This is a genomic window from Bradyrhizobium sp. I1.14.4 (assembly GCF_050435825.1).
Classification (GTDB): domain Bacteria; phylum Pseudomonadota; class Alphaproteobacteria; order Rhizobiales; family Xanthobacteraceae; genus Bradyrhizobium.
This window is the reverse complement of record NZ_JBNDLA010000004.1, coordinates 1-115343: the sequence shown is the minus strand read 5'-3', so window position 1 is coordinate 115343 and position 115343 is coordinate 1. Positions and strand designations below refer to the sequence as shown.

Sequence of the window (115343 nt, the reverse complement as noted above, 5' to 3'; positions counted from 1 at the left end):
ATCTCGGAGCCCGGCCAGTACCAGACCGGCTGGACCGTCGGCGCCGGCGCCGAATTCGCGCTGGGCGGCAATTGGACGGCGAAGCTTGAGTACGATTACATCGACCTGTCGCGCCGCACGCTCGGCCTCAACGACTTCGGCATGCCCGGCGTCAGCATCGACCCGCGGCTGCATCTTCTGAAATTCGGCCTGAACTACCAACTTGGCGACTCGCCCTGGTCGGCGACGCCGACGCGGAGCGGGCTGCCTGACTCCAGCGACTGGAGCGTGCACGGACAGACGACGCTGCTGGCGCAAGGCTATCCGTCGTTCCGTGCGCCCTATGCCGGCACCAACAGCCTTCCAGGCACGGGACAGGTGCAGCAGACCTGGACCACGACGGCGTTTCTCGGCGTCCGGCTCTGGGAAGGTGGCGAGTTCTACTTCAATCCGGAGACCGCGCAGGGCTTCGGCCTCGCCGGCACGCTCGGCCTTGCCGGCTTCTCGAACGGCGAAGCGCAAAAGGCCGGCGCGGAGTTCCCGAAAATCCGGCCGCAGCGCTACTACTTCAAGCAAACCTTCGGGTTCGGCGGCGAGCAGGAAGACGTCGCCGACGGCCCCAACCAGATCGCGGGCAAGCGCGACATCGACCGCCTCACGGTCGTTGTCGGCCGCTTTGCGGTCGGCGACTTCTTCGACGGCAATTCCTACGCCAAGGACCCGCGCGCCGACTTCATGAACTGGGCGATGTGGGCCTCCGCCGCCTACGACTTCCCGGCCGACCTGCCCGGCTATACCCGCGGCGCCGTGGTCGAGCTCAACCGCAAGGACTGGGCGGTGCGCGCCGGCGTGTTCCAGGTGCCGAACGCACCGAACACCGACGTGCTGATCTCCAACGCCAACAACGGCGGAGCGGTGGTGGAATTCGAGGGCCGCTATTCGATCTTCGATCAACCCGGCAAGCTGCGCGTCGGCGTGTTCGGCAATCGCGGCAACACCGGCAATTATCGTCAGGCACTCGCGATCGAGGACGCCAACCCGGGGCTCGACATCAACGACGTGATGGGCAGTATCCGCAAGGACCACACCAAGTACGGCTTCTACCTGAACGGCGAGCAGCAGATCGCAACCGATGTCGGCCTGTTCGGCCGCCTCAGCTGGAACGACGGCCAGAACGAAATCCTGTCGTTCGCCGATGTCGACCGCAGCGTCTCCGGCGGCGTGTCGATCAAGGGCAGCACTTGGGGCCGGGCCAACGACACGATCGGCATCGGCGGCGCGGTCAACGGGTTGTCATCAGCGCACCGCGACTACCTCGCCGCGGGCGGCCTGGGTCTTTTGATCGGCGACGGCGCGCTGAACTACAGCCCGGAGCGGATTTTCGAGACTTACTACGCCTATCAGGTAAACAAGAGCCTGACGCTGACCGCGGACTATCAGTTCATCACCAACCCCGCCTACAACGCCGACCGCGGCCCGGTGCACATCTTCTCCGGCCGCATCCACGGCGAGTTTTAGTCCGAGAAGCGTAGCCCGGATTTCGCTTCGCTCGATCCGAGCTACACGTTCCTTTGCGATGATGATTGGAATTAGCTCATCCAGCAGCGGACGATGACGGCGGACTGAGACTTCAGCCCTCTCCCCACTCAAATATATGTAGACCCCCCGGGCTTGCCGCAAGCCCGGGGTCATCCCGTAGAACGCGCGCCCAATCGAACGAACGGAAGGGAGTGCGGGATGCGTGAACATGCGGTGGTGATTGCCGGCGGAGGTCCGACCGGGTTGATGCTGGCGGCCGAATTGGCGCTGGCGGATGTCGATGTGGCGATTGTCGAGCGGCGCGCCAGCCAGGAGCTCGTCGGCTCGCGTGCGGCCGGCCTGCACATACGTACCATCGAGGTTGTCGATCAGCGCGGTATCGCCGATCGGTTCCTCTCGAGGGGACAGCGCTATCCGGTGGTGCATTTCCATTCCCACCTCGTCCCGCTTGATATCAGCGACCTCCCGACCCGACACAATTACGTACTCGGACTCTGGCAAGGCGAGATCGAACGCGTTCTCGCCGAATGGATCGGCGAGTTGGCGGTGCCGATCTATCGCGAACGCGAGGTGACCGGTTTCAGGCAAGACGACACCGGTGTCGACATCACGCTATCCGGCGGCCCGTTGCTCCGCGCAGGATATCTTGTCGGCTGCGACGGTGGACGGAGCCTGGTCCGCAGAGCGGCTGGACTCGATTTCCCCGGCTGGGACCCAACGATGAGTTGGCTGATCGCGGAAGCTCAGATCTCCGAGGAGCCGGAATGGGGCTTTCGCAACGACGCCATCGGCAGTCATGCGATCGGCAAGACGGAAGACGCAGGGTGGATGCGCGTCGTGCTGACGGAGCGTCAACTGCAAACCGCCAGCGAGCCGGCCCTGCGCGATCTGAGGGAGGCGATGATCGGGGTATACGGAACCGATTTCGGGATTCACAGCCCCCGCTGGATCTCGCGTTTCACCGACATGACCCGGCAGGCCGAGTCCTATCGCAAGCAGCGCGTGCTGCTGGCCGGCGACGCCGCACATGTGCATCCGCCCATGGGCGGACAGGGCCTCAATATCGGCGTGCAGGATGCGGTGAATCTGGGATGGAAGCTGGCCCAGGTGGTCAAACTGATATCGCCGGACGCCCTGCTCGATACCTATCACGCGGAACGTCACCCGGTCGCTGCGCGGGTGCTGCGCACCACGATGGCGCAGGTCGCGCTTCGCCGCACGGACGACCGCACGAAGGCTCTGGACGAGATCGTCTCCGAGCTGGTGCGCATGAACGAGCCGCGCAGGCGGATCGCCGGGATGATGTCCGGGCTCGACGTTCACTACGAACTCGGCGAGGGCCATCCGCTGCTCGGACGCCGCATGCCCGATCTCGATCTGGTGACGGCCGACGGCGCCGTGCGGGTCTTCACTCTGCTGCACCAAGCCCGGCCGGTGCTGCTCAATTTCGCCGAGCCGGGCAGTGTCGACATCGCGGGATGGGCGGACCGGGTCCAGCTGGTCGATGCCGAGTATGACGGCGAATGGGAGCTTCCGGCACTCGGAACCGTTTCGGCCCCTACCGCGGTGCTGGTCCGGCCCGACGGCTACGTGGCGTGGGTCGGAGATCGAACCCGGACCGGGCTCACCGAAGCGCTGGTCAGATGGTTCGGCGCCGCCTCAGGCTAAAAGAAGTCTCCGTCATGGCCGGGCCTGTCTCGGCCATCCACGTCTTCGGTTCACAGCAAGCAAAGACGTGGATGCCCGGGCCAAGCCCGGGCATGACGTGTTGCATGAGCTTGCCCGTTTCCTCTGCAACATTTTGGGCGGCGGCCTGAGCAGGCGCCCCTACCCCGCCGGCTGGAACGAGTCCGCGCGCGCCATCGCCCAGGCGTCGCGGAAGCGGCGGTCTTGGGTGCCTTCGAGCAACTCGCCGGAACGCAGCGTCGGATAGAGCTCGGCGAAGGAAGAAACCTCGGTGATCGAAGACCGCTGCGAGAAGTGGATCGGGCGCAGCTCCTTGGTGTGCTCGAGGCCGGCGGCTGCAAGCAATTCGCTCAGCGCGTGCAGGGTCGAGTGGTGGTAGTTGTGCACGCGCTCGATCTTGTCGGGCACATAGAGCGCGCGGTTGCGGATCGGGTCCTGCGAGGTGACGCCGGTCGGGCAGCGATCGGTGTGGCAGCTCAAGGACTGGATGCAGCCGAGCGCGAACATGAAGCCGCGCGCCGAATTGCACCAGTCGGCCCCGATCGCCATCGCGCGCGCCATGTCGAAGGCGGTCGCGATCTTGCCGGCGGCGCCGATCTTGATGCGGTCGCGCGCGCCGATGCCGATCAGCGCATTGTGGACGAAATTGACGCCCTCGCGCATCGGCATGCCGAGATGGTCCATGAACTCGAGCGGCGCGGCGCCGGTGCCGCCTTCATTGCCGTCGACCACGATGAAGTCGGGATAGAGCCCGCTCTCCTGCATCGCCTTGCAGATCGCCAGGAATTCCCAGGGATGGCCGATGCACATCTTGAAGCCGGCCGGCTTGCCGCCGGACAGCTTGCGCATCTGGGCAACGAATTCCATCATCTGCAGCGGCGTCGAGAACGCCTTGTGATAGGCCGGCGAGATGCAGTCCTCGCCCATCGGCACGCCCCTGATCTTGGAGATCTCCTCGGAGACCTTCGCCGCCGGCAGCACCCCGCCATGGCCGGGCTTGGCGCCCTGGCTGATCTTGAGCTCGACCATCTTGATCTGGTCGTCATTCGAGACACGCGCGAACTCGTCCGGATTGAAGGTGCCGTCGCGGTTGCGGCAGCCGAAATAGCCGGAGCCGATCTCCCAGATGATGTCGCCGCCCATCTCGCGATGATACGGGCTGACGCCGCCCTCGCCGGTGTCATGGGCGAAGCCGCCCTTCTTGGCGCCGGCATTCAGCGCCCGCACTGCGTTCGGACTCAGCGCGCCGAAGCTCATCGCCGAGATATTGAAGACCGAGGCCGAATACGGCTTGGTGCAGTCGGGGCCGCCGACGGTGATGCGGAATTTCTGGTCGGCTTTCGGTTTCGGCGCCACCGAGTGGTGCATCCACTCATAGCCCTCGCGGTAGACGTCCTCCTGGGTGCCGAACGGCCGCTTGTCGAGCACCATCTTGGCGCGCTGGTAGACCAACGCGCGGGTGTCGCGGGAGAACGGCATGCCGTCCTTCTCGCTCTCGAAGAAATATTGCCGCATCTCGGGGCGGATTTCCTCAAGCAGGAAGCGTATATGCGCCGAGATCGGATAGTTGCGCAGCACCGCGTGGTTCTTCTGCGTGAGGTCGCGGACGCCGAGCAATGTCAGCGCACCGAAGATCACCAGCGGGATCAGAACGATCTTGAAGACCTTGGGATCAAAAATTCCAACCAGCAGCAGGAGCGCGGTGACGACGGCGCAGATCGTCAGCACGATGAAACGTGGCGAGAACGGAAGCAGTATCGTGTCCATAGAATCCCTCCGGTCTGCCCGAAATACCCTGTCGGCCGCGAGCCTAGTCCAACTCGCGGAACAAGTGCACTACGGTTATACGGCCGAGCAGTCACAGATGTGACAACCGCCCGAATGGGCGGGTGCCGCTGCCGCAATCGGCCAAATTGATTTGAAATCGACTTTTGCACTGCAACGAAAGTCGGCGCAACGCTCGCCGTCGCTCCCTCGCCCCGCTCTTGCGGGGTCGAGACGAGCGGAGCTCGCTCTTAGAGGGTTGGGGTGAGGGGCATCTCTCCGCGATTGCGAGCGTCGAAAGACCTGTACCCCCTCACCCGGAACGCATCTAGCGATGCGTTTCGACCTCTCCCCGCACGCGGGGCGAGGTTAAGCAAAGCCGCGCTCTTAATGGTCGTGCGGCCGCAATTCGTGCGGGATATGACCCGGCTTGAGGCCCTCGCCGGCAAGCCACGCGTTGGTGGTGTCGAGCGCCCGTGCGATATGATCCGAGGTCCGGGAGAAATCGTAGGCGAGCCGACCAGCGGGCAGAGCGGCGGCACGACGAAATACTCGACGCCGGGGCCGATGTTCTCGAGTTCGTTGACGAGCTGCCGTGCGATCAACAGCGTCAGCGCATGCAGCGCGTTGGCGAGCGCGCCGACCGGCGGCGCCTGGTTGGCGCAGGCATGCCCGGTCGGCAGCACGATCAGGCGCTTTGCCCCATGCTTCACGGCTACGCGGACCGGCGTGTTGCTGGAGATCGCGCCGTCGGCCAGGAAATGATCGCGGTAATGCACCGGCGTGAACGCGCCGGGGATCGCGGTCGATGCGACGATCGCCTCCGCGGCCGAGCCTTCCGACAGCACCACGCTGTCGCCGCTGATGATGTCGGTGGTGACGATGTGGATCGGGATCCGTGCGTCCTCGAGATTGCGGAACGGGATGTGGTTGTCGATCAGCTTGCGGACGCCGTCATGCGGAATCAGGAAATCGCGCCGCCACAGGAAGCTCACCAGCGTCCGCCAGGTGACGGGGAATACATCCTGCCGGTTCAGACCGCGCCAGATCTCGGCGAGCCGCGCGACACCCGAGACCGTCGGGTCGCCGGCATAGAAGGCGCCGTTCAGTGCGCCGACGCTGGAGCCGACCACCATGTCGGCGACAACGCCATGCGCGGCCAGCGCTTGCAGCATGCCGACCTGGACCGCGCCAAAGCTGCCGCCGCCGGCGAACACAAAGGCGGTCTTCGGTGCATCCGGATCGGTGATGGACAAGGTGCTGCTCCCTGGGTCGCTGCGTTCGGGAAACGGCTGCGCGGCGTTGCGCGCGTTATAGCAAGAGGAGAATGGACAGCGCCACTCACACCAATGTCGTCCTGGCGAAGGCCAGGACCCATAACCACAAATGCAAAAGGCCGGAGCCCGATGGGGCCCCAGCCTTCGCAAAACAGGGAGCGGTGGTAATGGGTCCTGGCCTTCGCCAGGACGACAATCTTAACGCTCGACGGCCTCAGCGCTCGACGAACGCCTTCTCGATCACGAAGTGACCGGGGGTGTTGCCGCTGCCTTCCTTGAAGCTGCGGGTCTCGAACAGCTGCTTCAGCTCTTCCAGCATTGCCGGGCTGCCGCACATCATGATGCGGTCGGTCTCGATGTCGAGCGGGCCCTGATGCAGGTCGGTGAACAGCTGGTTGGAGCTGATCAGGTCGGTGATGCGGCCGCGGTTGCGGAACGGCTCGCGCGTCACGGTCGGATAGTACGATAGCTTCTCGGACAGCAGCGGCCCGAACAATTCGTCGTCACGCAGCTTGGCGACCAGCTCCTCACCATAGGCGAGCTCGGAGACCTGGCGGCAGCCATGCACCAGCAGGATCTGATCGTAGCGATCGTAGACCTCGGGGTCCTTGATCAGGCTGGCGAACGGCGCAAGGCCGGTGCCGGTCGACAGCAGCATCAGCCGCTTGCCGGGGATCAGATTGTCGGTGATCAGCGTACCGGTCGCCTTGCGGCCGACCAGGATGGTGTCGCCCTCGCGGATCTTCTGCAGCTTGGAGGTGAGCGGGCCGTCCTGCACCTTGATCGAGAAGAACTCGAGCTCTCCCTCGTGATTGGCGCTCGCCATCGAATAGGCGCGCAGCAGCGGCCGGCCGTCGACCTCGAGGCCGATCATGGCAAACTGACCATTCTGGAAGCGGAAACCGGAATCGCGGGTCGCCCGGAAGCTGAAAAGCGTATCGGTCCAGTGCTGAACGGAAAGAACTTTCTCTCGATAGAACGCGCTCATGGGTTTTCGTTTTCTCGACTGACCAGATTTAGAATGGTTTGATTTATAGACTGCTCGCGGCGGCGCTGAAGTGGCCGAAATCACTGAAGATCTCGCGTGTCCATTGCGCCAATGCATGAGATAGTCAAGATCAACTGGCGTGCAATTGCGATCTCAGAATGGCAGTCGTTCGATTTCGCGCAGAGGTTCAACCACGTCATCGTTAACACGTGGCGCTGCACGTAATTTACTTGCTGAGATCGGCACCGATCTGGCAATTAATTGCTACGAAAACCGTGCCGAAGGGAAAATGATCTCGTGGTCCTGATCAGCCAACGAATCTTCCTGGAAACCATCAAAAAATATTGTTTGGCGCACTCCATTGCCGTCGAGGTGCGGTCCGGCGGCTGGCTGGTCATCATGACCAAGGACGACGAGCGGCGGCTCGTGATCGGCTACGACATCGGGCTGAACAGCGCGGTCGCGCATCAGGTCGCCAACGACAAATCGGCCTGCGCAGACGTGCTGGCTTTGGCCGGCGTCCCTGCCATTCCGCACACGCTGTTTCTCGGCGCCAAGCTCAGCAAGCACATCCCGGGATCGGATTCGCCGGACGCGATGCGGCTTCTGCTCGACCAGCATCCGCGCGGACTCGTCGTCAAGCCCAATGAGGGGACCTCCGGCGAGCTCGTCTTCCGTGTCACGACGCGCGCGCAGCTGGAGACCGCGGTCGCGCGCATCCTTGCCGCGCATCCAAGCCTTGCGATCTCACCCTATGTCGAGATCAAGGACGAGGTTCGATTCATCGTGCTCGACGACAGCGCGCTGCTCGCCTACGTCAAATTGCGCCCATCGGTCGTTGGCGATGGCATCCATTCGCTGCGTGAACTCGCGCACAAGGCTGCACCTGCTGACCAGCTCAAAACCATCACCGACGACTTCTCGCCTACCGTGCTGGACGCCATTCCGCTCAAAGGTGAATTCCGCATTATCAACTGGCGGCATAATCTTGATTCCGGCGCCGAGCCGGTACTGCTCAAGCCCAAGGAAATGCCGCACTTCGGCAGCGCACTTGCGATCAAAGCCGCACAGGCGCTTCGCATCCGCTTCGCCTCGATCGATGTTGTGCAGGTCGACGGCGGCTGGCATATCCTCGAAGTCAACTCCGGGGTGAAGATGGAAGCGCTCGGCAAGCGCGCCCCCGACCTCGTCGAAATGATTTACTCCACCGCGCTCGACAAGGTGTTCGCGTAATCGGCGTACCTCGCGCTCCCCTTGGGCGCGTATTCATTCTCGCACTCCGTCATTTTGATCCATTCAGCGGCTTGCTCCTCCCGCTCAAGGGAGTACGCTGAAGCGCAATAATCGATCCGGATACAGATTATGCGCAAACTTCTTTTGAGCTTCCTCGCAGTCGCGGCGTTGGCCGCGGCCTTCAATCCACCGCCCGCCAACGCCGTGTTTTGGCGCGGGGTCACGGCCCCGACGAATATCGACATCCACGGATACCCAATCATCAAGGAGCCACCGCCGAGCACATGCCAGTTGATCCATGTGAATGGATACTGGGTGCGGCAGTGCCTGGATTTGTCGTATCGCTATTGGCGATGAGCGAAGCCGTGCTTCGTCGGGACGGTTCGGGACCGCTTCGGTTACGAAGAACCCCTCACCCGAATTGCGTCTGCAACACAATCCGACCTCTCCCGCAACGAGAGAGGCCGGAATTCGAAGCTAGTTCGCTCCGCCCGCCGAATCGTCGAGTGCCTTGAAGGCCTCTTCGAGCTGCGGTGACAGCGCGACGTTGAGCCTCTCGCCGGTCGGCAGGCGGGCGACGAACCACTTGTTGTAGAGCGGGATGATGTCGCGGTTCGAGGCGAGCTTGCGGAATGCACGCTCTACCACGTCCTTCATCTGCGGCTCGCCCTTGCGGTACATGATGCCGTAGGGATCGTAGGACAAGTAGTCGCCGGTGACGCGGAATTTGTCCTGCGACTTGTGCCGCGCGATCAGGCCGTAGAGCAGGATGTCGTCGGTCGCGAACGCATCCGCCTTGCCGTCCACCAGCATCTGGTAGGACTGCTCGTGGTCGCCAGCGGTGACGATGTGGAGGCCGAGCGACTGCCTGGCGTCGACATTGTGCATCGCCTGCTCGTTAGTGGTGCCCTTGGTCACCACCACCGTCTTGCCCTTCAGGTCGGCGACCTGGGTGACGCTAGAGGCCTTCGGCACCATCAGCTTGGTGCCGGCCACGAACATCAGCGGCGAGAATGCAACCTGCTTGCCACGCTCGGCGTTCGCCGTGGTCGATCCGCATTCGAGATCGATCTTCTTGTCGACGACCGCCGGAATGCGGTCGTCGGAGGTGACCTTGACGTAATCGACCTTGAGGTTGGCGTCGTCGACCTCGACCCCGATCTCATCGACGATCGCATCGCACAGCTCGAGGCTGTAGCCGATCGGCCGGTTGGAGTGATCAAGGAACGAGAATGGCGGCGAGCTCTCGCGATAACCGAGCCGCACGGTGTGGGTGGCCTTGATGTTGGCGAGCGTGGGGCTGAGCCCCTCGCCCGCCGGCTGTGCGGACACCGGTCCGATCAGCAGGCTTGCCGCCAGCAGACATGCTGACAGCAGCCGGCCCTCAGCCCGTATCGACCTCCAGCGGGCGCGATGCATGCATCCCTCCCGTCAATGACCGGCCATCACGGCGCCGGGCACCGCATCCTGCGGCACCGCATCGTCGGGCTCGAGCTCGTGCTCGGCCTTCAGCTCGCCCTCCCACTTCGCGACCACTGACGTCGCCAGCGAGTTGCCGATCACGTTGGTGGCGCTGCGGCCCATGTCGAGGAAGGTGTCGATGCCCATGATCATCAGCAGGCCGGCCTCGGGGATGTTGAACTGCGACAGGGTCGAGGCGATCACGACAAGCGAAGCGCGCGGCACGCCGGCCACGCCCTTCGAGGTGATCATCAACGTCGCCAGCATCGCGAACTGCGTGCCGAGCGACATCTCGATATGGTAGGTCTGCGCGATGAAGATGCTCGCGAAGGTGCAGTACATCATCGTGCCGTCGAGGTTGAAGGAGTAACCGAGCGGCAGCACGAAAGCGGAGATTCGCGAGGAGGCGCCGAACTTGTTGAGCCCCTCCAGCGTCTTCGGGTAGGCTGCCTCCGACGAGGCGGTCGAGAACGCGATCATCAGGGGCTCGCGGATCAGCCGCAGCAGATGGCTGTAACGCGGCCCGATCACGATGAACCCGACCATCACCAGGATACCCCACAGGATCAGCAGCGACAGATAGAAGCCGCCCATGAAGACGATCAGCTTCCAGAGCACGCCGAGGCCGTTCTTCGAGACCGTCGCCATGATCGCGGCCCACACCGCGATCGGCGCGAACAGCATCACGTAACCGGTGACCTTGAGCATGATGTGGGCGAGATCGTCGATCAGGCTCATGATCGGCTTGGCGCGCTCAGGCATGGCACCGAGCGCAACCGCGAAGAACACCGCGAACACCACGATCTGCAGGATCTCGTTCTGCGCCATCGCATCCGCGATCGAGGTCGGGATCAAATGGGTCAGGAATTTTTCGATCGAGAAGGCCGAGACCGGCAGACCGGTGGACTGGGCCTTGTCGGGCAGCGTGCCAGGGAAATTGGCGCCGGGCTGCAACAGGTTGACCATCACGAGGCCGAGCAGCAGCGAAACGAAGGAGGCGGAAACGAACCAGCCCATGGTCTTGGCGAAGATGCGCCCGAGCTTGGCACCGCTTCCCATATGGGCGATGCCGCCGACGAGGGTCGCAAAGACGAGTGGCGCGATGATCATCTTGATCAGGCGCAGGAACAGCATCGCGATCAGGTTGACGTCTGCTGCGATCTCGGCGCGGCTGTCAGGAAAGTAGTTGAAGACGATCGTCCCCATCGCGATGCCAAGGACCATCGCAATCAGGATGTACTGCGTAAACCTGTTCGACATTCTCTTACCCCCGTAAGTTCCCGGCGAAGGGCAAGTGTGGCAGATTTACGCACCTATGCAACACGCTTCGCGTCGAGCGGGACTTTGCCGAAATGTTCCCGTTGTGGAATGCCCGCGCGCGGACTAGCGTTCATGCAGCGCACAATCTGTGCAACGAGCTGCGCGCGCCGCAGTCAATTGCATGCGAAACGACCAACGCGAGGGGGAGACATCGCCAATGAACGACACCGTCAACCGCCAGATCCTGCTTGTTGAAAAGCCGACCGGCAAGCTCGGCCCCGAGCATTTTCGTCTGACCAACGGCATGGTCCCCGCGCCGAAGGACGGCGAGGCGCTGGTGCGGACGCGCTACATCTCGCTCGACGCCGCCAACCGCGCCTGGATGCACGGCGCCACCTACCGCGCTGCGGTGGAAGCCAACACCGTGATGGCCGGCGGCAGCATCGCCGAAGTGGTGTCGTCAAATGACCCCAGCCTGAAGCCGGGCGATATCGTGTTCGGCGACACCGGCTGGCAGGATTATGCCGCCGTGCCCGCCAAGCACCTGGCGAAGATGCCGAAGCTCGAGCCGATGACGCATCTGCTTAGCGTCTACGGCGTCGCCGGCCTGACCGCCTATTTCGGCCTGCTCCATGTCGGCAAGCCCAAGGAGGGCGAGACGGTGGTGGTGTCGGCCGCCGCCGGCTCGGTCGGCTCGATCGTCGGCCAGATCGCCAGGATCAAGGGCTGCCGCGTGGTCGGCATCGCCGGCGGCAAGGACAAGTGCCACTGGCTGACGAGCGAGCTCGGCTTCGACGCCGCGGTCGACTACAAGGACGGCGCCACCTACAAGGCGCTGCGTGCAGCGGCACCCAAGGGCATCGACGTCTATTTCGACAATGTCGGCGGCGATATCCTGGAGGCCTGCCTGGCGCAGATGAACAACCGCGGCCGCATCGCCTGCTGCGGCGCGATCTCGCAATATGACGGTGTCCCCTCCGCGCACGGCCCGCGCGGCGTACCCGGCCTGATCGTGGTGAAGCGGCTCATCATGCAGGGTTTCATCGTGATGGACTATATGAACCAGCGCGACGCCGCGCTCGCCGACCTGCAATCCTGGGTCGCCTCGGGCAAGCTCAAGGTGCAGGAGGACGTCATCGACGGCATCGAGAACACGCCGCAGGCGCTGATCGGGCTTTTGGCCGGCGAGAACCGCGGCAAGCGCATGGTGAAGGTGTAGCACAGCTCCCAGGCGCAAAATCGCGAAAACAACCCCATGCAAAGTAGCAAGCGCGCGGTTAAGGTGTAGCTGTCATCCCGTCATCCCCGCGCAAAGGCTTCGCCTTTGTCGCTGGAGGAGCGCCAACGAGTCCGCGCGAAGCGCGGCCCGATGACAGGCTCCGCGCGTCTCGAAGGATGCACGGCCACGATGTGGCGGCGCGGATAGAGTCGGGCCGTTCGCCCCTCGAGACGGCCGCTTCGCGGCCCCCCTCAGGGTGACGGCGATAAATTCATATCCACGGCACCAGACCTAATGCACCGTGCCGGGTGCCTCCGCTGCCGGCTGCGGTGCGGCGGTCTTGCCCTTCTTCGCCTTGCGCCAGTTCTCGAAGCTCTGCACCACGACGAAGAACGCCGGCACGAACAGCACGGCGAGGCAGGTCGAGGCGATCATGCCGGAGAACACGGTGATGCCGATCGACTTGCGGGCGTTGGCGCCGGCGCCGGTCGCCAGCACCAGCGGCAGCACGCCGAGGATGAAGGCAAACGACGTCATCAGGATCGGCCGGAATCGGGCGCGCGCCGCGTCGATCGCAGACTCCAGCACCGGCTTGCCGTCGCGTATGTGATGTTCGAGCGCGACCTCGACGATCAGGATCGCGTTCTTGGCCGACAGCGCGATCAACAGGATGGTTCCGATCTGGGTGTAGAGGTTGTTCTCGATATGCAGGCTCAGCAGCACCAGCGTCGGGCCGAGCAGCGACAGCGGCACGGCCAGGATCACGGAGATCGGCGCGTACCAGCTCTCATATTGCCCGGCGAGCACGAGATAGACTAGCAGCAGCGCCAGCGCGAACACGTAGTAGATCTGGCCGCCGACTTCCTTCTCTTGGTACGACATCGCCGTCCACTCGAAGCCCGAGCCTGATGGCAGCGTCTTTGCCGCGATCTCCTCCATCAGCGTCATCGACTGGCCGGACGAGTAGCCCTGCGCCGGCAGCCCGATCACGGTGGCGGACGGATAGAGGTTGTAGAGGCTGATCAGCGACGGCCCGACCGACGGCGTGATCTTGGCCACCGTGCCGAGCGGGATCATGTCGCCGTTGCTGTTGCGCACCATCATGTTTTCGATGTCGCGCTGTGTCAGGCGGTACTGTGCCTCGGCCTGGGTGTAGACCTGAAAGGTGCGGCCGAACTTGGTGAACTGGTTGACGTAGCTGGCGCCAAGATAGGACGACAGCGCCGAGAAGATCTGGTCGGTGGTCACGTGCAGGGTCTGCGTCTTGACGCGATCGACATCGACGTCGAACTGCGGCACCATCGAGCGGAACGACGACTGGACCCGCTGCAGCGCGCTCTGGGTCTGCGCATTGCCGACGATCGCCCCGGTGACCGCCTGCAGCTTGCCGTAATCGGCATTGCCGTCGCGCAGTTCGACCTGCATGGCAAAGCCGGCGGCGTTGCCGATGCCTTGTATCGGCGGCGGCGGAATCACCAGGATGCGCGCCTCCGGGATCACCGCGAGCTTGTCGTTGAGCCCATAGACCAGCGAGCGCAGGTCCTCGCCCGGCCCGCGCGCACCCCAGTCCTTCAGGATCAGGTAGGCGACGCCGGCATTGGCGAGGCTCGAGGAATTGTCGAGCGCGGAGATGCCGGCGATGCTCACCACCTGATCGACGCCGGGCGTCTTGCTGGCAATCTCGGTGACCTTGTCGAGCACGTGCTGGGTGCGGTCGAGGGCTGCGCCGTCGGGCAGCTGCACCGCCGCGAGCAAATAGCCCTGGTCCTCGATCGGGATGAAGCCGGTCGGCACCCGCGACAGGCCGTAGCCGGCGAGCCCGATGATAACGAGCGCGACGGCGACCGAGGTCTTGGCGTGCCCGGCGATGCCGCCGACCACGCGTGCATAGCCGCGCTCGAGCCGGTCATAGACCGCGTTGAAGCCGCGATAGAAGAAGTTGCGCTTTTCGGGCGGCGCCGGTGGGCGCAGCCACAGCGCGCACTGCGTCGGCTTCAGGGTCGCGGCATTGACCGCGCTGAGCAGCGCGGTCGCAGCGATCACCAGCGCGAATTGCGCATACATCCGCCCGGTCAGCCCGGGCAGGAAGGCCGCCGGCAGGAACACCGAGATCAAGACCAGCGTGATGCCGACGATCGGCGCGAACAATTCGTCCATCGCCTTGATCGCGGCGTCGTGCCCGGACATGCCGCGCTCGATATTGTGCGCCGCGCCCTCGACCACGACGATGGCATCGTCGACCACGATGCCGATCGCCAGCACGATCGCAAACAGCGTCGAGAGGTTGATGGTGAAGCCGAGTGCGGCCATGCCCGCGAACGCGCCGATGATCGTAACCGGCACCGTGGTCGCCGGCACCAGCATCGCCCGCCAGTCCTGCAGGAAGACCAGGATCACGACCAGCACCAGGAGGCCGGCCTCGATCAGCGTCTTGTAGACCTCCTCGATAGAGGCGTTGACGAATTTCGTGGTGTCGAACGGCGTGTCGTATTTGATGTCCTGCGGGAATTGCTTGGCCAGCTGCGTCATCTTCTTCTCGACGGCCTTCTCGACCTGCAGCGCGTTGGCGCCCGGCGACTGGAACACGCCGATGCCGACCGCGGGCTTCTGGTTCAGCGAGAAGATCTGGCTGTAGGTCTGCGCACCGAGCTCGACCCAGCCGACGTCGCGGACGCGGGTGACATCGCCGACATTGCCTGTCTTGACGATGATGTCCTCGAACTGGCTCTTGTCATCGAGCCGGCCGTTGACGTTCAGCGTGTACTGGAACGCCTGCCCGGCCGGCGTCGGCGGCGCGCCGACCTGGCCGGCGGTGACCTGCTGGCTCTGCTGCTGGATCGCCTGGATGACGTCCTGCGGCATCAGCCCACGCACCTGCAGCTTGTTCGGATCGAGCCAGACCCGCATCGAATACTGCCCGGCGCCGAACACCGTGACGTTGCCGACACCGGGCAACCGCGACAGCTCGTCCCTGATGTTGATGGTGGCGTAGTTCGACAGGAACAGGCTGTCATAGGTCTTGTTCGGCGAGGTCAGCGTCACGAACAGCAGGATCGAGGTCGACTTCTTCTGGACGGTGACGCCCTGGTTCTGCACCGAGGTCGGCAGCTGCGACAGCGCCGAGGAGACGCGGTTCTGCACCAGCACCTGCGCGAAGTTGAGATCGGTGCCGATCTTGAAGGTCACCGTCAGCGTATAGGTGCCGTCGGCACCGCTGTAGGACTGCATGTACAGCATGTCCTCGACGCCGTTGACCTGCTGCTCGATCGGCAGCGCCACGGTGTCGACCACCGTCTTGGCCGACGCGCCGGGATAGCGCGTCGTCACCTGCACCGTCGGCGGCACCACGTCGGGATATTGCGCGACCGCGAGATTATACAGCGCCACGCCGCCGAGCAGGATCATCAGGATCGCGATGACGTTGGAAAGGACCGGGCGCTCGATGAAGAATTTCGAGATCATGGCGCGTGCGTCCTATTTGGCCGGTGCCGGAGGCGTGTCGCCCTTCTGCATCTGCGGATCGACCTTCTGGCCGGGGATCGCGCGCAACAGTCCGGCGGTCACGACACGGTCATCCGCCTTCAGTCCGCTCTCGATGACGCGCAGCCCCCCGTCGAGCGGGCCGGTCGTCACCTTGCGCTGCTCGACCACGTTCTCGGCATTGACGACCAGCACGTAGCGGCCCGCCTGGTCGCTGCCGATCGCAACATCAGGCACCAGCAACGCATTGTCCTGCTTGTCGAAGGGAACGCGAACGCGAACGTAGAAGCCCGGCAGCAAGGTCCGGTCCGGATTTGCGAACACGCCGCGGACCGCGAGCGTGCCGGTCGACTGGTTGAGAGTCGGCGAGATGTAATCGATCTTGCCTTTGTGCGGATAACCGGTCTCGGTCTGCAGGCCGACTTCGACGGGCAACTGCCGCAGTTCGTTCACCGACATGCCGCGGCGCCGCGCCTCCTCGCGCACGCGCAGCACGTCCTGTTCGTTGACGTTGAAATTCACATAGATCGGGTCGAGCTGCACGATGGTGGCGAGTTGCGTCGGCGACGCCACGCCGACCAGCTCGCCGATCGAGACAAGATGGTTGCTGACGATGCCGTCGAACGGCGCGGCGACATTGGTGTAGCCGTAATTGACCGCGGCGATCTTGGTATTGACCCCGGCCTGCTGCAGACTGGCCTGCGCGTTGTCCCGCGTCGCGGTCGAGTTATCAAGGGTTGCCTGCGAGACTGCCTGGCGCTGCACCAGATCGACCTGGCGCTTGTAATCGGTTTCGGCCTGCTTCAGCGTCGCCTGCGCTCCGACTTCGGCCGCTTGCGCCTGCTCGAGCTTCAGCTTGTAGGTCTCCGGCTCGATCGTGAACAGGGTGGTCCCCTCCTTCACAGGCGAACCGTCCTGATAGTTGATCGACTGCAGGAAACCCTGCACGCGCGCGACCAGATCGACGGTCTTGATCGGCGCTGTGTTTCCGGTGGCGTCCAGATAGCGTGTGATGGCGCGCTGCACAGGCGGCGCAACCTCGACCTTGGGCGGCGGCGGCGCAACAAAACTGTTTTGCTCGCAGGCACTTAAACCGACAAAGGCCGTGATGACGAAAGCGGCGCGCGTCAGTTGCACAGTTCGCAGCCGCACAAAATTACTCTGACTGAAATGTGCCGATGCGCGCGCATGCCTCATTTCCGAGCCTCGATTCAAATGACTTAATTCAAAGATATCGTAGCCCGCAAAAAACAAACTGGGTTCATCCATAGCAACAATCCGCTTGCGGCGGAACTCGAAAGCGAAAATGATGCCGCTCGCCGAGGTTGTTAGAGCAAATCATTTTAGAACTCAGTTCGGTTGAGCCGGTGGTTTCCGGCGCAACGAGAGGATTTAATCAGATGATCAACGCGTTGACACGTGTAACGAAGCTCTCCGCATGGCTTGCGCTTGCCGCCCTCATGAGCACCGCACCGGCCTTGTCGCAGGCCCCGACCCAGGCGCAACGCGACGCCATAAAGTCACAATGCCGCAACGACTACGTTGCACACTGCTCGAGCATTCCGCCGGGCGGCGAAGCCTCGCTGCAATGCCTGCAGAAGAACATGGCAAGCCTCGCGCCGAGCTGTGCGAGCGCGGTGAAGGCCGTGGAAGCGCCGGCCGCCGCACCGAAGGCGGAGTCCGCGCCTGCGGCAGCCAAGACCGATACAGCCAAGACCGACGCGGCCAAGACCGAGGCAGCGCCGGCAGCGACCAAGCCCGCCGCTGAGGCTGCGGCACCGAAGGCGGCCGGAGCGCCGTCCAGTGCGCAGATCTCCGCGATCCGCAGCGCGTGCCGCTCCGATTATCCCAAGGTCTGCGCCGGCGTGCCGACCGGTGGCGCACCCGCGCTGCAGTGCCTCGAGAAGAACAAGGCAAAGCTCTCGCCGGCCTGCGAGAAGGCAGTGGCCGCCGCTGGCGGCGGTGGCGCCGTGCCGGCCGCGGGCGCTGCGCCGGCCGCGGCACCGGCGGCTGCGCCGGCCGCGATCGTGTTGCGGCCGCTGCGGCCGCGTGAAGAGCTGTTCGTGCTGCGCTCGGCCTGCGGCGCCGATGTCCGCTCGATCTGCGGCGGTGTCCAACCGGGCGGCGGGCGGATCGTGCAATGCCTGGCGACCAATGCAGGCTCATTGTCGCCGGGATGCCGGGACGTGCTGGCGCCGTTCGCGGCGCGGTAATCCTGGTGTCACGCAACTGACCGGAAAAGGCATCATCGCCTGTCTCGCCAAGGCGAGCGACAAGCTGACCCCCGCCTGCAGGAAGGTGCCGGCGAAGCAGAGAAGAAGCCGCCGCGCAGGCGGTGAGACGACAAGTGCCCGGCGGTTGCCGGGCACGGAGCCATAGCACCTTGTTGTCACCTAAAGGCCAACCAGACCTCACTCCGGGAGAGGAAATATCATGCGCTCATTTTTGCTGATCGCTGCGGCCCTGCTGTCCTTTGCCGCGACCATGACCTTTGAGTCCTCCGACGCCAACGCCGTCGTGTGCGGACGCGGCCCTTATCGTGCCGGATGCGCCGGCGCCCGCGGCGCGGTCGTCGTCCGCAAGCCCGTCGTCGCCGGCTGCCGCTGGGTGTGGGTCGGCGGGGTCAAGGTCCGCCGCTGCTACTGAGCTGGGACAGGATTATTTCGGGCTGCTACTGGCCCAACCGTGCGCATTTTCCCTCTGGCGTTCCCGCCAGAGGGCGACTAGTCTGACCCAAATTGTAAGTACACTGTCAATCTGGGAGGCAGACGTTGCGGATCGCCGTGATCGGCGGAGGGCCCGGCGGGCTCTATTTCGCCTATCTCTGGAAGAGGCGTCATCCTGACGCCGAGATCGATCTGTTCGAGCAGAACGCGGCCGGCGCCACCTGGGGCTTCGGCGTGGTGTTCTCCGAACAGGCGCTGGAGTTCCTGCGCGCCGACGACCCCGAGACGGTCGACGCCATCACCCCGAGGATGGAGAGCTGGAAGAACATCACCCTCAATCTGCGTGGCGAGAGCGTCGAGATCGACGGCGTCGGGTTCTCCTCGATCGGCCGGCTGGCGCTGCTGACGATCCTGCAAGAGCGCGTGCGCAGCACAGGCGTCACGCCGCGCTTCGACACCGTGGTGCAATCGGTCGACCAGCTCAAAGGCTACGACCTGATCGTCGCCGCCGACGGGCTGAACTCGATGGTCCGCCACGGCTTCGAGAGCGCCTTTGGCGCGTCGGTTTCGCAATCAACCAACAAGTTCGCCTGGTACGGCACCACCAAACCGTTCGCGACGCTGTCGCAGACCTTCGTGGCGACCGAGCGCGGTCGCTTCAACGCCCATCATTATCGCTATGCAAAGGACATGAGCACCTTCCTGGTCGAATGCGACGCGGCAACCTGGGCGGCCTACGGTTTCGCCGACAAGAGCATCGAGGAATCGCAGGCGATCTGCGAAGACGTATTCGCCGCGACGCTGGACGGCCACAAGCTGATCTCGAACAAATCGGTGTGGCGCAGTTTCCCGTGGATCTGGAACGAGCACTGGTCGCACGGCAACATGGTGCTGATCGGCGACGCACTGCATTCGGCGCATTTCTCGATCGGCTCGGGCACGCGGCTTGCGATCGAGGACGCGATTGCGCTGACGAAAGCACTGGAGACCGAGACCGGCATTGCCGCCGCGCTTGCCCGCTACGAGAGCGAGCGCAAGCCGATCGTGAAGAAGCTCGTCACCGCGGCGCGGACCAGCGCCGACTGGTACGAGCATTTCCGCGCGCAAATGGAGCGCGATCTGATGGATTTTGCCTACAGCTACATCACCCGCTCCGGCCGGATCGACGACGCGCGGCTGCGCGCGATGTCGCCGGCCTTCATGGCCCGTTACGAAGCCGCAAAGGGACGATCATGACTGGGATCTCCGACCTGGTTCCGCAGGACAATCCCGGTGCACGCGAGATCGGCTTTGCGATTCCGGAGTGCTACAATGCGAGCCGTATCCTGTTCGACAATCTCGGCAACGGCAATGCGGATCGACTGGCGCTGACCGGCCCGGCCGGCCCGCGGACCTATCGCGAGCTCTGCACTGAGGCCGCCCGCTGGGGCCACGCATTCCTGTCACTCGGACTGCAGCGCGGCGACCGCGTCCTGCTGTTCCTCGACGACACCCCCGCCTACCCGGCGGCGTTCTTCGGCGCGGTGCGCGCCGGCTTCGTGCCGCTGCTCATCAACACGCTGACGACGCCGGAGCTGCTGCAATTCTATCTATCCGACGCCGGCGCGCAGGTCGCCGTCGCCGATGCCGAATTCTGCGCGCGCTTCAATGCGGAAGCCTGCAAGGACACGCCGCTGCGTACGCTGATCGTGGTCAATGGCACGGCGAGCAGTCACGCAGTTGCCGAGGAACGCAACGCCGGCGAATGGCTGCAAGCGTTTCCAACCGAGCTCGACGAGGCCGGCACCCACCGCAACGAGATGGCGTTCTGGATGTATTCGTCGGGCTCCACCGGCCGCCCCAAGGGCATCGTGCATCTGCAGCACGACATGGCCTATAGCGAGCTCGCCTTCGCCCGCAACGTGCTGAAGCTCAAGCCCGGCGACATCTGCTTCTCGGTGCCGAAGATCTTCTTCGCCTACGGCTTCGGCAATTCGATCACGTTCCCGTTCTCGGTCGGCGCCGCCACGCTGCTGCTGCCGGGCCAGCCGAAGCCGGGCGCGATCTTCGCGGCGATCGGGCAATATCGGCCGACCGTGTTCTTCGGGCTGCCGACGCTCTACATCTCGCTGACCAAGGCTGAGGGCGCCGGCACTGCCGATTTCTCCTCGCTGCGGATGGCGGTCTCCGCTGCCGAGGTGCTGTCGGCCGATGTCTTCAACGGCTGGAAACAGCTCACCGGGCTCGAGATCATCGAGGGCCTCGGCTCGACCGAAGTGCTGCACGTCTATCTCAGCAACCGCGCGGAACAGAAGAAGCTCGGCGCCGCGGGCCTGCGCGTGCCCGGCTACGAGATCATGCTGCGCGACAGCGACGGCCGCGAGGTCGGCGACAACGAAGAAGGCATCCTGTGGGTGCGCGGCGATTCCGCGACCCCGCTGTACTGGAACCGGCCGGACAAGACTGCGGAGACGGTGCGCGAGGCCGGCTGGATCTACACCGGCGACCGCTTCATGCGCGACAGCGACGGCTTCCATTTCTTCCGCGGCCGCGCCGACGATCTGGTGAAAATCTCCGGCCAGTGGGTCTATCCACTCGAGGTCGAGCTCTGCCTCGCCGATCATCCCGACGTCCGCGAATGCGCCGTCTACGCCGTCGAGCTGCCGGACCGCCGCATGACCCTGCGGGCAGTGGTGGTGATGAACAGCAGCGGTTTCGACGCCAATGAGGCGACGCGGCGGCTGCAGGACTACGTCAAGACGAAGCTGCTGCCGTACAAATATCCGCGCGAGGTGAAGTTCATCGACGAGCTGCCGAAGACCGGCACGGGGAAAATAGATCGGCAGGCAGTGATGCGGATGTAGCCTTGGGATGCAGGTGGCACCACATACTCCGTGTCGTCCCTGCGAAAGCAGGGACCCATCACCACAAATGTTTGTGGTGCGAAGGCTGGGGCCCCAGCTTGCTTCAACAACGCCCATTCGTGGTTATGGGTCCCGGATCGCGCTTCGCTTGTCCGGGACGACGAGTAATTAGCTACCCAGCCCCGTCCCGCCATACAGCCACGCGATATCGTCGCACCACTCGTCCTGCGACTTCGCGCTCATGATCGCGTTGCGGATGCGGGCGTGCTCGCCTGAGGGATGATAGACGTGCTCCCCGATCGCGCGTGACATCAGCTGCACGCGCGCGGTGCGCGGAAAGCGGTGCGCGCGGTAGGTATCGAGCGCGACCGCATGATCGTCGTGACTGGCCAGCATGTGCGACAGGCAGACCGCGTCCTCCATCGCCTGGCAGGCACCTTGCGCGAAATATTGCAGCATCGGATGCGCGGCGTCGCCGAGCAGCACCACGCGGCCGTCGACCCAGCGTTCGGTGGGATCGCGGTCGCACAGCACCCACAGCTTCCAGTTGGTGCCGTGGCGGATGATGTTCTGCGCCCGCTCGTGGACGTGGGTAAAGCCCCGCATCACCTCGTCCTCGGAGACCGGCTTGCCGGCGACCGGCTCCGCCGCGTCGTTGTGATAGGTGACGACGAGGTTGAACACCTTCCAGCCCGACAGCGGGTAGTGCACGATGTGGCATTTTGGGCCGGCCCACAGCGTAGCCGCATTCCAGCGCAGATCCTCCGGCATCTGCTCGGTCGGGATCACGGAGCGATAGGTGGTGTGACCGGAGACGCGCGGCGGGCCATCGGCCGTCACCTGCTTGCGAATATTCGACCACAACCCGTCGGCGCCGATCAGGAGACGTCCGTTGATGCGCTCGCCACTGGCGAGCTTCGCGGTCACGGACGAACCATCCTGCTCGTAGCCAACAACGTCGCTGGAAACGCGCAACTCGATCAGCTCGTGCCTCTCGCAGGCGCGCAGGAACACGCCGTGCAGGTCGCCGCGATGCACGACCGCATAGGGATTGCCGAACCGGGCGCGAAAGGCGTCGCCGAGGTCGATGTGAGTGATCTCGTCGGCGGTCAGCGCATCCATCAGCCGCAGCTGGTCGATATAGACCGCCATGTTGCGCGCGGCCTCGCCGACGCCGAGATAGTCGAAGGCGTGGAACGCGTTCGGCCCAAGTTGGATGCCGGCGCCGATCTCGCCGAGCGCGGCGGCCTTCTCCAGCAGAGTGGAGCGAATGCCCTTCTGGGCGAGGCCGAGCGCCACGGCAAGGCCGCCGATGCCGCCGCCCGCGACCAGGACAGGTCCCGTCTCAGCCATCAGCCCGACCTCCCGAGATGTTCGAGCGCATCCTCGGCGCGCAGCGGCACGCGCGACGCCTCGTTGTTGAGGTCGACGAGTTGGGTCAACAGCGCCAGCAGCGTCTTGCGGTCGGCCGGCTTCAGCGGCTGCAGCATCCGCGCCTGCGCCTTGTCGACCGAGGGCATGATGTCGTTGAGCACCGCCGCGCCGGCCTTGGTGAGGTAGAGCAGCTTGACGCGCTTGTCTTCCGGCGCCGGCTTGCGCAAGACGAACTCCTTGGCCTGCAACCGCTCGATCACATTGCCGAGCGTGGAGCGGTCGAACGCGATCACCGCCGAGAGCCGGGTGGCGTCGATGCCGGGATGGGTCGAGATCGCGACCAGCGCGGCGTATTGCACCGGCGTCAGGTCGAACGCCTTGCACTCCTCGATGAACAGCGCGACCGCGATCTGCTGCATGCGCCGGAACAGATAGCCGGGCGCAGTGTAGACCGCGTCCATGGTGACGGGCGTTGGCTTGCTATTCGGCATCTTATTCGGCATCGGGCTGCCTGTCCGGGGCGGCGTCGGCGAACGCCTTGACCTGTTTTGCCGCGGCCTCTGCCTTGAGCAGGCGCGGATAGGCGGAGACATCGACGCCGAAGCGCCGGGCATTGGCGAGTTGCGGCACCAGGCAGAGATCGGCAAGGGTCGGCTGGTCGCCAAAGCAGAACGGCCCGGCCTCCGCCGCGATCAGGGTCTCGCAGGCCGACAAGCCTTCGCGATTGGCCCAGGCCGCCCACTCCGTCACCTGCGCCTCGGGCAGGCCGAGCTGACGCAGCCGCGCCAGCACTTTCAAATTCTGCACCGGGTGGGTGTCGCAGGCGATCGCCTGCGCAAACGCCCGCACCTTGGCGCGCCGCAGGGGGTCGTTCGGCAGCAGCGGCGGATCGGGATTGGTCTCGTCGAGCCATTCGATGATCGCAAGCGACTGGGTGAGGATCGCGCCCGCGTCGCTCTGCAGGGTCGGCACCAGCCCTTGCGGGTTGATCGCAAGATAGGCGGGCGCGCATTGCTCGCCCTTGCGCAAATGATGCGGCAGGTGCTCTGGCGTGAGCCCCTTCAGATTGAGGGCGATCCGGACCCGGTAGGACGCGCTGCTCCGGAAATAGCCATGCAGCTTCATCGGAACCTCCCTTGCATTTCCTCATTGGCTTGTTTGATTGACGCTAGCCATATTGTCAGTATACTGTCAATTAAATTGAACCGACAAGAATGATGGGAGGCTTGCCATGGAAGCCGTGCAGAAAACCCCCGAGCGCGAGGCGCTCTACAAGAAGATCGACGGCCAAAACCTCTCGGCGCTGTGGAACGTGATGAACGATCTGATCACGCCGGAGCCGAAGAGCGCCTGCCGCCCGCATCTGTGGAAGTTCGACCAGATCCGCGATTACATGAACGAGGCCGGCAGACTGATCACGGCCAAGGAAGCCGAGCGCCGCGTGCTGGTGCTGGAAAATCCCGGCCTGCGCGGCCAATCCAGGATCACGACGTCATTGTTCGCAGGCGTGCAGATGGTGGTGCCGGGCGACATCGCGCCCGCCCATCGCCATGCCCAGTCGGCGCTGCGCTTCGTGCTCGAGGGCAAGGGGGCCTTCACCGCGGTCGATGGCGAGCGCACTGCGATGTCGCCGGGCGATTTCGTCATCACGCCGTCGATGACCTGGCACGACCATTCCAACGAAACCAGCGAGCCGATGTTCTGGCTCGACGGGCTCGACATCCCGATGGTGCAGTTCTTCGACTGCTCGTTTGCCGAAGGCGCCAAGGAAGATCAGCAGTCGATCTCCAAGCCGGCCGGCGCCAGCTTCGCGCGTTACGGCCACAATCTGCTGCCGATCGACCAGAAACGAACGTCGAAGACCTCGCCGATCTTCAACTATCCCTACGAATACACCCGCGAGGCGCTGGAGAAGGCCAGGGTCGGCGACGAGTGGGACGCCTGCCACGGCCTCAAGCTGAAATTCTCCAATCCCGAGACCGGCGATTTTGCGATGCCGACCATCGGCACCTTCATCCAGCTGCTGCCGAAGGGCTTCAAGACCGCGCGCTATCGGTCGACCGATGCCACCGTGTTCGCCGCGATCGAGGGCAAGGGCCGCACCCGGGTCGGCGACCAGACTTTTGAGTGGGGACCGCGCGACCTGTTCGTGGTGCCGAGCTGGCACTGGGTCACCCACGAGGCCGACGCCGACTCCGTGCTGTTCTCGTTCTCCGACCGCCCGGTGCAGCAGAAGCTCGACCTGTTCCGCGAAGACAGGGGCAACGCGTAACACGCGTGGTCCCGGCGAAAGCGCCGCGGCCTCAGGAAAGGGCACGCGGCGAGACATTTATCCTGCAAGCGCCAGCGGTGGTTATGGATCCCGGCCTTCGCCGGGACGACACCGTGTGTTGCGGCCGGCAGTGCGCTTCACCGCCAGTGCAGCAGCCGCGTTTCGAGCAGGTTGATCAGCTTCCCGACCGCAAGTCCGAACAGCGACAGGATCACGACGCCGGCGAGCAGTTGATCGGTCTGCATCAGATTGCCGGCCTGCAGCACGAAGGCGCCGATGCCGTATTGCGCACCGATCATCTCGGCGCTGACGACGAGCAACAGCGCCACCGACGCAGTGATGCGGAAACCGGAAAGGATCGAGGGCAGTGCGCCGGGCCAGATCACGCGGCGGACGATGGCATGGAACGGCACGTTGAAGCTCTGCGCCATCCGGATCAGATTGCGCGGCACCGCATCGACGCCGCTATAGACCGAGATCGCGGTCGAGAAGAAGACGCCGAGTGCAATGGTCGCGATCTTCGGCTCTTCACCGATCCCGAGCCACAGGATCAGGAGCGGCAGCAGCGCGATCTTCGGAATCGGGAATAGCGCCGAGATGAAGGTGATGCCGACGCCGCGCGCCATGGTCGACAGCCCGATCGCAAAGCCTGTGATCACGCCGGCGACCGTGCCGACGATCCAGCCGGTGCCGATCCGCATGATCGACCAGGACAGATGCTGCCACAGCGCGCCCGACATCGCGAGCTTATAGATCGCAACCGCAATCGCCGACGGCGCCGGCAGGAACAGCGGATTGACCAATCCTGCGCTGCCGGCGAGCTGCCAGACCGCGATGACGAGCGCGAGCGCGATCCAGCCGGCAGAGCGGCTGCCGCCAGGAATGAAGCCAGCGCCGCGAAACGCGACCGGCCGCGGCGCCTCCGTCGATTGGTCTGGCGTCTCCAGTGGCGCGCGGTCAAGCATGCTGGACCTCGCGCTCGGCATCGATCGCCTCCTTGCGGATCAGCGACCACAGCTCGCCTTGAAGCGCGGCCAGTGGCCCGCGCGCATCGGCCGCGCCGCGCTCGGCGCGCGTCATCGGGATGGTCACGATCTCCCGGATGCGGCCGGGACGGCGCGACAGGACGACGATGCGGTCGGCAAGCCGCACTGCCTCTTCGAGGTTATGCGTGACATAGACCGCGCCCATCGCGCCGTCGGCGAGCAGGCTCACGAAATCCTCCATCAGGAGCTCGCGGGTCTGCGAATCCAGTGCCGATAGCGGCTCGTCCATCAACAGGATCGCCGGCCGAACCGCGAGCGCGCGCGCAATGCCGACGCGCTGGCGCATGCCGCCGGAAAGCTGCTTCGGATAGGCCGTGCGGAAATCCGAGAGCCCAGTGCGGCGCAGCGCGTCGTCGATCACCGCGCGGCGCTCGACGGCGCTCAGGGCCGTATGCAGCAACGGAAACGCGACATTCTCCTCGACCGTATTCCACGGCAGCAAGGCAAAGTCCTGAAATACGAAGGTCAGCGGATTGAGGCTGCCGGCCGGCGGCGCGCCGCGCAACTCGGCTGCGCCCGCAGCTGGCCGCAGCAGGCCGCCGAGGATCGACAGCAGCGTGCTCTTGCCGCAGCCGGACGGGCCGACGATCGCGACGATCTCGCCGGCGCGGACCGTGAAGGAGACATCGTCGAGCACGTCGAGTGCGCCGAAGCGATGGCTGATATGGTCCGCGATCAGATCCATCTAGAGCCTCAATATTCAACCGTCATCCCCGCGCAAAGGCTTCGCCTTTGTCGCTGGAGGAGCCGCGCAGCGGTGTCTCGAAGGATGGACGGCCCCGATGCAGCAACTCGGCCGTGCATCCTTCGAGACGCGCGCAAGTGCGCGCTCCTCAGGATGACGGGAATAAGATTGCGCGCATAGTTCGACATCAATCCGCCTTCACATAATCCTTGGCGATGATCGCGCCGGCGTCAAAACCCTTGTCGACGAAGCCCTGCTCCTGCAGCCATTTGATCTGGTTGTCGACGTTCTTCACGTCGAGCTTGCCGTCGGGATCGATATAGGCGCAGTTGCCGACCACCTGCGCGACCGGCAGGTTGGTGTATTTGGCGATGATCTCGAGCAGCGGCTTTGTGGATTCGTTGATCGGCACCACGCCGTCCTTGATCGCGCTGAGGATCACGTCGTGATATTCGCGGTCGGCACGGGTCAGCGCGGTGAGCAGCCTGGTCACCAGCGGCGCGTTGGCCAATGTCTTCGGGGAAGCGAAGATGGCGCCCAACTGCCACGGCGTCTCATCGCCGACCCAGCCGAGGAATTTCGCACCCTTGGAGTCCATCAGGGTCCGCGCGGTCGAGACCGGCAACAGTGCGGCGTCGACGGTTTCGCCCTTCAGCGCCGCGGCCGCGTTCGACAGCGACTGCAGCGGCACGACCTTCACGTCAGACAGCTTGAAGCCGTATTTGCCGGCGAGCAGTCCGAGCGAATAATGGAAGCTGGAGCCGACCTGGGTCACCGCCACGCGCTTGCCCGCGAGATCCTTCGGTGTCTTGAGGCCGGCGGCATAGGCATTGTTGCTGGCGAAATAGCCGATCAGCGGATAGCCGGCCTTCTCGCGGCTCATGCCGCCGATCACCTTCAGCGTGCCCTTGCCGGCAAGATTGTAGAGCCCTGCGGTGACGGCGGTGATGCCGAAATCGACGTCGCCCGATGCGGTCGCAACCGCGATCGGCTGCGCCGCATCGAAGAATTTGAGCTCGACATCGAGGCCGGCGTCGCGGAAATAGCCTTTGTCCTGCGCGATGAACACCGGCGCTGACGACGACAGCCGCAAGACGCCGATCTTCGCCTTCAGGACATCATCGGCCCGCACGATGCCGCCCGCGGCCCACACCAGCAGACCCGTGAGTGCGAGCCGCGCCCAACCCTTCATTCCCATCCTCCGCCTAGAGCCTTTTTCCGTTCCGATTAAATCGGAACGGGGCTCTAGATTCTTGTTCTGACGCGTTTTCTTCACGCGAACCGGTATCCACTTCGCTTGAAAACACTCTAGACTCCTTCGGGCACGGCCTGATCGCGGCCGATGAACGCGCCCTGCTCTGCGAGCCGTTGTTGCAACTTTTCGACGGAAATGTCGCGCGGAATCGTATTACCCGACAGCGCCAGCGCCGCCGCGGTTCCCGCTGCCTCGCCCATCACAAAGCAGGCACCCGAAACGCGCGCCGCCGATTGCCCTTCATGGGTCATCGAGGCGCAGCGGCCGGCGACCAGCAAATTGTCGACGCCATCAGGCACCAGCATGCGATACGGCAACTCATTATAGCCGCGGCTTTCCGGGATCGGCGGGAACTCGAAGATCACGTCGCCCGGCACGTGGGATTCCTTGGGCCACCCATTGACGCCGATCGAATCCTGGAACGACGCGCAGCCCAGCACGTCCTCGCCTGAGAGCATATAGCCGCCGATCACCCGCCGCGTCTCGCGGATGCCGAGCTGCGGCGGCAGATCGACGATGTAGGAATTTTCGAAGCCGGGCACCGTGCGCAGGAACGCAAAGGCCTCGACCGCCTGACGGCGGCCCTCGATCTCACCGCGCGTCATGTCATCGGGATCGATGCCGGAGATGGCGCCGCCGTCACGTCGCGTCACCTGGGTGAAATTCACCCGCCATTCGATCTGCGATTTCTGCGGCCGCACGATCGCGGACTTGCGCGGGAATTTGTACGTGCCGGCGGCCTCGGCTTCGGCCATCAGCGCCGGGATGGTGCGCCAGGCATCGCCGGCTCTCGCCGGATCGATGCCGTTGAGGCGGAACATCATCGAGGGATAGAGCATGCCGCCGGCATTGTCGCCGACCTCATAGGGCGCGCCGGCCCACACTGCGAGGTCGCCGTCACCGGAGCAATCGATGAAGATGCCGGCCCGCACGGCCCGCCTGCCGGCCTTGGTTTCCACCATCAGCGCGCGAATGTGTGCGCCGTCCATGACGACGCCGGCGCCGAGCGCGTGGAACAGGATGTCGACCTTGTGATGCGCCAGCAGATCGTCCGCCGCGATCTTGTATGCCGCGGTGTCGTAGGCCTGCGCAAGGATCTTGCCGAGGATCAGATGCGGCGTGTTCAACCCGCCAAGCCGGTCGATCCGCGCCAAGAGGTCGGAGGCGATGCCCTGCACCACGCGGTGCATCTCGCCGAACACATTGGCATGCAGCCCGCAGAAGTTCGTCACTCCCGCCGCGGTGCCCATGCCGCCGAGAAATCCGTAGCGTTCGATCAGCAGCGTCCGCCGTCCGGCACGTGCGGCGCCGACGGCTGCTGCGATGCCGGCCGGCCCGCCGCCGAGCACCACCACGTCGTAATCGCCATAGACCGGGACCTGCCGCGCAGGCTCTTCGATCGTGCTCGCTCGCATCATTTCCGCCCTGAACAAAGTTTGATTGGGCCAACTATGAATTGATGCGGATCGCGGTACAATCCACCAAATTATGCGATCAGCTTTCGCGAATCGAGAAAGGACCGGGAAACGCAAATGGATACGCTGGTCAACCTCGAAGCCTTCCTCGCCACCGCCGACACCGGCGGCTTCTCTGCGGCTGCGCGCAAGCTCAACGTCGCGACATCGGTCGTCGCCAAGCGCGTTACCCAGCTCGAGGAGCGGATCGGCACCGCGCTGTTCCACCGCTCGACCCGCCAGTTGCGGCTGACCGAGGCAGGGCAGCAATATGTGCATCGCGCCCGCGGCGTCGTTGCCGATGTCGGCGATCTGCTGTCGCGGATGGGAGAGAAGCAACGCGACCTCTCCGATCACCTGCGCGTCAAGGCGCCGACCTCGCTGACGGTGGCGCGGCTCGCCGATGCCTTCACGATTTTCCAGAAGCAAAACCCGAGCGTGAAGCTCGAGATCGTGATGATCGACCGCCCGGTCGATCCGGTGACCGAAGGTTTCGATATCGCGATCGGCGCGTTCCCGCATTCCTTCGGCGGTGTCGTTGACGAGCCGCTGTGCCGGCTGCCGCGCCTCATGTGCGCCTCATCAGCGTATCTGAAGAAGCACGGCACGCCGAAGCATCCGCGCGACCTGGTCGATCATCGCTGCCTCAGCTTCCTGCCGACCGGGCCGGAATGGCCGTTCGAGGGACCGCGCGGCCGCATCAATGTCCAGGTGCGCCCGATTCTCTCTTCGAACGAGGGCCGCGTGCTGACGCAAAGCGCAATCGCCGGCAACGGCATCGCGCTGCTCTCGCATTATCTGGTCGCGGACGCGCTACGCGACGGCGCGTTGCAGCCGATACTCGCGGAGTTTCCGATCCCGGAACTGTGGGTGAAGGCCGCCGTTCCCGAACGCCGCATCGACGCCGCCGCCGTGCAGGCGCTGCTGAAGACATTGAAAAAATCGCTGTCGCAGCCGCTGTGAAGCGACGGTGGCCTTGCCCCTCACAAGCGGACCTGAGACAAGGACGCGAAAGGATCATCGCTTGAAACTCTTGATGTCAGTGTCGCTTGGTCTCATCATCGTCGCTGCGCCCGCGGCGGCGATCGAGACCTGCCGCTTCATCGAGGCCAAGGCGGATCGCGAGGCCTGCTACCATCGGCAAGAGGAGGAGCTGGCGGCCCGGCGCAAGGCCGAGCCGCCGATAACGCGCTCAAACGAATCGAAGACGTTCGACCAGCTGCAACAGATGCGCCGTGACGACGAGGAGGTCTATCGCAGCATGCGTGGCATCTGCCGCGGCTGCTGAGCGAAGCGGCAGGACTTACGCCGTGCCGCTGCCCCAGCGGCCGGCGCGCTTCTCGGCAAAGGATGCGAGCCCTTCGGCCGCCTCGGCGGTCTGCCGCTTGGCCGAGTGCAGATGGACGAGGCGCTTGTAGGCCTCGTCGTCTACGGCCATGCCGCCGAACGAGCTCTCCATAGCAAGCTTCTTGGTCTCGGCCATTGCATCCGGCGCATTGCCGAGCAACTGCTCCACGACCCGGCCGCCGGCGCTCTCGAGATCGGCGAGCGGCACCACCTCATGGACGAGACCGATGCGGCGCGCATCCTCGGCGCTGAAACGTTCGCCAGTCAGCGCGTAGCGGCGCACCTGGCGGACACCGATCGCGTCGCAGAGCTGCGGGATGATGATCGCCGCAGTCAGGCCCCAGCGCACCTCGGTGATCGAGAACAGCGCGTTGTCGGCCGCGATCACGACATCGCAGGCCGAGATCACGCCGGTGCCGCCGCCGAAGCAGCCGCCCTGCACCAGCGCCACCGTCGGGACCGGCAGCGTATTGAGGCGCTGCACCGCCTCGAAGGTGGCGCGCGACGCCGCCTCGTTCTCCTCTGATGATTTCGGCCGCACGCCGTTGATCCACTTCAGGTCGGCCCCGGCCTGAAAATGCTTGCCGTTGCCGTTCAACACGACGACGCGCACCGGCTTGGTCGAGAGATCGTCGATCGCGGCCAGCACGCCCGCAATCAGCGCGCCATCATAGGCATTGTTGACCTCGGGGCGATTCAGCGTGACGGTCGCGACCCCGCGCGCATCGAGGCTCCACAGGACTGGGCTGGCCGACATGATTTCTCTCCCTCGTTCGGCATTGCTGTGGTCCGGCACTATGGCGAGAGGAGATGCCTTGATCCATCACTTTCGAGCGCGCGCGACCGCGCCACGCGCATGACGGGTTGCACGATGCCCTGTGCTTGTGGAAACTGACGCGGCACGTTGCAAGGAATTGTTCCACTGATGCGTATTTGCATTTTCGGCGCAGGCGCCGTCGGCAGCCACTTCGCGGTGCGGCTCGCACGCGCCGGCCACGATGTGTCCTGCGTGATGCGCGGGGCGCATCTCGACGCGGTCAGGACCAACGGGCTGACGCTGAAGGTCGGCGACGCCAGCCTCACTGCCAAGGTGAGGGCGTCGGCCGATCCTGCCGAGCTGGGGCCGCAGGACGTCGTCATCAGCACGCTGAAGGCCACCGGCATCGGCGCGCTCGCAACCGCACTGCCGCCGCTGCTTCAGCGCGACACCGCAATCGTGTTCGCGCAGAACGGCATTCCCTGGTGGTACGATCTCGGCCTGCCGCCGCAGCATCCCGAGATTCCCGATCTCGGCTTCCTCGATCCAGGCGGGCGCTTGCGCGGCACCATCCCGAAAGAGCGGATCATCGGCGGCGTGATCTTCTCCTCCAATGAGGTGATAGCGCCGGGCGTGGTGGCAAATCTGTCGCCGGATCGCAATCGCCTCTTGATCGGCGAATGCGACGATCACCGGAGCGCGCGCATCGCCCGGCTGCGCGCGGCGTTCAATGACGCCGCGATCGAATCGCCCGAAGTCAAGCAGATCCGCGAGACGATCTGGTCGAAGCTATTGACCAACATGTCGATGTCGGTGCTCTGCCTGTTGACCGGACTGACCGCACGCGGCGTCCGCGACGATCCTGACATGCAGGACGTGATCCCGCGCCTGCTCGACGAGGCCAATGCCGTGGCGACCCGCTATATCCCCGACGTCAAGCGCGTCACCCGCAGCGGGCCGGCGCCGGACCACAAGCCGTCGATCCTGCAGGATTACGAGCTCGGCCGCGCCATGGAGATCGATGTGCTGGTACGCGCCCCGGCCGCGTTTGCCCGCGCTGCTGATATTCCGACCCCGATGCTCGACCTGATGGCCGCGCTCGCGATCCAGAAGGCGCGTGACAAGGGGCTGTATCAGGGCTGACAATCCGGGGACGAGAACAACAAGCAGGGACATCGAACCATGCATGTAAGGGACAAGATCTGCGTCGTCACCGGCGGCGCGAGCGGAATCGGCGAAGCGGTAGCGCGGGCCTATGCGGAGGGCGGCGCGCGCGGCGTCGTGGTCGCCGACCTCAAGACCTCGCGCGACCGGCTCGCCAGCGTCGCCGGCGATATCGACGGGCTCGCGGTCACCGCCGATGTCGGGCTCGAGGAGGACATCAAGGCGCTGATCGCCGCGGCCGAGGACAAATACGGCCCGGTCGACGTGTTCTTCTCCAATGCCGGGCTGTCGCGCAAGGGACAGGAAACGGCATCCGATGCCGACTGGGACGTCAGCTGGCGCGTGCATGTGATGAGCCACGTGTTCGCGGCGCGCGCCCTTGTGCCGGGCATGCTCGCGCGCGGCTCCGGCTATCTGCTCAACACCGCGTCTGCGGCAGGGCTCTTGGCCTCGCTGAATTCGATGCCTTACGGCGTCACCAAGAATGCCGCGGTCGCGCTCGCCGAACATCTCGCCATCCAGTACGGCGATCGCGGCATCCGCGTCTCCGTGCTCTGTCCGCAATCGGTGCAGACGGGGATGACGACGCCGGGCCCGAGCGCGGCGCGTGTCGACGGCGTGCTGCAGCCGGGTGAAGTCGCACGGATGGTCATCGAGGCGATGGATGAAGAACGCTTCCTGATTCTCTCGCATCCGCAGGTGCAGGAATACTTGCAGCGCAAGGCCACCAATCGCGAGCGCTGGCTGTCCGGCATGCGCCGCCTACGCGACAGGATCTACGGTGGCGCAGCGTCAGGCTGACGGCGGCGCAAACTTCTCCAGCGGCCCGGAATAGGCCTTGGCAGCAGGTGAAGCGTAAGCGCCGCGGCGTGACGTCGTGAGCTTCAAGCCGGCGAGTGCTTCCGCCTGCTTCACCGCCGCCGCCACGCCGTCGATGACAGGCACGCCGAATTGCGCCGACAGCTCCTGTGCGAGATCCGCCATGCCGGCGCAGCCGAGTACGATGGCATCGGCACCCTTCTCCAGCGCCCGCGCGATCTCCGCTTGCAGCTTGGGCTTGGCGCCCGAGCCCGGCTTCTCGAGATCGAGCACCGCGACGTCGCAGGCGGTAACCATGGCGCGATCGGAAAAGCCATAGCGGCGGACCAGTTCCTCCAGCGGCACGATCGAGCGCGGCAGCGTGGTGACAACACCGATGCGCTTTGCGACCTGCCCGGCCGTGACCAGCGCCGCCTCGCAGATACCGACCACCGGATAGCGCGCCGCCGATCGCGCAGCGTCGAGCCCGGTGTCGTCGAAACAGGCGATGATGCCGGCATCGGCATTGGGCGTCTTCAGGAGCGCTTCGATCAGCCCGGGAACGGCGAACGCCTCGTCATAGAAGCCCTCGATAGAGGCCGGCCCCATCGACGACGTGACGGCGACGATCTCGGTGCCCGGCGACGCAACCGCCCGCGCGGCGGTCGCGATGATCGCGGTCATCGACGCGGTGGTGTTGGGATTGACGATCAATATCTTGGTCATCGGAGGAGATTAATAGCCGAATGGAGCGAAGTGCAATCCGGGACTGTGTCACAGGCGGAACGCCCTGCCGGCTACCAATGCTTCGCGACCCAGGCCGCGAAGGCATCGAGCAGCTCGGCCATCACCTCGCGGTCATTGCGGCCGGAGCGCTTGAGGACATGGAAGGAGTGATCTGCCTCCTGCACCAGATGCAACGTCGCACGGCGACCCAACCCCTTCACCACGGGCTCGAGCAAGTCGAGTTCCGCCAGCGCGTCGCGCGTGCCCTGCAGAAACAGCATCGGGACGTTGACCTCGGCGAGATGTTTGGCCCGCTCGCTCGACCGCTTGCCGGCGGGGTGGAGCGGGAAGCCGAGGAACACCAGCCCACGCACGCCGGCGAGCGGCGCTTTCGCCTGCGCCTGCGAGGTCATGCGTCCGCCGAACGATTTGCCGCCGGCGAACAGCGGCAGTTCGCTGCAATGACGCGCGGCTTCCGCCACCGCGGCACGCACCGTCGCCTGCGCGACGGTGGGCGGATCGGGCCGCTTGCTGCCCTTCTCCATGTAGGGAAACTGATAGCGCAGCGTCGCGATGCCGCGCTCCGCCAATCCTTCGCAGATCATGGCCATCGACGGATGCGTCATGCCGGCGCCGGCGCCATGGGCAAACACATAGGCCGCACGCGCCTGCGCCGGTCGGAGCAGCAGCGCGGACACCGTGCTATCGTCCGAGACGGTGATCGTGAGCGGTTGTGCAACTGACGCGTTCAAGGTGATATCTCGAAGAATTGTTGCGCCGCTATATTTAGCCGCAGGCCTTGATGCGCGCAAATGCCGCCACGCAAGTGAACTGGCTCACAGTCAATCAACATTTCCATTGGTGGACCCAGCGTCGCTACTGTAGGATGGTGCACAGCACTACACACGCTTAACGCGAACCTGTTTCGGCGATTTTTAACATCTCATCAATATGACGCGCGGATACCGCGTATCGGGGGACGGGGCATGCGTCGCAAGACGATCTTTCTCATCGGGCTGTTGATTGTCGCCGGCGTCATCTACTTCAAGGACGATATCGAAACGGTGGTGAGCGGCTTCCGCGTCAAGGCCGTCGACTACCAGCCGCCGGCAAAGACCGTATGGCTGGATCAGAGTGTCAGCGCCGAACGGCTGCGCTGGTTCTATCACGCCGACCAGGGGACCAGGACCTTCGGCATTCCCCTTGAATGGTTCATGGCGCTGGAGCAGCCGACGGTCTGGCCGCTGTTCACGGCCGCACCGCGGCTCAGCGAGACCAGTTATCTCGGCCGCTTCGGTTTTATTCGCGACACCGTGATTCCGGGCAAGCCCGATGCGCTGCCGATCGGCTTCGCGCAGGGCGCCCCGATGGCGGATGCCAAAGGCGCGCCGTGGCGCAACCCGCACAGCAAGGCCGACATGACCGGGGTCGGGCTGACCTGCGCCGCCTGCCACACCGGAAGCTTCAGCTATCGCGGCACCGAGATCGTGATCGATGGCGGACCGGCCAACACCAACCTGTTCGAATTCCAGAAGAGCGTCGGCGTCTCGCTGCTGCTGACCCGGTTCTGGCCGGGCCGCTTCTCGCGCTTTGCCGACGAGATCCTCGGCAAGGAGGGCAGCCTCGGCGAGCGCATTGCGCTGCGCGGCCAGCTCGATCTCGTGCTGAAGCAATACGCCAATATCAACGCACTGGAGACCAAGGTCGCCGCCAACAGCGTCGAGGAAGGCTATGCACGGCTCGATGCGCTCAACCGGATCGGCAACCAGGTGTTCTCGATCGATCTGAACAATCCGAACAACTACGCCTCGCATTCGGCGCCGGTGCATTTCCCGCGGATATGGAACGCGCCGTGGTTCAGCTGGGTGCAATATGACGGCTCGATCATGCAGCCGATGGTGCGCAATGCCGGCGAGGCGCTCGGCGTCAGCGCCGAGCTTAACCTGCTCGATGAATCCAAGGGCTTGTTCAAATCGAGCGCGCGGATCGACATGCTGCACGAGATGGAACGGATGATCGCCGGCGAGCCGCCGAGCGAGGACAAGGGCTTTGGCGGCCTGGCATCGCCGAAATGGCCGGAGAACATCCTGCCGCAGATCAACATGGATCTCGCGAAGAAGGGCGGCGAGCTCTACAAGACGCACTGCCAAGGCTGCCACGGCCCGGCGATCGACAGCAAGGCGCTGCCCGCGAGCGAAGCCTTTGCGCTGTTCAAGGACAAGAAGCGCTGGATCAAGAACGACGCCGGCCAGCCGCTGCTCGACGTCGAGATGATTCCGATCAGCCAAATCGGCACCGACAGCGCGCAGGCCGAAGGTCTCGCGAGCCGCACGGTCGAGACGCCGGCCAATCTAAAGATCAAGGACGGCCGTTTCGGGCCGGCGCTCGGCGACCTCGTCGAGAAGGCCGTCGACTACTGGTACGACCAGAACAAGACCCCGACCGAGGATCGCAGGCGCATCAACGGCTACCGGCCAAACGAGATCCAGGCGCCGCTCGCCTACAAGGTCCGGCCGCTCAACGGCATCTGGGCGACCCCGCCCTACCTGCACAACGGCTCGGTCCCGACCATCTACGCGCTGCTGTCGCCGGTGAAGGACCGTCCCTCGACCTTCCATCTCGGCAGCCGGGAGTATGATCCCAAGGATCTCGGCTATGTCTGGAAGGACAATATCAAGAACGCCTTCGTGCTCGACACCACCAAGCGCGGCAACAGCAATTCCGGCCACGAATTCGCGAACGAGAAGCGCGCCGGCGTGATCGGGCCGGAGCTGAAGGAAGACGAGCGCCGCGCTTTGATCGAGTTCATCAAGACGCTGTAGTCCACGACCGAGCTGCACTCCCTCTCCCGCTTGCGGGGAGGGTTGGGGTGGGGGTGTCTCCGCGGCGGCATTACCGGTGAGGAGCGAGCCCCCACATCACATCTATCGTTGTGCTGCGGCCTCCCTCGCAAGCGGAAGAGGCGAACCGAGTTCGCGGGGCGGACGCGTCGCATGTTCTACGTCCGACACAGTCGGCGAGTTATCGGTCTACCCGCTCGGATGGCCGTCTCCTCAACTCTTCGGCGCGGGCTGCCGGCGCGCCGGGCGGGTCATGGCTTCAAGCTCGAGGAGCTGGTTGAGCTCGGCCTCGGTCAGCAGCTTTTCCTCCAGCACGATGTCGGCGACCGAGCGGTTCTCCTGCAACGCGCGACGCGCCACGCGCGATGAGGCTTCGTAGCCGAGCGCCGGCGCCAACGCCGTGATCAGGCCGATCGAGCCCTGCACCAGGCTGCGGCAGCGCTCGCGGTCGGCCTCGATGCCGTCGACGCAGCGCTTGGTCAGCGTATCGACCGCCGCCGTCAGCATGCGGAGCGAGCTCAGGACGCAGTAGCCTATGGTGGGCTCGAACGCGTTGAGCTGCAGCTGGCCGCCTTCGGCGCACATCGTCACCGTGAGGTCGTGCCCGATCACCAGGAAAGCCACCTGGTTGACCACCTCGGGGATCACGGGATTGACCTTGCCGGGCATGATCGAGGAGCCGGCCTGCACCGCAGGCAGGCGGATTTCGCCGATGCCGGTGCGCGGCCCGGACGACAACAGCCGCAGGTCGTTGCAGATCTTCGACAGCTTGACCGCGACGCGCTTGAGCACGCCGGAGAACAGCACGAAGGCGCCGAGATCGGACGTCGCCTCGATCAGGTTCGAAGCGAGCACCATCGGCTGCCCGGACAGCCGTGACAATTCCTCGACCGCGAGCGCGGCATAGCGCGGGTCGGCATTGATGCCGGTGCCGATCGCGGTGGCGCCGAGATTGATCTCGCGGAACAGGCTGGAAATCTCGTTCAGCCGCGCGACATCCTCCTTTACAGTCACATGGAAGGCATCGAACTCCTGGCCGAGCGTCATCGGCACCGCATCCTGAAGCTGGGTGCGCCCCATCTTCAACACGTCGGCGAACTCCACCGCCTTGCCCTTGAAGGCGTAGGCGAGATCACCCAGCGCACGCGTCAGCGGCTGGGTGGCGAAGATCACCGCGAGCCGCAGCGCGGTCGGATAGGCGTCGTTGGTCGACTGCGCCATGTTGACGTCGTCGTTCGGATGCAGCGCGTGATAGTCGCCGGGCTTGCGGCCCATCAGCCGCAGCGCGACGTTGGCGATCACCTCGTTGGCGTTCATGTTGGTCGAGGTGCCGGCGCCGCCCTGGATCGCGTCGACGACAAAGGATTCGGCATAGACCTTGTCGGTTGCGATCAGGGTGCAGGCCGCCTCGATCGCATCCGCCTTCTCGGGCGCGAGATAGCCGAGCCGTTTGTTGGCGCGCGCGGCGGCCTGCTTGACCAGCGCCAGCGCGCGGACGAATTCCGGGAAGTGGCCGACCGGCACGCCGGTGATCGGAAAGTTCACCACCGCGCGCTTGGTGTGGATGCCCCACAGCGCGTCGGCCGGCACGTCGTCCTCGCCAAGCAGATCGTGCTCGGTGCGCGACTGCGCCTGTCCGATCGGCACGGTGCGGACGGTCGCGATCGCGAGCTCGCTCACGCCACCGCTGTCGCCGGAGGGTGGCGCGGCGCCTGCAGTGTTGGCGGTCTCAACCTTCGATTCGGCCATCGGGTCCCTCCGTTATCTGCTGCAAATCCTGTCGTCAGCGACGGCAGCCATGATGCGCCGGACATGCATCGAAAGCCAATGCCTGTCGGCAGAGTCTTGCACGCCGGCGAACCGAAAAACGCGGAAAAGCGGCGTTGGCGTGCGCCGAACCGGGAATCGAGGACGCTGCCTTATCCATCATGATAACAACAACTTATAGCTCCATATCGCGGTTCGCCCTGCAACAGGTGCGGCTGCTTTCTCCGCCCCGTCATCGCGTGCTAGATCAGCATCGAATGGCGCAAGGGCGCTGCCGACACTGAACGAACCAAGGGCCAAAGCCGTGTCCAACAACAACGAAGCGATGACCATCAAATTCCGCTGCCCGCCGGAGCTCGAGGGCAAGATTCCGCCGCCGATGCCTGCGTCATTGGGTCTTCCCGGATGGCTCAAGGCGATGCCGACGCAGGCCTTCAATGCAATGAGCAATCGCGAGGAGGATACCGTCAAGCGCTGCCCGCCATTCGTCGATGCGATGACATCGGGTTTCCTGTTGCCGCTGGTCTGCGATATCAAGGTCGAGAATGGCGCGATCACGTGGGACAACGACCTTCCGGCCGGGGGCGCGCTCGAATTCCCGCGCTCGCCGGTCGGATTCCACGACGAAAGCCAAGTAGCCGGCTCGCCACTGTTCGAGCCCGACCGCTTCGTCATCAAGTTTGTCAATCTGTGGACCATCGAGGCGCCGGCGGGCTACTCGCTGTTCTTCACGCATCCCGTCAATCGGTTCGACCTGCCGTTCACCACGCTGACCGGCCTCGTCGATTGCGATCTGTTTCACGACAGCTGGGTTCATTTCCCGGCACGCTGGCACGACACCAAGTTCAACGGCGTATTGCCCAAGGGCACGCCGGTTGCGCAATGCTTCCCGGTGAAGCGCGAAAACTGGATCGCGCAGACCGCGGCGATGACGCCGGATGAAACATCGCGCGCACAGGAACTGTCCAACAGGATGGCCCGCGAACCTGGGCTCTATCGCCGGCAGTTTCGGACGTAGACCGGGCGCAGGTGATAGAACAGACCGCCGGCCGGCTCCACCAGGGCTGGATCGCCTAGCTCAGAAATTCTGCGAACGCGCTGCGACGGAAGAAGAAGCGGCCATGCGATGACATGATCAGCGCGGCCGTCGTGCGGCCGATCATTTGCGGCCGGCCGCGCAACGCCAGACGCAAATTGGCTTCGCCGGCAGCGCGGTCGCCCATTTCCAGAAGACTGGCGGAGAAGCTCAGACGCATCAGGGGGTCGTCGGGGCGCTGCGCCACCACGTGACGGTAGAGATCCGCCGCAGCCGCGTATTCGCCATCGAGCAGCAGCACGCGCGCGAGCGCGGCCAGTACATCCGGATGTCCCGGCGCCGCAGTGCGCAGCTTCTCCAGAATCTCGCGCGCTCGGCCGCGCTCATTGCGTTGGGGCAGGAGCTGCGCGAGCAGGAGCTGAAACTCAAGGCTCCCGGGCGCGAGAACGAGCGCGCTCTCAATGACGGCAACCGCCTCGTCGATGCGGCCGGCCGAGTGCAATTGCCCTGCCAGCGCCTGAAATGCAGGCAGGTACGGTGGCCGCCGCGCGGTGGTTCGCCGCAGCAAATCGATCGCGTCGCTGCCGCGACCGGCGCCGCCGAATGCCGCGCCGAGCAGGGTCTCGAGGCCGGGATCCTCGACGCGGCGCACGGCTCGCTCGAGCGGCGCGATCGCCTCCTCGTTGCGGTTCTGGATCATCAGTGCCCGCGCCAGGATCGAGGCCGCGCCGACATCGGTCCGGTTTGCCTTCAAGACTTCCGCCGCCAGCCGCTCGGCCTCGACGACCTGTCCCATCTGCAATGCGACCACGGCGCGTTGCAGAAGCGGGGATGGGCTGGGCCCGCGATTGGCGGAAGGAGGCGGAGGTTTCGGCATGCGGCCCGTCGTGAGATGATCCTCTCAGCCGTTATCACTGCCGCCGACAGAGCTCCAGCGAAAGTCGCATCCGGGCGGCACACGCTTGCGACATTGCAGTGCTGCGCCGGCCGCAACTCCGCCGGCCATGGTCCGGAATCTCGGAATCAACCATCGATTGGCGCAAGGAAGCTCCGAACAGACAGGATGCTGATCTGCGGAGCGGGTCAGGCGAAAATGGCGATCCCGGGAAGACTCGAACTTCCGACCTACGGTTTAGGAAACCGTCGCTCTATCCGGCTGAGCTACGGGACCGCATCGCCCGCAGCGAAGACGCAGGCTTGGCCTTCCCATAGCAGAGGAGCCGGGTGATCGCCAGCCCGCGCCATGCCGGTCGCGCGCGAAGGTGCGCAAGGTTCGGCGCTTCGCGTGTTACGCCACCTGCCGGGCCGGGCTCGAGGCAGCATCGGCCGCGCTGGCCCGACGCGCCGGCAGAAACTCGATGGCCTCATCCTTCAGCGAGCCGAAGCGCAGCGTCATGATGTCGAGTGCATAGTTCTGGTAAAGGCGCCACGGCCGGCGCGAGCCCTGCTTGGGGAACCTGGCGGCGGCGCGCTGGATATAGCCTGAGGAGAAATCCACCCAGGGCAGTTCGGTGACGGTCGGATCGTTCCGCCGCGGCGTGACCTGCGCGTAGCCATTCGCCTTCATGTGATTGAGCACGCGGCAGACATATTCGCAGGTCAGGTCGCATTTCAGCGTCCAGGATGCGTTGGTGTAGCCGAAGGCGGCGGCGAGGTTCGGCACGCCCGAGTACATCAGCCCCTTGTAGTTCATGGTCTTCGACAGATCGACGCCGGCACCGTCAACATTGATCTCGAGCCCGCCGAGCACCTGCAGATCGAGGCCGGTCGCGGTCACCACGACGTCGGCGTCGAGCACATTGCCGCTCCTGAGCTTGATGCCGCCGGGCGTGAAGGTCTCGATCTGGTCGGTCACCACAGACGATCCGCCGCTGCGCAGCGATCGAAAGAGATCACCGTTCGGCACCAGGCAGAGCCGCTGGTCCCACGGATTGTAGCTCGGCGTGAAATGGGTGGCGACGTCGTAGTCGGGACCGAGTGCATGGCGCACGCCGCCGAGGATCAGCTTCTTCACGCGCTCCGGATCGCGCTTGCAGAGCCGGTAGAAATACATGCCGAACAGCACGTTCTTCCAGCGCGTGATGCCGTAGGCGAGCTTGGCGGACAGCCGCGCGCGAAGCCAGTTGGCGACCTTGTCCTCATCGGGCCGCGCCACGACATAGGTCGGCGAACGTTGCAGCATCGTGACATGGGCGGCGGTCTTGGCCATTTCCGGCACCAGCGTCACCGCGGTTGCGCCGCTGCCGATCACCACCACCTTCTTGCCGGCGTAGTCGATGTCGTCGGTCCACTTCTGCGGATGCACGACGCGGCCGGCGAAATCGGCGATGCCGGGGAAATCCGGCGTATAGCCGTGCTCATATTTGTAGTAGCCGCTGCACATGAACAGGAAGTTGCAGGTGAGACGCTCGATCGTCTTCTCCGGCCCGCGCTCGACTTCGACCGCCCATTGTGAGTCGGCCGATGACCAGTCGGCGCGCACGACGCGGTGGTTGAAGCGGATCTTCTTGTCGATGCCGTACATGCGGGCGGTCTCGCGCACATAATTCAGGATCGAGGGACCGTCGGCGATCGCCTTCGGTTCGGTCCACGGCCGGAACGAATAGCCGAGCGTGTACATGTCGGAGTCGGAGCGGATGCCGGGATAGCGGAACAGGTCCCAGGTGCCGCCGATGCAATCGCGGCCTTCGAGAATGGCGTAGCTGCGGTCCGGGCAGTTGGTCTGCAAATGGTAGCCGGCGCCGATGCCCGACAGGCCCGCGCCCACGATCAACACGTCGAAATGAGCGGACATGCCCCGATCCTCCCGTGGCAGTATTGACAATCCGTATTGTCAGATAACTTGACATCTGACAATGCCTCATGTCAATACATTTTCATGGCAAGCAGCCGGAAAGCCCGTCTCTATGGCGGTATGGACGCCGAGGAACGCCGCGCCGAGCGGCGGCTCAAGCTGATCGACGCGGCGATCGAGGTCTATGGCGAGGTCGGCTATCGCGGCGCGACCGTAAAGGCGATCTGCGAAGCGGCCGAGCTGACCGAGCGCTATTTCTACGAATCCTTTGCCAACAGCGAGGCGCTGCTGATCGCGGCCTACAACCATGTCGTCGGCCACCTGCATGAGGAGATGACGGCTGCCGCCGCAGCCGGCGGCGACGATGCCGAAGCAAGGTTGCGCGCCGCGCTGACACTGTATTTCACGCGCTTGAAGGAGCACCCGAAACCCGCGCGGGTCTTTCTGCTGGAAATCTCCGGCATCAGTCCGGCGGTCGATGCCGTCAAGCTCGACGCTCTGCGCGTCTTCAGCGACATCCTGGTGCCGCCGGCACCCGATCCGAAACGCAGCGACAAGGGCGCGACAGCCACGCTGCTTTCGATCGGCATGGTCGGCGCCGTCATCTCGATCGCGTTGCGCTGGGTGTCGAAGCACTATCCGCAACCGGTCGAGGACGTCGTCGCGATCGCCGCCAGCTTCTGCCGCGTCGCACTGATCGAGGCCGATCGCCGCCAGGATTTGCGTTCACCGTAGCGGCCGGATTGGGCGGGCCGGCCGGATCCGCCGATTTTCGATCATGTTTCGACGGGGTTTCCGGGCCCGGCCTCGGCCACGAGGTCGATTTCGCTTGCATGTCGGGCGGCCGGGGCTTCCTTATGCATGGTACCGGGCGGAAGCAGGTCGAGCCTGTTTCGTCCTGTGAAACAATCAAAATCCGGGCGGAGCTGAGCCTTTGGTCGACCTGCACAGGCTTGACGATGTGACCGCGCGCCTCGGCGACGTGGTTCTCAATCCGGCGACCTGGCCGTCCTTCATGGACGAGGTCTGCGCTGCGGTCGGCGCGACCGGGGCCGCGATGCTTCAGAGCGATATCCGGACCGAAGACATTCCGCGCACGGAATCGATCTCCGACTATTTCACCAAGACCTATTTCCCGTCCAATCTTCACCTCACCGACATCCGCGCGGCACGCGGCGTGCCGCTGATGCACGCCGGCGTCGATGTCATCACCGATGGTGATCTGTTCCAGTCCGAAGCCGAAATGTTGCGCGATCCGCTCTACGCCACGCTCGGCGAATTCGGATTGAAATGGTTCGCCGCGATCGGCTTCCACTCCGGCCCGGCATTGTGGGCATTGACTATCCAGCGCACGCCCAAGGAAGGCATGTTCGACGCCGATGAGGTCAAGGCGCTGTCAAGGGTGTCGGCGCGGCTCACCGAAGCCGCGACGCTGTCCGCCGCCGTCGGCCGCTCCGCGCTATCGGGCATCACCAGCGCGCTCGACCTGATCGAGATCGCGGCGATTGCCGTCGGCCGCTTCGGCGCCGTCATCGGCATGAACGGCCAGGCGGAAGCCTGCCTCGGCCACGACCTGACGATCCGCAACAACCGCCTCACCTTGCTCGACCGGCAGGCCAATGCCGATCTCACCAGGTTGATCGATCAGCTGGCCCACAGCTCGGACTTGCACCCACTACCGTCGTCGCCGGTCGTGGTGCGCAGGATCGACAAGCGGCCGATCGTGATCCAGATGCAACCGGTGCCCCCCGCCGCGCGCTCGCCGTTCCTGGGAGCGCGCGCGATCCTGTTGATCCGCGATCTCGAAGGCAGCGCCGCGTTCGATCAGGCACTGCTGGCGGCGACTTTCGAGCTGACGCCGGCGCAGGCGCGCCTTGCTACGCGGCTTGCGCGCGGCGATTCGGTTGAAGCCGCCGCGCAGGAGGCAGGCATTGCCCTCGCCACCGCGCGCAATCAGCTCAAGACGATCTTCCAGAAGACCGGCACGCATCGGCAGGCGGAACTCGTCGCATTGCTGCACAAGGTGAAGTGAACGATTCGAGACGAATTGTTCTGATCTTCGCTCGTCTCAGATGAGAATTCTTCAAATATTCCAATGCCGCGCGTGGTTGTGTTCCATCAGACGCAGCGGCTGGATCGCCGGTCCACAGGTCAGGGAAATCGTCGGGTTCCGGGGTGACAAGCGTCACTAAAATGGCGACAATCTGCTCACTCTGTGTCGTTCGGGTTTGATTGCAATGTCCGTGATGCCGTCACGATCATCGACGTTGGCTGTTGCCGTTTTCGTCGCGGCTTGCGGGCTCGCGCCAATGAGTGCGCATGCGCAATGGTGGCGCAGCGGGCCGAAGGACTTTGAGGATTGTGCCGACCTCGCCGAGAAGGCGAAGACCAAGGAAGACAGGACCGCACAACTCGCCGATTGCAACGCCAAGTTCGCCGGACGCCGCAAGCCCGGGGGCGGCTACACCTATTACGACTTCATGCAGGACCGCAGCTTCGACATCGCGGGTCCCAATCCGACACCGGACGAGCAGAAGAAGATCGATCAGGAATATACCGGCTACCTCGAGCAGCAGCGCCGCTCGAGCATTGTCGCAGCGTTCAATGCCAAGCAGCTCGAGCGCCAGGAAAAGCCGCAGGAACGGCCGCCGCAAATCCAGCAGGCGTCATTGCACAGTGAGCCGGTGCACGGCGAGCCGGCGAAAGTCCCCGTCCCGGTCGCACGGCCGGCCAAGCCGCGGGTTGCTGCCCTTCCTCCGAAGGTGCGGCCGCAGGGGAGCTGTGCGAAGGGCACGTTCTCCTGCGAATGGCCGCGGCTTTCCGAGGGATTGGACGGCTTGAAGAAGCTGTTCACGCCGGCCTCACCGCCGCCGACTGCGCTCGCGAAGCGCAACTAACGCAACATCAATCAGTAATCACCATCGCCCAGAACCTGCGGTACGGCGACTTCGGATTATCGACGAAGGCCACACCCACGCGCTTCGCGCCCGGCATCAACAGGTTCTCGCGATGGCCCCGCGAATTCTCCCACTGCTTCAGCATCTCGGCGAAGGCGATGAACCCTGCGCCGATATTTTCGGCCGCGCGCCGTTTCTTGAGCGGCGCGATGCGCGTGAAGAAGCTGCCGCCCGCCGAATGGCTGACCGATCCGGTCGCCGACATCGCCTGCGCCTGCTTCAGCGCCATCGCATTCAGCTTCGCGTCGAGCTTCACCGCCGGCATGCGGTTGGCGCGCCGGTAGGCACTGATCGAACCGGCATAGTCGGCGGCGCTTGCGGTCGCAATCGAGCCAAGCAGAAGGGTGAGCGCGAGAACGAGCGGCTTCATCTCAGATATTCTCTCTCATGGATCAGCGCGCGCGACCGCGCCTGTGGTGTTTGGGCGGGACAGGTTTGTGGGCAGGCGAAGCCGACCGGCTCGATGCCGCAGCGGCGGCGCGCTGCTCCTGCAAGCGCGCATCATAGCCCGGCGAGGGCACCACGGTCGGCGGGGCCGCGCGGACCGGGCCGGTGCCAAGCGCAACGAGCGTGAGCAGCATGATGCAGAATCGTTTCATGATGTCGTCTCCCGGTTGTCCGATCGATCTGGCGGACGATCATCGGCGCTCATGGCAACGCCGCACGAATCTGCTCCGGCGTCAGCCCTGGCGAGCCTTTACCGTCGGCCTCCGCCTTCCGGATCAGCGCGATGATGCGGCGCGACAGCGGAACCTCGAGGCCGCGGCGATCCCCGATCGCGGTAATCACGCCCTGCAGATAGTCGATCTCGGTACGGCGGCCGCGCTGCAGATCTTCCCACATCGAGGAGCGCGCCTCCGGATCGATCTTCATGGTGCGGCCAAGCAGCATGTCGAACAGCACATCCGGAAGCCGCAGCAAATGCGGCATCCAGCTTGAAGGAAGCGGCGTCGGCGAGACCGGTGCAATCCCCTCAGCGCGAACCGCGGCCAGGCCCTCGGCCATCTGGTCGGCGAGCAATTGTCGCCAGCCGCGCTGCGCGAGTTGCTGCCGCAGCGGAATGTTGGACAGCGCATTGAGCGCATTGTTGAGATTGACGACCAGCTTGCCCCACTGCACGCCGTCGATATTGCCGGTGCTGTTGACCGCAAGGCCCGGCACCGAGAGCCTCGCCGCGGTGTCCGCGTCATCCTGCGCAATCACGATGTCGCCCGAGGTCGAGCGATGGAAGCGGCCGTCGCCGAGCGCAACCACGTTGAACGGCACCATGCCGCCGAGCACCTTGCGGCCGGGCAGATGATCGCGCAGCAGCGGCACGTTGCCGACGCCATTCTGCAGGCTGACCACCACGGCATCGGCAGGTGCGTGGCGTGCGATCAATTCGGCCATCTCGCTGGTATCGGCGCTCTTCACCGTCACCAGCACCGTCTGAACGTCGCGCAAGGTCGACGGATCGTCGGACAGAATGAGCCGGTCCACGGATACCGTTCGCTCCGAGCTATCGAAGCCGCTGATCCGCAAACCGTGAGCGGTGATTTCCCCGATCAGCCGCGGCCGCGCCAGCAGCGCGACGTGGCGGCCGGACGCAGCCAGCATTCCGCCGACGAAGCAGCCGATGCTTCCGGCGCCCGCGATACCGATCGGCCGGCCCTCGTTCATCTGGCTAAATGTCCATTCATCAAGCCTCGATAGCAGACCTTGGGTTGCCTGCCTATTTCGACGCCCCGCAGGCCGGGTGGCCCGCCTTGTATCCGTCATGGGCCGAAGCTATGTTTCCCGCTCGGGGCACGGTTGCGGCAGGAGACGATCATGGGTTTACTCGACGTACTCAACGGCATGCAGAACGGCCCTCGCGGTCCAAGCGCGCCAAGCACACCATCCGACAGTTCGAGCAGCAGCGGAATGTCGCCGATGACGATGGCCATCCTGGCCTTGCTCGCCTGGAAGGCGGTCAAGCACTTCTCTGGCGGCCAGCCTGACGCGAGCGCCCCTGAGCCGAAGCCGGCACAGGCGCCGCCGCTCCCGGGCAACGTCACAGCGAGCCTGCCTGGCGGCGCCGGTGGTGGCGGGCTCGGCGATCTGCTCAAGGGCGGCCTTGGCGGACTTCTGGCCGGCGGCGCAGCCGGCACTGTGCTGAGCGGCGGCCTCGGCGATCTGCTCAATCAATTGCAGCAGAAGGGCCATGGCGACGCGGCCAATTCCTGGGTCAGCAATGGTCCCAACAAGCAGATCGCGCCCGGCGATCTCGCCAACGCGCTCGGCGCCGACCAGATCAACTCGCTGGCGTCGCAGAGCGGCTTGTCGCGCGACGAGCTGCTGCAGGGCTTGAGCCAGTACCTGCCCGACGCGATCAATCATCTGACGCCGGACGGACGGGTGCCGAGCGGCGACGAGCTGCGCGGCAGACTTTAGCGGCAGCGTTGATTCCATCTGAGGAGGACGACAGTCATGGGCGGCATCATCTGGGTCATCATCGTCGGCTTTGTCGCGGGGATCATCGCGCGGCTCCTTTCACCAGGGCCCAATAATCCAAGCGGCTTCATTCTGACCACCGTGCTCGGCATCGCCGGCGCGTTTCTCGCGACCTTCATCGGCCAGGCCATCGGCCACTATGGTCCTGAACAAGGTGCCGGCTTCATTACCTCCACGATCGGCGCGCTGGTGGTGTTGTTCATCTGGAATCGGCTGGTCGCGGCACGTGTGATCCCGGATCTGGGAAACAGGTAGAGGCAGCCGCGGCACTCGTTCAAAATCAAAATGCCCGGGCTCGGCCCGGGCATTTTCGTTTCTGCGATGGCCCGTACGCCGATGGCCGGATCAAGCCCGGCCATTCACCGCGAGCGTCTCACTGAATGAGATGCATGCCGGCGTCCATGCGGACGAACTCGCCCGTCATGTTGCTCGACGCCGGACCCGCCAGGAAGCATACCAGGTTGGCGATATCGTCGGCGGTCGAAGCGACCTTCAGCGGCACGCGCGCGACCACGGCATCACGCACCTGCTTGGCGCCCGCCTCGCCGCGGCCCTTGGTGAACCAGGGCGTATCGATATAGCCCGGACACACGGTGTTGACGCGGATCAACGGCGCCAGCGCGCGCGCCAGCGACTGCGTCATGGTGTTGAGCGCGCCCTTGCTCGCGGCATAGGCGACCGACGAACCGCCGCCGGAAATGCCGGCGACGGAGGAGACGTTCACCACTGCCGACGGACGGCCCGATGCCTTCGCGCCGGCTTCGAGCAGCGCGCGTGCGGCACGGACCATCTGGAACGGGCCGATGGTGTTGACGGCATAGATGCGCTGGAAGTCTTCCGCGGTCAGGCCGTCGAGATCGTGATGCGGCACGTGCTTGGTGGTGCCGGCATTGTTGACGAGCACGTCGAGGCGGCCCCAGCCCTGCGCGGCAGCCGCGATCTTCTTGCAGTCCTCATCGCGCGAGACGTCGCCCTGCACCACCAGCACCTCCGCACCCTGCTTGCGGCAGGCTTCCGCAGTCGCTTCGGCTTCCGCCTTGCTGTTGGAATAGTTGATGATGAGGCGCGCGCCCTCGGTGGCGAGGATTTGCGCGGTGGCAGCGCCGAGTCCCGATGCCGACCCCGTCACGATCGCGCACAAACCATCCCTGGACATCTGCATTTTCCTTGTTGTGAGCCAGCTGAATTCCGGCGGTGGCATACCATATCGCGCGACATCTGATCTGAAAATCTGCGAAAACCGCGTCGCGGAATTTATTCATGATTGAGTGCATGCCGCCGCCGCAAGTGGCCCTGCGGGCAACGCTTGTCACGGCTATGGCTTTTCCCCATCATTGAGCGCAAGACAACATCGCAAACACGGTCCGCCTGATGGCCGGACCCAAGCCAATCAACACGAGGAACGCTGTGGCGGACAGTGAGAACATCGTCGCCGAGACCGCGGAAAAGATTTTCGCCGATCTCGCGGATGCCCAAACCATCAATCACGACAAGCAAGGCGCATGGAAGGCGCCGCTGTGGCAGGCGCTGACCGAAGCCGGCCTGCCGCTCTCCTGGGTGCCCGATGATCTCGGCGGTTCCGGCGCTAGTCTCGCGGAGGGTTTCAGTGTTCTCAACGTCGCCGGTCGGCATGCGATCGCTGTTCCGCTGGCTGAAACAATGCTGGCCGGCTGGCTGCTGACGCAAGGCAAGATCACATCTCCGGAAGGCGAGATGACCGTGCTACCGGCAAGCCCGAAGGAGCGCGTCACGCTTAACGCCGACGGCTCTCTATCCGGCCGCGCCCGCGGTGTGCCGTTCGCGAAAGACGCCAAACATTTCGCCGTGCTGGCAAGCGGCAATGGCGGCACCTCGATCGCGCTGGTCGATGCCGCGAAGTGCCGGATCGAATCCGGCGTCGGACTTGGCGGCGATCACAACGACACCGTCACGCTCGACAAGGTGCAGCCGGTCACGACCAAGGCGGCACCCAAGGGCTTTGACCAGACCACGCTGATGCTGATGGGCGGCGTGGTGCGCAGCCTGCAGATCGCCGGCGCACTGGAATCGATGCTCGACATTTCGGTGCGCTATTCCAACGAGCGCGTCGCCTTCGAGAAGAAGATCTCCAAATTCCAGGCGGTGCAGCACAACCTCGCCCGTCTCGCCGGCGAGTCCGCCGCGGCACTGGCCGCCGCGACCTCGGCGGCCGACACCGTCGTCAGCGCCAAGTCGCTCGACAACGACGCAGTGTTCCTCGAAGCGGCATCGGCAAAGATCCGCTGCTCGGAAGCGGCGGAGAAAGGCAGCACCATCGCCCACCAGGTGCACGGCGCGATCGGCTTTACCATCGAGCACATCCTGCACCGCTATTCATTGCGTGCGCTGGCCTGGCGCGACGATTTCGGCTCGGAGAGCTACTGGGCGGTCGAGCTCGGCAAGCTGGTCGCCAATCGTGGCGCCGACGAATTGTGGCCGCTGGTGGCTTCGCGCTGAGACCGGGACAGAGACATCATGACTGCAGCCCTTCGTTTCGATCCGATCCGCCTGCCGGAAAAATGCGAACAGCTCCGCAAGGAAGTGCGCGCCTTCCTCGCCGAGGAAATCGCCGCCGGCACCTTCGATCCCCACGCGCCGGACCGCGAGGACAATGACGCGCCGGAATTCTCCCGCCGCGTCGGCGCCAAGGGCTGGCTCGGCATGACCTGGCCGAAGAAATATGGCGGCCAGGAGCGCTCGTTCCTCGAGCGTTACGTGGTGACCGAGGAGATGCGGGTGGCGAACGCACCAACCCGGCGCTTCTTCGTCGCCGACCGCCAGAGCGGACCGGTGCTTTTGAAGTATGCGCCCGAGCACATCAAGATGGATATCCTGCCGCGCATCTGCCGCGGCGAGGTCTGCTTTGCCATCGGCATGAGCGAGCCGAATTCCGGCTCCGACCTGTTCGCGGCGAAGACGCGCGCGACCAGGACCGACGGCGGCTATCTCATCAACGGCACCAAGATCTGGACCTCGTCGGCGCACATCGCCGACTACATGATCGCGATCTTCCGGACCTCGCCGCCGACCAAGGAAAACCGCCGTCACGGCCTAACCCAGTTCCTGGTCAAGATGAAGCAGCCCGGCATTCAAGTGAACCCGATCGGCCAGATCACCGGCCAGTTCGAGTTCAACGAGGTCGTGTTCACCGACTACTTCGTGCCCGACGATCATGTGCTGGGCGAGGTCGACGGCGCCTGGAAGCAGGCGACATCGGAGCTTGCCTATGAGCGGTCCGGTCCCGAGCGCTTCCTCGAAACCTATTACGTGCTCACCGAGTTGGTGCGTGCGGTCGGCAAGAACCCGGATACCCGCAGTGCCGAGGGCATCGGGCGCCTGGTGGCACAGGTCCACACCATGCGCCGCATGTCGGTGTCGGTCGCAGGCATGCTGCAGGCCGGCAAGGAGCCGGTGGTGGAGGCCTCCATCGTCAAGGATATCGGCACGGTGTGGGAGCAGCAGCTGCCGCATCGCGTCCGCGATCTCGCGGCTTTCGTCGAGGAGACCGCGACCAATCGCGAAACGCTGGAAAAGCAGCTCGATTTCGCCATCAAGACCGCGCCCAAGCTGACGATCCAGGGCGGCACCACCGAAGTGCTGCGCGGCATCATCGCCCGCGGGCTCGGTCTGCGATAGCCGCGCGGGCTCGCTAGCACAAATTCAACGAGGACAGATCATGACCAAATACACGGATATCGGCGTCGAAACCCACGGCCATGTCGGCCTGATCGAAATCCGCAAGCCGCCGCTGAATTTCTTCGACGTTGCGCTGATCAACCAGATCGCTGATGCGCTGGAGGAGTTCGACAACAACATCGAGATCCGCGCCTCGGTGCTCGCCGCCCAAGGCAAGGCGTTCTGCGCCGGTGCCAATTTCGGCGATCCCGCCCGCCAGGAGCAGGAAGAGCGCTCCAAGAGCGATCCGGCATCGAACCTGCCGATCAATCATCTCTACGTTCAGGCGGTGCGCATCTTCCGCAACAAGAAGCCGATCGTCGCGGCGATCCATGGTGCCGCGATCGGCGGCGGCCTCGGCCTTGCCGTCTCCGCCGACTTCCGCGTCGCCTGCCCCGAGGCGCGCTTCTCGGCCAACTTCACCAAGCTCGGCTTCCATCCAGGTTTCGGCCTCACCACCACGCTGCCGGAGCTGATCGGCAAGAACAATGCCGAGCTGATGTTCTACACCAGCCGCCGCGTCACCGGCGAAGAGGCCTATCGCTGGGGCCTCGCCAACGTGCTGGTGCCGCAGGACCAAGTGCGGGCCGAGGCGATGAAGCTCGCGCAGGAGATCGCCGAATGCTCGCCGCTCGGCCTGGTCTCGACCCGCGCCACCATGCGCAGCAACCTCGCCGACCGCGTGCTCGCCGCGACCAACCACGAGCTGGCCGAGCAGACCGAGCTGCGCGCGACCGAAGACTTCAAGGAAGGTGTCAAGGCGACCGCCGAACGCCGCGTGGCGAACTTCAAGGGGCGGTGAGGCGCGAGCATCGCTCTCTCCACGGGTCGTCCCGGCGAAGGCCGGGACCCATAACTACCGATGCGAGTGGCGAGACAAGCCGACTCCCCTTGTGCCCTTTCCGCGGGCCGCGGCGTATGGGTCCCGGCCTGCGCCGGGACGACGTTGGGGAGATCGGTCGCTACTTTTTCGGCACCACCAGCGCATCGACGATGGTGACGCCCTGCCCCTCCGGATGCACCAGCACCGGATTGACTTCGATCTCGGCGATCTCGCTTCGGTGCTGCGCCGCCAGCACTGAAATCTGCGAGATCAACCGCGCCAGCGCCGCGACATCCGCTTTCGGCGCGCCGCGGAAGCCGTGCAGCAGCGGCGCGGCCTTCAGCGTCTCCAGCATCGCGATCGCCTCGGCCGGGCTCACCGGCGCCGGGCGATAGACCACATCCTTGAACAGCTCGGTCGTGATGCCGCCGAGCCCAACCATCACCATCGGCCCGAAGGTCGCGTCCGACATGGTGCCGACAATGATCTCGACGCCCTTCCTGGCCATCGGCCCGACCAGCACGCCCTGGATTGCGGCGTCCGGCCGCTGCTTCTGCACCGTCTCAAGCATGTCGCGATAGGCCGTGAACGCCGCGCCCTTGGCGGCGATGTTGACGCGGACGCCGCCGACCTCGCTCTTGTGCGCGATGGCAGGTGACTGGATTTTCATGACAAGTGGAAATCCGACCCGCTCGACCGCGGCGTCGAGCCCGTCGCGATCCGTTACCAGCACCTCGTCCGGCAGTGCGATGCCGGCGGCGCGCAGCAGCATCTTGCTATCATATTCGAAGAGTAGTGCCTTCGATGAGAGATGCGCAGAAAGATCGCGCGACTGCGACGCTGATGCCACCATGTCCGGCGCGGGCCTGAAGCTGGCATGATCCGCCAGCCGCCGCATCGCGACGCCGACGTGGGTCAGCCCCGAGAGCACCACCACGCCCGACTTCGCCAGCTCCTGCCGCGCGAACGGCGACGGCAGCGTATAGGAGTAGAACACCACCGGCTTGTTCTGCTTTGAGATCACCGGCTTCAGCTCTGCCTCCTTGAGCGGCATCCGCGTCTCGCTCGACAGCGACAGCACCACCAGCGTCGCGTCGACCTCGTCGGACGCGTCGAACAGCTCAATGCTGTTCTGCAGACCACCCGAGGAGACGCCCTGCGCGGTGACGTCGACCGGATTGCCCGCCGCGCCATAGGACGGCATCCATTGCTTGATCTGGCTCTGGATCGTGGCGGAAAGCTCCGGTACGCGCAGGCCCTGCATCGAGACGGTGTCGGCGCCCCAGATGCCGGCGCCACCTGATACCGTCAGTACCGCGACGCGATCGCCCTTCGGCAACGGGTTGGTGGTCAGAACCGCGGCGATGGTCACGGCCTCGTCGAGATCGTTGGAGACGATGAAGCCGTATTTCGCGAACACCGCGTCATAGGCTGCCGACCAGCCCGCCATACTCGCGGTGTGCGAGGCCGCCGCGCGTTCACCGGCGCCGGAGCGGCCGACCTTGGTCACGATCACGGGCTTTCTGAGCTCCGCCGCGCGTTTCGCCGCCGCGAGAAACTTGTCGACGTCCCTGATCCCCTCGATGAACAGCAGGATCACGTCGGTCGAGGGATCCTGCACCATGTAGTCGAAAAACTCGCCGGCGCCGAGATCGCTCTCATTGCCGGCGCTGACGACATAGCTGAGGGCTATACCGAGCGCCTTGGCGCGATGATAGATCGCAAAGCCGATGCCACCGCTCTGCGCGACGATGCCGATCCGCCGCCTGCTCGCGACCAGATCGGGCGCATCCGGCTTGACGTCGACGGTCGGGCTGAAGGTCGCGGCGACCTTCTGCACCTGGCTGTAAAACCCTTCGGCGTTGGGGCCGGAGATCCGCATCCCGGTCCGCTTCGCCAGCGCCACGATCGCCTCCTGCATGTCAGCGCTGTCGCCGCCCTCCTCGGCAAAGCCGGACGAGATGATGACCGTGTTCCTGACGCCGACCGAGGCGCACTGCTCCAGCGCCGGCAGCACTGCACGGGCGGGAATGACGATGACGGCAAGATCGATCGGCGCGCCGATATCGGCGATCGACTTGAAGCACCTCAGTCCGTCGATCTCGTCATAGTTCGGATTGATCGGATAGAGCGCGCCGGGATAGCCGTTCTTGCGCAGCATCGCGAGCAGCCGGCCGGGAATCTTCTCGTGATCGCGCGAGGCGCCGATCAGCGCGATGCTCCTGGGAGCGAAGAAGGAATCGAGCGGATGCGGCATGGGGCGTTCCATTTGTTGTCATTATGCTCGACGATATTGGATCGTTGCCGCGAGCTCAACCATTCGCCCGGTCATTGCGAGCCACCCGGTCGGCGCGAAGCGCCGCCGGATGACAGGCTCCGCGAAGCAATCCATTTCACCGCACGGGCCCGAATGGATCGCTTCGTCGCGGAGCCTGTCATCGGGCGCGCGTTCGCGCGACCCGTTGGCTTCTCGCAATGACGGTGACTACGCCGTCAGCTTGAACGTCACGCCGCAAAGCAGGAACTCATCGCCCTTCACGGCACAGCCTCTGGCTCTTGCGGCATCCAGCACCTTGGCCTTGTTGGCGACCTTGAACGTCAAGCCGCTCATGATCTCGCTGTCGCCCCTGATGAAGCGGAAGCTGCTGTTCGGCAGCTTCACCACGGTGCCGTCGGCGGGAACGCCGATGATCCTGCCCCAATGTTCTGCCAATTCTTGCGGCTCGAGGCTCTGCATCTCGACCTCGGTCAGTGCCAAAGTCGTGTCCTTGCGGATCGACTTCTGCCAGTCCGGGCCGGCAGGTGGATACGGCCCCAGCACGTCGTCGCTGCCTTCGGTGTGGTTGAACTCGATGAAGGCGGCGCGGCAATCGCGCGGGTGCAGTTGCACGCCGTGATAGGGCGCGTGCGTGATCACGTTCGCGGTACGCACGCCGATCGCATTGGCCTTGGCGCCGCGCGCGTCGGGATCCTCGCAGCAAAAGATCGCCATGTAGCCGCCGCGGCCGCCGGTCTTCTCGATGAAGCGGCCGGCCGCGGTGCCCGATCCGGGCTCGAACGGCGCGACGACTTCGAGGAGAATCGTATCGACCGGCAGCAGCGCGTTCTCGAGCCCGTATTTGGCGACGTTACCGTCGCGGTAACAGACGTCGAGGCCCATGATCGCGGAGATGTCCGAGATCACGGGCACCAGCTGCGGCGCCACCAAGCAGATCTGCCGCAGCCGCATGTACTCGGCGATGTCATTAGCCACGGCTTACTGCCCCTGGAAAGTGGGCTTGCGCTTCTCGACGAAGGCCTTCGCCGCTTCCTTGTGGTCGGTGGTCTCGCCGGCACGCGTATGGTGGATCGCCTCGCCGTCGAAGCAGGCTTCGAGCGTCATGGTCTCGGCATTGTTGATGTTGCGCTTGATATAGCCGAGCGCCACCGACGGCCCCTGCGCCAGCGACCGCGCGAGTTCCAGCGTCTCGGCCTCGATGTCGGCATCGGGCACCACCTTGGAGACCATGCCGAGGTTGTAGGCTTCCTGCGCTGACAGCACCGGCGACATCAGATAGAGCTCGCGAGCCTTCGCGCTGCCGAGCATCTTGGTCAGGAAATAGGTGCCGCCGTAATCGCCGGAGAAGCCGACCTTGGCGAAGGCGGTCGTGATCTTGCAGGAGGCGCTGGCGACGCGAAGGTCGCAGGACAGCGCGATCGAGAGCCCGGCGCCGGCCGCCGCGCCGTCGAGCTGCGCCACTACGGGCTTCGGCATCTGGTGCAGGATGCGCGAGACCTCCATGCCGCGGCGCAGGTTCGCCATCTTGGCCTCGAACGGCAGCGGCGCACGGCCTTCCGCCATCGACTTGACGTCGCCGCCGACGCAGAACGTGCCGCCGGCGCCCTTGATCAGCACCGCGCGCACTTCGGTATTATCCTGCGCGCGCCGCGCCGCTTCGACGAGGCCGCGCGTCATATCGGGATTAAGCGCATTGCGCCGGTCGGGGCGGTTCAGCGTGATGGTGAGCAGGCCCTGGTCGAGGGATTGGAGAACCATCTGATTATCGCTCATGGCGTTTTGCCTTTCGTTGTTGTTGGTTGCCCCGTCGTTCCGGGATGGTGCGTAAGCACCAGACCCGGAACCTCGAGATCCCGGGTTCGTGCTTCGCACGCCCCGGGGATGACTGCGTGACTTCGTGACTTCGTCACTCCGTCACTTCTTCACCAGCGGGCAGCGCGAGTCGGCGAGCGGCTGGAACGCCTGGTCGCCCGGCACGGTCGCGAGCAGCTTGTAGTCATCCCAGCGGCCTTTGGATTCCGAGGGCTTCTTGACCTCGAACAAGTACATGTCGTGCACCATGCGGCCGTCCTCGCGGATCTTGCCGTTCTTGGCGAACATATCGTTGATCGGGGTTTCCTTCATCACCTTCATGACCGCGGCCGCATCGGTGGTGCCCGCGGCCTTCACCGCGTTCAGGTAATGCAGCACGGAGGAGTAGACGCCGGCCTGCGCCGAAGTCGGCACGCGCTTGACGCGCTCCATGAAGCGTTTCGAGAACGCGCGGGTGTCGTCATTGAGGTCCCAATAAAACGCTTCCGCGAGCAGAAGCCCTTGCGCCGTATCGAGCCCGACGCTGTCGATATCGGTCACGAAAGCCAAGAGCGGCGAGATCTTCTGACCGCCCTTGGTGATGCCGAACTCGGCGCCCTGCTTGATCGCGTTGATGGTGTCACCGCCGGCATTGGCAAGCCCGATCACCTTGGCCTTCGAGGCCTGCGCCTGCAGCAGGAAGGAGGAGAAGTCCGAGGTATTGATCGGATGCCGCACGTTGCCGAGCACCTTGCCGCCCGACTTCACCACGACATTGCTGGTGTCCTTTTCCAGGTCCTGGCCGAACGCATAGTCCGCGGTCAGGAAGAACCAGGTGTCGAGGCCGGATTTCACCGCGGCAAGGCCGGTCACATTGGCCTGCGCGAAGGTGTCGAACACGTAGTGCACGGTATAGGGGCCGCAGGCCTCGTTGGAGAGGCGGATCGAGCCCGGGCCGTTGAACACGATGATCTTGCCGCGTGCCTTGGCGATCTCGCCGGCGGCCAGCGCGGTCGCGGACGCCGCGACGTCAAAAATCATCTCGACGCCCTGATTGTCGATCATGTCGCGGGCGATGTTGGCGGCAAGGTCGGCCTTGTTGAGATGGTCGCCGACCACGATCTCGACCTTGCGGCCGAGCACCGTGCCGCCGAAGTCCTCGACCGCCATCTTGGCGGCGGTCTCGCTGCCCGAGCCGGTGATGTCGGCATAGAGGCTCGACATATCGAGGATGCCACCGAGCTTCAGCGGAGGCTTGTCCTGCGCCAGCGACGCATTCGCCGAGACCGCAAACACACAGGCCAACACGCCGGCCAAAACTCGTCGCATCCATAACCTCCCTTGAAGCACGGACCTCATTCCATCAGGTCCATTTCGAGGTCCGGATCATGCCGCATGCGACCTACAGCAGCAAGCCGCGGAACGACCGCCGGTTTTCCGCTCAACGGAATGGCCAAGATGTGCCAGGATCAAGTGATGCAGAACTTGTTGATGCGGATTCCGCCGGCCGCTGCTCGTATCTTGCTGCTCGCGTCCGCAACGATATTCGGCTGGGGCGAAAGTCGCGCGGCCGGATGCAATTTCGAGATTCAGGGCGAGGGTCGCGTCACCGCCGTGGTCGATGCGCGCAGTCTTCGGCTCGACGACGGCCGTGAGGTCAGACTCGCCGGCATCGAGGTGGCCGACCAAGCGAAGGCCACGCCGGCGCTGTCGGCGCTGCTGGTCGGCCGCGAGGTGACGCTGCGCGGACCGGACGACACGCCGGACCGCTATGGCCGGCAGCCGGCCTACGCATTCCTCGCTGGCAGCGAGATGTCGGTGCAAAGCGAGTTGCTGCGTCGGGGCCTCGCGCTGGTGTCGTCCGAGATCGCCGACAAGGACTGCGCAGCGGCACTGATGGCGGCGGAGGCCGAGGCGCGGGCCGCCCGATCGGGAACCTGGGCCGAGGCCACCGTCATAAAAAACGCCGAAAGTCCGGACGATATTTTGGCCGGGATCGGGCGCTTTACAGTGGTCGAGGGCCGGGTTTTATCCGTGCGTCAGGCGGGGGCGACAACCTATCTGAATTTCGGCCGAAACTGGACACGGGACTTTGCTGTGACTATTTCAAGGCGCATAGTCCCTGCGTTCGAGGCTGCCGGGCTTTCGCCCAAGTCTCTGGAAAATCGTAGGATTCGTGTGCGAGGCTGGGTGGAAGCACGACGTGGGCCACGAATCGAATTGCTCCGGGTGGGGCAGATTGAAGTGCTCGGCGGGAACTAGGGGTCCTCTGGCCACACCCCAGCCGATCGCGGGACAATTTGTGAGTTTTTGACGTGATTGAGCGCGCGGGATGGCGTGAAGATGGGACTGGCCGCCGGCTTTCGGCTGCGCTGGCGCTCGTTTGCGCGGTTCTGACGCTGTCGGCCTGCGGCAATGTCGGCCGCTTCGAGCAGGTCACCCCGACCGCGACGGCGGCCCCTGTGAAGCCGAGCCGCGTGGTGCAGCAGACGCCCAATAGCGAGCGCGAGCATGAACGCATCCTGTCGTCCTATGGCGGCGCCTATGATGATCCGAAGCTCGAGGCCCTGATCAACAAGACCGTCGAGCGGCTGGTCGCGGCGTCCGAACGGCCCGACCAGGCCTACAAGGTCACGATCCTCAATTCCGGCGCGGTCAACGCCTTCGCGCTGCCGACCGGTCAGCTCTATGTCACGCGCGGCCTGATCGCGCTCGCCAGCGACACCTCCGAGCTCTCCTCGGTGCTGAGCCACGAGATGGCGCATGTGCTGGCCAAGCATGCTGCGATGCGCGAGGACCAGGCGCGCCAGGCGGCGGTGGTTACGCGCGTCGTCACCGACATGAGCAGCGACCCCGATCTCACGGCGCTGGCGCTGGCCAAGACCAAGCTGACGATGGCGAGCTTCTCGCGGCAGCAGGAGTTCGAGGCCGACGGCATCGGTGTCGGGATTGCCGCGCGCGCGCATTTCGATCCCTATGGCGCGGCGCGCTTCCTGACCGCGATGGAGCGCAATGCCGCGCTCAAGATCGGCAAGACCGCGCTCGATCCGCGCGCGCAGGATTTCACCTCGTCGCATCCGGCAACGCCCGAGCGCATCTCCAACGCGCAAACCACCGCGCGGCAATACTCATCGCCGGAGAGCAATGAGCGCGACCGCGAGACCTATCTCGCCGCGATCGACAACATCGTCTATGGCGAGGACCCCAGCGAAGGCTTCGTGCGCGGCCGCCGCTTCCTGCATCCCAAGCTCGGCTTCACCTTCACCGCGCCCGACAATTTCACGCTCGACAACACCGCGCAGGCGGTGATCGGCGTGCGCGAAGGCGGCAGCCAGGCGATGCGCTTCGACGTGGTGCGGGTGCCGGCCGAGCAGTCGCTCGGCGACTATCTGAATTCCGGCTGGATGGAAGGCGTCGAGAAGTCCTCCACTGAGGACCTCAATATCAACGGCTTTCCGGCGGCGTCGGCCACCGCGCATGGCGACCAGTGGCAATTCAAGGTCTTCGCGCTGCGCTTCGGCAGCGATGTCTATCGCTTCATCTTCGCCACCAAGCAGAAATCCACCGAGAGCGAGCGCAACGCGCGCGAGACCGTCAACTCGTTCCGCCGCCTGACGCTCGAGGAGATCCAGGCCGCGCGGCCACTGCGCATCAAGGTCATCAACGTGCAGCCCGGCGACACCGTGGAATCGCTGTCGCACCGCATGGCCGGCATCGATCATCCGGCCGAGCGCTTCCGCGTGCTCAACGGTCTCGACGCCCACGCCCAGGTGAAACCGCGCGACCGCGTCAAGATCGTGGTGGATTGAGGCTGCATGCACCCTCACCACCGTCGTCCCGGCGAACGCCGGGATCCATAAACATATTGATGGAAAAAGCTGGGGCCATAGCGCGCCCTAACAACATATTCCTGTGGTTATGGGTCCCTGCTTCCGCAGGGACGATGTAGAGAGAGAGAGAGAGAGAGAGAGAGAAAACGCCCTATTTCGCCTTCTCCTTGAGGAAGGCGATGATGTCGGCCCGGTCCTTTGGATCCTGAACCTCGTAGAACATCTTGGTGCCCGGAACCATCGCGTCCGGACCGGTGAGCCATCTGTCGAGATTCGCCTCGGTCCACACGATCTTCGAGTTCTTCAGCGCCGGCGAGTAATTGTAGCCCGCGACCGTGCCGGCAAGGCGGCCCACGACACCCTTGTGCATAGGGCCGACGTCGTTCTTCTCGATCGAATGGCAATCGCCGCAGCCCTGGTACAGCGTGGCGCCTCGCGCCGGATCGCCCGCCGCACGGGCGCTGTTCAGGGCGATCAGGATCGCGATGGCCGCCATCTCGGCAATTTTGGCCTGCCGCGGCGCCAGAACGCCTGCGATCGAACGAATGGTCATTCCCGGGGGTCTCCTGTTTGCCACCACAACAGGAGCAGCCACACCGCCATTCTATTCCCCGAAATGCCGCTCGCTCGCGCGGGTTCCTCAATCGTCGCTGCGGCCGGCGCGGATGATTTCTTCCGGCCCGCGAGGAATATCCGCGTCATCAGCCGATCTATATCCAAGCTGCCACCTCCGCAGCGGCGCCGCGCTATTGGAGCATCCCCAGTGTTTCAGAATCGGTTCGGCGCCGTCGCTCGACTTGCCGAACTCGCCTGCGTGCTTGCTGCGCTCGTTCTCGCCACAGCCACCGCCGCGCGCGCGGACGGCTGTCCCAGGGCGAGCGACAAGGCGAGCGACGAAATCGCGACCGACCGGCCCGACGTCACAAATTCGAGTATCGTCGTGCCGGTCGGGAGTCTGCAGAACGAGAACGGCATCAACCTGACCGGCCGCGACGGCGGCCGCACCATCGACGGCGGCAACAGCCGTTGGCGGCTCGGCATCGCGCCCTGCCTCGAAGTGCTGATCGACCTGCCGACCTGGTTCGGCAACGTAAAATCGCCCGGCGTCTCGGGCTTTTCCGACGTCGCACCCGGCATCAAGTGGCAGATCAGCCCGGTGCCGGGGAAGATCGACCTCTCGATCACCGCCGGCGTCGCGCTGCCGACCGGCGCAGCTGAGATCGCCGGGCGCGGCGCGCAGCCCTACATCCAGCTGCCGTGGTCATGGGAGCTACATGACGGCTGGGGCGTCAGCGGCATGTTCACGGAATTCTTCCGTCCCGCCGAGCTGTCCAGCCAGCACCTGTCGGAAACGACCTTCGTGATCGAGAAGAAGCTGACCGAGCGGATGAGCGTGTTCACCGAATATGTCGGCGATTATCCTGATGGCGCGCGGCCGACCCAATTCATCAACTCCGGTGGCATGTACCGGATCACGCCGACCCAGCAGGTCGACCTCCACATCGCGTTCGGGCTCAACCGCAACTCGCCGAACTACATTGTCGGCCTGGGGTATTCGTTCCGCGTCGACGGACTGTTTCGGTAGTTCACCTCTCCTTGAAAAGGGGAGGTCGCTTTGCTCGCCAGAGCAAAGCGGGTGGGGATCTGCTATCTCGGCTGACAGCGTTGCCTATGGCTGCCCCCCATCCCGACCTTCCCCCTTTCAGTGGGAAGGAGAAGACAGGATTGCGTGACTAGAGCCTTTTCCGTTCCGATTGAATCGGAACAGGGCTCTAGATTCTTGTTTTGACGCGTTTTCTTCACGCGAACCGGTATCCACTTCGCTCGAAAACGCTCTAATTAACTTCGGCTTCGCGCAGTCCGCTCAGCCACAGCGCCAGCAGCGTCCACACCGCGCCCGACAAGAGATACGCGCCGGCCGAGATCAGGCCGAAATGCGTCGCCAGCAGCAGCGCCGCCAGCGGCGCAAAGCCGGCGCCGAACAGCCAGGCGAAATCCGACGTCAGCGCCGAGGCTGTGTAGCGATAGTTGCGCGCGAAGCTCGAGGCAATCGCACCCGACGACTGGCCGAACGACAGCCCGAGCAGCACGAAGCCGAGCACCATGTAGACGGTCTCACCGAACGCGCCGGCATCGAGCAGCTGCGGGGCAAAGCCGCTATACACCGCGATCGCGACCGCCGAGCCCAGCAGCAGCGGCTTGCGCCCGACGCGGTCGGCGATCATGCCGGAAGCGATGATCGCGACGACGCCGACCATGGCGCCGATCATCTCGATGATCAGAAAGCGCACCGGGCTTTCCCTGGTGAACAGGAACACCCAGGACAGCGGAAACACCGTGACCATGTGGAACAGGGCAAAGCTCGCCAGCGGCGCGAAGGCGCCGAGCAGGATGTGGCGTCCCTCCTGCGCGACGGTCTCGCCGACGCGCGCCGGCTCCAGGTCGCGGCTTTCGAACAGCTCGGAATATTCATCCGTCGCCACCATGCGCAGCCGCGCGAACAGCGCCACCACGTTGATGGCGAAGGCGACGAAGAACGGGTAGCGCCAGCCCCAATCGAAGAAATCATCCGCCGAGAGGTTGCCGGCGAAGAAGGCGAACAGCGCGCTCGCCACAATCAGCCCGAGCGGCGCGCCGAGCTGCGGCACCATCGCGTACCAGCCGCGGCGATGCGCCGGCGAATTCATCGCGAGCAGCGAGGCAAGGCCGTCCCATGCGCCGCCCCAGGCGATGCCCTGCAGGACGCGCGCGGCAGCCAAGAGCCATATCGCCGCAACGCCGATCGTGTCGTAGCCGGGCAGGAAGGCGATCGCGACCGTCGAGGTGCCGAGCAGGAACAGCGCGATGACGAGCTTGGCGCCCTTGCCGTGCCGGCGATCGACCGCCATGAAGATGACGGTGCCGAGCGGCCGCGCGGCGAAGGCGAGCGCGAAGATGCCGAATGAATAGAGCGTGCCGGTGAGCTCATTGACGAACGGGAATACGAGCTTCGGGAACACGATCACCGAGGCGATCGCATAGACGAAGAAGTCGAAGAATTCCGACGTGCGCCCGATGATGACGCCGATGGCGATTTCGCCGGGTTTCGCCTGCCCGTGACCTGATGCGGTCGGGGTGCCGTGAGCCATTGCTGGGGCCTGTGCCATCGCCGGAGAACCGTCCTTTGGAGCATGATCCGGAAAAGTGGAAACCGGCTTTCCGAACAGATCATGCTCAAGCAAGAGATGAGGCCACGGGCAGAATCTGCCACGCGGTCCACCTCATCTTCTGATCTTCTATCCCGCAGTGCAACATTGGACAAATTGTCCAATGTCAACTTTGCTGCATCGCAGCTACCCCTTGGCGGAACTCATAAAATTCAAGTGGGGTGAGCCGTGCGCGCCTTGAAATTATTGGCCTTATTGCCGTTCGCGGCGCTCCTTGGCGGGTGCGATTTCGTCGTCCTGGCGCCTGCCGGCGACATCGCCGCGCAGCAGCGCGACCTCGTCGTCATCTCCACCGTCCTGATGCTTGTGATCGTGCTTCCGGTGATGGCGTTGACCGTCTTCTTTGCCTGGCGCTATCGCCAGTCCAACACCGCGGCGCCCTACGAGCCGGAGTGGGATCACTCCACCCAGCTCGAGCTCGTGATCTGGTCGGCGCCGCTTCTGATCATCATCTGCCTGGGTGCGCTGACCTGGATGGGCACGCATCTGCTCGATCCCTACCGCTCGCTCGGCCGGATCGCCGCCGACAAGCCGATCGAGAGCAAGGACGCCCCGCTCAATGTCGAGGTGGTCGCGCTCGACTGGAAGTGGCTGTTCATCTACCCGGACTATGGCGTCGCCGCCGTCAACGAACTCGCCGCGCCCGTCGACCGCCCGATCCGCTTCCGCATCACGGCCTCCTCCGTGATGAACTCGTTCTACATCCCCGCCCTCGCCGGCCAGATCTACGCCATGCCCGGCATGGAGACCAAGCTGCACGCGGTCTCCAACAAGGAAGGCACGTACAGAGGCTTCTCCGCCAATTACAGCGGCGCCGGCTTCTCCGGCATGCACTTCGAGTTCAAGTCCCTCTCGACATCGAATTTCGACAAGTGGATTGGCACCGCCAGAGCCAGCGGCAACATGCTCGGCCGTAGCGACTATCTGCAGCTCGAGCGTCCGAGCCAGAACGATCCGGTGCGGCTCTATCGCTCGGTCGATCGCGATCTCTACAAGGCGATCCTCAACATGTGCGTCGAGCCCGGCAAGATGTGCATGAGCGAGATGATGGCGATCGACGCCAAGGGCGGCCTCGGCCGCGAAGGCCTCAACAACACGCTGCCGCTCACTTACGACAAATACGCCCGCCGCGGCGCGCCGCTCGGCGCCTCACCGACCTTCGTCGCCGGCATCTGCTCGATGGACGAGATCAAGGACGCGCCGTCGCGCGAAGTCACCGCGCCGCTCGATCTGACACCGCTGCGCGGCATCGGGCTGACGCGTCCGCCGTTCTCGCCCGCAGATCCGTCATCGACCTCTTTGCTGCTCGGCCAGCGTCCGAAATCAGAGTCCTGAGGAGGACCGCATGAATCCCGACCTCGTCAAGATGATCTTCGGCCGCCTCAACCTGGAAGCACTGCCGCTGCATGAGCCGATCCTGGTCGGCACCTTCGCGGTGGTTGCGACCGGCGGCCTGGCGCTGTTCGCCATCGTCACCTACTTCCGTCTCTGGGGCTATCTGTGGCGCGAGTGGTTCACCACCGTGGACCACAAGCGCATCGGCATCATGTACATGATCCTCGGCATCGTGATGCTGCTGCGCGGCTTCGCGGACGCGCTGATGATGCGGCTGCAGCAGGCGATCGCCTTCAACGGCTCCGACGGCTACCTCCCGGCCCATCACTACGACCAGATCTTCACCGCGCACGGCGTGATCATGATTTTCTTCGTGGCGATGCCGCTGGTGACCGGCTTGATGAACTACGTGGTGCCGCTGCAGATCGGCGCCCGCGACGTCTCCTTCCCGTTCCTCAACAATTTCAGCTTCTGGATGACGGTCGGCGGCGCCGTGCTGGTGATGATGTCGCTGTTCGTCGGAGAATTCGCCCGCACCGGCTGGCTTGCCTACCCGCCGCTGTCGAATATCGGCTACAGTCCCGACGTCGGCGTCGACTATTACATATGGGGACTACAGGTCGCCGGCGTCGGCACGACGCTATCGGGCATCAACCTGGTCTGCACCATCGTCAAGCTGCGCGCGCCGGGCATGACGATGATGAAGATGCCGGTGTTCACCTGGACCTCGCTCTGCACCAACGTCCTGATCGTCGCCTCCTTCCCGGTGCTCACCGCGGTGCTGGCGCTGCTGTCGCTCGACCGTTACGTCGGCACCAACTTCTTCACGAACGACTTCGGCGGCAACCCGATGATGTACGTGAACCTGATCTGGATCTGGGGCCACCCCGAGGTCTACATCCTGGTGCTGCCGGCATTCGGCATCTTCTCCGAGGTGACCGCGACGTTCTCCGGCAAGCGGCTGTTCGGCTACACCTCGATGGTCTACGCCACCGTCGTCATCACCATCCTGTCCTACCTGGTCTGGCTGCACCACTTCTTCACAATGGGCTCCGGCGCCAGTGTCAACTCGTTCTTCGGCATCACCACCATGATCATCTCGATCCCGACGGGCGCGAAGATGTTCAACTGGCTGTTCACTATGTATCGCGGCCGCATCCGCTTCGAGCTGCCGATGATGTGGACGGTGGCGTTCATGCTGACCTTCGTGATCGGCGGCATGACCGGCGTGCTGCTCGCGGTGCCGCCCGCCGATTTCGTGCTGCATAACAGCCTGTTCCTGATCGCGCATTTCCACAACGTGATCATCGGTGGCGTGCTGTTCGGCCTGTTCGCCGGCATCAACTACTGGTTCCCGAAGGCATTCGGCTTCAGGCTCGATCCGTTCTGGGGCAAGCTGTCGTTCTGGTTCTGGGTCTCGGGCTTCTATTTCGCCTTCATGCCACTCTACGTGCTCGGCCTGATGGGCGTGACCCGCCGGCTCCGCGTGTTCGACGATCCCTCCTTGCAGATCTGGTTCGTCATCGCGGCCTTCGGCGCCTTCCTGATCCTGCTCGGCATCGGCGCGATGCTGGTGCAGTTCGCGGTCAGCATCATCAGGCGCGAGCAGCTGCGCGACACGACCGGCGATCCCTGGAACGCGCGCACGCTGGAATGGGCGACGTCGTCGCCGCCGCCGGACTACAATTTCGCGTTCACACCCGTCGTCTACGACAACGACGCCTGGTGGGACATGAAGCGCCGCGGCTACAGGCGTCCGCTGACCGGCTTCAGGCCGATCCATATGCCGTCCAACACCGGCACCGGCATCATCCTCGCCGCCTTGGCGACGGTGATGGGGTTCGGCCTGATCTGGTACATCTGGTGGCTCGCCGCCGTCAGCTTCGTTGCGCTGCTCGCGGTCGCGATCGGCCACACCTTCAACTATCACCGCGACTTCCACATCCCTGCGGATGAGGTGGTGCGGGCCGAAGACGCGCGGACGCGCGTTCTCGCCGCGGGAGCCCAGCCATGACCGTTGCCACCGTCTCCACACAAAGCTCCGAACCGGTCTTTCACGTCATCGACGAGCACGCGCATCCGGAAGGCGCCAGCACCATGCTGGGCTTCTGGATCTACCTGATGAGCGACTGCCTCATCTTCGCGATGCTGTTCGCGACCTACGGCGTGCTCGGCGGCAACTATGCCGCCGGCCCGTCGCCGAAGGACCTGTTCGATCTCAAGCTGGTCGCGCTCAACACCACGATGCTGCTGCTCTCCTCGATCACGTATGGTTTTGCCATGCTGACGATGGAGAAATCGAGGATCGGCGCGACGCAGGCCTGGCTCGCCATCACCGGGCTGTTCGGCCTTGCCTTCCTCGGCATCGAGCTCACCGAGTTCGCCCACATGATCCATGAGGGTGCGACGCCGCAGCGCAGCGCCTTCCTGTCGTCGTTCTTCACGCTGGTCGGCACCCACGGCCTGCACGTCACCTTCGGCCTGGTCTGGCTGGTGACGCTGATGGTGCAGACCGCGCGCTTCGGCCTCACCGAAGCCAACCGGCGCCGGCTGATGTGCCTTTCCATGTTCTGGCACTTCCTCGACGTGGTCTGGATCGGCGTCTTCACCTTCGTCTATCTCCTGGGAATGCTGCGATGACAACAGACTCTCACGCCCTGCACTCCGACGCCGGCAATCACGGCCATGATGCCCATGGCGGGGCCGCTCACGGCTCGCTGAAGAGCTATCTGATCGGCTTCGGCCTCTCGGTCGTCCTCACCGCGGTGCCGTTCTGGCTGGTGATGAGCGGCGTCATCGCCGACAAGCAGGTCACCGCGCTGATCGTGCTGGTGTTGGCCGCGGTGCAGATCGTCGTGCACATGGTGTACTTCCTGCACATGAACACGCGGTCCGAGAATGGCTGGACCATGATGGCGATGATCTTCACCGTGGTCATGGTGGTGATCGCGCTGACCGGCTCGCTATGGGTCATGCATCACCTCAACATCAACATGATGCCGATGCACGACATGAGCCAGATGCCGTGACGATGCGGGCTGCCGGACCACCGCTTGCACTGCTCACGCTCGGCGTGCTCGGCGTGGTGCTGCTGAGCGCGCTCGGCGTCTGGCAGGTCGAACGCAGGACCTGGAAGCTGGCGCTGATCGAGCGGGTCGAGCAGCGGATGCATGCGGCGCCCGTCGCGCCGCCGCCGCAATCGTCATGGCCGGCGGTCACGGCTGCGAGCGACGAATACCGTCGCGTCACCGTGCACGGCACCTTCCTCGATGACGACGAGACGCTGGTTCAGGCGGTCACGACTGACGGTCCCGGCTTCTGGGTGCTGACCCCGCTGCGCACGACCGACGGAACCACAGTGCTGGTCAATCGCGGCTTTGTTCCGCCTGACAGGCGCAATGGCGCGACGCGGCGCGCCGGCGTCCCGCCGGGCCCGGTCAGCGTCACCGGCCTGCTGCGGATGTCGGAGCCGAAGGGCGGCTTCCTGCGCGACAACGACCCTGCGGCCGGCCGCTGGTATTCGCGCGACGTCGCCGCGATCGCGGCCGCGCACGGATTGGCGAAAGTAGCCCCCTTCTTCATCGACGCCGACGCGACGCCAAATCCGGGCGGCTACCCGGTCGGCGGGCTCACGATCGTGCGGTTTCCAAACAACCACCTGATTTACGCGCTGACATGGTTCGCGCTGGCCTTTATGCTGGCGGGCGCGCTCCTGCGCGTCGGATGCGGCAGGGGCCGCGCCGGCGCCTCCGATCCAAGGTGGGACTCACGACGCGCCGCCGTGCGCCGCCTGATCGGCGCAGCACGCAATCTGTCTCGCGACACAGGCCCAGATGCTCGAGCGCACATCGGATCTGCATGAGGAGAAAGCCGCGACCGGCACGGCCGTGATGCCGGACGCCGTGAGCGCGGCTGCCGGCATGCCGTTCGATCTCACAGCGCCCGCCGATATCGCGACCAATCGCAAGAACATGGCCCTGCTGGTCCAGCTGCGCTGGATCGCCGTGATCGGGCAGATCGTCACGATCGGCTTTGTGCAGTTCTGGATGGGCGTCGCGCTGCCGCTGCTGCCGATGGCGGCCGTGATCTCGGGGCTGGTGGCGCTCAACCTCGTCAGCCTGCTGTGGCTGCGCTACCGCGCCGACATCAACAACCGCGAGCTCCTGGTCGCGCTGGCGCTCGACGTGGCGGCGCTGACCGCCCTGCTCTATCTCAGCGGCGGCGCCACCAATCCCTTCACGTCGCTCTATCTGCTGCAGGTGACGCTTGGCGCGGTGCTGCTCGATGCGCCCTCGACCTGGTCGCTGGTGGCGCTGGTCTGCATGAACTTCGCCTGGCTGAGCAGCTACTACCGGCCGCTGGAGCTGCCGCAGCAGGGCTTTGCCGATGCCTTCAATCTCTATGTTGCCGGCACGTTCATCGGCCTTGTGCTCGACGCCGTCCTGCTCGTGGTGTTCATGACGCGGATCAACCGCAATCTGCGCGACCGCGACCTTCGCCTCGCGGCGATGCGCCAGCACGCTGCCGAGCAGGACCATATTGTCAGAATGGGCCTACTGGCGTCCGGCGCGGCGCACGAACTCGGCACGCCGCTCGCCTCGCTCTCGGTCATCCTGGGCGACTGGCGCCGGATGCCCGTGCTCGCCTCCGATCCCGAGCTGTCGCAGGACCTCGGCGAGATGGAGATCTCGGTGCAGCGCTGCAAGTCGATCGTGACAGGCATCTTGCTGTCGGCCGGCGAGGCCCGCGGCGAAGGCTCCTCGCCGACCACGGTCGCGGCGTTCCTGACCGCGCTGGTGGAGGAATGGCGGACCACGCGGCCGTCGGCCACGCTGTATTTCCGCAACGCCTTTGGCGCCGATCTGGCGATCGTATCCGACATCGCGCTCAAGCAGGCGATCTTCAACGTGCTCGACAATGCCGCCGAGGTCTCGCGCGACTGGATCGAGCTGATGGCCGAGCGCAATGCCGACAGGCTGGTGCTGTCGGTGACCGATCGCGGCCCGGGTTTCTCGCGGGAGATGCAGGCGCATATCGGCAAGCCGTATCAATCGACCAAGGGCAGCCCCGGCAGCGGCCTCGGCCTTTTCCTCGTCGTCAACGTGGTGCGCAAGCTTGGCGGCGTGGTGAAGGCGCGCAACCGGCCGGACATCGGCGCTGCGGTCAGGCTCGAGCTGCCGCTCTTGACGCTCGCGATCGGAGACCATCTTGACGGATGAACGCCAGCTTCTGATCGTCGAGGACGACGCCGGCTTTGCCCGCACGCTGAAGCGCTCGTTCGAGCGCCGCGGCTACGGCGTTGCGATGTCGGCCTCGCTCGACGAGGTCCGCCAGCTGCTCGAGCAGCAATCGCCCGGCTATGCCGTTGTCGACCTGAAGCTCGCCGGCGGCGCTTCCGGCCTTGCCTGCGTCGAAGCACTGCACGCGCATGACCCTGAGATGTTGATCGTCGTGTTGACGGGGTTCGCCAGCATCGCGACCGCGGTGGAGGCGATCAAGCTCGGCGCCTGCCACTATCTGGCCAAGCCGTCGAACACCGACGACATCGAGGCCGCGTTCCAGAAAGCCGCCGGCAACGCCGCCATCGAAGTCGGCGTGCGGCCGACCTCGATCAAGACGCTGGAGTGGGAGCGCATCCACCAGACCCTGATCGAGACCGACTTCAACATCTCGGAGGCGGCCCGCCGCCTCGGCATGCATCGCCGCACCCTGGCGCGCAAGCTCGAGAAGCAGCGGGTGAAGTAGCTGCCCTCTGCGTAGCCGGATGGAGCCCGCCGGGGTATAGCCGCGGCATGAGCAATGTCGACAACCTGTTCCAGCCCGGCACGGATGATGCCGTCGACGCGGCCGCGCCGACGGATCGATTGCCGGCCGTCACCGCAGTCTGTTGATCGTGACCTCCGCGAACGGCCGCTGGGCATCAAGCAACGGTCGTACTGAGCGCGCTCGCGGCCAAGCCGTATGCAAGACCGTCGCTTCCGCGCCCCGCCGAGTCCGCACCAAACAAAAAGCCCGGCCTTGCGACCGGGCTTTTGATCTGAAATCTGGCAGCGCGCTGCTTAGGCGGCTTCGTCGGCGACGCTGGCATCGTCGCCATCGGAGTCGATATCCTCACCGTCGGCATCGCCCTCGGCGTCGCCTTCAGCGGACTCAGCCTTGGCGCCGCGACGCGGGCTCTTGGCGAGCTGGCCTTCGATCTCCTTGATCGCCTCGGTCTCGGTCGAATGCTGCACGACCGCGATTTCGCGCGACAGACGGTCGAGCGCCGCTTCATAGAGCTGGCGTTCGCTGTAGGACTGCTCGGGCTGCGATTCCGAACGATAGAGGTCGCGGACCACCTCGGCGATCGCGACGATGTCGCCCGAGTTGATCTTCGCTTCGTATTCCTGGGCGCGGCGCGACCACATGGTGCGCTTGACGCGGGCGCGGCCCTTCAGCGTCTCCAATGCCTTCTTGACCAGCGCCGGCTCCGACAGCTTGCGCATGCCGACATTGGCGACCTTCGCCGTCGGCACCCGCAGCGTCATCTTGTCCTTCATGAAATTGATCACGAACAGCTCGAGCTTGGCGCCCGCGATCTCCTGCTCCTCGATCGCCAGGATCTGGCCGACGCCGTGAGCGGGATAGACGACGAATTCGTTGGCCTTGAAGCCCTGGCGCTGGGTCACGACCTTCTTCGGCTCCTCGACGCGCGGCGCAGCGGCCGGCTTGGCGGCAACCTTCGGAGCAGCGGCGGGGACGGCAGCCTTCGGGGCGGCCGGCTTCGGCGCAGCAGCAGGCTTGGTCGCAGCAGCAGGCTTGGGGGCGACCTTCGCAGCAGCGGCCTTCGCAGCTGCCGCTTTCGCGGCAGTCTTGGCAGTCTTTTCTGGCATCACGCTTCTTTTGTTCTTTGAGGACTTTGCAGCCGCCGCCTTCTTGGCCCCCTTCACGGACGCCTTGGCACGGCCCTTGGTTGCGCTGCGAGCAACGACAGCGGCTTTTTTCGTCGTCTTTGAAGCACTCTTTTTACGCGTTTTCTGTGACACAGCCTGCGCGCGGAAACTGCCACGCCCCTGTTCGATGTTGCGGGAACCTCGACGCCACAAGGTACGCATGGCAGGGGGTTCTTGGCCTGTAATGTGCCCAATATAGCACATTTTCCGCAAAAATCAATGATTTACGCCCGATTCCGGGCATAACAGGGGATTCTCAGGTCATATGTCCGTCATTAGGGTTAAATCGGCGGCCGAACGGAGGGCCGCGGCGGGCCCAAGCCGACCTTATTAGCCCGCCCTTATCGGGGTAGTCCCTGCGGATATCGGCGAATCAGTCGCCGCTGCCCGGCTTCGGAGAAAAATATTTCTCGAACTTGCCTTCCTTGCCTTCCCACTCCTTGGCGTCCTCGGGCGAGTCCTTCTTCTGGGTGATGTTCGGCCAGCTCTTGGCATATTCGGTATTCACCTCGAGCCACTTTTCCAGGCCCGGCTCGGTGTCCGGCTTGATGGCGTCCGCCGGGCATTCCGGCTCGCACACGCCGCAGTCGATGCATTCGTCGGGATGGATGACCAGCATGTTCTCGCCCTCGTAGAAGCAATCGACGGGGCAGACCTCGACGCAGTCGGTATATTTGCACTTGATGCAGGCTTCAGTGACGACGTAGGTCATCCAAAACTCCGAAACGATCCACTTTTTCTGGGGTTGCGTAGCGCAGGAATACCGCAGCCGCAAGGGAAGCGACCCCCGAAAAACGCCAGTATTCTGATGTCTCTGCTAGCCCAAATTTGAATAGCAACCGTTAGATAACTACTCCTTGCCGGCTTGCAAATCGTCGTAGAGCACGCGCGCCGAACTGGCATCGCCGCGCCGCTCGGCAAAGCCGATCACCTTCAGCACCCGGACGCTGTTGTCGAGCGCCACGGTGACGACGTCGCCCGCCTTCACCGCATGGCCCGGCGATTTCTCGCGCGTGCCGTTGATGCGGACGTGACCGGACTCGACGAGTTCAGCCGCGCTGGTGCGAGCCTTCACCACCCGCGCGTGCCACAGCCATTTGTCGAGCCGCTGTCGATCCAAGAGTTAGACCAAGAATCAGACCAAGAATTAGACCAAGCTTCAGACCAAGGGTTGGACTATTCCTTCCGGCCGGCGAGCTGCTCTTTCAGCGCAGCCAGCTTGGCGAATGGCGAGTTCGGATCGATCGGCCGGTCGCGCTCGCGCGGCGCGCTCGAGGCGTAGGGCCGATGCGACGGGCCGCCCTCGCGCTTGTCGCGGCCGCCCTTGCCGAAATCGCGCCCGCCGCGATCACGATCGCCGCGCTCGCCCTTGCCTCCACCGAACTTGTTGTCGCGGCGACGCTCATTGTCGCGATCGCGGCCTTTGCCCTCGAAACGCTGGCCCTCGAAGCGCTCGCGGCGCTGGCCCTTGTCCTCGCGCGGCGCGCCATCGGCCGGCGCGGCGGAGGCCGGCGCAGAGCCGTCAGCGGGTGCGGCCGGACGCGGGGTACGGAAATCCTGGTGACGGCGCGGACGGCGATGCTGCTCGCGCTTCTCGCCCTCGCCGCCGCCTTCTGCGGCCTGCGCGCCCTCGGCGGGCTTGCCCTGATGGCGGCCGCGGTTGCGATCGCCGCGATGATGCGGACGGCGCTCATCGGAGCGGCCACCGGGACGCCAGACCTCGACCAGCTGCGGCTCGGCCGGCGTCTCGGCGACGGCGGGCGCGGCCTCGGCCGTTGCTCCGTCGGCGCTCGCGCTCTCCGCAGGCGCTTCGGCACCAGCCTCAGACGGCGTCTGCGGAGCGGCGGCCTCCGCCGGCGTCTCCGCAACGGCTTCGACGGCGGGTGCGGGTTCAGCGGCGGCTTCAGCAGCGGGCGCCTCAGCAGCGGGTTCCTCGGCGACGGCGGCCGGCTCCGCGGCAACCTCTGCCACGGGCTCGGGCTTGGTCTCGATGACCACAGGCGTCGCTTCGCTGGAAACCACCTCGGCAAAGCCGACATCGGGCAGCAGCGCGGCCGACGGCGCGGGATCGCCGGACACCAGCTGATCTGTGGCCGCCTCCGGCGCATCGGCCGTGGCACCGGCATCGGCAGGCGCCTCGACGGCGGCATCGACCGGCGCGTCCACGGCGACGTCGGACGTCGGCTCGACCGGCGGCGTCTCGGCGACGGCCTCCGTGGTCGCGGCGACGGGCTCCGTTGTCTCAGCGGGCGCCACCTCGGCGGGCTTTTGCGGCAACGGCGGACGGCGGTCCATGCGGTAGCCGAGCGCGCGCAGGATCGAGGCAAAATCCTCGCCGGCGGAGCCGGTCAGCGAGGTCATCGCCTGCGTGACGACAAAGCCGCGGCCATCGAACGCCCCGGCGGGCTTCACGCCCGGCGAGGTCTCGCGCCAGGCCAGCGCGGGACGGATCAGATCGGCGAGCCGCTCCAGGATGTCGACGCGCACCGCCCGCTCGCCGCACTGGCGATAGCCGAGCACGCGATAGCCATCGCGCGGCAGAGCCTTGTCGACCGGGAACGAGGTGCGGCCGCTCGACGCCAGATGCTGCACGTTCGACAGCGCAGCCATGTCGGCATTGCTCTGCTTCTCGGCCCACAGCAGCGAGGCCAGCGAGCGCGCCGCGGGCTTCAACAGCTGCGGGAAATAGATGTGATAGGCGCCGAACCGCACGCCGTACTTGCGTAACGCTGCACGGGAAGGCTGGTCGAGATCCTTCATCTCGGCCGCGATCTTGCTGCGCTCGAGCACGCCGAGCGCCTCGACGAGCTGGAAGGCGATGCCGCGGGCGATGCCCTGGATATCCTCGGCCTTGGACAGTTCGAACAGCGGTCCGAGCAGCTTTTCGATATGCGTCTTGAGCCAGAGATCGAGCCGGGTCTGCACGGCCTCGCGCGAGGCGCCGGTCAGCCGCTCGTCGGAGATGATGCGCAACCGCGGATGCAGCGCGTCCTCGGCGGCCACCAGCTTGGCCACCGCATCGCCGGTCCAGCGGATGGTGCCGTCGGAGGTCAGCACGAACTGCTCGTCGGGCGCGGCGCCCAGCTTCTCGGCGCGCGCATCGATTTCGCGCGCCAACACCTGCTGGGCGGCGGCTTGCAGCGCCTTGGCGTCGCTGCCGGCCTCGGCTGCATCAGGTGCAAAGGTGAAACCATCGAGCCGGCCGATCGCATGGCCTTCCACGATCACTTCACCGGTCTTGCCAATTTCCGTATTCAAAACTGAGTTCTCCCGCAGGCGGCGCATCAATACACTGGTCCGCCTGTCAACGAAACGCTCCGTGAGCCGTTCATGCAGCGCATCGGATAATTTATTTTCGAGCTCGCGCGTGATCCCCTGCCAATGCTCCGGGTCGTAGAGCCAGTCCGGCCGGTTGGCAACGAAGGTCCAGGTCCGGATCTGCGCGATCCGGCCCGATAGCGTGTCGATATCGCCGTCGGTCCGGTTGGCCTGGTCGACCTGGGCGGCAAACCATGCATCTGGGATACGCCCCTTTTGCATCAGGAAGCCATACAGCGTGGTCACGAGTTCGGCATGGGCGGCCGGCGACAGCTTTCGGTAGTCCGGAACCTGGCAGGCCTCCCACAGCCGCTCCACCGCGGCCGCACCATGCGCGAATTCGCGCACTTCGGCGTCGCGCGCGACGTGATCGAGCACGCGCAGATCCTCGGCCGCCGGGGCCCGCGTCAGTGCCTCATGATTAGGCGACAATGCCAGCGACACCTGCAGCGCGCCGAGCGAGGAGAAATCGAGCCTGGCGTTGCGCCATTGCAGCATCTTGACGCTGTCGAAGGTGTGGTTCTGCAGCGCGTTGACGAGCTCCGGCTCGAACGGCGCGCAGCGGCCGGTGGTGCCAAAGGTGCCGTTGCGCGTGGCGCGCCCGGCGCGGCCCGCGATCTGGGCGAATTCGGCCGGCGTCAGCCGGCGGAACTGGTAGCCGTCATACTTGCGGTCGGAGGCGAAGGCGACGTGATCGACGTCGAGATTGAGCCCCATGCCGACCGCGTCGGTGGCGACGAGATAATCGACGTCGCCGTTCTGGAACATCGCGACCTGCGCATTGCGCGTGCGGGGCGAGAGCGAGCCCAGCACCACCGCCGCGCCGCCATGCTGGCGGCGGATCAGTTCGGCGATCGCATAGACCTCATCGGCCGAGAACGCGACGATCGCCGTGCGCCGCGGCTGCCGCGTGATCTTGCGGTCGCCGGCGAATTCGAGCTGCGACAGCCGTGGCCGCGTGACGATCGAGGCGCCCGGCAACAGCCGCTCGATGATCGGCCGCATCGTCGCGGCGCCCAGCAGCAGCGTCTCGTCGCGGCCGCGGCGGTTGAGGATGCGATCGGTGAAGACATGGCCACGCTCGAGATCGGCGGCGATCTGGATCTCGTCGACGGCGAGAAAGGACACATCGAGATCGCGCGGCATTGCCTCGACGGTCGAGACCCAGAAGCGCGGCGACTTCGGCTTGATCTTCTCCTCGCCGGTGATCAGCGCGACGTTGTCGACGCCGGCGCGGTCCGCGATCTTGTTGTAGACCTCGCGCGCCAACAGCCGCAGCGGCAGCCCGATCAGGCCGGACGAATGCGCCAGCATGCGCTCGATGGCGAGATGCGTCTTGCCGGTATTGGTCGGCCCGAGCACCGCGGTGACGCCTGAGCCGGGCGCGCGGTCATTTCCGAACGAGGATGAGAAAGCCATATTTTGCAGGTGTTTCTTGTTGCGGCGTGTCGCGCGGATGCGCGCCTAGAATGTCACCTCGCGCCGCCTGTTGCGGGGAGAGGTCGCCGCGCGCTTGCGCGGCGGGTGAGGGGGACCATCCACATACTGCGCTCGTGGCGAGAGCCCCTCACCCCGACCCTCTCAGCGTGAGCTTTGCTCGTCGCGCCCCCGCAAGAGCGGGGCGAGGGAGAACATGCAGCGCACTCTTCCAATGTCGTCACTCCGGCGCGATCCAACAATGCAGCATCGGATTCCCGCGTCCTTTCACAAGATCTGTCTCACAATGCGACGCTTTCTGCGCCCGGCTTAAGCTTCGGAACGAGTCCGGAACGAATCGCGCCCGAATCGGTGACTCCATTCCAGACCTGAAACGTTCACCGCAACATCTCGGGTGGACCTGATAGCGGCGGCACTAGATCAAGTTTGAGAGGGCTCCACAAGCCACTGTGATGCGGACTGAATTCCTTAAGTTCCGGAGAACCGCGAGTCGAATCAGAAGCAGGCAAGAGTCAACTGGATTCCGGTGGCGTTCGTTGCATTCCTCGCGCCCCCATACTTGTCATGCCCGGGCCTGACCCGGGCATCCATCACCAAAAGACCTCTCTCGAAACGATGGATTTGCCGGGTCGAGCCGGCAATGACGAGGTTGCGTTGATTGCCGTTACTGCGTCTTCGCCACGCGCGGCGGCGCGGCGGTGGTGACGAATGACGTCGCTTCCAGCATGGCCTGGCCGAGCGGGGTCGGGATCGTCATGCGGAACGGCACCAGGAGGCGGGTGCCCGCGATCGGCACGAAGGCGATCTCGATGTTGCGCTGGGCGGCAAGATATTTGATGACCGGGCGATCCGGGATGTAGCCCGCGATCGGCACGAAATACAGCGCACAGACCAGCGCCGGGCCGTGATAGCCGCGCTCGGCCTTGACGATCTCGACCCGCTTGAAATCGAGCTTGAGGTCGTAGCGCATGCGGCCGTCGAACACGCCGGCGCCGGTACGGCAGACATCCGGGCTCATCAATTCGGCATTGCCGGGCGCGCGCAGGAACGAGCCGGTCATCGGATCGAACACGTTCTTCTTCTGCGCGTCCGACACCGGCAGGCGGTCGGCATCGACCGGCGGCTCCGGCTCGATCGTGGATTCCTTGATGCCGCCATTGGCCAGCACCATCCGGATCGTCTCCGACTTCTTCGAGGTCCTGGTGGTCGCGGTGTAGGAGGTGGCCGCCAGTGTGCCGTTGACGACGCGGCCCTGCGAGGCGCCCGAGCCGCTGCCGCCGGAAAACGCCTTCAGGAGGCCTGCGGTGCCGCCCTGGGCCGAGGCCGAGAAGCTGTCGTCGCCGATCTCGATGGTCCAGCTGCCCTTGCCGACCGGGATACCGGCCAAGGTCGCCTCATACTGGGCGTCGAGCCGCCCCTGGGCGCTGGCGCGCTCGGCGCAAAACAGCAGCAAGGCACCGGCGCACAGGCCGATCAGCCGGCCGAGCGGGGGCAAAAGGGCAATCGTGGTGGTCACTTACGTACCTGACGGTCCTGTTATCGGCGCTCTGTTCGTCGTCCGCTTGGTTTTGAGCATGACCTTTTCGGAAAACCGCTAAGCACTTTTCCGGATCATGCTCCAGGCATTCAATTTCGGCCGGACAACACGCGCATCTTGTATGGAACCAAGAATTGCAGCCGAATACGCCCTTTATATGGTTGCCATATCCGCCGTTAAGTGGCTGGAACGGCTTATGAACCGCCATTTCCGGTGTCCCTCATGCGCCGATATAATCTTGACGCTTGGGCGATCTCACCCTATACACCCGCGGTTCCTGGAAAATGGACGCGAATTCAAAACCCCCGCGCGGGCCGTGTGATTGCACGCCCGACGAGAGGCGGGGATGCAATAAGGATTTTTGCAAGATGTCCCGGCGCTGCGAACTGACGGCCAAGGGCCCCCAGACGGGCCACAAGGTGAGCCACTCCAACATCAAGACCAAGCGGCGCTTCCTGCCGAACCTGGCCAACGTGACCTTCATCTCGGATGCGCTCGGCCGCAACGTGCGCCTGCGCGTCTCGACCAACGCGCTGAAGAGCGTCGACCACAATGGCGGCCTCGACGCCTACCTGATCAAGGCCAAGGCCGAGGTGCTGTCACCCCGCGCGCTGGATCTCAAGCGCGCGATCGAGAAGAAGGTCGGCAAGCCGGTGTTCGTGAAGAAGGCGAGCTGAGCTAGACCGGACGCGAAAGCGGAAAGCGCGGAGAGAGTTTTGAACGGCCGGGTCGGATGACCCGGCCGTTTTTGTTTCGCGACAATTCGACCTTCGGAGAAGTAAGCGAACCCTATGCCGCCGACAAACCACCCGCTATGATCGCAGGAACGAGAACACTCAACTGCGATACGAAAGGGGTGGCTGTTGGCAGTCAATGTCGAAGAGCTGAGGGGGATCGCGGCCCAGCGCGAACGTTACCTGGGTCAACTCAATCGCCTAAAGAAACTCAACAAACAGACATCTTGCGTGGAGGCTGTACTCGCTCACTATATCGAGGATATGCGTTTAGCGGTCGCAGAGGCGGCACGCGTTCTCAGGCCGGGAGGTAAAGCTATCTATGTCGTCGGGGAAAACACGGTCCGCGGCACGTTCATTCCCAACGCGAAGATCGTATCTGCCGTTGCAGAAAGAGCGGGCCTGATCAGCGAGACCCGGCGGTCTAGACAATTACCGGCTAACCGTCGCTACTTACCTCCTCCGTCCGCTCGAAATGGGCAAGAGTCCCTCGATGGGCGAATGCGCCGGGAAGTGATCTTGTCATTTTCTAAGCCAGGCTAAGGAAACCTTGAACTGATCGGCGTGAAACGCCGGCGTCTGGCGGGTCCAATTGTACGATCGAGCCCATTTAGGGCGGTTCCACAGTCGTGCACCAACACGCGAATTCCACCAGCAATTTCAACGCGACACACCCTGTCCAGCCTCCGCGAAGAAAATATTCCTCTTCCCATTTCCCCCAACTCACGAGTACAAGCAGCGCGTCCCGCCTCCTCTGAGAGGGGCGTATCGCGATCGTCACGGACGTTGGGTGCGGGATGCGGTGGACGCGAGAGGCGCGCGAGACGAGCGCGCCGCATCGCGGACGGCGAAATCGTGCAGGCCTGACGCCCTAGTGGCAGGTGTCCTCTCGCGAGAGGCGCGAAAGCGCTTCTGCGAAGGCGGTGACAAACAAGCCCAGTCTCGCCGGGGAGAGCACGTATAAGCCGTAAACCAACCGCGCGGGGAACGCCGGGATTGCCCGGCCGTACCTGTGGTCCTACCCCCGTGCTTTCTACCTTTGCACGGGGCCCATGGGTGCGTGCTGGCACCTGGCGTTCCCTGCGCCCTCTGCTTCACAGGCGAGGGTCAAGCTGCCGCAAAGCTCGGGCCGATCGCGCCGCGAGAATGCGCCTGCACACCCTCTCCGCTGTCTGACCGGTGAATCGATCCGACCGACGCGCGCACATGCGGCGCGCGAGAGAATTCTTCTTTGCATGATGACGCGAGGAGCAAAACAATCCACCGCGCTGCGCGAGGAGAGATGATCTGTGCCGTGCGCCTTCACCAGGCTTCCGCCTTCGCTAAAGCTTCCGCCTTCGCAAAAGGCTTCGGCGGACAAGACGGCGCGACAAGTCTCGCAAGGACGGCGTCGCGACGGTTGCGACAACTCCGCTGACAGCTGTTGCCAATGACAGCGGTGTCATTGCTTCCACAGCGCTCACGTCACGCGAATCCATGCTGATGCGTTGGGAGCGCGTGAAGAAAGCCTTAACGCGCACGCCTCGCGCAACGAAGAAAGCCTCTAAATCACGGCAAAAAGCGGCCTGTCGCAGCGCTGTTAATCACAACCTCACGCGATCAATCACGAGCGCATGAGGCGCATGCAAAACGCCACGATCTCTTCCAACTCATGGTGTGCAAACAAGCCGTCCGACACGAATGCGATTCGACGCGGCGAACGCCGCATCGTCTCGAAGACCGTGAAGGACATCACGGCCAGCACAACTGATTGTGAGGCATGTGCGCCGCACTCTTGGGAAGAAGCCTGGCCGCTCCTACATCACGTCCAAAGAACGACCCCGATAAAGGAATTGGTCAATGCAAGTTCGCGCAGCCGATACGCGCGGAAGACTGGTGCCTGCGCTCGCAACCGCCGCCGTGGCGGTGCTGGCCACGGCAGCCCTCGTCGTCCTCGAATTCCACCCGCCCCGCAACGTGGCGACCGGCGAGCCCGGCATGATCACCGCCGCCGCCGCCAACCGCGCCGGCGCCACCGTGCTGCCGACCGATCCGGTCACCACCGGCAGCGTGCGGGTCCGCTGAGGGCTCATCATCGTCGTCCCGGCCGAGTGCGCAATTGCGCACGGGAGCCGGGACCCATTACCCCGGCTGCCTATTTGGTGCGACGCTGGGGGAACATTCCGCGTAACGGCAAACATTAGTGGTAATGGGTCCCGGCCTTCGCCGGGACGACGATATACCCCGCCGCATTTTCGCATCCCTGCCCCGGCGTCTCGCCGCAAGCCTGCCTCCCTCGACCTCACGTAAGCTCTCCCTCGCGAACAATAAGAACGCCACAGGGAGGCTCACGATGAGTTGGAAGGCCATCACGGCAGCACTTGCGCTTGCGCTCGCATCACAAGCGCACGCCGCCGAAAAGAAATATGGCACAGGGGCCAGCGACACCGAGATCAAGCTCGGCCAGACCTCGCCGTTCTCCGGCGCGGCGTCGGCCTACAGCGTGATCGCGAAGACGCAGGCCGCCTATTTCAGGATGATCAACGACCGGGGCGGCGTGAACGGGCGCAAGATCAATTTGATCACGCTCGACGACGGCTACTCGCCGCCGAAGACGGTGGAGCAGACTCGCAAGCTGGTGGAGCAGGAGGAGGTCGCCGCGATCCTCAATCCGCTGGGCACGCCGACCGGGCTTGCGGTGCGCAAATATCTCAACGACAAGAAGGTGCCGCAACTGTTCGTCGGCGCCGGCGCCACGCTGTGGGGCGACCACGCGCATTATCCGTGGTCGATCGGCTTTCAGCCGTCGTACCAGGCCGAGACCGCGGTCTACGCCAAATATGTGCTGACCAACAAGCCGGACGCGAAGATCGCGCTGTTCTACCAGAACGACGACGCCGGCAAGGATTACGGCAACGGCTTCAAGAAGGGCTTGGGGCCGGACAACACCGCGAAGATGGTGGTGGCAGAGACGACCTATGAATCGACCGACCCTACGGTCGACAGCCAGATCGTGAAGCTGAAATCCTCCGGCGCCAACGTGCTGTTCATGCACGCGATCCCCAAGCAGGCGGCGCAGGCGATCAAGAAGATCGGCGAGATCGGCTGGAAGCCGGACCTGTTCTTCCTCGCGGCGACCTCGACCTCGGTGTCCTCGGTGCTGAAGCCCGCCGGCTTCGACCATTCCAGGGGCATCATCTCGTCCTACTCGCTGAAGGATCCGAACGATCCGCAGTGGAAGGACGATAAGGACGTGATCGCCTGGCAGGACTTCATGAAGACGTACTTCCCGGACGGCAATCTGCAGGACCAGCTGATCGTCTACGGCTACGTGGTGGCGGAGGCGACGGTGCAGGTGCTCAAGCAGTGCGGCGACGACCTCACCCATGAGAACATCATGAAGCAGGCCGCCAACCTCGACATCGCGCTGCCGATGTTCCTGCCCGGCATCAAGGTGAAGACCTCGCCGACCGACTATTTCCCGGTCGAAGCGATGCGGCTGCAAAAGTTCAACGGCGAGACCTGGCAGCTGTTCGGCGACACGATCGGGAATGACTGAGGGGAGTTGTTGAACGCAAACTATCCCCACCAAGATTGTCGTCCCTGCGAAAGCAGGGACCCATAACCACGAATGTCGGTGTGGTACGACGCTGGGGCCACAGCCTTCTTCAACAACGGGCTGCGGCGGTTATGGGTCCCGGCTCGCGCTTCGCTTGGCCGGGACGACGAGGAGATTAGACTCCCCGCTCCAGCAGTACCCGAAAATCCGCCCGCGCGCGCTGCGCCTCGGCGCGCGCGGCCTCCGAGGCATCGCCGAGACCAAAGTAGCCGTGAATGAGGCCCTCGCCGGAATGATAGTTCACCGGCACGCCGGCCGCCTGCAACGCGTCAGCATAGGCATGGCCCTCATCGCGCAGCGGGTCGAACCAGGCCGTGGTGACCACGGCCGGCGCGACACCGGCGAGAGACTTCGCGTGCAACGGCGAGACGCGCCAGTCGGCCCCTTGCGCCGGGTCGGCGAGATAGTGACCCGCGAACCACTGCATCGTCGCACGCGTCAGGAAGTAGCCCTCGGCATTCTCGGCGCGCGACGGGAATTTGGCATTCTCGGCGGGATCGGCGAAATTGCCTGTTGCGTCGGTGACGGGATAGACCAGCAATTGCCCGGCGAGCCTGATGCCGGCGTCGCGGCAGGCAAGCGCGGTCGTTGCGGCAAGATTGCCGCCGGCGGAATCGCCGGCGACGCCGACGCGGGAGAGATCGCCGCCGAATTCGGCGAGCCGCGCGACCACGTCGCGGACAGCAGTGAATGCATCCTCGAAGGCGCCGGGAAAGCGCGTCTCCGGCGGACGGCGGTAATCGACCGAGATCACCACCGCGCCGGTCTCGATCACGAGGTTGCGCGCCTGGCGGTCATGGGTCTCGAGATCGCCGGCGACCCAGCCGCCGCCATGGAAGAAGATCACGGTCGGCGCCGTGCCACGGCCGTTGCGATAGAGCCGCGCGGCGAGCCTGCCCGCTGCGCCCGCGACTTCGATATCATCAGCCACGCCGACCGGCGGCGGCGGCACCTCCTTGCGCGCCTCGGCCAGTGCGCGGAGCTGTTCGCGGCAGCTCTGCGGCGTCATGGTTGCGGGATCGCGCAGCGGCAGCAGCGGGATGATCTTCTCAATGACGGGATCGAGCGGAAGCGGCATGATCGTGCTTTCTCGGGAGCAGTTGCCGTCTATCTGACAACATGCTCCCGAAAAGCACAACCATCATGCAACGTGCTGCTGGAGCGACGCCGGCTCGCTCTCGGGCTCATCGCCGGCGGGCTCGGCCTGCGCCGCAGGCGCTGCGGCGAGTTCCGCTGCTATTTCCTTGGCAAGCGCGGTGGCGCCGACATAGTCGGTCTTGCCGGTGCCGAGCAGCGGCACCTTGTCGACCACGCGGATGTCGGCGGGCACCGCGAGCTCGGAGGCGCCGATGCTCTTGGCCTGGCGCTGCATCGCGGCGCGGTCGGCGTCCTTCTGCGTGGTGAGCAGCACGATGCGTTCGCCCTTGCGCGCATCGGGAATCGAGACCGCAACCGACATCGCCTGCGGCCACAGCGCTGATGCCATCGTCTCCACCGCCGACAGCGAGACCATCTCACCGGCGATCTTGGCAAAGCGCTTGGCGCGGCCCTTGATCGCGATGAAGCCCTGTGCATCGACCGTGACGATGTCGCCGGTGTCGTGCCAGCCTTCGGGCAGCGGCTCGAGCACGCCGGGATTTTCGGCACGGAGGTAGCCGAGCATCACATTCGGCCCCTTCACCGACAGACGGCCGCCTTCCTCGATGCCGGGGACCGGATCGAGCCGATATTGCATCAGCGGCGAGATCCGGCCGACGGTGCCCTGGCGGTTCGCCATCGGCGTGTTCATCGCGAGCACCGGCGCGGTCTCGGTGACGCCGTAGCCCTCAAGAATGCGGATGCCGTAGCGTTCCATGTAGATCTGCCGGGTGCGCTCCTTTACCGCCTCCGCACCGGCGATGACGAGCCGCAGCGTGCGGAAGTCATAGGCATGCGCCGAGCGGGCGTAACCGGCGAGGAAGGTGTCGGTGCCGAACAGGATGGTGGCGCCGGTCTGGTAGATCAGCTCGGGCACGATCCGGTAGTGCAGCGGCGACGGATACATGAAGATCGGAATGCCGCCGAGGAGCGGCATCATCATGCCGCCGGTCAGACCAAACGAGTGGAACACCGGCAGGACATTGAACACCTTGTCGTTGGCATTGGCATCGACCCGCGCCAGCGCCTGCGCGGCGTTGGCGAGGATGTTGCGGTGGGACAGCACGACACCCTTCGGCGTGCCTTCCGAACCCGAGGTGAACAGAATGACCGCTGGATCGTTGGCCTTGCGGGCGACGCGCGGCGCGATGCCGGCGCGGAAACCTGCGATCTTGTCGGCGAGGCCGATATCGGCCCTGACGTCCTCGAGATAGACGACGCGCGCCTGGCCTGCGATGACAGCGATCAGCTTGTCGAGCTTGCCCTTCTCGATGAAGGCCTGCGAGGTCAGCACGGTCTTCACCTGCGCCGCCTTCATCGCGGCCAGCACGTTGACCGGACCGGCCGAGAAGTTGAGCATCGCCGGCACGCGGCCGATGGTCTGCAGCGCCATGAACACGACGGCAACGCCCGCCGAGTTCGGCAACAGCACGCCGACATTCTCGGCCACGGAGGTGCCCTGCTCGAGCTTGCGGCTCAACACCTGCGCACCGAGGATCAGCTTGCGATAGGTCAGCTTGGTGCCGAGCGCATCCTCGATAACAGGCTTGCCGGTGTCGCGGTCGCGATAGGCGTGGCCGAGGCCCTCGAACAGCGTCTGGTCGAGCATCGCGTTCTGGACCATGGCGTCGATCATGACGTCCTGCAGCGCGGCGCCGGCGGCATTGCGGCGCGTCTTGCCCTTGAGCGACTGGTCGACCGGCAGCTTCACCGGCGGCAGGATCGAGATCGTCACCTTGGGAAACCAGGAGCGCTTGATCTCGCCGTTCTTGAGATAGCTGAGATGCGAGCGCTGCGCACCCTCGATGCGGACTGGAACGACGACCGCGTCGGCTTTGTCGGCGATCATCGCGGTGCCGTCATAGACCTTCATCAGCGAACCGGAGACCGTGATGCGGCCCTCGGGGAAGATCACGACCGGCTCACCGGCGGCGACCAGCTTGATCAGGTCGCGCGCCGCCAGCGGCTTGGTCGGATCCATCGTGTAGTGCTTGATCATCTTCAGGAACGGCTTGGCCCACCACGCCTTGGCGATACCGGTGTCGACGGCGAAGCTCGCATCGATCGGCAGCGTGGCATGCAGCAGCGGGCCGTCGACCAGGCTGACATGGTTCGGCGCGATCAGCATGCGCGTGCCTGTTGGCGGCAGGTTCTCCATGCCGCGCACCTCGACGCGGAACAGCGCACGGAACAGCAGCGCGCCGAAATCGCGCACGCCTTCCTTGCCCCACTTGCTCAGCACGAACCAGACCGTGCCGAAGCTTGCGATGGCAAGGCCGAAGAAGATCCAGGCGATCGGCAGGCCGATATATTGCAGCGCGCCGACGAACACCGCGCCGGCGACCATGAAGCCTGCCTGCAGGATATTGCCGGCGGCGATGATGCGGGCGCGCTCGGACGGCGCGGTCCAGGCCTGCACGGCTGCAAACGACGGCACCACGAACAGGCCGCCGCCGAACGCGAACAGGAAGAAATCAGCCAGCATGCGGAAGCCACCAAACGAAGCCGCGAACGCGGCCGCGGTGACGTCCTTGCCGAGCGAGGTGGTGGCGATCGCCCAGGCGAGGTCGAGCCCGATCAGGCCCATCACGATGGCGCCGATCGGCACCAGCGCGAGGTTGGGGCGAACGTGGCTCAGCTGTGCGGCGAACAGCGAGCCGGCGGCAATGCCGATGGCGAATACGGCGAGGCACAGCGTGACCACGCCCTCGGTGCCGCCGACGCCTTCCTTGATCAGCGCGGGCAGCAGCGACAGCACGATCGCGCCCACCATCCAGAACCAGGACACGATCACCATGCCGTCCCACAGCCGCTGCTCGGCATAAAGCGACTTCAAGAGGCGCACCGTCGAGGTCCATGGATTTTTGGTGATCGGCAGATCGGGCGCGGAGGGCTGCGTCACGGGGATGCGCGATGCAAACGCCCATGACAACACGGACAGGCCGACCACGGCGGCACAGATCCAGCCCATATGGCTGGCGCCGGCGACGAACAGGCCGCCCGCGATGGTGCCGATCAGGATCGCCATGAAGGTTGCGCCCTCGACCAGCGCGTTGCCGGTCGCCAGTTCAGAAACCGACAGCTGGTCGGGCAGAACAGCATATTTCACCGGGCCGAACAGCGCGGCGACAATGCCGAACAGCGCCAGCGCGATGAACAGCAGCGGAATCGAATGGGTGAAGAAGCCGGCTGCGGCAAACGCCGCGGCGAAGATCTCGAAGAACTTCAGCCGGCGGGCGACGATGGACTTGGTGTAGCGGTCGGCGAGCTCGCCGCCGAGCGCCGACAGCACGAAGAATGGGAAGATGAACACCGCGCCGGCGAGCTGGACCAGCGCCGGCCCCTGCTCGTTGGCGACACCGTAGAGCAGCATGATGACCAGTGCATTCTTCAGCACGTTGTCGTTCAGTGCCGAGCAGAACTGCGACCAGAACAACGGCGCGAAGCGGCGGGACGTCATCAATTCCTTGATCATGACCGGTTCCTTGGGTTAGCGCGCGCGGCGCTGGCAGGTCTGCGAGTTCGGGTGGCTGAGAATGGTGGGCGTGGTGAAAATGACGGAGATGCCGCAGCCTTTAGTCTTTTCCGCAACGTATCGGTTCGAACCGGCGCAGATCGGCGGCGCCGGGCGCCGCGACAATGCCCGGCAGAAATGTACGAGATCTTATCCAGGGTTGTGGTCGATCGACATCGAAACGGGCTCGCGAGGGACATGGTGAGTGCATCGTTGAGGTTTCGGCGACAATTGCGGCCTGCCCGCTTCAGGTCAGTTCGCTCAACCCGCCGAATGGCGACCATCGGCAGTTGCGTGACTTGCACCGGCCACCGCTGGCGGCCGCCTGGCGCGGCGCACGCCGCTGCTCCAGGACACCTGCGACATCGCAGGCACGGGCGATCCGCTCGATTGGCGCAGTCGCCAGATCGAGGATGGCGCGGCCGAAGCCCTTCACGAGCTCGATCGCGTCATCGACAAGGGTGGTGGTCAATTGAAGTGCTAGGGTCTGCATGTGAGTGGCCTCCTACGCCAACTTGAGCAACGCTCAAATTAGTAATATGAAAATGAACATTGTTCAAGAAGAATCGCGACGCGATCGAAAAAAACTTCAGCGGCGCGCTTTGCTGATCGACATTTCGCGCCGATTTGTTGCCGATAAAGGCTTGAGATCATTGAAAGTTCGGGATGTCGCCGAGGCCGCCGGCTGCTCCATCGGCAGCATCTATAATGAGTTCGGCGACTTCGACGGCCTGATCCTGACTGTGAACCGGGAGATCGTTCAGGCTCTGACCACACGGCTCAAGGCTGTCCCAGTCGACGATCCCCTGCGCCAGCTTCACGGGCTCGCCGACACCTATCTCGGCTTCGCAACCGAGCATGCCAATCTGCTGCGCTCGCTGTTCGAGCACCGGATGGAAGACGACCGGCCGTTTCCGGAAGATATCCTCGCGATGGTGATGAATGCATTTGCGCTGATGCATGCGCCGCTGGTGCGGCTGTTGCCCGATCGCGATCCCAACGATGTCGCGCTGCTGTCGCGGATGATGTTCTCGGCGGTCCACGGCATCATCTCGCTGGGCCTCGAGGAGCGCATGGTCGCGGTGCCGCCGGAGAAGCTGCGCGAGCGGCTCGCGCAGTTCGTCGACACGCATCTGGCAGGGCTTGGCGTATCGCAGAGCAAATAGCTACGCGCGCGCCCGCGCGATCGTGCCGGCGACGATCTGCATGGCGACGCCGAGCACCCAGCCTGCCATGATGGCCGCGGTCCAGCCGATGTCCGGCTCGCTCCGCAGCACGACGACGCCCACCGAGAAGAACGCAACCATGGTCGCGAGGAAGGTGCCGATCGCGCCGAGCAGCTCCGCCGCGTCGATCTTGCGCGTCGAGGTCCCGTCCTTCGGATGGAAGAGCTTGGGCGGCGTATCGATGCCGAGATAGAATCCGATCGCGCCGCCCAGCATCATGATCAGCAGGAACGCCTGCGACGTCAGCGCCGACACGCTCGAGCCGACATGGATGGCGACGAACAGACCGCTTGCAGCTCCCGCCAGGGCCAGGCCGAAGCGCTCCAGCACATGGGCAAATTTTCTGACGTGGCTGCGCATCGCTGTGCCTCATCAATGAATTGCACCGCAGGTCAGGCTAGGCCTTTTCGCAGCACCGCGGAAGTCGTCTCGTCTCACATGGCCGCGACCACGTGACGCTTTTGTGCGCCAGTTCACATCTGTCGTGGCACAGAATGACTAAATATCGATCCAAGGTAGCAATCGAATCCGCTACTACTACACTGCGCGATCCGCTTCATTCATTTCAGCGAGCGTCTTTCAATGCCGAGCCCCAAGATCATTATCCTGTCCGACGGCACCGGCAACGCCGCCTCCAGCGTCTGGCGCACCAATGTCTGGCGGATATTTCAGTCGCTCGATTTGCAGGGCAACACGCAGGCCGCCAAGTATGATGACGGCGTCGGCACGTCGTCCTTCGTCCCGCTTGCGCTTCTTGGCGGCGCCTTCGGCTATGGCCTGAAGCGCAATATCCTCGACGCCTACAAGTTCATCTGCCGGAATTACGACCATCAGAGCGATTCAAAGATCTACCTGTTCGGATTCAGCCGCGGCGCATTCACCGTGCGCACGCTCGCCGCGCTCATCCTCGATCAGGGATTGATCGTCGCGGACACCGAAGCCGAACTGCACGACGGCGCGGTGAAGGCCTATCGCGCCTACCGGGCCGCGGGCTATCACTCGATCTGGCGTATCGAGGTGCTGTTCCGCGCGCTGCGCGACTACATCCTCGTGCCGGTGCTCGATCGCCTTCAGGGCAACAAGCCCTATGCCGGGATCACCAGGAAGCCGGTGCCATCAATCGAATTCATCGGCATCTGGGATACCGTCGCGGCCTATGGCCTGCCGATCGACGAGATGACACGCGGCATCAGCAGTTGGGTGTGGCCGCTCGAGCTGCCGAACCGGATTCTCAGCCCGCGGGTCAATTGCGCACGGCATGCGCTGGCGCTCGACGACGAGCGCACGACCTTCCATCCGGTGCTTTGGACCGAGCAGGAGCCGGGACAGCCCGCACCAGCCGTGCCGACCACCATCGATGGCGAGCGACTCGTCCAAGTGTGGTTCGTCGGCATGCATGCCAATGTCGGCGGCGGCTATCCGGACGATGCCGTCGCGTTCGTGCCGCTGACCTGGCTGGTTGACGAAGCCGTCAAGCGCGGCCTCGTGTTCAAGAGCGCGCCGATTGCCGACCCTGATGCGATCAAGGCGATCAAGTCCTCGGAGGACAAGGATGGCCGCCTCTACGATTCGCGGGCAGGCCTGGGCTCGTACTATCGATACGGTCCCCGCAAGGTTGCCGACCTCTGCAACGATCCCTATGCCGGCGTCAGCGTGCCGATGCCGAAGATCCACGAGAGCGTGTTCGAGCGGATCGATAGCGGCGCCAATGCCTATGCGCCGATCGGGCTCCCGCCGAACTACGTCATTGTCTCCAGAAGCGGCCGGATTACGCCGCTGGACGCGACGACATTCGAGACGCCGGCTGGCGCACCAATACGTTATGCCGCGCAGGAGAAGCTGTGGAATTTCGTCTGGATGCGGCGGATCGCCTACTTCGCCACGCTGGCGGCGTCGCTTCATTTGGCCGCGTTCTGGCTATTCCACAACCAGCACAAGGAGCACGAGTTCAGCTCCCATGTCAGGATGATTTCGGAATTGGTGCGCTTCGTTCAATCGTTTCTTCCCGATTCGTTTCATTGGTGGACCGACTGGTATGCCGGCAACCCGGAATGGTTTGCCGGCGGCATCATTGCCGTTGCCGCGCTGATGGCCGTCGGTAGTTCGCTCAGCGCAACGATCCGCGACAGGATGCGGATCATCTGGCGTGACCGCGCCAAGCCGAGGCCACTGTCCGGGTTCGTGCACAATGCGATCTATCGATTCCGCACCAGCGCGATCTATCAATGGATCCTCAATGTCGAAAAGCGGCATGTCGTTCCGTTCCTGCTCACAGCCTTGCTGGTCTGGTTCGGCGCGACGCTGCTGAGCCATTTGCTGTTCAACGCCGCCGACTCGATGGGTGCCTTCTGCAACGGGACCGCGGCCGACAAGCTCGTCGCCGTCGACAAGGGCATCCCGCAGGATGCGACCGACTTCGATACTAGCGCGATCTGTGCGCCGACCGGCCTCGAGGTCCGCACCGGATTCAAGTACGAGATCGCGATCACGATGTCGGAGCCATGGGAGGACGCAGGACGCGCCGTGACGCCGATCGGATACCGGACCTCGACCATCGAGGGCGGAAAGCGCTGGCGCGGATACGCCACGATCTTCCTGCGACGGATCCTGTTCCGGCCTTGGTTCCGGCTGATCGCCAGGGTCGGCGAAACCGGCGTCGACGAGTATTTCCTCGACCCGTTGCCGGCGCCGGACACCGACCCGCAGGTCTACAAGGCGAGGTTCACCGCCGATCGCAGCGGCGAGATCTTCCTCTACGTCAACCAGGCGGTGATCGGCCTCCCCTGGGTCTACAAATGGTTCTACGGCGACCACAAGGGCAAGGCGAAGATTACGGTGCGGTTGCTGTAAGCAGCCGCAACCGCTCCACAGGATCGCAACCGGACTGAAGCGTGCGGCGTGGTCCATCTGTGATCCAGCCGATAGTTTGGGTTGTAGACCAGCTGATATGCTCTCTTTGCTAGATCGGCCGCCAGACGCCCCGGAACGCTCCGACGCGACATCTCGGATTCCCGGAGGGCGCTGACGCGTCAGGTTCATATCGACCGGATATTTCTCATGAGCGATTTGGAGGCATCACCATGATTTCCAGGATTCAGGCGTTCCCGACCACCGACGGCATCTTCGTGGTCTGGGAAGTCTCGGCAATGATCCCGAACTGCCTCGGCTTTGCGCTCTATCGTCAACAGCAGGGCAAGAGCGCGACCGTCGTCGACACCTGGGTGGGGTTCGAGGATCAGGTGCAAGGCCACAAGGCGGGAGATCATCGGCCGAGCACCGAGTGGCCGGTGCAGAAAACGAACTGGACCGATTTCCTGGCACCGGCCGATGCACCGGTCCGCTACGGCGTGGTCCCGGTTCTGACGGACGGCACCACCAAGGTGAAGCCCGCGGCCAGTGCGCCATCGACGTGGAGCGACTATGTCTCCGCCACGCCGTCGGGCCTGCTGAAGCCATGGTTCAACCGCGGCACGATCTCGGCACAATGGCTGTCGCGCGCGATCGGCACCACGCCCAAGGCCTCCCAGACGCTCGACAAGGCGATCTCCACCAAGGGCAACAAGATCCGCGACTTCCTCAAGGGCCAGCTCGGCACCCGCCTGCTAGCGCTGCTCGCCGATGCCAGGACGAGCAAGCATGACGTCTATGTCGCGCTTTACGAGCTCAACGATCCCGAATTGATCGCCGCGCTGACTGCGCTGAAGGGCAAGGCGCACGTCGTGCTCGGCAACAGCACCGGCAAGTCCGACGCCACGGCAAAGGACACCGAGAAGAACGCCGGCGTGCTCAAGAAGGCGGGCGTCGACATCGTCCGCCGCAAGATCGCGCCGAGCCGCTACGCCCACAACAAGTTCGCGGTGTTCTGCGACGGCGCGCAGACGCCGAAGGTGGTCTGGACCGGCAGCACCAACTGGACCCGGACCGGTCTCTGCACCCAGAACAACAATGGGCTGGAGATCACCGACGACAAGATCGCGGCGGCCTATCACGATCATTGGAAGGCGATTTACGCCGACGGCAGCAAGTCGCCGAAGGCGCTGGCCGTGGCCGGCGATCACGAATGGCCATTCACCATCGGCAAGTCGAATATCAGCGTCTGGTTCACACCGACCACGAAGCGCGGCGATCTCAAGGAAGCCACCAAGATGATCGAGGACGCCGAGCATGGCGCGGTGTGCCTGATGCTCAATCCCGGCAACAAGGGCCTGCTCGGCCCGATCCTGGAGAAGGCGCAGGACAAGAACCTTTATGTGCGCGGGGTGCTCAACAATTTCCCGGCGCAGGGCAAGGACAGTCCGAAGGATCAGCTGCAACTGCTCGCCGGCGACGGCCAGCTGCAGGTCTTCAAGGGCAAACAGATTGCCGACGTGATCCGGCCCGCCGGCATCGACAAGACCGCCGACTGGTGGCAGCACGAGATCAAGAACACCGGAAAATTCATGATCGCCGTGCACAGCAAGGTGATCGTGCTGGATCCGGCGGGCAAGAACCCGGTCGTCATGACCGGCTCGCACAATTTCTCCGACCGCGCCAGCACCAAGAACGACGACAACCTCGTCATCATCAGAGGCGATTCGCAGCTGGCGCTGACCTACGCCGCGCGCATCGTCAGCATCTACGGCCAGTATCGCTGGCAGGCCTGGCGCAACACGCCGGAGGGCCAGAAGGACAAGGGCCTGAAGCGCAGCGACACCTGGCTGAGCAGCCGCATCGGCAAGGGCTGGGCGCAAATCGAAACGCGGTTCTGGCTCGGCACGACCTGACCGCCTGTTATCCTCCCGGCCACCGTCGAGACATGAAATCAGGGGCAGCGTTGCCGCCGCCCCATTTCCCTCTCCGTCAAACCTACGCCGCGCGGCCGACCGAAGCGTCGAGATGCTTCAGCCGCGGCAGCACCTCCTGCTTGAGGAGCCGCAGCGAATTGTGCCAAGCCTCGGGCTTGTGCTTGTAATCGAAGCCAAACACCAACAGCACACCGAAGCCGCCGACCTCCTGATAGATCTTCTCGATCTTCTCGGTGACGGTCGCGGGCGAGCCGACGATCCAGTTGTTGCGGGCGCAATACTCGACCGTGACATCGCTGTCCGGTACGTCGGGCGACGCTTTCAAATAATCCTTGAAACCGAAGTGACCGAGCAGCGGCAGGAAATACTCGCCCATCATCCGGCCCATCATGTCGCCGGTCGAGAGCTTCCACGCCTCCTCGTCGGTGTCGGCGACGAAGACCTCGCGCACCATCCGCCAATCCTTTCGGCTCGGCTTGCGGCCGGTCTTGGCCGCGCCGGCCTCCACCGAGTCCCAGTGGCTGCCGACATAGGCGGGGTTGAGATTCAGACTCATCGGGATGAAACCGCGCTCGCCGGCGAGCTTCAACGTGTCCGAGTTCTTCGACAGCCCGGCGACGCCGATCGGCGGATGCGGTCCCTGCAACGGCTTGATGTGCGGCTTGAGGAAGTCGAACATCGTGTCCGGCTTCGACACCGTCCAATACTTGCCCTTGTGCGTCCACGGGCCCGGCTCGGTCCACATCTTCAGGATGATCTCGAGCGCCTCGCGGGTCATGTCGCGGTTCTGGCCCGACATGCCGTCGACATTGAACATCGCCCAGTCGCTCGGCAGGCCCGAGGCGGCGACACCGAAATTGAGCCGCCCGTTCGAGAGATGGTCGAGCATCGCGACGCGGTTCGCGAGTTCAGCGGGGTGATGATACGGCAGCAGGAAGCCGCCGGGCCCGATGCGGATGTTCTTGGTCTGCAGCAGCGCCTGCGCCACCAACAGATCGGGCGACGGGTGCGGCTCCCAGGGCGCGGTGTGATGTTCGCCGATCCAGGCTTCCTGATAGCCGAGTTCATCCAGCCACCGCAGCGTCTGCAGGTCCCAGTCGTGGCCCTCCTTCAATCCGCACTCCGGCGGATGCGACGGCATCGCGAAGTATCCGAGTTCCATGGGCTTCCTCTCTTTGTTCGATGCGTGTCTTCCGCACGCGCTCCGAGAATACCTGCCCTGGCTGCGGCAGAACAATGGCTTTGTCGCTTGTAGCCCGGCCGGGAATTACACGTAAGGCGTCCCCTTCATCATGGCCGCGATGCCCGAAAAGCTGCGCTCCATGATCTGCAGGAAGGCCTCGCGTGTCGAGGCCGCCGATCGGCGGGCCTTGTGCTCCCGAAGCCCTTCGGCGTAGGCGACGGTCAGCGCCGTGACCACCATCGAGGCGGCGAGCCGGGCATCGGCATCGGCGAGCGGGCGCTTGATGGCTCTCGCCAGCACCGTCGCGAGTTCATCGATCATCTCGTCACGCATCTCGCGTGCGCGCGCCGAGAGCGCCGGGCTTTCAGCGACAGTGCGCCAGAATTTCGCCGTTCCATCGGTGAATTTCGCGAAGGGATGTGCGCGATCCGCCAGGCTTTGCACCAGCTTGTGCAGGGTCGTGATCGGCGCTTCGCCGGATGGCCGCCCGGCAAAGGCGGTCCGCAGCATCTGGCGGCTTTCCTCTTCACGGTCGAAGAAAAGATCTTCCTTGCGCGGAAAGTAATTGAACACCGTCATCCGGGAGACCTCGGCGGCCTCGGCAATTTCGGCCACCGACACATTATCGAAGCCGCGCTCCAGGAACAGCTCGGTGGCGACATCCGAGATCGCCTGGCGCGTTGCCTCCTTCTTCCGCTCCCGCAATCCGCTCCGATTTGACATGCCGTAATTTGTACCATACAAAATATTATACTAAGTACAAATATAATGGTGACGACGTGACGCGTGCACGAACGGATGTGGTTGTGGTTGGCGCCGGACCGACCGGGCTGCTGCTGGCGATCGAATTGACCCTGGGCGGCGCCGACGTGGTCGTGATCGAGCGGCTGACGGAGCCCGACCAGACCATCAAGGCCGGCGCGATCGGCGCACTCGCAGGCGAGGCGCTGGAGCGCCGCGGCCTCACTGAGGCGATGAATGCGGTCGAACGCAGCATGGCGGACAGCATGTCCAGGCTCATGAAGAGCGCGGACGGCCACAGCGAACTGCCATTCAAGAAATTCGGCGGTCACTTCTCAGGCATTTTCCTGATCGACCAGACGCGTCAGCGCGAGCCGGACCGGCGGTTGCGCGGCGTAAACCAGCAAGCCCTGGAGAAAATGCTCGGCGGGCGCGCCCACGCACTCGAGATCAGGCGCGGCTGCGAGCTGGTCGATTTCGAGGATCACGGAGACGGCGTCGTGGCGCGGACTAAGGACGCGTCCGGCGATGTCGAGCTGCGCTGCGCATATCTTGTCGGCTGCGACGGCGGACGAAGCGCCGTGCGCAAACGCGCGGGCTTCGAATTTCCCGGCACGGAGCCGACCCTCACCGGGCACCAGGCCATCGTTGACCTCGATTATCCCGATCGGCTTCTCCCGGTCGGCTGGCGGCGAACGTCCGTCGGCATGATGGCCTATGGACCGATTCCCGGCCGGGTGTTCCTCGCCGAGTTCGACGGACCGCCGGCCGATCGCAGCGCGCCCGTGACGCGCAAGGAGATCGAGACCACTCTGCGCCGGATCAGCGGCGCCGACGTTCGTGTCACCGCCGTCAAGACCGCCACCCGCTTCACCGACAATGCGCGACAGGCCACGAGCTATCGCAGCGGTCGTGTGCTGCTGGTGGGCGACGCAGCGCATGTGCACTCGCCGTTCGGCGGGCAAGGCCTCAATCTCGGCCTGCTCGATGCGGTCAATCTCGGCTGGAAGCTTGCGGCGGTCGTGTGCGATCGCATGCCGGACAGCCTGCTCGACAGCTACACGGAAGAGCGGCATCCGATCGCAGCAGGGGTGCTCGCCAACACCCGCGCCCAGGTTGCGTTGATGCGGCCTGACGTCATGACGGACGCCTTGCGCGACATCGTCGCGGACTTGATGAGCCTCGACGAGGGCACCCGCTATTTCGGCGAAATGATCAGCGGCATCAGGATCCGTTACGATCTCGGCAGCGATCATCCATTGGTCGGCCGGCTCTCCGGCAATGTCGCGCTCGGCGACGACGGCGCGGCAACAACCCTGTTCGATCAGATGGAGGACGGCAGGGCCGTGCTGATCGATGCAACGGGCGGAGCTGCGTCAGCGATCGCAGCTCGCTGGGACATCTTGGTCCGATGCGTGCCGCGGCATGATGGCCCTTCGCTGCTGATCCGTCCGGATGCCTGCATCGCCTGGGCAGCCGACGACGCCGACATCACGGGCCTCGACGCCACACTGACGCGCTGGTTCGGGCCCGCCACGCATTGACCTTGCAAGCGATGCAGAGTGTCAGCGCGCCCCGAAGGTGGTCTTGCCGAACAGCGCCTTCTGCGTCGACGGCTGCGAGCGCCAATATTGCGGCGGCGCGCTCACCTCGCCGCCAAGCTCGGCGGCGGCGTGCCAGCCCCAGCGCGGGTCGTAGAGCATGCCGCGGGCGAGCGCGACCATGTCGGCCTTACCTGACGAGACGATCTCTTCCGCCTGCTTCGCTTCCGTGATCAGGCCGACCGCCATCGTGGCGACGCCGGTCGCCTCCTTCACCGCTTGTGCCGCCGGTACCTGGTAGCCCGGCCCGAGCGGAATCTTCTGCAGCGGCGACACGCCGCCGGAGGAGACGTCCATCCAGTCGACGCCGCGCTTCTTCAGCTCCTTCGCAAATTCAACGGTCTGCGCGAGGTCCCAGGCACCCTCGACCCAGTCGGTCGCCGACACCCGCATGCCGATCGGCTTGTGATCCGGGAATACGGCACGCACTGCGTCGAACACTTCCAGCGGGAAGCGCATGCGGTTTTCGAGCGAGCCGCCATACCGGTCGGTCCGCTTGTTGGCGATCGGCGACAGGAACTGGTGCAGCAGATAACCGTGCGCACCATGCAGCTCGAGCGCATCAATGCCGAGCCGGTCGGCACGCTTGGCGGCCGCGACAAAGGCCTCGCGAATGCGCTTCAGGCCGGCATCATCAAGCGCCAGCGGCGGCGCCTCACCGTCCTTATGCGGGACAGCCGACGGCCCGACCGTCTGCCAGCCGCCTTCGGCAATCGGGATCAGCTGCCCGCCCTCCCACGGACGCTGGCTCGAAGCCTTGCGTCCGGCATGGGCGAGTTGCATGGCGACTGCCGCCTTCGAGTGCTTGCGCACTGAGGCCAGGATCGGCTTCAGCGCCCCTTCGTTGGCATCGCTGTAGAGGCCGAGGCAGCCCGGCGTGATCCGCCCGATATCCTCGACATGGGTGGCCTCGATGCAGAACATCGCCGCGCCCGACAGCGCCAGCATGTTGATGTGGGTGAAGTGCCAGTCTGTGGCGGAGCCTTCGACGGCCGAATACTGGCACATCGGCGAGACCATGATGCGATTGGAGAGTTTGAGGCCGCGCAGCTCGATCGGGGAAAACAGGGTGCTCATAAGGGGAATGTCCGGGATCCGGGAAAGGGCACAACTAAAATAGGGGTCGCGGCCGCGATCACCAACTGCCCGGCGCGCCGAACTGGCCCGGGCGCAGATCAGCAATGCGATAGCGCCGACCCCTGGGCGCGACGCCTCATTCCACCAGCGTGAACTGCAGCAGCAGGTTGCGCTGGATCAGGGAGAAATTGTCGTCGGAGATCATGGTGAGCACGGTCTCGCCCTCCGCCGTGACATGGGCATCGATGCCTTCCATGTTGTCGATCTCGTTACCGAGATCGGCATTGAAGATCGCAGGGCCATCGACCACGGCACCGGGCGCGATGTCGGACAGCGCGAGGCGGCGGATGCGGATGCCGACGCCGCCGATCCAGGAGAATTTCCGCTCCAGGATCAACAGGTCGCCGGACGGCAGCAGAACCGCGTCGCTGATGTCGAAATTCCCGGTCCGGCGGACGCTGAACTGGCCCGGCGTCCTGCCGCCGACCAGGAAGGCGATCAGATTCCCGCTCGCATCGAGCCCGCGTTCCGAGAACGCGATCAGCGTGCCGGCAAGCCCTTGGCCCTTGGGCGTGATCTTGGGCGTGATCTTGGGCATGACCTTGGGCACGAAGACGAGCGCCTCCAGCCCCCTGTTGTTGGGGAGCTTGCGCGCCGCCGGGGGCAGCGGCACCACCTCGCCGCGCGAGCGGGTGAAGCCCTTGGCGAAATCGTAGCGCAACACCTGGTTGACCCGCTCGAGCCCGACATAAGCGAACGAGCCGTCGAGCGCGAGCGATTCCGAATCATACCAGCCGCGGGTCGCAGTGATCGGCCTGCCGTCGGCGCCGAGCAGCGGCGCCGCCTCGACATCGTCGAGCCCTGCCATCTCCCGGCCGCGATAGACGATGCGGCCGGTGAACCAGCTGCCCTGGTCGCTGACCGCGATGAAGCGCTCGCCGTTGGGATCGAGCCGGAGCGCGGAAAGGCCGCCGAAGCCGGAGAACGACGAGGTCAGGATCAGGCCGCTGCGATATTCCAGCGAGCCGAACCGCACACGCGCACGATCGCGGATGTCGAACGAGGCCAACGGCCGTGCGTTGACCTCGATCGAAACCGGTTCGTTGACGCGGTAGGGGCTCGGCCTGGCGGCCGGTCTCGGCGTCGCCGGCGGCTGCGCGGCGCTCTGCGCCAGCGCGAGACGCGGCAGCGCGGCGGCCGACAACCCCGCCGCCACATCTCTCAGGAAATGGCGGCGGCTAAAATGTGAGCGCATGTCTCACGAGTGGAGGCGGCGACGGGTGCCCTGCGCGGGCGCCGAGCCGTGGGTCTCGCTGAACAGCTCGGCGAGCTTTTCGGTGATCGCGCCGCCAAGCTCCTCGGCATCCACGATAGTAACGGCGCGGCGATAGTAGCGCGTGACATCATGACCGATGCCGATCGCGATCAGCTCGACCGGCGAGCGGGTTTCGATCTCGTCGATGATGTGGCGCAGATGCCGCTCGAGATAGTTGCCCGGATTGACCGACAGCGTGGAGTCGTCGACCGGCGCGCCGTCGGAGATCATCATCAGGATGCGGCGCTGCTCGGGACGCGCGAGCAGGCGCTTGTGCGCCCAGTCGAGCGCCTCGCCGTCGATGTTCTCCTTGAGCAGACCCTCGCGCATCATCAGGCCGAGATTCTTGCGCGCGCGACGCCACGGTGCGTCGGCCGATTTGTAGATGATGTGGCGCAGATCGTTGAGGCGGCCGGGATTGGCCGGCTTGCCGGCGGCAAGCCACGCTTCGCGCGACTGCCCGCCCTTCCAGGCGCGGGTGGTGAATCCCAGGATCTCGACCTTGACGCCGCAACGCTCCAGCGTGCGCGCCAGGATGTCGGCGCAGGTGGCGGCAACCGTGATCGGACGGCCGCGCATCGAACCGGAGTTATCCAGCAGCAGCGTCACCACGGTGTCGCGGAAGGTCGCCTCCTTCTCATGCATGAAGGACAGCGGATGATAGGGATCGGTGACGACGCGCGACAGCCGCGCCGGATCGAGGATGCCCTCTTCGAGATCGAACTCCCAGGCGCGGTTCTGCTGCGCCATCAGCCGGCGCTGCAGGCGGTTGGCGAGCCGCGCCACGATGCCCTGCAGATGCGCGAGCTGCTTGTCGAGATAGGAGCGCAGCCGCTCCAGTTCGTCATGATCGCAGAGATCTTCGGCCGCGATCACCTCGTCGAACTTCGGCGCGAAGGCGTGATATTCCGGACCGCGCGGCTCGTTCTGGCCGCGTGAATTCGGCCGCGTCGCCTCGCCCGGCGTCTCGTCGTCGCCGAGTTCGCCGTCGTCGAACGTGTCTGACGTGGAGGCCTGTGCGCTCTCCATCGCGCTTTCGCTCATCTCTTCCGCGGTGGTTTGGGCCTGGTCGGCGCTCATCTCCTGTGCGGCGTCGGAATCGGGCGAACCCTCGGCACCGGACTGATCGCTCTCGCCGTCCTGGTTCTCGTCCTGATCGTCGTCGTCGTCGGAATCCATGTTGCGGTCGTCGCCGAGATCGAGCGCCGACAGCAGATCATGGACGAGGTCGCCGAACCTCGCCTGGTCCTCGGTGAAACGGCTGAGCTGGTCGAGCCGCGAGCCGATCTTGTCCTCCAGCGTCGGACGCCAGAGATCGACCATCTTCCTTGCGGCCGCGGGCGGGGCCATGCCGGTGAGACGTTCGCGCACGAGCATGGCCAGCGCATCCGACAGCGGTGCATCGGCGCGGTCGGTGATCTCGTCATACTTGCCGCGGTGGAAATGATCGTCGAGCATCGCGGTGAGGTTCTTCGCAACGCCCGCCATCCGCCGCGAGCCGATCGCCTCGACGCGCGCCTGTTCGACCGCCTCGAACACGCCGCGTGCCTGCGGATTGCCCGGCATCAGCTTGCGATGCACCTTGGGATCGTGACAGGCGATCTTGAGCGCGATCGAATCGGCATGGCCGCGCACGATCGCCGCGTCGCGCTTGGTCATCTTGCGCGCCGGCTCCGGCAGCCGCGCCTTGCCGGGCGCGAGCCCGGGACGCTCGGCCGCGAAGCTGATCTCGAGCTCCGGCTTCTTGGCGATAGCCTTCAGGCACGCCGATACCGAGCGCTTGAACGGCTCGGTCGGCGCTTCCTTTGACCCGGGACGGAATTTGATGTTGGAGGCTGTCATAGCGATTTCGTAAACCAATGGCGCGTTACGCCGCCGGGATACCCCTCAATCGAACCGAACTCTTTATATCCGTTGACGCGGTAGAAGCCCGGCGCCTGGAAGCTCATCGTATCCAGATAGGATCGCGTCGCTCCGAAGCGCCGCGCCTCGTCTTCGATCGCCTTGATCAGCTTGGCGCCAAAGCCCTTGTTGCGAAACTTCTGCTCCATCCAGAACAACTGGATGAACAACACCGCGGTCCAGACCTCGCCGACGATGCCGCCGACAATCTGGTCGCCTTGCCGCAGCGAGATGGCGAAGCGCTTGTACTTCTGCTTCCCCATCTTCTCGTTGTTGTAGCGGAGCAATCCGCCGAGCACCGCCTTCTTCGTCTGTGTGACTGTGCGCTCGACGGAGATTTTCGGCATGGGCTAGCTGAGCGCCACGTTGACCGAGGATTCCGGCAGCTCGACGTTGAAACAGCGTTGGTAGAACTCGGCGACCAGCGGCCGCTCCAGTTCGTCACACTTGTTGAGGAAGGTGACGCGGAACGCGAAGCCGATGTCGCTGAAAATGTCGGCGTTCTCCGCCCAGGTGATCACCGTGCGCGGGCTCATCACCGTCGACAGGTCGCCATTGGCGAACGCGTTGCGGGTCAGATCGGCAAGCCGCACCATCTTGTTGACGATGTCGCGGCCTTCCTGGGTGCGGTAGTGATGCGCCTTCGCCAGCACGATCTCCACTTCCTCATCATGGGCGAGGTAGTTCAGCGTGGTGACGATCGACCAGCGGTCCATCTGGCCCTGGTTGATCTGCTGGGTGCCGTGATAGAGGCCCGAGGTGTCGCCGAGGCCGACCGTGTTGGCGGTCGAGAACAAGCGGAACGCCGGATGCGGCTTGATCACCTTGTTCTGGTCGAGCAGCGTCAGGCGGCCGGAGACCTCCAGCACACGCTGGATCACGAACATCACGTCCGGGCGGCCGGCGTCGTATTCGTCGAACACCAGCGCGATATTGTGCTGCAGCGCCCAGGGCAGGATTCCGTCGCGGAATTCGGTGACCTGCTTGCCCTCCTTGACCACGATGGCGTCCTTGCCGACGAGATCGATACGGCTGATGTGGCTGTCGAGGTTGACGCGCACGCAAGGCCAGTTGAGGCGGGCCGCAACCTGCTCGATGTGGGTCGACTTGCCGGTGCCGTGATAGCCGGTGACCATTACGCGACGGTTCTTGGCGAAGCCGGCGAGGATCGCGAGCGTGGTGGCGCGGTCGAAGCGGTAGTCGCTATCGACCTCCGGAACGTGCGGATCGACTTCGGAATAGGCAGGGACTTCCAGATCGCTATCGATCCCGAAGACCTGGCGAACCGACACCTTCATGTCGGGCAAGCCGACGGGTTCCTGCGCTTTGGTCTGGACGGCGGTCGTCATTCATCCTCCGAGGTCCCGGGCATTCCCGAAACCAGATTTAGGTCATTTGGCTGCGGATGGGGTGCTGCGCGCAAGCCTAGCAGAGAGCAACGGCTGGCAGAAGTCCGCGGGCAAATCAAAGTTCCATTGTTCTATCATGAAGATAGGAGTGAAACTCGGTTTTTGGAAGGCTGCCCTGCAAATCTCGCCGTACTTTCGCCGCAGCGCCACGGCGGCCTGCCCGACCGGGCACTTTTCAGCCCGGCGGAGAGTTGTTAGCTCTTAAATCCATATCACCGCCGCATGGGAATTTTGTGACTTCATTCCTTGACCCTTTGATCGCGTTCGTTTCGGCCCATGCCTGGCTCGCCTATCTGACGCTGTTTCTGGCCGCCTTGCTGGAGGCGGTGCCGGTGGCCGGCTCCCTGGTGCCGGGCTCGACCATCATCCTGGCGCTGAGCGCGCTGGTGCCAGGCGGCGAATTGAAGCTGTGGCCGGTGCTGGCCGCCGCGGCCATCGGCGCGACGTTGGGCGACGGCACGGCCTATCTGATCGGCTACCGCAGCCAGCGCGAGATCCTGTCGGCATGGCCGCTCTCCAACTATCCGCGCGTGGTCGCGCAGAGCGAGGCCTTCTTCAATCGCTGGGGCGTGCTCGCGGTGTTCTTCGCCCGCTTCGTACCGCCGATTCGCGCCTTCGTGCCGATCACGGCCGGCGCGCTCGATATGCCACCGGCCCGCTTCTATGCGGTCAACATCCCCGCCATCCTGCTCTGGGCGCCGGCGCATGTGCTGCCCGGCGTGCTCGCCGTCACCGCGCTGCATGACTATGCCGGCCTGCCGCATCACGAACATGTCGGGAAACATCTATGGATGTTTGCGGTCGCGGGCGCCGCCGTCATCCTGACGCTGGCGATCTGGACCATCCGCCGCCGGCATGGCGGCGGCCTGATCGAACCGGCCAAGCCGGCAAAGTAGCCCGATCTTTTGTGCGTATGATCTGTTCGGAAAACCGGTCCCCACTTTTCCGGCTCATGCGCTAGATGCTGTTGGCCGTACCGGCCCGCCCGGGTGACGGGCCGACATAACGCGCGCGCGGCCTGATCAGCTTGCCGAGCTGAAGCTGCTCGCTGGCATGCGCGACCCAGCCGACGCTGCGCGCCATCGCAAACAGCGCAAGCTCGCTGCCTGCGGGCATTCGCAGCGCATGGACCAGCACCGCCAGCGCGTAGTCGATATTCACGAATTCGCCGGTCGCCTCCGCGATTCTGTCAGGCACTTCCCTGGTGAATTTACGCGGTGCGCCGGCCCGCGTCAGGGCTTCGAGCAGCGAGATCGCGCGCGGATCGCCCTTCTTGTAGACGCCGTGCCCAAAGCCCGCGAAGCGCTCGCCGAGCGCGACGCGCTCGCGGACTACCGGCGCCACGTCATTGTCGATCATCGTCTTGACGAGGCGCGAGGCGAGCACGCCGGCGCCGCCATGCATCGGTCCCTTCAGCGCAACGAGACCCGCAATCACGGAGTCGTACAGATTGAGCCCGGTCGATGCCGCGCAGCGCGCGGTGAAGGTTGAAGCGTTCAATTCGTGATCGGCGAGCAGCACCAGCGCACGGCGAATCAGGTCGGGCGCGTGCTTGTTGTCTGGCGTCCAGACCCGCGCCACCTGATCATGCAACAGGTCCACCGACGGTGCCGCATTCAGCATGGTCGCAACCAGCAGCCGCAAGATGCGCCCGCCGACCATCGCACGGCCGTCGGGCGCGCGGGTGAAGGCGCCGGGATCGGCACTTGCCGCCAGCGCCAGCACCGCGACCGTGCGGTCGATCGGCTGGGCGCGGCGCGCAGCTTCCGCGATCGCGCGCATCTCGTCCGAGACATGCGGACAATTGTCCGCCGCGAACGGATCGACGCTGGTGACATCCCACAGCAGTGTCGCGGTGTGCTCCAGCGTGTCCCGCTCGGCAAGATCAACGCAATTCACGCCGCGATAGATCGGGCCCTGCTCGGTGATGGTCGCGATCGCCGAATCCATCACCGGCAGGTCGGCGTCGAAATTGCGAAACCCGCGCGGCTCCGGCGACGGCACGCGGCGCTCCTTCAACCCCCTGATGTCTTCGGCGCGGTAGCGATGGCTGCGCGAATCCGGCGACGGCTCGGAACGGATCAGCCCGCGGCTGACATAGGCGTAGAGGGTCGCCGGCGAGATCGCGAGCTCGGCGGCGGCCTCCCGGGCGGAGAGGTAAAGCTCGGCGGATTTTTTCATATTGATTTATATAATCAAGATTGATCAACTCGTCGAGAGGCCCGACCTTCAAGGTGTGAAGCAAGGAGATCGGGCCATGAACATGATTCTCACCAAGAGCCAGATCGGTCTGGACGGCGTTCCCGCAGCCGAGACCGTGTTGAGCCATGTCGACGGCGAGCGCGGCGAATTGATCATCGCCGGCGAGCACGTCGCCAACCTCGCAGGCAAGTCGAGCTTCGAGGGCGTCACGGCGCGGCTGTGGAACGGCGCCACCGGCAAGTCGCTGAGCGAAGCCAACGTCCGCGCCAGCCTCGGCGCCGCCCGCGAACGCGCCTTTGCGCGGCTGCCGGACCTGCTGCCGGCGACGCGCGGAATGTCGATCGTCGACGGCTTCCGGGCCGCGATCGCAGGCCTGCGCGGCGAGAACGGGCTGGAGCACGAGGCAACCATCGTCGGCGCCTTCCCGGTGATCGCGGGCGCCCTAGTCCAGCACGCCAAGGGACATGCCCCGATCGCGCCGGACCCGAACGCCAGCCACGCCGCCGACACGCTGCGGATGCTGCGGGGGCGCAAGGCCGAGCCGCGCGAGGTCACGGCCCTCGATGCCTATTTCGTCACCGTCTGCGACCACGGCATGAATGCATCGACCTTCACCACCCGGGTGATCGCGTCGACCCAGGCCGATCTGTTCGCGGCTGTCACCGGCGGCTATTGCGCGCTGACCGGCCCGCTGCATGGCGGCGCGCCGGAGCCGGTGCTGGAGATGCTGGACGCAATCGGCACCCGTGAGCGCATCAAGCCTTGGGTCGACGGCGCGCTGGCGCATGGCGAACGGCTGATGGGCTTTGGTCATCGCGTCTATCGCGTGCGTGACCCGCGCGCTGACGCGCTGAAGGTCGCCATCGAACGCCTCGAGGCCAGCGGCGCCGACCTGCCGTTTGCCGGCGAGGTCGAGGCCTATATCCGCGCAGCGCTGGGCAAGAAGAATCCGGACCGGCCGCTCGAGACCAATGTCGAGTTCTTCACCGCGATCCTGCTCGACGGGCTGGAAATCCCGCGGCAGGCATTCACGCCGATCTTTGCCACCGCCCGTGCCGCCGGCTGGACTGCGCACGCCCTGGAGCAGCGGCGCACCGGACGGCTGATCCGGCCGAGCTCGTCCTATGTCGGGGCGGTGCCGAAGGGTTGAGGCAGCACGAAGCATCCGACGGCGGAGTCACAAACTCCGCCGTCGCCCCTGCGAAAGCAGGGACCCGTACGCCGCGGCCCATCAATAGGGCCGTCGGACTGATATCCTATGCAGACAATAACGGCCGGTGGTTATGGGCCCCTGCGTTCGCAGGGGCGACGAAGGCGAGAGTTCAGGCCTCACGCACCACGGTCTTCAGATAATTGTACGCCTTGATGATCTCGATCAGGCGATCCTCGGTGGAGCGGTCGCCACCATTGGCGTCGGGATGGTGCTGCTTCACCAGCGCCTTGTACTTCGCCTTGACGTCTTCCAGCGTCGCCCCGGCGCCGAGCCCCATCACCAGCAGCGCCTTGCGCTCGGCATTCATGATCTTGCGCGTCTCCGGCTTGGGCTCTGCGCCACCCGGTCCGGGGCGCCAGCGGCCGCGGCCGTTCAGCTCGGAGAACACGTGAAATGGGTCGGAGGCGGCATCGAGACCGCTCTCCTTCTTGCCGTTGTTGGCGCCCATCTTCCAGGTCGGACGATGGCCGGTCAGCGCGTCCTTCTGGTAGCGAGCGACATCGTCAGGATTCATGCCCTGGAAGAAATTATAGGACTGGTTGTACTCGCGGACGTGATCGAGACAGAAGTGCCAATACTCGCGCGAATTCTCACGACCCTTCGGGGCGCGGTGCGCACCCTTGTTCTGGCAACCCGCCCACTCGCAGGTCACAGCCTGCTCACCGGCCTGCGCCTGGCGCTTCGCACCCACCTTGGTCGGCTTGATGCGAATGGAGTCGAAGAATTTTGATGAATCGATCGGCATGTTCTCTTTGACTACGCAATGCACAATTCTTCAAGTCTTGACATTGCGCAGACCTCGTTTCCCGCTTGTACCATTGACGAAAAGCTGTCGCGGACCTAACTCCGCCGCCATGAGCACCAAAGACACTATCATAAACAAGTTGCGTGAAGCTTTCTTGCCGGAAAGCCTCGACGTCGCCGATGAGTCACATCTGCATGAAGGCCACGCCGGCCACAGGCCAGGCGGCGAGACGCATTTCAGGGTATATATTGTGTCTCCGGCCTTCGAAGGGAAGAGCCGTATCGAACGCCATCGCATGATAAATGCGACGCTGGCGCAGGAACTTGCCGGCTCGGTGCATGCGCTGGCGCTCCATGCACACGCCCCCGGGGAAAAGCCGCGCTAGTTCGGGCTTGCCTCAAGACGCCGCGGCGGTTTTCCTTTATGAGGATAGGAGCTTCGGCGATGGACCTGCCCCATAGGTGAGCGGGTGAACGATGGATCGCAGCGCCGCGCATGATATGGGGCCATTGATGATCCCTTGCTGGCCACGCTTCCGGTCGACCGTAACCGCCGCCGGCCTGCTCCTGATCTGCGCGATGCGTCCGGCCTCGGCGCTGGATATGCCGAGCCCGTTCGTCCAGGAGGTGCTGATCAAGAGCATCCTGGTGTCGCTCAACGATGCGGTGGCCGCGAACAATTTCACCGTGTTCCACGCCAAGATCTCGAAGCCGTTCCGCGACCAGTTTCCACCCGACAAATTGCAGACGATCTTCAAGGATCTGGTCGACAAGCACGCCGTGTTCGACGCCGTGGTGGCCAAGCCGATCGTCCTCGATGAGGACGCCAGGATCGACGACAAGGGCGTGTTGCGTCTGAAGGGCCATTTCGACACCACGCCCAAGCAGGTGAAGTATCAGCTCGGCTTCATCCCCTCCGACGGCGCGTGGAAGCTGTCAGGCATCTCGATCGATATCGAGTAGCCCTGCCGCGTGATCCGTCATCCTGAGGAGGCCGCAACGCGGCCGTCTCGAAGGATGCACGGCCACCAGTCGGGCCGTCGTGCTTCGAGACGCGCGCTTTGCGCGCTCCTCAGCATGACGGTGATAGATCGGCACCACCGCCGAGCGCTAAAACGCGGTGCCGGCCCGCTTCGGCTTCTTCTCGTCGAGGTCGGCGGCCTCGCGCGGCACCGCGACGATGCGCAACGCAGTGATGCGGTTGCGCTCGCGGCGGAGGACGCGGAAGCGGAAGCCGTGGAAGGTGAAGCTCTGGCCGCGGTCCGGGATCGAGCGTGCCTCGTGAATCACGAGACCAGCGACCGTGGTCGCCTCCTCGTCCGGCAGGCGCCAGTCCATCGCGCGGTTGAGATCGCGGATCGGCACCGAGCCGTCGACCACGACCGAGCCGTCCGGCTGGGCACGCACACCGGCGACGACGACGTCGTGCTCGTCGGAGATGTCGCCGACGATCTCCTCCAGAATGTCCTCCAGCGTCACCATGCCCTCGACCTCGCCATACTCGTCGACCACCAGGGCGAAGTGGGTCTTGCGGCGGCGGAACGCCTTCAACTGGTCGGAGACCGGGCGCATCTCCGGCACGAACCAGGGCGGCAGCGCGATCGCGGAAGCATCGATCGCGGACATGTCGCCCTCATTGGCGCGCATCGCGCGCAGCAGATCCTTGGCGTGGAGCACGCCGACGATGTTCTCCGGCTTCTCGCGCCACAGCGGGATGCGGGTGTATTCGCTCGCCAGCACCTCGCGCACCAGCTCCTCGGGCGGCAGGTCGGCGTTGACCATGGTCATCTCGGTGCGATGGACCATCACGTCGGAGACCTGCAGCTCGCTGAGGTCCAGCAGGCCGCCGAGCATGTCGCGGTCCTGCTTCTCGACCTTGCCTTCGTGATGCAACAGATCGACCGCGCCGCGCAGACGCTCGGTCGGCGACAGCACCGCCTGATGCGCCCCGACCTTGATGCCGAGCAGCTTCATCAGCGCCAGCACGATGGTCTCGATGACGGTGAGCAGCGGCCCCAGCACGAAGATCGTCAGCCGCATCGGCCGCGCGACCAGAAGCGAGACGCGGTCGGGCGCGTTGATCGCGATGGTCTTGGGCAGCACCTCCGCGAACACCACGACCATCACGGTCATGACCGCGGTGGCGTAGAGCACACCGACATCGCCGAACCAGGCGGTGAACACGCCGGTCGCCAGCGCCGAGGCGCCGATATTGGCGATGTTGTTGCCCAGCAGCAACGCGCCGATCATCCGCTCGCGCATGTTGATCAGCTTGGAGACGACGCCGGCCTCGCTGTTGCCCTGCTTCGACAGCCGCAGCATGCTGGCGCGCGAGGCGCCGGTCAGCGCCGTCTCACTCGCCGCGAAGAACGCGGAGATGAAGAGGCAGAGCAGCACGATCGAGAAGGTGAACCATCCCACTGACGTGATCCGTGGCTTAAGCCTTCAGCTTGGCTTGCAGGAAGTCGCGCACCAGCTGCGGCTCGACATTGTTGGCGATCACGGCGCGGCCGACCGCCTCCAGCAGGATGAAGGTGAGCTTGCCGCGCTTGACCTTCTTGTCCTGCGCCATCAGCGCCAATAGCGCGTCGGCATCGGCCAGCCCTTCCTGCGTGAAGCCTGCGATATCCTGCAGGCGCGTCGGCAATCCTACCGCGGACAGATGACGCGCGATGCGCCCCGCATCGTCTGACGAAATCATGCCGAGTTGCGCCGAGAATTCAGCGGCAAGCACCATGCCGACCGAGACACCCTCGCCATGGAACAGGCGGTCGGAGAAGCCGGTCGCGGCTTCCAGCGCATGGCCAAAGGTGTGGCCGAGATTGAGCAGCGCGCGCTCGCCGGTCTCGCGCTCGTCGCGGGAGACGATGGCGGCCTTGGCGCGGCAGGAGGTTGCGATCGCGTGCTCACGCCCGGCGCCGCCTGCGACGATGTCGCCATGGTGCTTTTCGAGCCAGGCGAAGAAGGCTTCGTCACCCAGGATGCCGTATTTCGCGACCTCGGCGTAACCGGCGCGGAACTGGCGCGGCGACAGCGTATCGAGCACCGAGGTATCGGCGACGACAAGCACCGGTTGATGGAATGCGCCGATCAGGTTCTTGCCCTGCGGCGAGTTGATGCCGGTCTTGCCGCCGACGGAGGAATCGACCTGCGCGAGCAGCGAGGTCGGCAGCTGCACGAAATCAACGCCGCGGCGCAGGATCGCGGCCGCGAAGCCGGCGAGATCACCGACCACGCCACCGCCGAGCGCGATCACCAGATCGTTGCGCTCGATCTTCGCCGCAATCAGCGCTTCGCTGACCTGTGTCAGCGTGCCGTAGCTCTTCGAGCCCTCGCCCTCCTCGAGGACGATCCGCGACGTCGGCACGCCTGCGGCGGCCAGCGATGCCTCGGCCGGCTCCAGCCAGTGCTTGGCGACGGTGCGGTCAGTGACGATGGCGGTACGCACGCCGGGCCGCAGCGCCGCGATACGTTCGCCGAGCGATTGCAGCACGTCGCGGCCGATGACGATGTCATAGGCACGATCACCGAGCGCGACCTCGACGGTAACGGAGGCGGAATGTTTCACGGGCGCAGTCATGAGGTCGCGTTCAATCCATCAGGTGGTGACTCGCCGGCCGGACGCACACCGCACAGATGTGCATGCAGGGCCTCAAGGCATTCGTCGACGATGCGGTCGTGCGGCACGTCGCGCGAGGCAATTGTCAGATCGGCATTGCGGTAGACCGGCTCGCGCTCGCTCAGCAGCCGGTTCACGGTCGCCTCGGGGTCGGCGGTCTGCAGCAGCGGACGATCGGCGCGGCGGCGGACCCGGCGCATGATGATATCACTGTCGGCCTTGAGCCAGATCGAAATCGCGCGCTCGCGAATTCGGTTACGGGTCTCCTCGCGCATGAAGGCGCCGCCGCCGGTCGCCAGCACGATCGGGCCGCTGTCGAGGATGCGGGCGATCACCCGCGCCTCACCATCGCGAAAATACGTCTCGCCGTGGGTCTCGAAAATCTCCGGGATCGTCATGACCGCCGCCGCCTCGATCTCGGTGTCGGCATCGGTGAACGGCAGCTTGAGCCGCGCCGCCATCCGCCGGCCGATCGTCGATTTGCCGGCCCCCATCATGCCGACCAGCACGATCGACCGCGTCCCCAGCGCGGCCGCGATGTCGGCCTCCAGGGTCGGGTGGGTGGGCGCCGGTACGGCTGCGTCGGACATCAAAAAGCTCGGATACTGGGACGAATTGTTCAGAATTCGAGCCACCTATACTACCCCCGGCGACACCGTTACCAGCGACTCTTGCAACGGCGCGGGGAACATGTTGGATGATTTCATTGGTTAATTCGCCGCCCGAGTCGCCTCCATGCCCAGCCTGTTCCGCTTCCTGACGGTCGTCGCCGTGCTTTTCGGGATCGGCTACGGCATCGTCTTCGCACTGGCCAATTTCGTGCACCCGAAGCCGCGGGAAATGACCGTGACCATCCCGCCGGATAAGTTCCTCAAGAAATAGGCGCTATGATTCTGGCATGCCCGCTGCTGCCAAGAACCCCGCCAAGACGCCCGCCAAGACTCAGGCTAGGTCGTCCGACGCCAAACTGACCGCGTTGTTCCTTGACATGCTCGCCGCGGAACAGGGCGCCGGGGCCAACACGCTCGACGCCTACCGGCGCGACCTCACGGATTTCTCCGACTACCTCGCCCGCGCCGGCGCCGATTTCACCGGCGCCGACACCGAGACGCTGCGCGGCTACCTGGCCGACCTCGATACCAGAGGCTTCAAGTCGACGAGCGTGGCGCGGCGGCTGTCGGCGATGCGGCATCTCTACCGTTTCCTGCTCAACGAGCGGGTCCGCGGCGACGACCCGGCCGCGATCCTGTCCGGGCCGAAGCGCGGCCGCGGCCTGCCCAAGGTGCTATCGATTGCCGATGTCGACCGCATGCTGACCCGCGCCAAGGAGCTGACCCGGACCGACGTCTCGCCGGCGCAGCGGCTGCGCGCGCTGCGGCTGTACTGCCTGCTCGAGGTGCTCTACGCCACCGGCCTGCGCGTCTCCGAGCTGGTGTCGCTGCCGGTCTCCGCGGCGCGGCGAGATGCGCGGATGATCGTGGTGCGCGGCAAGGGCAACAAGGAGCGGCTGGTGCCGCTGAACGACGCCTCGCGTCAGGCGATGGCCGACTACCTCGCCGCGCTGGAGGTCATGCGGCCGAAGGCAAAGAAGGCCGCGCCCTCGAAATGGCTGTTTCCCTCCTCCGGCGAGAGTGGCCACCTGACCCGGCAGCATTTTGCACGCGACCTGAAGGAGCTCGCCGCGGCCTCCGGACTTGCGCCGCGCCTGGTCTCCCCGCACGTGCTGCGCCACGCCTTCGCCAGCCATTTGCTGCACAATGGCGCTGACCTGCGCATCGTGCAGACCCTGCTCGGCCACACCGACATCTCGACCACCCAGATCTACACCCACGTGGTCGAGGAGCGGCTGAAGAGCCTGGTCCGCGACCTGCATCCGCTGGCGGAGAAGTAAGTCCAGCGCTTCAGGACATCGATACCTTCATCTGATCCGCCTTGACTTCCGCGGCGTCTCCGCAGAAAGAGCGTGGCCTGCCTGCGATCCCGAAGCGTGCATTCCACGCGGATGCCCGTTAACCGATTGAAGTTACAAAGCTTCTCTTTCCACTGCTGAAACCGCTTCGCCCCTCGCATTGTTCCTCCCTATATTGAGTTGATGCCCGACCCGATGCGCAGCTATCTCGACTTCGAAAAACCCGTCGCCGAGCTTGAATCCAAGATCGACGAGTTGCGCGCGCTCGCCGCAAGCGGCAGCGACATCGGCGACGAGGTCGCGCGGATCGAGGACAAGGCGGCGCAGGCGCTCACCGAGCTCTATGCCAGTCTGACGCCGTGGCAGAAGACGCTGGTGGCGCGGCATCCGCAGCGGCCGCACTTCACCGATTTCATCACCGGCCTGATCACCGAGTTCACGCCGATGGCCGGCGACCGCAAATTCGCCGACGACGAGGCCCTGGTGGGCGGCTTCGGCCGCTTCCGCGGCGAGAGCATCTGCGTGGTCGGCCAGGAGAAGGGCGCCACCACCGAGAGCCGCATCAAGCACAATTTCGGCATGGCGCGCCCCGAAGGCTACCGCAAGGCGGTGCGCCTGATGGAGATGGCCGACCGCTTCGGCATCCCGGTGCTGTCGATCGTCGATTCCGCCGGCGCCTATCCCGGCATCGGCGCCGAGGAACGCGGCCAGGCCGAGGCGATCGCGCGCTCGACCGACGCCTGCCTGTCGCTCGGCGTGCCCAATGTCGCGATCGTCACCGGCGAAGGCATGTCGGGCGGCGCCATCGCCATCACCACGGCGAACCGCGTGCTGATGATGGAGCACGCGATCTACAGCGTGATCTCGCCCGAGGCCGCGTCCTCGATCCTGTGGCGCGACGGCACCAAGGCGCAGGAAGCCGCCAACAGCATGAAGATCACCGCGCAGGACATGCTGCGCTTCGGTGTGATCGACCAGATCCTGAAGGAGCCCTCCGGCGGCGCTCATCGCGACCCCGCCGCGATGATCACGACCATGGGCGACGCCATCGCCCAGGCGCTCAACGACCTACGAAATCTTGATCCGGACGCGATTCGCAAACAGCGGCGCCAGAAGTTCCTCGATATCGGCCGAAAGCTCGGCTGACCCGCCCAAACGGCCCGATTTTTCGTCCAAATCGAGCAGTTTTGCCGTAATTGAGCCCCGAGCCGGGTCTTTAACGTTCCTTGAACCATGCCTGCTACCGTGAGGGCTGTCAGCCCCGGTTCAGGTTGCGAGCAGGGGTCGTCGAAGGCTAATATTTTACACAATGGCTTCAGGGCATATTCGCCGTGTTGGGGTCGCGAAAATCGCCCGGTGGGTGTGGAGCTCGGACTTGACTCATCGCACGCTCGTACGCGCGCTTCTGACTTCCGCGGTGCTCGCCGTGGGCGCATTGCTCGCCGGCTGTGACAGCGACCAGATCTCGCTCGCCAACAACGCCAAGGCCAATCAGCCGGTCCCGCCAAAACTCGTCGCTGCCATGGCCGAGAAGGACATGGATATGCAGTCGCCGATCCTGGTGCGGCTGTTCAAGCAGGAAGCCGAGCTCGAGGTCTGGAAGCAGACCCGCTCCGGCCAGTTCGCGTTGCTCAAGACCTATCCGATCTGCCGCTGGTCGGGCGATCTCGGTCCGAAAGTCCGCGAGGGCGACCGCCAGGCGCCCGAAGGATTCTATTCGATCAACCCGAGCCAGATGAATCCGCAATCGGCCTACTACCTCTCGTTCAACACCGGTTATCCGAACGCGTTCGACAAGGCACTCGGCCGCACCGGCTCGCAGCTGATGGTGCATGGCGACTGTTCTTCGCGCGGTTGTTACGCGATGACCGACGAGCAGATCGCGGAGATTTATTCGCTCGGCCGCGAGTCCTTCTTCGGCGGCCAGAAGGCGTTCCAGTTTCAGGCCTATCCGTTCCGGATGACGCCGGTGAACATGGCCAAGCACCGCAACAATCCGAACATGCCTTTCTGGAAGATGATCAAGGAAGGCTATGATCATTTCGAGGTGACGAAGCAGGAGCCGAAGGTCGACTTCTGCGAGAAGAAATACGTCTTCGATGCGGTCAGGGCGCCGAACGCAACGCGCGATCCGGTGTTCGATGCCTCCGCGAAGTGCCCGGCCTATGTGATTCCCGAGGAGATCGCGAGCGCCGTGCGCGAGAAGGAGCAGCGGGACGCCGCCGAGACCGCCAAGCTGGTGTCCAAGGGAACGCCGGTTGCGCGCCTCAACACCGGCATCGACGGCGGCATGAATGCGATCTTCGCCTCCAAGATTCCGGAAGGAAACACCGGTCTCTCCGAAGGCGGCGACAGCCAGGCGCTGCAGTCGATGTCGCTGGCGCGCGCGCCCGGCACGATCCCCGGCACGGTCAATCCGCCGAAGCCTAATCTCGCGGTCCAGCAGGAAGAGCCGGTCGTGGCGACGACGTCGTCGACCGCGTCATCGGCCAGCACCCGCGTTGCGTCGGCGAATGCGTCCGACAAGTCCGAAGGCTTCTTCTCCAGCTTTGCCCGCAAGGTCGGCATCGGCGGCACCGCCGACGCCAGCAAGACCACGCCAGCTCCGGTCGCTGCTGCACCTGCCAAGCCGAAGGTCGCCGAGGCCAAGCCGCAATCGGTGGTTCGCGTCGCACCGAAGGCGGAGCCGAAGCAGGCCGCCAAGCCTGCACCGAAGCCGCAGGTCACCAACACCGCCGCAGCCGCACCGGCCCCGACGACGTCAACCCAGCTCGCCGGCTCCGCGCCGGTGGTGCAGACGAACTCGTTCGACACCCGCTTCTCGGCAGTGAAGTAAGCGCGATCCGCGGCTCTCTCCATCGTCATTGCAATGACGAGGGTGGGTTTCTGATCCAACTGGCAAACAGCCAAGTTCCTCGGTGTCGTCACCCGCGAATGCGGGTGATCCAGTATTCGAGAGACGCCAGTGCGTGAGCCGAGAGGCCGCGGCGTCCTGGATGCCCCGCCTGCGCCGGGCATGACTGCGGATTCCGATTTATTCCGGCCGGGTATTCCGACTTGAAGCCGGCCACCGTTCCGATTTGAAGCCGGCCACGATTCCGAAATGAAACCGGCCG

Annotated in this window: 100 protein-coding genes and 1 tRNA gene (1 of these 101 running past the window's edge); 48 read left to right on the top strand and 53 right to left on the bottom strand. The window is 64.7% G+C overall.

Features of this window, described 5'->3' with window-relative positions:
* Positions 1 to 1497: the 3' portion of a carbohydrate porin gene (locus tag ABIB78_RS10350; RefSeq protein WP_429024139.1), read on the top strand. It extends 498 nt beyond the left edge of the window; the window shows 1497 of its 1995 coding nt (coding positions 499-1995); the start codon falls outside the window, past its left edge; the stop codon is at positions 1495 to 1497.
* A gap of 219 nt (positions 1498 to 1716) precedes the next feature.
* On the top strand, positions 1717 to 3186 hold the full coding sequence (locus ABIB78_RS10345) for an FAD-dependent monooxygenase (RefSeq protein WP_429024499.1): 1470 nt from the start codon (positions 1717 to 1719) through the stop codon (positions 3184 to 3186).
* A gap of 159 nt (positions 3187 to 3345) precedes the next feature.
* On the opposite strand, the gene ABIB78_RS10340 is transcribed toward ABIB78_RS10345, so the two are convergent.
* The 3 genes from ABIB78_RS10340 to ABIB78_RS10330 all read right to left on the bottom strand — a co-directional run bounded on the left by ABIB78_RS10340 (position 3346) and on the right by ABIB78_RS10330 (position 7233).
* Positions 3346 to 4971: an FMN-binding glutamate synthase family protein gene (locus ABIB78_RS10340; protein ID WP_429024138.1), complete on the bottom strand. Its 1626-nt coding sequence runs from the start codon at positions 4969 to 4971 to the stop codon at positions 3346 to 3348.
* A 248-nt stretch (positions 4972 to 5219) separates the two neighbouring features.
* Positions 5220 to 6224, bottom strand: a complete 1005-nt coding sequence (locus ABIB78_RS10335) for a patatin-like phospholipase family protein (protein WP_429024137.1) — start codon at positions 6222 to 6224, stop codon at positions 5220 to 5222.
* A 235-nt stretch (positions 6225 to 6459) separates the two neighbouring features.
* Complete coding sequence (locus ABIB78_RS10330; RefSeq protein WP_429024136.1) at positions 6460 to 7233, bottom strand: ferredoxin--NADP reductase; 774 nt, start codon at positions 7231 to 7233, stop codon at positions 6460 to 6462.
* A gap of 297 nt (positions 7234 to 7530) precedes the next feature.
* On the opposite strand from ABIB78_RS10330, the gene ABIB78_RS10325 reads away from it, so the two are divergent.
* On the top strand, positions 7531 to 8466 hold the full coding sequence (locus ABIB78_RS10325; RefSeq protein WP_429024135.1) for an ATP-grasp domain-containing protein: 936 nt from the start codon (positions 7531 to 7533) through the stop codon (positions 8464 to 8466).
* A 477-nt stretch (positions 8467 to 8943) separates the two neighbouring features.
* Here the strand turns inward: ABIB78_RS10325 and ABIB78_RS10320 are convergent, their stop codons facing one another.
* A complete protein-coding gene (locus tag ABIB78_RS10320) occupies positions 8944 to 9885 on the bottom strand; it encodes an amino acid ABC transporter substrate-binding protein (protein ID WP_429024134.1) in 942 nt (313 codons plus the stop codon).
* A gap of 12 nt (positions 9886 to 9897) precedes the next feature.
* Positions 9898 to 11187 (bottom strand): dicarboxylate/amino acid:cation symporter, encoded by a 1290-nt coding sequence (locus ABIB78_RS10315; protein ID WP_429024133.1) that lies wholly within the window; start codon positions 11185 to 11187, stop codon positions 9898 to 9900.
* 217 nt (positions 11188 to 11404) lie between these two features.
* On the opposite strand from ABIB78_RS10315, the gene ABIB78_RS10310 reads away from it, so the two are divergent.
* A complete protein-coding gene (locus ABIB78_RS10310; protein WP_429024132.1) occupies positions 11405 to 12406 on the top strand; it encodes an NADP-dependent oxidoreductase in 1002 nt (333 codons plus the stop codon).
* A gap of 291 nt (positions 12407 to 12697) precedes the next feature.
* Here ABIB78_RS10310 and ABIB78_RS10305 read toward each other — a convergent pair whose 3' ends face one another.
* Together ABIB78_RS10305 and ABIB78_RS10300 are read right to left on the bottom strand one after the other, a co-directional pair.
* Positions 12698 to 15868 carry an efflux RND transporter permease subunit gene (locus tag ABIB78_RS10305; protein WP_429024131.1) on the bottom strand — a complete coding sequence of 1057 codons (3171 nt, stop codon included), beginning with the start codon at positions 15866 to 15868 and terminating at the stop codon, positions 12698 to 12700.
* A gap of 12 nt (positions 15869 to 15880) precedes the next feature.
* A complete protein-coding gene (locus ABIB78_RS10300; RefSeq protein WP_429024130.1) occupies positions 15881 to 17038 on the bottom strand; it encodes an efflux RND transporter periplasmic adaptor subunit in 1158 nt (385 codons plus the stop codon).
* A gap of 248 nt (positions 17039 to 17286) precedes the next feature.
* Between ABIB78_RS10300 and ABIB78_RS10295 the strand changes: the two genes are divergently transcribed.
* The 4 genes from ABIB78_RS10295 (at position 17287) to ABIB78_RS10280 (ending at position 21395) form a co-directional block, all read left to right on the top strand.
* On the top strand, positions 17287 to 18099 hold the full coding sequence (locus ABIB78_RS10295) for a cysteine rich repeat-containing protein (protein ID WP_429024129.1): 813 nt from the start codon (positions 17287 to 17289) through the stop codon (positions 18097 to 18099).
* Between the two features lie 220 nt (positions 18100 to 18319).
* The gene (locus ABIB78_RS10290; protein WP_429024128.1) at positions 18320 to 18532 is read left to right on the top strand and encodes a hypothetical protein; all 213 of its coding nucleotides are present in this window, start codon (positions 18320 to 18322) and stop codon (positions 18530 to 18532) included.
* 125 nt (positions 18533 to 18657) lie between these two features.
* On the top strand, positions 18658 to 19788 hold the full coding sequence (locus ABIB78_RS10285) for an FAD-dependent monooxygenase (RefSeq protein ID WP_429024127.1): 1131 nt from the start codon (positions 18658 to 18660) through the stop codon (positions 19786 to 19788).
* Positions 19785 to 21395 carry a benzoate-CoA ligase family protein gene (locus ABIB78_RS10280; RefSeq protein WP_429024126.1) on the top strand — a complete coding sequence of 537 codons (1611 nt, stop codon included), beginning with the start codon at positions 19785 to 19787 and terminating at the stop codon, positions 21393 to 21395. The genes ABIB78_RS10285 and ABIB78_RS10280 overlap by 4 nt, the downstream gene beginning before the upstream one ends.
* Before the next feature lie 168 nt (positions 21396 to 21563).
* On the opposite strand, the gene ABIB78_RS10275 is transcribed toward ABIB78_RS10280, so the two are convergent.
* The 3 genes from ABIB78_RS10275 to maiA are packed head-to-tail and all read right to left on the bottom strand — an operon-like array spanning position 21564 to position 23894.
* Entirely contained in the window at positions 21564 to 22748 is a 1185-nt protein-coding gene (locus ABIB78_RS10275) for a 3-hydroxybenzoate 6-monooxygenase (RefSeq protein ID WP_429024125.1), read from the bottom strand.
* Positions 22748 to 23260, bottom strand: a complete 513-nt coding sequence (locus ABIB78_RS10270; RefSeq protein ID WP_429024124.1) for a MarR family winged helix-turn-helix transcriptional regulator — start codon at positions 23258 to 23260, stop codon at positions 22748 to 22750. Before ABIB78_RS10270 ends, ABIB78_RS10275 begins: the two co-directional genes overlap by 1 nt.
* 1 nt (position 23261) lies before the next feature.
* Positions 23262 to 23894: a maleylacetoacetate isomerase gene (gene maiA, locus ABIB78_RS10265; protein WP_429024123.1), complete on the bottom strand. Its 633-nt coding sequence runs from the start codon at positions 23892 to 23894 to the stop codon at positions 23262 to 23264.
* A gap of 106 nt (positions 23895 to 24000) precedes the next feature.
* On the opposite strand from maiA, the gene gtdA reads away from it, so the two are divergent.
* Positions 24001 to 25041, top strand: coding sequence for a gentisate 1,2-dioxygenase (gene gtdA / locus ABIB78_RS10260; protein WP_429024122.1), 1041 nt, complete (start codon positions 24001 to 24003; stop codon positions 25039 to 25041).
* 137 nt (positions 25042 to 25178) lie between these two features.
* On the opposite strand, the gene ABIB78_RS10255 is transcribed toward gtdA, so the two are convergent.
* The 4 genes from ABIB78_RS10255 to ABIB78_RS10240 all read right to left on the bottom strand — a co-directional run bounded on the left by ABIB78_RS10255 (position 25179) and on the right by ABIB78_RS10240 (position 29442).
* Positions 25179 to 26006, bottom strand: coding sequence for an ABC transporter permease (locus ABIB78_RS10255; protein ID WP_429024497.1), 828 nt, complete (start codon positions 26004 to 26006; stop codon positions 25179 to 25181).
* Positions 25999 to 26772, bottom strand: coding sequence for an ABC transporter ATP-binding protein (locus tag ABIB78_RS10250; protein WP_429024121.1), 774 nt, complete (start codon positions 26770 to 26772; stop codon positions 25999 to 26001). The genes ABIB78_RS10255 and ABIB78_RS10250 overlap by 8 nt, the downstream gene beginning before the upstream one ends.
* Before the next feature lie 187 nt (positions 26773 to 26959).
* Entirely contained in the window at positions 26960 to 27964 is a 1005-nt protein-coding gene (locus ABIB78_RS10245; protein WP_429024120.1) for an ABC transporter substrate-binding protein, read from the bottom strand.
* Between the two features lie 116 nt (positions 27965 to 28080).
* The gene (locus tag ABIB78_RS10240; RefSeq protein ID WP_429024119.1) at positions 28081 to 29442 is read right to left on the bottom strand and encodes an FAD-dependent oxidoreductase; all 1362 of its coding nucleotides are present in this window, start codon (positions 29440 to 29442) and stop codon (positions 28081 to 28083) included.
* A gap of 117 nt (positions 29443 to 29559) precedes the next feature.
* Between ABIB78_RS10240 and ABIB78_RS10235 the strand changes: the two genes are divergently transcribed.
* Both ABIB78_RS10235 and ABIB78_RS10230 read left to right on the top strand, forming a co-directional pair.
* Positions 29560 to 30444 carry a LysR family transcriptional regulator gene (locus tag ABIB78_RS10235; protein ID WP_429024118.1) on the top strand — a complete coding sequence of 295 codons (885 nt, stop codon included), beginning with the start codon at positions 29560 to 29562 and terminating at the stop codon, positions 30442 to 30444.
* Positions 30445 to 30517: 73 nt separating this feature from the next.
* A complete protein-coding gene (locus tag ABIB78_RS10230) occupies positions 30518 to 30769 on the top strand; it encodes a hypothetical protein (RefSeq protein ID WP_429024117.1) in 252 nt (83 codons plus the stop codon).
* 15 nt (positions 30770 to 30784) lie between these two features.
* Here the strand turns inward: ABIB78_RS10230 and ABIB78_RS10225 are convergent, their stop codons facing one another.
* On the bottom strand, positions 30785 to 31585 hold the full coding sequence (locus ABIB78_RS10225) for an enoyl-CoA hydratase-related protein (protein ID WP_429024116.1): 801 nt from the start codon (positions 31583 to 31585) through the stop codon (positions 30785 to 30787).
* A gap of 168 nt (positions 31586 to 31753) precedes the next feature.
* Here ABIB78_RS10225 and ABIB78_RS10220 point away from each other — a divergent pair, with 168 nt between their 5' ends.
* Together ABIB78_RS10220 and ABIB78_RS10215 are read left to right on the top strand one after the other, a co-directional pair.
* Positions 31754 to 32728 (top strand): ketopantoate reductase family protein, encoded by a 975-nt coding sequence (locus tag ABIB78_RS10220; RefSeq protein WP_429024115.1) that lies wholly within the window; start codon positions 31754 to 31756, stop codon positions 32726 to 32728.
* A 39-nt stretch (positions 32729 to 32767) separates the two neighbouring features.
* Complete coding sequence (locus ABIB78_RS10215; RefSeq protein ID WP_429024114.1) at positions 32768 to 33550, top strand: SDR family oxidoreductase; 783 nt, start codon at positions 32768 to 32770, stop codon at positions 33548 to 33550.
* On the opposite strand, the gene ABIB78_RS10210 is transcribed toward ABIB78_RS10215, so the two are convergent.
* Both ABIB78_RS10210 and ABIB78_RS10205 read right to left on the bottom strand, forming a co-directional pair.
* Positions 33542 to 34273: an aspartate/glutamate racemase family protein gene (locus ABIB78_RS10210; RefSeq protein WP_429024113.1), complete on the bottom strand. Its 732-nt coding sequence runs from the start codon at positions 34271 to 34273 to the stop codon at positions 33542 to 33544. The genes ABIB78_RS10215 and ABIB78_RS10210 overlap by 9 nt on opposite strands.
* A 71-nt stretch (positions 34274 to 34344) precedes the next feature.
* Positions 34345 to 35025 (bottom strand): alpha/beta hydrolase family protein, encoded by a 681-nt coding sequence (locus ABIB78_RS10205; protein WP_429024112.1) that lies wholly within the window; start codon positions 35023 to 35025, stop codon positions 34345 to 34347.
* Positions 35026 to 35259: 234 nt separating this feature from the next.
* Between ABIB78_RS10205 and ABIB78_RS10200 the strand changes: the two genes are divergently transcribed.
* Positions 35260 to 37095, top strand: a complete 1836-nt coding sequence (locus ABIB78_RS10200) for a di-heme-cytochrome C peroxidase (protein ID WP_429024111.1) — start codon at positions 35260 to 35262, stop codon at positions 37093 to 37095.
* A gap of 231 nt (positions 37096 to 37326) precedes the next feature.
* On the opposite strand, the gene ABIB78_RS10195 is transcribed toward ABIB78_RS10200, so the two are convergent.
* Positions 37327 to 38862, bottom strand: a complete 1536-nt coding sequence (locus ABIB78_RS10195) for an aspartate ammonia-lyase (RefSeq protein ID WP_429024110.1) — start codon at positions 38860 to 38862, stop codon at positions 37327 to 37329.
* A gap of 343 nt (positions 38863 to 39205) precedes the next feature.
* Here ABIB78_RS10195 and ABIB78_RS10190 point away from each other — a divergent pair, with 343 nt between their 5' ends.
* Entirely contained in the window at positions 39206 to 39898 is a 693-nt protein-coding gene (locus tag ABIB78_RS10190) for a hypothetical protein (RefSeq protein WP_429024495.1), read from the top strand.
* A gap of 55 nt (positions 39899 to 39953) precedes the next feature.
* Here ABIB78_RS10190 and ABIB78_RS10185 read toward each other — a convergent pair whose 3' ends face one another.
* The 3 genes from ABIB78_RS10185 to ABIB78_RS10175 all read right to left on the bottom strand — a co-directional run bounded on the left by ABIB78_RS10185 (position 39954) and on the right by ABIB78_RS10175 (position 42710).
* Positions 39954 to 40727, bottom strand: a complete 774-nt coding sequence (locus tag ABIB78_RS10185) for a tetratricopeptide repeat protein (RefSeq protein ID WP_429024109.1) — start codon at positions 40725 to 40727, stop codon at positions 39954 to 39956.
* Between the two features lie 283 nt (positions 40728 to 41010).
* Positions 41011 to 41087 (bottom strand) — tRNA-Arg (locus tag ABIB78_RS10180).
* Between the two features lie 117 nt (positions 41088 to 41204).
* A complete protein-coding gene (locus tag ABIB78_RS10175; RefSeq protein ID WP_429024108.1) occupies positions 41205 to 42710 on the bottom strand; it encodes a flavin-containing monooxygenase in 1506 nt (501 codons plus the stop codon).
* 84 nt (positions 42711 to 42794) lie between these two features.
* Here ABIB78_RS10175 and ABIB78_RS10170 point away from each other — a divergent pair, with 84 nt between their 5' ends.
* The 3 genes from ABIB78_RS10170 to ABIB78_RS10160 all read left to right on the top strand — a co-directional run bounded on the left by ABIB78_RS10170 (position 42795) and on the right by ABIB78_RS10160 (position 45607).
* On the top strand, positions 42795 to 43445 hold the full coding sequence (locus ABIB78_RS10170) for a TetR/AcrR family transcriptional regulator (RefSeq protein WP_429024107.1): 651 nt from the start codon (positions 42795 to 42797) through the stop codon (positions 43443 to 43445).
* Between the two features lie 199 nt (positions 43446 to 43644).
* Positions 43645 to 44742: a helix-turn-helix transcriptional regulator gene (locus tag ABIB78_RS10165; protein ID WP_429024106.1), complete on the top strand. Its 1098-nt coding sequence runs from the start codon at positions 43645 to 43647 to the stop codon at positions 44740 to 44742.
* Between the two features lie 277 nt (positions 44743 to 45019).
* Positions 45020 to 45607, top strand: coding sequence for a hypothetical protein (locus ABIB78_RS10160; protein ID WP_429024105.1), 588 nt, complete (start codon positions 45020 to 45022; stop codon positions 45605 to 45607).
* A gap of 7 nt (positions 45608 to 45614) precedes the next feature.
* Here the strand turns inward: ABIB78_RS10160 and ABIB78_RS10155 are convergent, their stop codons facing one another.
* The 4 genes from ABIB78_RS10155 to ABIB78_RS10140 all read right to left on the bottom strand — a co-directional run bounded on the left by ABIB78_RS10155 (position 45615) and on the right by ABIB78_RS10140 (position 47592).
* Positions 45615 to 46037 (bottom strand): CAP domain-containing protein, encoded by a 423-nt coding sequence (locus tag ABIB78_RS10155; RefSeq protein ID WP_429024104.1) that lies wholly within the window; start codon positions 46035 to 46037, stop codon positions 45615 to 45617.
* A 22-nt stretch (positions 46038 to 46059) separates the two neighbouring features.
* Positions 46060 to 46266: a hypothetical protein gene (locus ABIB78_RS10150; RefSeq protein WP_429024103.1), complete on the bottom strand. Its 207-nt coding sequence runs from the start codon at positions 46264 to 46266 to the stop codon at positions 46060 to 46062.
* 49 nt (positions 46267 to 46315) lie between these two features.
* Entirely contained in the window at positions 46316 to 47326 is a 1011-nt protein-coding gene (locus ABIB78_RS10145) for a 2-dehydropantoate 2-reductase (protein ID WP_429024102.1), read from the bottom strand.
* A 95-nt stretch (positions 47327 to 47421) separates the two neighbouring features.
* Entirely contained in the window at positions 47422 to 47592 is a 171-nt protein-coding gene (locus ABIB78_RS10140; RefSeq protein ID WP_429024524.1) for a hypothetical protein, read from the bottom strand.
* On the opposite strand from ABIB78_RS10140, the gene ABIB78_RS10135 reads away from it, so the two are divergent.
* On the top strand, positions 47570 to 48079 hold the full coding sequence (locus ABIB78_RS10135; RefSeq protein ID WP_429024493.1) for a YidB family protein: 510 nt from the start codon (positions 47570 to 47572) through the stop codon (positions 48077 to 48079). The two genes, ABIB78_RS10140 and ABIB78_RS10135, sit on opposite strands and share 23 nt — an antisense overlap.
* Positions 48080 to 48115: 36 nt before the next feature.
* Complete coding sequence (locus ABIB78_RS10130) at positions 48116 to 48394, top strand: GlsB/YeaQ/YmgE family stress response membrane protein (RefSeq protein ID WP_429024101.1); 279 nt, start codon at positions 48116 to 48118, stop codon at positions 48392 to 48394.
* Between the two features lie 118 nt (positions 48395 to 48512).
* Here ABIB78_RS10130 and ABIB78_RS10125 read toward each other — a convergent pair whose 3' ends face one another.
* Positions 48513 to 49295, bottom strand: a complete 783-nt coding sequence (locus ABIB78_RS10125) for an SDR family NAD(P)-dependent oxidoreductase (RefSeq protein WP_429024100.1) — start codon at positions 49293 to 49295, stop codon at positions 48513 to 48515.
* Between the two features lie 251 nt (positions 49296 to 49546).
* Between ABIB78_RS10125 and ABIB78_RS10120 the strand changes: the two genes are divergently transcribed.
* From ABIB78_RS10120 to ABIB78_RS10110, 3 genes are read left to right on the top strand one after another with little or no spacing between them, the layout of a single operon-like run.
* Positions 49547 to 50614 carry an acyl-CoA dehydrogenase family protein gene (locus ABIB78_RS10120; protein WP_429024099.1) on the top strand — a complete coding sequence of 356 codons (1068 nt, stop codon included), beginning with the start codon at positions 49547 to 49549 and terminating at the stop codon, positions 50612 to 50614.
* A gap of 18 nt (positions 50615 to 50632) precedes the next feature.
* Positions 50633 to 51793, top strand: a complete 1161-nt coding sequence (locus tag ABIB78_RS10115) for an acyl-CoA dehydrogenase family protein (RefSeq protein ID WP_429024098.1) — start codon at positions 50633 to 50635, stop codon at positions 51791 to 51793.
* Positions 51794 to 51833: 40 nt separating this feature from the next.
* Entirely contained in the window at positions 51834 to 52634 is an 801-nt protein-coding gene (locus ABIB78_RS10110; protein WP_429024097.1) for an enoyl-CoA hydratase/isomerase family protein, read from the top strand.
* Positions 52635 to 52794: 160 nt separating this feature from the next.
* On the opposite strand, the gene ABIB78_RS10105 is transcribed toward ABIB78_RS10110, so the two are convergent.
* The 4 genes from ABIB78_RS10105 to ABIB78_RS10090 all read right to left on the bottom strand — a co-directional run bounded on the left by ABIB78_RS10105 (position 52795) and on the right by ABIB78_RS10090 (position 58053).
* A complete protein-coding gene (locus tag ABIB78_RS10105) occupies positions 52795 to 54912 on the bottom strand; it encodes an acetate--CoA ligase family protein (RefSeq protein ID WP_429024096.1) in 2118 nt (705 codons plus the stop codon).
* Between the two features lie 228 nt (positions 54913 to 55140).
* A complete protein-coding gene (locus ABIB78_RS10100) occupies positions 55141 to 55896 on the bottom strand; it encodes a hypothetical protein (RefSeq protein ID WP_429024491.1) in 756 nt (251 codons plus the stop codon).
* A gap of 15 nt (positions 55897 to 55911) precedes the next feature.
* Entirely contained in the window at positions 55912 to 56706 is a 795-nt protein-coding gene (locus ABIB78_RS10095; RefSeq protein ID WP_429024095.1) for an enoyl-CoA hydratase, read from the bottom strand.
* A gap of 141 nt (positions 56707 to 56847) precedes the next feature.
* Positions 56848 to 58053 carry an ABC transporter substrate-binding protein gene (locus ABIB78_RS10090; protein WP_429024094.1) on the bottom strand — a complete coding sequence of 402 codons (1206 nt, stop codon included), beginning with the start codon at positions 58051 to 58053 and terminating at the stop codon, positions 56848 to 56850.
* A gap of 147 nt (positions 58054 to 58200) precedes the next feature.
* Here ABIB78_RS10090 and ABIB78_RS10085 point away from each other — a divergent pair, with 147 nt between their 5' ends.
* Both ABIB78_RS10085 and ABIB78_RS10080 read left to right on the top strand, forming a co-directional pair.
* On the top strand, positions 58201 to 58986 hold the full coding sequence (locus ABIB78_RS10085; RefSeq protein ID WP_429024093.1) for a thermonuclease family protein: 786 nt from the start codon (positions 58201 to 58203) through the stop codon (positions 58984 to 58986).
* Between the two features lie 53 nt (positions 58987 to 59039).
* Positions 59040 to 60533: a M48 family metalloprotease gene (locus ABIB78_RS10080; RefSeq protein ID WP_429024092.1), complete on the top strand. Its 1494-nt coding sequence runs from the start codon at positions 59040 to 59042 to the stop codon at positions 60531 to 60533.
* Between the two features lie 172 nt (positions 60534 to 60705).
* Here the strand turns inward: ABIB78_RS10080 and ABIB78_RS10075 are convergent, their stop codons facing one another.
* Positions 60706 to 61107, bottom strand: coding sequence for a c-type cytochrome (locus ABIB78_RS10075; RefSeq protein WP_429024091.1), 402 nt, complete (start codon positions 61105 to 61107; stop codon positions 60706 to 60708).
* Between the two features lie 210 nt (positions 61108 to 61317).
* On the opposite strand from ABIB78_RS10075, the gene ABIB78_RS10070 reads away from it, so the two are divergent.
* Positions 61318 to 62139 carry a transporter gene (locus ABIB78_RS10070; RefSeq protein WP_429024090.1) on the top strand — a complete coding sequence of 274 codons (822 nt, stop codon included), beginning with the start codon at positions 61318 to 61320 and terminating at the stop codon, positions 62137 to 62139.
* 250 nt (positions 62140 to 62389) lie between these two features.
* Here ABIB78_RS10070 and ABIB78_RS10065 read toward each other — a convergent pair whose 3' ends face one another.
* A complete protein-coding gene (locus ABIB78_RS10065; RefSeq protein WP_429024089.1) occupies positions 62390 to 63682 on the bottom strand; it encodes an MFS transporter in 1293 nt (430 codons plus the stop codon).
* Between the two features lie 246 nt (positions 63683 to 63928).
* Here ABIB78_RS10065 and cyoA point away from each other — a divergent pair, with 246 nt between their 5' ends.
* From cyoA to ABIB78_RS10030, 7 genes are read left to right on the top strand one after another with little or no spacing between them, the layout of a single operon-like run.
* Entirely contained in the window at positions 63929 to 65095 is a 1167-nt protein-coding gene (gene cyoA / locus ABIB78_RS10060) for a ubiquinol oxidase subunit II (RefSeq protein WP_429024088.1), read from the top strand.
* A gap of 10 nt (positions 65096 to 65105) precedes the next feature.
* Positions 65106 to 67109, top strand: a complete 2004-nt coding sequence (gene cyoB, locus ABIB78_RS10055; RefSeq protein WP_429024087.1) for a cytochrome o ubiquinol oxidase subunit I — start codon at positions 65106 to 65108, stop codon at positions 67107 to 67109.
* Positions 67106 to 67735, top strand: coding sequence for a cytochrome o ubiquinol oxidase subunit III (gene cyoC / locus ABIB78_RS10050; protein ID WP_429024086.1), 630 nt, complete (start codon positions 67106 to 67108; stop codon positions 67733 to 67735). The genes cyoB and cyoC overlap by 4 nt, the downstream gene beginning before the upstream one ends.
* Positions 67732 to 68124, top strand: coding sequence for a cytochrome o ubiquinol oxidase subunit IV (gene cyoD / locus ABIB78_RS10045; RefSeq protein WP_429024085.1), 393 nt, complete (start codon positions 67732 to 67734; stop codon positions 68122 to 68124). Before cyoC ends, cyoD begins: the two co-directional genes overlap by 4 nt.
* A 2-nt stretch (positions 68125 to 68126) precedes the next feature.
* Positions 68127 to 68957: an SURF1 family protein gene (locus ABIB78_RS10040; RefSeq protein ID WP_429024489.1), complete on the top strand. Its 831-nt coding sequence runs from the start codon at positions 68127 to 68129 to the stop codon at positions 68955 to 68957.
* Positions 68929 to 70314, top strand: coding sequence for an ATP-binding protein (locus ABIB78_RS10035; RefSeq protein WP_429024084.1), 1386 nt, complete (start codon positions 68929 to 68931; stop codon positions 70312 to 70314). The genes ABIB78_RS10040 and ABIB78_RS10035 overlap by 29 nt, the downstream gene beginning before the upstream one ends.
* On the top strand, positions 70304 to 70840 hold the full coding sequence (locus ABIB78_RS10030) for a response regulator transcription factor (protein ID WP_429024083.1): 537 nt from the start codon (positions 70304 to 70306) through the stop codon (positions 70838 to 70840). The genes ABIB78_RS10035 and ABIB78_RS10030 overlap by 11 nt, the downstream gene beginning before the upstream one ends.
* A gap of 314 nt (positions 70841 to 71154) precedes the next feature.
* On the opposite strand, the gene ABIB78_RS10025 is transcribed toward ABIB78_RS10030, so the two are convergent.
* The 5 genes from ABIB78_RS10025 to ABIB78_RS10005 all read right to left on the bottom strand — a co-directional run bounded on the left by ABIB78_RS10025 (position 71155) and on the right by ABIB78_RS10005 (position 78277).
* The gene (locus tag ABIB78_RS10025; protein ID WP_429024082.1) at positions 71155 to 71967 is read right to left on the bottom strand and encodes a CarD family transcriptional regulator; all 813 of its coding nucleotides are present in this window, start codon (positions 71965 to 71967) and stop codon (positions 71155 to 71157) included.
* 433 nt (positions 71968 to 72400) lie between these two features.
* Positions 72401 to 72739, bottom strand: coding sequence for a ferredoxin FdxA (fdxA, locus tag ABIB78_RS10020; protein ID WP_426437879.1), 339 nt, complete (start codon positions 72737 to 72739; stop codon positions 72401 to 72403).
* A 138-nt stretch (positions 72740 to 72877) separates the two neighbouring features.
* Positions 72878 to 73147: an RNA-binding S4 domain-containing protein gene (locus ABIB78_RS10015; protein WP_429024081.1), complete on the bottom strand. Its 270-nt coding sequence runs from the start codon at positions 73145 to 73147 to the stop codon at positions 72878 to 72880.
* A gap of 56 nt (positions 73148 to 73203) precedes the next feature.
* A complete protein-coding gene (locus tag ABIB78_RS10010) occupies positions 73204 to 76764 on the bottom strand; it encodes a helicase-related protein (protein WP_429024080.1) in 3561 nt (1186 codons plus the stop codon).
* Between the two features lie 682 nt (positions 76765 to 77446).
* Positions 77447 to 78277, bottom strand: a complete 831-nt coding sequence (locus tag ABIB78_RS10005) for a DUF3108 domain-containing protein (RefSeq protein WP_429024488.1) — start codon at positions 78275 to 78277, stop codon at positions 77447 to 77449.
* 410 nt (positions 78278 to 78687) lie between these two features.
* Here ABIB78_RS10005 and rpmB point away from each other — a divergent pair, with 410 nt between their 5' ends.
* From rpmB to ABIB78_RS09990, 3 genes are all read left to right on the top strand, one after another.
* Positions 78688 to 78996, top strand: a complete 309-nt coding sequence (rpmB, locus tag ABIB78_RS10000) for a 50S ribosomal protein L28 (RefSeq protein WP_092120029.1) — start codon at positions 78688 to 78690, stop codon at positions 78994 to 78996.
* A 1896-nt stretch (positions 78997 to 80892) separates the two neighbouring features.
* Positions 80893 to 81117 (top strand): hypothetical protein, encoded by a 225-nt coding sequence (locus ABIB78_RS09995; protein WP_429024079.1) that lies wholly within the window; start codon positions 80893 to 80895, stop codon positions 81115 to 81117.
* 268 nt (positions 81118 to 81385) lie between these two features.
* Positions 81386 to 82591 (top strand): ABC transporter substrate-binding protein, encoded by a 1206-nt coding sequence (locus ABIB78_RS09990; RefSeq protein ID WP_429024078.1) that lies wholly within the window; start codon positions 81386 to 81388, stop codon positions 82589 to 82591.
* Positions 82592 to 82766: 175 nt separating this feature from the next.
* Here the strand turns inward: ABIB78_RS09990 and ABIB78_RS09985 are convergent, their stop codons facing one another.
* From ABIB78_RS09985 to ABIB78_RS09975, 3 genes are all read right to left on the bottom strand, one after another.
* Positions 82767 to 83729 carry an alpha/beta hydrolase gene (locus ABIB78_RS09985; RefSeq protein WP_429024077.1) on the bottom strand — a complete coding sequence of 321 codons (963 nt, stop codon included), beginning with the start codon at positions 83727 to 83729 and terminating at the stop codon, positions 82767 to 82769.
* 63 nt (positions 83730 to 83792) lie between these two features.
* Positions 83793 to 87263, bottom strand: a complete 3471-nt coding sequence (locus tag ABIB78_RS09980; protein WP_429024076.1) for an acyl-[ACP]--phospholipid O-acyltransferase — start codon at positions 87261 to 87263, stop codon at positions 83793 to 83795.
* Between the two features lie 286 nt (positions 87264 to 87549).
* The gene (locus ABIB78_RS09975; RefSeq protein WP_429024075.1) at positions 87550 to 87795 is read right to left on the bottom strand and encodes a hypothetical protein; all 246 of its coding nucleotides are present in this window, start codon (positions 87793 to 87795) and stop codon (positions 87550 to 87552) included.
* Between the two features lie 52 nt (positions 87796 to 87847).
* Between ABIB78_RS09975 and ABIB78_RS09970 the strand changes: the two genes are divergently transcribed.
* Positions 87848 to 88468, top strand: coding sequence for a TetR/AcrR family transcriptional regulator (locus ABIB78_RS09970; RefSeq protein WP_429024486.1), 621 nt, complete (start codon positions 87848 to 87850; stop codon positions 88466 to 88468).
* On the opposite strand, the gene ABIB78_RS09965 is transcribed toward ABIB78_RS09970, so the two are convergent.
* On the bottom strand, positions 88469 to 88888 hold the full coding sequence (locus tag ABIB78_RS09965; protein ID WP_429024074.1) for a hypothetical protein: 420 nt from the start codon (positions 88886 to 88888) through the stop codon (positions 88469 to 88471).
* 222 nt (positions 88889 to 89110) lie between these two features.
* Here ABIB78_RS09965 and ABIB78_RS09960 point away from each other — a divergent pair, with 222 nt between their 5' ends.
* Together ABIB78_RS09960 and ABIB78_RS09955 are read left to right on the top strand one after the other, a co-directional pair.
* The gene (locus ABIB78_RS09960) at positions 89111 to 91378 is read left to right on the top strand and encodes a DUF2235 domain-containing protein (RefSeq protein WP_429024073.1); all 2268 of its coding nucleotides are present in this window, start codon (positions 89111 to 89113) and stop codon (positions 91376 to 91378) included.
* Between the two features lie 230 nt (positions 91379 to 91608).
* Positions 91609 to 93291, top strand: coding sequence for a phospholipase D-like domain-containing protein (locus ABIB78_RS09955; RefSeq protein ID WP_429024072.1), 1683 nt, complete (start codon positions 91609 to 91611; stop codon positions 93289 to 93291).
* An 82-nt stretch (positions 93292 to 93373) separates the two neighbouring features.
* Here the strand turns inward: ABIB78_RS09955 and ABIB78_RS09950 are convergent, their stop codons facing one another.
* Complete coding sequence (locus ABIB78_RS09950; RefSeq protein ID WP_429024071.1) at positions 93374 to 94474, bottom strand: LLM class flavin-dependent oxidoreductase; 1101 nt, start codon at positions 94472 to 94474, stop codon at positions 93374 to 93376.
* A gap of 105 nt (positions 94475 to 94579) precedes the next feature.
* Entirely contained in the window at positions 94580 to 95218 is a 639-nt protein-coding gene (locus ABIB78_RS09945; RefSeq protein WP_429024070.1) for a TetR/AcrR family transcriptional regulator, read from the bottom strand.
* 56 nt (positions 95219 to 95274) lie between these two features.
* On the opposite strand from ABIB78_RS09945, the gene ABIB78_RS09940 reads away from it, so the two are divergent.
* The gene (locus tag ABIB78_RS09940) at positions 95275 to 96780 is read left to right on the top strand and encodes an FAD-dependent monooxygenase (protein ID WP_429024069.1); all 1506 of its coding nucleotides are present in this window, start codon (positions 95275 to 95277) and stop codon (positions 96778 to 96780) included.
* A 21-nt stretch (positions 96781 to 96801) separates the two neighbouring features.
* Here the strand turns inward: ABIB78_RS09940 and ABIB78_RS09935 are convergent, their stop codons facing one another.
* The 5 genes from ABIB78_RS09935 to cobS form a co-directional block, all read right to left on the bottom strand.
* Positions 96802 to 97914 carry an NADH:flavin oxidoreductase/NADH oxidase gene (locus tag ABIB78_RS09935; protein ID WP_429024068.1) on the bottom strand — a complete coding sequence of 371 codons (1113 nt, stop codon included), beginning with the start codon at positions 97912 to 97914 and terminating at the stop codon, positions 96802 to 96804.
* A 136-nt stretch (positions 97915 to 98050) separates the two neighbouring features.
* A complete protein-coding gene (locus ABIB78_RS09930; protein ID WP_429024067.1) occupies positions 98051 to 99169 on the bottom strand; it encodes an esterase-like activity of phytase family protein in 1119 nt (372 codons plus the stop codon).
* A gap of 3 nt (positions 99170 to 99172) precedes the next feature.
* Positions 99173 to 101071, bottom strand: coding sequence for a cobaltochelatase subunit CobT (gene cobT, locus ABIB78_RS09925; protein WP_429024066.1), 1899 nt, complete (start codon positions 101069 to 101071; stop codon positions 99173 to 99175).
* On the bottom strand, positions 101068 to 101478 hold the full coding sequence (locus ABIB78_RS09920; protein ID WP_429024065.1) for a GNAT family N-acetyltransferase: 411 nt from the start codon (positions 101476 to 101478) through the stop codon (positions 101068 to 101070). Before ABIB78_RS09920 ends, cobT begins: the two co-directional genes overlap by 4 nt.
* A gap of 3 nt (positions 101479 to 101481) precedes the next feature.
* Entirely contained in the window at positions 101482 to 102480 is a 999-nt protein-coding gene (gene cobS / locus ABIB78_RS09915; protein WP_429024064.1) for a cobaltochelatase subunit CobS, read from the bottom strand.
* Positions 102481 to 102773: 293 nt separating this feature from the next.
* Between cobS and ABIB78_RS09910 the strand changes: the two genes are divergently transcribed.
* Entirely contained in the window at positions 102774 to 103436 is a 663-nt protein-coding gene (locus ABIB78_RS09910; RefSeq protein WP_429024063.1) for a DedA family protein, read from the top strand.
* Positions 103437 to 103497: 61 nt separating this feature from the next.
* Here the strand turns inward: ABIB78_RS09910 and ABIB78_RS09905 are convergent, their stop codons facing one another.
* Positions 103498 to 104721, bottom strand: a complete 1224-nt coding sequence (locus tag ABIB78_RS09905) for a citrate/2-methylcitrate synthase (RefSeq protein ID WP_429024062.1) — start codon at positions 104719 to 104721, stop codon at positions 103498 to 103500.
* A gap of 76 nt (positions 104722 to 104797) precedes the next feature.
* On the opposite strand from ABIB78_RS09905, the gene ABIB78_RS09900 reads away from it, so the two are divergent.
* Positions 104798 to 105892 (top strand): citrate synthase/methylcitrate synthase, encoded by a 1095-nt coding sequence (locus tag ABIB78_RS09900; protein ID WP_429024061.1) that lies wholly within the window; start codon positions 104798 to 104800, stop codon positions 105890 to 105892.
* Positions 105893 to 106064: 172 nt separating this feature from the next.
* Here ABIB78_RS09900 and ABIB78_RS09895 read toward each other — a convergent pair whose 3' ends face one another.
* A complete protein-coding gene (locus tag ABIB78_RS09895; RefSeq protein ID WP_429024060.1) occupies positions 106065 to 106700 on the bottom strand; it encodes a J domain-containing protein in 636 nt (211 codons plus the stop codon).
* A gap of 109 nt (positions 106701 to 106809) precedes the next feature.
* Between ABIB78_RS09895 and ABIB78_RS09890 the strand changes: the two genes are divergently transcribed.
* The gene (locus ABIB78_RS09890) at positions 106810 to 107085 is read left to right on the top strand and encodes a BolA family protein (protein ID WP_429024059.1); all 276 of its coding nucleotides are present in this window, start codon (positions 106810 to 106812) and stop codon (positions 107083 to 107085) included.
* Between the two features lie 127 nt (positions 107086 to 107212).
* On the top strand, positions 107213 to 107662 hold the full coding sequence (locus tag ABIB78_RS09885) for a hypothetical protein (RefSeq protein ID WP_429024058.1): 450 nt from the start codon (positions 107213 to 107215) through the stop codon (positions 107660 to 107662).
* Between the two features lie 147 nt (positions 107663 to 107809).
* On the opposite strand, the gene ABIB78_RS09880 is transcribed toward ABIB78_RS09885, so the two are convergent.
* Genes ABIB78_RS09880 through ABIB78_RS09870 form a run of 3 tightly spaced genes read right to left on the bottom strand, consistent with a single transcriptional unit; the run spans position 107810 to position 110908 of the window.
* A complete protein-coding gene (locus tag ABIB78_RS09880; RefSeq protein ID WP_429024057.1) occupies positions 107810 to 109120 on the bottom strand; it encodes an HlyC/CorC family transporter in 1311 nt (436 codons plus the stop codon).
* Between the two features lie 16 nt (positions 109121 to 109136).
* The gene (gene aroB / locus ABIB78_RS09875; RefSeq protein WP_429024056.1) at positions 109137 to 110279 is read right to left on the bottom strand and encodes a 3-dehydroquinate synthase; all 1143 of its coding nucleotides are present in this window, start codon (positions 110277 to 110279) and stop codon (positions 109137 to 109139) included.
* Positions 110276 to 110908, bottom strand: a complete 633-nt coding sequence (locus ABIB78_RS09870; RefSeq protein WP_429024055.1) for a shikimate kinase — start codon at positions 110906 to 110908, stop codon at positions 110276 to 110278. Before ABIB78_RS09870 ends, aroB begins: the two co-directional genes overlap by 4 nt.
* 145 nt (positions 110909 to 111053) lie before the next feature.
* Here ABIB78_RS09870 and ABIB78_RS09865 point away from each other — a divergent pair, with 145 nt between their 5' ends.
* The 4 genes from ABIB78_RS09865 (at position 111054) to ABIB78_RS09850 (ending at position 115063) form a co-directional block, all read left to right on the top strand.
* Positions 111054 to 111200, top strand: a complete 147-nt coding sequence (locus ABIB78_RS09865) for a histidine kinase (RefSeq protein WP_429024054.1) — start codon at positions 111054 to 111056, stop codon at positions 111198 to 111200.
* A 16-nt stretch (positions 111201 to 111216) separates the two neighbouring features.
* On the top strand, positions 111217 to 112209 hold the full coding sequence (gene xerD / locus ABIB78_RS09860; RefSeq protein WP_429024053.1) for a site-specific tyrosine recombinase XerD: 993 nt from the start codon (positions 111217 to 111219) through the stop codon (positions 112207 to 112209).
* 201 nt (positions 112210 to 112410) lie between these two features.
* Entirely contained in the window at positions 112411 to 113373 is a 963-nt protein-coding gene (locus ABIB78_RS09855) for an acetyl-CoA carboxylase carboxyltransferase subunit alpha (RefSeq protein WP_429024052.1), read from the top strand.
* A 229-nt stretch (positions 113374 to 113602) separates the two neighbouring features.
* The gene (locus ABIB78_RS09850; protein WP_429024051.1) at positions 113603 to 115063 is read left to right on the top strand and encodes a L,D-transpeptidase family protein; all 1461 of its coding nucleotides are present in this window, start codon (positions 113603 to 113605) and stop codon (positions 115061 to 115063) included.
* The last annotated feature ends 280 nt before the right edge of the window (positions 115064 to 115343 follow it).

Bases quoted from the DNA above. Each gene is read 5' to 3' on its own strand.
- ABIB78_RS10345 (WP_429024499.1), top strand. From the start codon at position 1,717: ATGCGTGAACATGCGGTGGTGATTGCCGGCGGAGGTCCGACCGGGTTG.
- ABIB78_RS10340 (WP_429024138.1), bottom strand. From the start codon at position 4,971: ATGGACACGATACTGCTTCCGTTCTCGCCACGTTTCATCGTGCTGACG.
- ABIB78_RS10330 (WP_429024136.1), bottom strand. From the start codon at position 7,233: ATGAGCGCGTTCTATCGAGAGAAAGTTCTTTCCGTTCAGCACTGGACC.
- ABIB78_RS10320 (WP_429024134.1), bottom strand. From the start codon at position 9,885: ATGCATCGCGCCCGCTGGAGGTCGATACGGGCTGAGGGCCGGCTGCTG.
- ABIB78_RS10315 (WP_429024133.1), bottom strand. From the start codon at position 11,187: ATGTCGAACAGGTTTACGCAGTACATCCTGATTGCGATGGTCCTTGGC.
- ABIB78_RS10310 (WP_429024132.1), top strand. From the start codon at position 11,405: ATGAACGACACCGTCAACCGCCAGATCCTGCTTGTTGAAAAGCCGACC.
- ABIB78_RS10305 (WP_429024131.1), bottom strand. From the start codon at position 15,868: ATGATCTCGAAATTCTTCATCGAGCGCCCGGTCCTTTCCAACGTCATC.
- ABIB78_RS10295 (WP_429024129.1), top strand. From the start codon at position 17,287: ATGATCAACGCGTTGACACGTGTAACGAAGCTCTCCGCATGGCTTGCG.
- ABIB78_RS10290 (WP_429024128.1), top strand. From the start codon at position 18,320: ATGCGCTCATTTTTGCTGATCGCTGCGGCCCTGCTGTCCTTTGCCGCG.
- ABIB78_RS10280 (WP_429024126.1), top strand. From the start codon at position 19,785: ATGACTGGGATCTCCGACCTGGTTCCGCAGGACAATCCCGGTGCACGC.
- ABIB78_RS10275 (WP_429024125.1), bottom strand. From the start codon at position 22,748: ATGGCTGAGACGGGACCTGTCCTGGTCGCGGGCGGCGGCATCGGCGGC.
- ABIB78_RS10270 (WP_429024124.1), bottom strand. From the start codon at position 23,260: ATGCCGAATAGCAAGCCAACGCCCGTCACCATGGACGCGGTCTACACT.
- maiA (WP_429024123.1), bottom strand. From the start codon at position 23,894: ATGAAGCTGCATGGCTATTTCCGGAGCAGCGCGTCCTACCGGGTCCGG.
- gtdA (WP_429024122.1), top strand. From the start codon at position 24,001: ATGGAAGCCGTGCAGAAAACCCCCGAGCGCGAGGCGCTCTACAAGAAG.
- ABIB78_RS10255 (WP_429024497.1), bottom strand. From the start codon at position 26,006: ATGCTTGACCGCGCGCCACTGGAGACGCCAGACCAATCGACGGAGGCG.
- ABIB78_RS10250 (WP_429024121.1), bottom strand. From the start codon at position 26,772: ATGGATCTGATCGCGGACCATATCAGCCATCGCTTCGGCGCACTCGAC.
- ABIB78_RS10245 (WP_429024120.1), bottom strand. From the start codon at position 27,964: ATGAAGGGTTGGGCGCGGCTCGCACTCACGGGTCTGCTGGTGTGGGCC.
- ABIB78_RS10240 (WP_429024119.1), bottom strand. From the start codon at position 29,442: ATGCGAGCGAGCACGATCGAAGAGCCTGCGCGGCAGGTCCCGGTCTAT.
- ABIB78_RS10235 (WP_429024118.1), top strand. From the start codon at position 29,560: ATGGATACGCTGGTCAACCTCGAAGCCTTCCTCGCCACCGCCGACACC.
- ABIB78_RS10230 (WP_429024117.1), top strand. From the start codon at position 30,518: ATGTCAGTGTCGCTTGGTCTCATCATCGTCGCTGCGCCCGCGGCGGCG.
- ABIB78_RS10225 (WP_429024116.1), bottom strand. From the start codon at position 31,585: ATGTCGGCCAGCCCAGTCCTGTGGAGCCTCGATGCGCGCGGGGTCGCG.
- ABIB78_RS10220 (WP_429024115.1), top strand. From the start codon at position 31,754: ATGCGTATTTGCATTTTCGGCGCAGGCGCCGTCGGCAGCCACTTCGCG.
- ABIB78_RS10215 (WP_429024114.1), top strand. From the start codon at position 32,768: ATGCATGTAAGGGACAAGATCTGCGTCGTCACCGGCGGCGCGAGCGGA.
- ABIB78_RS10210 (WP_429024113.1), bottom strand. From the start codon at position 34,273: ATGACCAAGATATTGATCGTCAATCCCAACACCACCGCGTCGATGACC.
- ABIB78_RS10200 (WP_429024111.1), top strand. From the start codon at position 35,260: ATGCGTCGCAAGACGATCTTTCTCATCGGGCTGTTGATTGTCGCCGGC.
- ABIB78_RS10195 (WP_429024110.1), bottom strand. From the start codon at position 38,862: ATGGCCGAATCGAAGGTTGAGACCGCCAACACTGCAGGCGCCGCGCCA.
- ABIB78_RS10190 (WP_429024495.1), top strand. From the start codon at position 39,206: ATGACCATCAAATTCCGCTGCCCGCCGGAGCTCGAGGGCAAGATTCCG.
- ABIB78_RS10175 (WP_429024108.1), bottom strand. From the start codon at position 42,710: ATGTCCGCTCATTTCGACGTGTTGATCGTGGGCGCGGGCCTGTCGGGC.
- ABIB78_RS10170 (WP_429024107.1), top strand. From the start codon at position 42,795: ATGGCAAGCAGCCGGAAAGCCCGTCTCTATGGCGGTATGGACGCCGAG.
- ABIB78_RS10160 (WP_429024105.1), top strand. From the start codon at position 45,020: ATGAGTGCGCATGCGCAATGGTGGCGCAGCGGGCCGAAGGACTTTGAG.
- ABIB78_RS10155 (WP_429024104.1), bottom strand. From the start codon at position 46,037: ATGAAGCCGCTCGTTCTCGCGCTCACCCTTCTGCTTGGCTCGATTGCG.
- ABIB78_RS10150 (WP_429024103.1), bottom strand. From the start codon at position 46,266: ATGAAACGATTCTGCATCATGCTGCTCACGCTCGTTGCGCTTGGCACC.
- ABIB78_RS10145 (WP_429024102.1), bottom strand. From the start codon at position 47,326: ATGAACGAGGGCCGGCCGATCGGTATCGCGGGCGCCGGAAGCATCGGC.
- ABIB78_RS10135 (WP_429024493.1), top strand. From the start codon at position 47,570: ATGTCGCCGATGACGATGGCCATCCTGGCCTTGCTCGCCTGGAAGGCG.
- ABIB78_RS10140 (WP_429024524.1), bottom strand. From the start codon at position 47,592: ATGGCCATCGTCATCGGCGACATTCCGCTGCTGCTCGAACTGTCGGAT.
- ABIB78_RS10130 (WP_429024101.1), top strand. From the start codon at position 48,116: ATGGGCGGCATCATCTGGGTCATCATCGTCGGCTTTGTCGCGGGGATC.
- ABIB78_RS10125 (WP_429024100.1), bottom strand. From the start codon at position 49,295: ATGTCCAGGGATGGTTTGTGCGCGATCGTGACGGGGTCGGCATCGGGA.
- ABIB78_RS10115 (WP_429024098.1), top strand. From the start codon at position 50,633: ATGACTGCAGCCCTTCGTTTCGATCCGATCCGCCTGCCGGAAAAATGC.
- ABIB78_RS10110 (WP_429024097.1), top strand. From the start codon at position 51,834: ATGACCAAATACACGGATATCGGCGTCGAAACCCACGGCCATGTCGGC.
- ABIB78_RS10105 (WP_429024096.1), bottom strand. From the start codon at position 54,912: ATGCCGCATCCGCTCGATTCCTTCTTCGCTCCCAGGAGCATCGCGCTG.
- ABIB78_RS10095 (WP_429024095.1), bottom strand. From the start codon at position 56,706: ATGAGCGATAATCAGATGGTTCTCCAATCCCTCGACCAGGGCCTGCTC.
- ABIB78_RS10090 (WP_429024094.1), bottom strand. From the start codon at position 58,053: ATGCGACGAGTTTTGGCCGGCGTGTTGGCCTGTGTGTTTGCGGTCTCG.
- ABIB78_RS10085 (WP_429024093.1), top strand. From the start codon at position 58,201: ATGCAGAACTTGTTGATGCGGATTCCGCCGGCCGCTGCTCGTATCTTG.
- ABIB78_RS10075 (WP_429024091.1), bottom strand. From the start codon at position 61,107: ATGACCATTCGTTCGATCGCAGGCGTTCTGGCGCCGCGGCAGGCCAAA.
- ABIB78_RS10065 (WP_429024089.1), bottom strand. From the start codon at position 63,682: ATGGCTCACGGCACCCCGACCGCATCAGGTCACGGGCAGGCGAAACCC.
- cyoB (WP_429024087.1), top strand. From the start codon at position 65,106: ATGAATCCCGACCTCGTCAAGATGATCTTCGGCCGCCTCAACCTGGAA.
- cyoC (WP_429024086.1), top strand. From the start codon at position 67,106: ATGACCGTTGCCACCGTCTCCACACAAAGCTCCGAACCGGTCTTTCAC.
- cyoD (WP_429024085.1), top strand. From the start codon at position 67,732: ATGACAACAGACTCTCACGCCCTGCACTCCGACGCCGGCAATCACGGC.
- ABIB78_RS10040 (WP_429024489.1), top strand. From the start codon at position 68,127: ATGCGGGCTGCCGGACCACCGCTTGCACTGCTCACGCTCGGCGTGCTC.
- ABIB78_RS10035 (WP_429024084.1), top strand. From the start codon at position 68,929: ATGCTCGAGCGCACATCGGATCTGCATGAGGAGAAAGCCGCGACCGGC.
- ABIB78_RS10025 (WP_429024082.1), bottom strand. From the start codon at position 71,967: ATGCCAGAAAAGACTGCCAAGACTGCCGCGAAAGCGGCAGCTGCGAAG.
- fdxA (WP_426437879.1), bottom strand. From the start codon at position 72,739: ATGACCTACGTCGTCACTGAAGCCTGCATCAAGTGCAAATATACCGAC.
- ABIB78_RS10010 (WP_429024080.1), bottom strand. From the start codon at position 76,764: ATGGCTTTCTCATCCTCGTTCGGAAATGACCGCGCGCCCGGCTCAGGC.
- rpmB (WP_092120029.1), top strand. From the start codon at position 78,688: ATGTCCCGGCGCTGCGAACTGACGGCCAAGGGCCCCCAGACGGGCCAC.
- ABIB78_RS09995 (WP_429024079.1), top strand. From the start codon at position 80,893: ATGCAAGTTCGCGCAGCCGATACGCGCGGAAGACTGGTGCCTGCGCTC.
- ABIB78_RS09990 (WP_429024078.1), top strand. From the start codon at position 81,386: ATGAGTTGGAAGGCCATCACGGCAGCACTTGCGCTTGCGCTCGCATCA.
- ABIB78_RS09985 (WP_429024077.1), bottom strand. From the start codon at position 83,729: ATGCCGCTTCCGCTCGATCCCGTCATTGAGAAGATCATCCCGCTGCTG.
- ABIB78_RS09980 (WP_429024076.1), bottom strand. From the start codon at position 87,263: ATGATCAAGGAATTGATGACGTCCCGCCGCTTCGCGCCGTTGTTCTGG.
- ABIB78_RS09975 (WP_429024075.1), bottom strand. From the start codon at position 87,795: ATGCAGACCCTAGCACTTCAATTGACCACCACCCTTGTCGATGACGCG.
- ABIB78_RS09970 (WP_429024486.1), top strand. From the start codon at position 87,848: ATGAACATTGTTCAAGAAGAATCGCGACGCGATCGAAAAAAACTTCAG.
- ABIB78_RS09965 (WP_429024074.1), bottom strand. From the start codon at position 88,888: ATGCGCAGCCACGTCAGAAAATTTGCCCATGTGCTGGAGCGCTTCGGC.
- ABIB78_RS09960 (WP_429024073.1), top strand. From the start codon at position 89,111: ATGCCGAGCCCCAAGATCATTATCCTGTCCGACGGCACCGGCAACGCC.
- ABIB78_RS09955 (WP_429024072.1), top strand. From the start codon at position 91,609: ATGATTTCCAGGATTCAGGCGTTCCCGACCACCGACGGCATCTTCGTG.
- ABIB78_RS09950 (WP_429024071.1), bottom strand. From the start codon at position 94,474: ATGGAACTCGGATACTTCGCGATGCCGTCGCATCCGCCGGAGTGCGGA.
- ABIB78_RS09945 (WP_429024070.1), bottom strand. From the start codon at position 95,218: ATGTCAAATCGGAGCGGATTGCGGGAGCGGAAGAAGGAGGCAACGCGC.
- ABIB78_RS09935 (WP_429024068.1), bottom strand. From the start codon at position 97,914: ATGAGCACCCTGTTTTCCCCGATCGAGCTGCGCGGCCTCAAACTCTCC.
- ABIB78_RS09930 (WP_429024067.1), bottom strand. From the start codon at position 99,169: ATGCGCTCACATTTTAGCCGCCGCCATTTCCTGAGAGATGTGGCGGCG.
- cobT (WP_429024066.1), bottom strand. From the start codon at position 101,071: ATGACAGCCTCCAACATCAAATTCCGTCCCGGGTCAAAGGAAGCGCCG.
- ABIB78_RS09920 (WP_429024065.1), bottom strand. From the start codon at position 101,478: ATGCCGAAAATCTCCGTCGAGCGCACAGTCACACAGACGAAGAAGGCG.
- cobS (WP_429024064.1), bottom strand. From the start codon at position 102,480: ATGACGACCGCCGTCCAGACCAAAGCGCAGGAACCCGTCGGCTTGCCC.
- ABIB78_RS09905 (WP_429024062.1), bottom strand. From the start codon at position 104,721: ATGAAAAAATCCGCCGAGCTTTACCTCTCCGCCCGGGAGGCCGCCGCC.
- ABIB78_RS09900 (WP_429024061.1), top strand. From the start codon at position 104,798: ATGAACATGATTCTCACCAAGAGCCAGATCGGTCTGGACGGCGTTCCC.
- ABIB78_RS09895 (WP_429024060.1), bottom strand. From the start codon at position 106,700: ATGCCGATCGATTCATCAAAATTCTTCGACTCCATTCGCATCAAGCCG.
- ABIB78_RS09890 (WP_429024059.1), top strand. From the start codon at position 106,810: ATGAGCACCAAAGACACTATCATAAACAAGTTGCGTGAAGCTTTCTTG.
- ABIB78_RS09885 (WP_429024058.1), top strand. From the start codon at position 107,213: ATGATCCCTTGCTGGCCACGCTTCCGGTCGACCGTAACCGCCGCCGGC.
- aroB (WP_429024056.1), bottom strand. From the start codon at position 110,279: ATGACTGCGCCCGTGAAACATTCCGCCTCCGTTACCGTCGAGGTCGCG.
- ABIB78_RS09870 (WP_429024055.1), bottom strand. From the start codon at position 110,908: ATGTCCGACGCAGCCGTACCGGCGCCCACCCACCCGACCCTGGAGGCC.
- ABIB78_RS09865 (WP_429024054.1), top strand. From the start codon at position 111,054: ATGCCCAGCCTGTTCCGCTTCCTGACGGTCGTCGCCGTGCTTTTCGGG.
- xerD (WP_429024053.1), top strand. From the start codon at position 111,217: ATGCCCGCTGCTGCCAAGAACCCCGCCAAGACGCCCGCCAAGACTCAG.
- ABIB78_RS09855 (WP_429024052.1), top strand. From the start codon at position 112,411: ATGCCCGACCCGATGCGCAGCTATCTCGACTTCGAAAAACCCGTCGCC.